This window comes from Pseudomonas sp. H1_D04 (genome assembly GCF_054683855.1).
On record NZ_CP162826.1, the window covers coordinates 3,873,700 to 3,988,376 of the forward strand.

The window sequence follows — 114,677 nt, forward strand, 5'->3', positions numbered from 1 at the left end:
TGCCGCTTGGACGGGCACTGCATTCTCGTCTCCGGTGGACAGGTCCCGCCCGATTCGGCGCCGGAGCACAAAGAGCAGATCCTGGCAGCTTGTCTGGCCGCTGTTTCTCTTCACTTTCCAATGTCTTATTGCAGTGCAATCGAAAGTGGCGACTTGCATATTGTCGAATGTGCCAGGCCCGGCACCTCAGATGGACTTTCGATCGTTTATTGGGCCGCCCATCATCAAATCGCCGCCGGAGGCACCTATGCCGGAGGCACAACCCAAGGATTGGTATGGGCTTCCCTGGTCCAGGAAATCATCCAGGCAAACCAAAACCTGTCAGTTGGACGATAAAAAAACGGGCGCGACATCCGACGTCGCGCCCGCTGAAGAAACCGCTCTTGATTCTGTGAGGCGTCAAACCACCCGAGTCGCCATCGCCTCCGGCCGCCGGGACAACAAACTGACCAGCACAAAACTCACCAGCCCAACCGCCAAGCTGTAGTAAATCGGCGTGTTCGCATCCAGCCCATCCTTGAACATGAACACCAGCGCCGTCACAAAGCCCAGCGTCATGGACGTAATCGCCCCCGACGTGGTCGCGCGCTTCCAGAAGATCGCGCCAATCAACGGGATCAACATCCCGCCGACCAAAAGGTTATAGGCCAGGGTCAGCGCGCTGATTACATCGCTGACCACCAGCGCGATACCCAGCACGGCGATACCGGTCAGCATCGTGAACAGGCGGTTGATGTTGAGGCTCGACTGCTTACCACCACGCAAACGCGGCAGCAGGTCCTCGGTCAGTACGGTGGAGGCGGCCAGCAAGCCGGCGCTGGCCGTCGACATCATCGCCGCCAGTGCTGCCGCGATCACCAGCCCACGGATGCCGTCCGGCAGAGACAGTTTGACGATGGCCGCAAACGCATTGTTGACGTTGTCCAGGTCCGGAATCAGTACGTGGGCCGCCATGCCGATCAGTGCACAGGCCAGGCCGTAAAGGATGCAGTAGAAACCGGCGAAGGTGCCCGCGTACTTGGCGACTTTTTCATCACGGGCGGTGAACACCCGCTGCCAGATGTCCTGGCCGATCAGGATGCCGAAGAAGTAGATCATGAAGTAGGTAATGATCGTGTCCCAGCCGATCGCGGTGAAGCTGAAGCTCGACGCCGGCAGCTTGGCTACCAGTTCATCCCAGCCGCCTACGCGGTACAGGCAGATCGGCAGCAGGATAAACATCAGGCCAACGGTCTTGATCACGAACTGCACAATGTCGGTGAGGGTCAGCGACCACATGCCGCCGATGGTCGAGTACACCACCACCACGCCGCCGCCCAGCAGTACCGAGATCCAGAACGGCAGGCCGAACAGCACTTGCAGCACGGTGCCGATGGCCAGGATCGAAGTTACGCCGATCATCAGCGCGTAGGCCAGCATGATCACCGCACTCGCTTGGCGAGCCATGGGGTTGTAGCGTTTTTCCAGGACCTGGGTAACGGTGAAGATCTTCAGTTTGAGCAGCGGCTTGGCCAGGAACAGGTTCAGCGCAATGATTCCCATGCCCAGCGCGGCGCACAGCCAGAAGCCGGAGATGCCATGCACATAACCCAGGCGCACGGTGCCGACGGTGGACGCTCCGCCCAATACCGTCGCGGCCATGGTGCCCATGTACAGCGACGGGCCCAGGTTGCGCCCGGCCACCAGGTAGTCTTCGTGGGTCTTGGCGCGGCGCATGCCGTAATAGCCGAGCACGAGCATGCCGGCGGCGTAGATGAGTACGACGAATAAATCCAAAGCCATGACGGCGAGTCTCCGATTATCTTTTTTATGAGGTCAGGCGGCGTGTTGCATCGCCGGTTTAGCGAGCGAATCCATGCTCTTGCTGCGTGGATCAGTCGGTCCATAAACAGAGACCGGCTCCGGGAACACACGCAACAACGTCAGGTACACCACTGACGCCAACCCCAGCGTTACCGGCAGGCTGATATCGATGCCATCGGCCAAATTGCCCAGCGGCCCGACAAACTGCCCCGGCAGGTTGACGAAGCACAGGCCCACCAACGCGCTCGGAATCCAGGCCCCCAGCCCGCGCCAGTTCCAGCCATGGCTGAACCAGTAGCGCCCGCCGGTTTCACCGCGGGTGAACACTTGCAGGTCATCCGGGCAGTAGAAGCCGCGGCGCACGATCAGGCCGATGATCATCATCACCATCCACGGCGTGGTGCAGGTGATGATCAGCACGGCGAAGGTCGACACGCTCTGCACCAGGTTGGCGGCGAAACGTCCGATAAAGATGAAGGCAATCGACATCACCCCAATCAGCAGCGTGGCCTTGACCCGCGACAGCAGGCGCGGGAATACGCTGGACATGTCCAGCCCCGTGCCATAAAGCGAGGTCGTGCCGGTGGACATGCCGCCGATCACCGCGATCAGGCACACCGGCAGGAAGAACCAGGTGGGTGCAACCGCCAGCAGGCCACCGACATAGTTGTTGGCTGCGATGTAATCCGGTGCCTTGATCGCCACGATGGTCGCGGTGGCGAGGCCAAACAGGAACGGGATCAAAGTAGCGATTTGCGCCAGGACCACTGCCAGCATGATGCGCATTTTCGGCGTCTCACGGGGGATGTAGCGTGACCAGTCTCCGAGGAACGCGCCGAAGGAAATCGGGTTGCTCATGGCTACCAGCGCAGCGCCGATAAACGCGGCCCAGAAGCCGGTCTGGCCCATGGCGACGCTGCCTGAGAAGTGGCTGTCAAAGGCTGGCGCGAACGCGAAGATCCCCAGCAAAAACAGCAGGCTCGCCGCCCACACCGCAATTCGGTTGACCCACAGCATGAAGCGAAAGCCGTAGATGCACACCGTGAGGACAAGCAGGGCGAACAGGCCGTAGGCCAGGCCCAGGGTCAGGTCGGTTTCCGGCAGGCCAATCAGACGTTTCGCACCTCCGACCAGCGCATCGCCTGAACTCCACACCGACAGTGAGAAGAAGGCAATTGCCGTCAGCAATGACAGAAACGAACCGACAATCCGCCCGTGCACCCCAAAGTGCGCACCGGAAGACACCGCGTTGTTAGTGCCATTGATCGGCCCGAACAAGCCCATAGGCGCCAGGATCAGAGCACCCAGCAGCACGCCCAGCACAATGGCCCAGACACCGGCCTGGAATGACAAACCAAACAGCACTGGGAAGGAGCCCAGCACGGCAGTGGCGAAGGTATTGGCACCGCCGAAGATCAGACGGAACAGATCCTTGGGGTTGGCGGTACGTTCGTGGTCCGGAATCTGTTCGACCCCGTTGGTTTCAATCTTGCGAATACTGTTTTCGTTGTTTTTATTATTCATGATCAGCTCCGATCACATTGGCTAAGGGGGCGGCAGCCCTTCCGGCACAGCGGACAAATGTTCGTGACAGGCCAGCCACAGGCCTTGTTTTTGTTGTGTGCGTAGCCCTTGCCGTTTGAAGACAATGGTCTCGCGTTCCTGGCTGAAAAATTGCTCCCCGTTCATGCGCAACTCGGTGGCCACGTCATGAATAAATATCGCCACATCCTCACCTTGCAGGCTGACAGACGGGTTGCTCGACGTGCAGGACAGCACCTCGAAGCCCTCGTCCGCGCGCCAGCTGTCCCACAACGCCTGGTAGGCATCGCGGCTGAGCAGCGGTTGGGGGAGGGTGTAGAACACAAAGCTGGCATCGGCCGTGAACGCACCGAAGTAGGCGGCGCGGTCATTGCGGGCGAAGGCCGCCACCAGGTCGGCGGCGGCTTGCAGCACCTCGTGCGAGCTCATCAGCGATGCGCCACGCCGGGCAGTACGCAGAGCATCTCGTACAGCAGGTTGGCGCCGAGCAGCGAGGTGTTGCCGGTGGTGTCGTAGGGCGGCGAAACTTCTACCAGATCACAACCAACCAGGTCGAGGCCCTGGCAACCACGGATGATCTCAATGGCCTGGATAGTGGTCAGCCCGCCGATTTCCGGAGTGCCTGTGCCGGGGGCCCAGGCGGGATCGATGCCGTCGATGTCGAAGCTCAGGTACACCGGGCCGCCGCCAACTTTCTCCCGCACTTCGGCCATCAACGGCGCGAGGGAGTGGTGCCAGCATTCTTCCGCCTGGACCACGCGAAAGCCCTGTTTGCGGCTCCAGTTGAAGTCTTCCGCGGTGTAGCCCTGGGCGCGCAGGCCTATCTGCACCACGCGGTCGCAATCGAGCAGGCCTTCTTCCACGGCGCGGCGGAAGGTGGTGCCGTGGGCGATTTTCTCGCCGAACATATGGTCGTTGACGTCGGCGTGGGCATCGATGTGCACCAGCCCGACCTTGCCGTGTTTCTTGTGGATCGCCCGCAGGATCGGCAGGGTGATGGTGTGGTCACCGCCCAGCGTCATGGGGATCACATCGTGTTCTAGGATCTCGTCGTAGGCTTCTTCGATGATGCGCACGGCGTCGAGCAGGTTGAAGGTGTTGATCGCCACGTCGCCGATGTCAGCCACGGAAAGCGAGTCGAACGGTGCTGCGCCGGTGGCCATGTTGTACGGGCGGATCATCACTGATTCGGCGCGGATTTCACGCGGCCCGAAGCGGGTGCCGGCACGCAGCGAGGTGCCGATGTCCAAGGGCACGCCGACAAAAGCAGCGTCCAGGCCTTTGGCCGATTGCAGGTGGGGAAGACGCATCATGGTGGCGATGCCGGCGAAGCGCGGCATTTCGTTGCCGCCCAGTGGTTGGTGGAAGATCTTGTCCACGGGATTGCCTCATCGTTGTTTTGTTTATTAGGGGCCGATTCTGCGAAATGCGAAGGAAGGGAAGAATCGGCAGAGGCAAATACTTAGTTCAGGTTTTTCTAAACTAATGCACGCGAGTAAACTGCCCCGGTCCTTACCCGGAGCCGACCATGGCCAACGCCTTGCCCGACCTCAAACTCCTGCGCATCTTCGTCAGCGTCGTGCGCCACCAGGGGTTCGCCAACGCCCAGCACGAACTCAACCTGTCCACGTCGGCCATCAGCACCTATATGAGCCAGTTGGAAAGCGCGTTGGGCCTGGTGCTGTGCCATCGCGGGCGCGGCGGCTTCAGCCTCACCAGCAAGGGCGAGTTGTTTCACCAGGAAACCTTGCGCCTACTCGGTGAACTGGAAGGCTTCGAGCAGTACGCCGCCGCGCTCAAAGGGGAGTTGCGCGGCACCCTCAAGCTTGGCGTGCTCGATTCCACCGTCAGCGACAAGGCCCTGCCGTTCGCCGAAGTGATCGGCGCCTACAGCCTGGAACATCCGGCGGTGCATCTGCATCTCTCGGTGATGAGCCCGTACGAATTGCAATTGGGTGTGCAGGACAACCGCCTCGACCTGGCCATCGGCGCCTTCTCCAACCGTATGAGCGGGCTGATCTACATGCCGCTTTATCGCGAGCAGCATTGGCTGTATTGCAGCACGCGGCATCCTTTATTCAATGAGCGACGCATTCCCGAACAAGTGATCACCCAGCAACGCATGGTCGGACGCGGCTACTGGAGCCAGGCGGAACTCGCGCGCCACGGCTTCAAGCACAGCGCCGCCACGGTGGAAAGTATGGAGGCGCAGCTGATCTTGGTGCTGTCCGGCGCCTATATTGGTTACCTGCCGGAGCATTACGCCCAGGCCTGGGCCGACAAGGGCGACCTGCGCGTATTGCTGCCAGCCACCTTTGGCTATCAAGCGCCATTTTCGATGATCATGCGCCGGGGCCGCAGCCGTGAGCCGCTGATCCAGACCTTCCGCGATTTGCTCAAAGCCCAGCTCAATCAGGCCTGAAGAACCATGTCCAGACCCCAATGCTCCCGTTGCCTCAGGCCCACTGCCCATTGCTTGTGCGCGCTGATCCCCAACCTCGATAGCCGCACCCGCGTATTGCTGTTGCAGCACCCGAGCGAGGTCAACCATGCGCTCAATACCGCGCGGTTGGCGGCGCTGGGATTGAACAATGCGCAGTTGGTGGTGGGCGAGGTCTTTGATGACTTGCAGGCCCTGTTGAACCCGCCCGGCTACCAGGCGAGGCTGTTGTTTCCTGCTGACGATGCCCAGCCGCTGCAAGCCTACGCGCCAGGGGCTCAGCCGCTGTTGCTGGTGGTGCCTGACGGCACTTGGCGCAAGGCGCGCAAGCTCTTGCACCTCAATCCCTTGCTGGCGGCGTTGCCTCGGGTGACGCTGGCTGAGGCCGCCGTGTCCCGCTATCGACTGCGCAAGGCGCCCGGGCCAGGGGCGTTGTCGACGGTGGAGGCGATTGTGCAGGCGCTGCAAGTGCTGGAGGCGCCGGTGTCGTTTGAACCGTTGCTCAAGCCGTTTGATGCATTGATCGAAGGGCAGATTGCAGCGATGGGTGAGGAGGTCTTTCGGAGAAATCATGGCGATGGGCATTTGGGCTAGGTGGGGTATCGAGGCGCGGCCATCGGGAGCAAGCCCGCTCCCACATTCGACCGAGTTCCAGCATGAGAATGCGGTCCAGTGTAGGAGGGGGCTTGCTCCCGATGGGGTCCCCAAGCTCACCCTCTTTTCCGCTTATTCCTTTAAGCCATAAGCACCACACTTTGCGTGATATGGCCCGCCGGCCTTTCCCGGTATGATGTGCGCCCCGCAGTCTGGATTGCGAATACGCCATGACCTTGCAGTACCCTACAATCGCCGATTGCGTCGGCAACACGCCTCTGGTCCGCTTGCAACGCATGGCGGGTGAAACCAGCAATACCCTTTTGCTCAAGCTCGAAGGCAACAACCCGGCCGGCTCGGTAAAAGACCGCCCGGCGCTGTCGATGATCACCCGCGCCGAGCTGCGTGGGCAGATCAAGCCCGGTGACACCCTGATCGAAGCCACCTCCGGTAACACCGGCATCGCCCTGGCCATGGCCGCCGCGATCAAGGGTTACAAGATGGTGCTGATCATGCCCGACAACGGCAGCGCCGAGCGCAAGGCGGCGATGACCGCCTATGGCGCCGAGTTGGTGCTGGTCACCCAGGAAGAAGGCATGGAAGGCGCCCGCGACCTCGCTGAGCGCATGGCCGCCCAAGGCCGTGGCCAGGTGCTGGACCAGTTCGCCAATGGGGACAACCCCGAGGCGCACTACACCACCACCGGCCCGGAGATATGGCGCCAGACCCAAGGCACCATCACCCATTTCGTCAGCTCCATGGGTACCACCGGCACCATCATGGGCAACTCGCGCTACCTCAAGGAGCAGAATCCGGCGATCCAGATCGTTGGTCTGCAACCGATGGAAGGCGCGGCTATCCCAGGTATTCGCCGCTGGCCCGAAGAGTATCTGCCGAAGATCTACAACGCGACCCGCGTGGATCGCATCATCGACATGGCCCAGCGCGAAGCCGAAGACACCACCCGCCGACTGGCCCGTGAAGAAGGCATCTTCTGCGGCGTGTCGTCCGGCGGTGCCGTGGCGGGTATGTTGCGCTTGTCCAAGGAAGTGGAAAACGCGGTGATCGTCGCGATCATCTGTGACCGAGGCGACCGTTACTTGTCGACCGGCATTTTCGACGAACCCAACTGATGGCCAAGCACGAGAGAGGCCTGCGCTTCCAACCGACGGGCGGCAGCCGGGCCCCACAGATTCCAGTGGGCAAGAAACAACGCCTGACCATTGAGCGCCTGGCCAACGATGGCCGTGGCATCGTCTTTTTTGAAGGCCGCACCTGGTTCGTCAATGGCGCGCTGGCCGGCGAAGAAGTCGAAGCGCGGGTGTTGGGTACCCACGGCAAAGTGGTCGAGGCCCGCACCGAGCGGGTGTTCAAGGCCAGTGAACTGCGCCGTCCTGCACCGTGCGCGCACTTCGGCCGCTGTGGCGGTTGCAGCGTGCAGCACTTGCCCCACAACGAACAACTCGCCCTGAAACAGCGCATGCTCGCCGAGCAACTGTCCCGCGTGGCCGGTGTCGAACCGCAAGAGTGGGCCGCACCGTTGAGCGGCCCGGAGTTCGGTTACCGGCGCCGTGCCCGCGTGGCGGTGCGTTGGGATGCCAAGGCAAAAAAACTCGACGTGGGTTTCCGCGCCGTTGCCAGCCAGGACATCGTCGCCATCGATGATTGCCCTGTGCTGGTACAGGCCTTGCAGCCGATCATGCAGCGTTTGCCCAACATGCTCCGTCGTCTGAGCAAACCTCAGGCACTGGGCCATGTTGAGTTGTTCAGTGGCTCGTCCGTCGCCGTCTTGCTGCGGCATATGGCGCCGTTGTCGGAGGCGGACCTGCTGATCCTGAAAGAATTTTGTAGCTTCCATGAAGCCCAGTTGTGGCTGCATGGCGAAGGCCAGCCGGAACCCTTTGAGGCCGATCAGTCACTAGGTTTCCGATTGGACGCATGGGACTTGGAGTTGGCGTACCGGCCGGGAGATTTTGTCCAGGTCAACGCCGGGGTCAACGAGGCGATGGTTGCCCAGGCCCTGGACTGGCTGGCGCCGCAACCTGATGAACGGGTGTTGGACCTATTTTGCGGCTTGGGCAATTTTGCCCTGCCACTGGCCAAACAGGTGCGTGAAGTGGTGGCAGTGGAAGGGGTGCAGACCATGGTGGACCGGGCTGCACAGAACGCCATCAGCAACAATTTGCATAATGCGCAGTTTTTTCAGGCCGATTTGTCCCAGCCTTTGACTGACGCGGATTGGGCCAAACAGGGCTTTTCTGCGGTACTCTTGGATCCACCCCGCGATGGTGCCCAAGAGGTTGTGCGCAAGCTCGCCACCCTGGGGGCCAAGCGCCTGGTGTATGTGTCCTGCAACCCGGCGACGCTGGCGCGGGACACGGTTGAGTTGGTCAAGCAAGGCTACCGGCTAAAACGGGCCGGGATCCTCGACATGTTTCCGCAGACGGCGCATGTCGAGGCGATGGCGTTATTTGAAGCGGGCTAGGATGCCCGTTTAATCCGACTGGCCTGCATTCTCCAAGGCCGTGAACTGCCAGGGAGTTTGCAGCAAAAGGTCGGCATGATTTTTGGCGCATCCAAGGTGCGTCGTAGGGAAGGTAAGCAAGATGGTACAGGTGAGAGCACACCAGCCGATCAACACCGACGGCAGTATCAACCTGGAGGCATGGCTGGATCATGCCATCAGTGTCGACCCGGCACTGGACCGTGAAGCCTTGAAAGCAGCCTGCGAGTTCGCTCGCGAGTCTGAGCAGCAAGACAATGCGGCCAAGAACCTGTGGGCTGAAGGCACTTCCAGCTTTCGCACCGGGTTGGAAATCGCCGAGATTCTTGCCGATCTCAAGTTGGACCAGGATTCGCTGATCGCCGCCGTGCTCTATCGCGGCGTTCGTGAAGGGCACGTCCAGTTGCCGACGGTCAGCCAGCGTTTCGGCGCAGTGGTGGCCAAGCTGATTGACGGCGTCCTACGCATGGCGGCCATCAGCGCGAGCCTCAGTCCGCGCCAGTCCATGGTGCTGGGCACCCAGGGCCAAGTCGAGAACCTGCGCAAGATGCTGGTCGCTATGGTCGACGACGTACGCGTCGCCCTGATCAAGCTGGCCGAACGCACCTGCGCGATCCGTGCGGTAAAAACCGCCGACGACGAAAAGCGCAACCGCGTTGCCCGCGAAGTCTTCGACATCTACGCCCCCCTGGCTCACCGCTTGGGCATCGGCCATATCAAATGGGAGTTGGAGGACTTGTCCTTCCGCTACCTGGAACCCGATCAATACAAACAGATTGCCACGCTGCTGCATGAGCGGCGGCTCGATCGCGAGCGGTTTATCAGCGACGTGATGGGCCAGTTGCGCTCCGAGTTGCAGGCCACCGGGGTCGACGCCGACATCAGTGGTCGTGCCAAGCACATCTATTCCATCTGGCGCAAAATGCAGCGCAAGGGCCTGGCCTTCAGCCAGATCTACGACGTGCGTGCGGTGCGCGTGCTGGTGCCGGAAATGCGCGACTGCTACACCGCGCTGGGCATCGTTCATACGCTGTGGCGTCACATTCCCAAGGAGTTTGACGACTACATCGCCAACCCCAAGGAAAACGGCTATCGCTCTCTGCACACCGCCGTGATCGGCCCCGAAGGCAAGGTACTGGAAGTGCAGATCCGCACCCACGCCATGCACGAAGAGGCTGAGCTGGGCGTGTGCGCGCACTGGCGCTACAAGGGCACCGACGTTAAGGCCGGGTCCAACCAGTACGAAGAGAAAATCTCTTGGCTGCGCCAAGTGCTGGAATGGCATGAAGAGCTCGGCGACATCGGCGGCCTGGCCGAACAACTGCGTGTGGATATCGAACCGGACCGGGTCTACATTTTCACCCCCGACGGCCACGCCATCGACCTGCCCAAGGGCTCGACGCCGCTGGACTTCGCCTACCGCGTTCACACCGAGATCGGCCACAACTGCCGGGGCGCCAAGATCAACGGGCGTATCGTACCGCTCAACTACAGCCTGCAGACCGGTGAGCAGGTCGAAATCATCACCAGCAAACACGGCACGCCGAGCCGCGACTGGCTGAACCCGAACCTAGGCTACATCACCACGTCGCGGGCACGGGCGAAGATCGTCCACTGGTTCAAATTGCAAGCGCGCGACCAAAACGTCGCCGCCGGCAAGACCCTGCTTGAGCGCGAACTGGCTCGCCTGGGGCTGCCGCAGGTGGACTTCGACAAGCTGGCCGAAAAGGCCAACATGAAGATTGCCGAAGACATGTTCGCCGCCCTGGGTGCCGGCGACCTGCGCCTGGCGCAACTGGTCAATCTGGCCCAGCAACTTGTCGAGCCGGAACGCGGCAACGAACAACTTGAGCTGATCCCCCGTAAAGCCACCGGCTATAAGCCTGGCAAGCGCGGTGATATCCAGATCCAGGGCGTGGGCAACCTGCTGACGCAAATCGCCGGCTGCTGCCAGCCGCTGCCGGGGGATGCGATCGTCGGTTACATCACCCAGGGCCGTGGCGTGAGCATTCACCGCCAGGACTGCGCCTCGGTGCTGCAACTGGGCGGGCGCGAACCGGAGCGGATTATCCAGGTCAGTTGGGGCCCAGTGCCGGTGCTCACCTACCCGGTGGACATCATCATCCGTGCCTACGACCGTTCCGGTTTGCTGCGTGACGTCTCGCAAGTGCTGCTTAATGAGCGGATCAACGTGCTGGCGGTCAACACCCGCTCGAACAAAGAGGACAACACCGCGTTGATGTCCCTGACCATCGAGATCCCGGGGTTGGACGCATTGGGCCGGTTGCTGGGGCGGATTTCCCAGTTGCCGAACATCATAGAGACACGGCGTAACCGCACACCATGATTCGCGGAATGAATGCAGGCTAAATGTGGGAGGGGGGTTGCTCCCGATAGCAGGCTGTCAGTTGATGCATCTGGTGGCTGACGCACCGCTATCGGGAGCAAGCCCCCTCCCACACTGATCGGACACAGAAAGATGTATTCACTTGAAGACCTGCTGCACCTGATGAACCGCCTGCGGGACCCGCAATATGGTTGCCCGTGGGACCTCAAGCAAACCTACGCGACCATCGTCCCGCACACCCTCGAAGAAGCCTATGAAGTGGCCGACGCCATTGAGCGCGGCGACTTCGATCACCTGCAAGGCGAGTTGGGCGACCTGTTGTTCCAAGTGGTGTATTACAGCCAGTTGGCGCGGGAAGAGGGGCGTTTCGAATTTGCCGGCGTGATCGACAGCATCACGCGCAAGCTGATCCGGCGTCATCCCCATGTGTTCCCCACCGGTGATCTGTATGCGCCATTGGATATCCCACAGTTGAGCGAAGAGCAGGTCAAGGAGCGCTGGGAGCAGATCAAAGCCGAGGAGCGTGCGGAAAAATCCGATGTACCAGAGCAGCTTTCCCTGCTGGATGATGTGCCCACGGCGCTGCCGTCCTTATCCCGTGCCGCCAAATTGCAAAAGCGCGCCAGCCAGGTCGGTTTCGACTGGCCGTCTGCCTTGCCGGTGGTGGACAACGTGCGCGAAGAACTGGATGAAGTGCTCGAGGCCATGGCCGATAATGACTCGGTAGCCATTGCCGACGAAGTCGGTGACCTGCTGTTTGCGGCGGTCAACTTGGCCCGTCACCTCAAGGTTGACCCGGAAACCGCACTGCGTGGCGCCAATGCCAAGTTCGAACGACGTTTCCGATTTATCGAACAGGCATTGCGCGACACCCGTCGTCCCATAGAAGATTGCACCCTCGAAGAGTTGGACGCCCTATGGGGCGAAGCCAAACGTCAGGAAAAGAATGTGTCCAGCTGCGGTTGAGCAGTTGCCTAAGTGAGTAAGCACCATGAGCCTTTCCCTTCGCGACCAGTTGCTCAAAGCAGGTCTGGTCAACCAAAAGCAGGCCAAGCAGGTCGGCAAAGAGAAACAGAAGCAGCAGCGCCTGGTCCACAAAGGCCAAGCCGAGGTCGATGACACCCAGGCACGCCTGGCTGCCGAGGCACACGCCGAAAAGGTCAAACGTGACCAGGAGCTGAATCGCCAGCAGCAGGAAAAAGCCGAGGCCAAGGCCCGCACGGCTCAGGTCAAGCAATTGATCGAAACCTCGCGCCTGCCCAAGCTGACCACCGAGGATTACTACAACTTCGTGGATGACAAGAAGGTCAAGCGCCTGTCGGTCAACACGCTGATGCGTAACAAGCTGAGCAACGGCTCCCTGGCGATCGTGCACCACGGCGGCGGCTACGAAGTGATCCCGCGTGAAGCGGCGCTGAAGATTCAGGAGCGCGCACCAGAGCGCATTGTGCAACTCAACATCCTCACAGAAAGCCAGGTGCCGGATGAGGACGATCCGTACGCGGCTTACCAGATCCCGGATGATCTGATGTGGTAAAGCGTTCAAGCACCTGAGTGGTAAGCAGTACCTCTCAAAACAACAAACCCCGCTCAAAAGGCGGGGTTTGTGTTTTCAGGCTTCGGGCTGCGTGGGCCTTGTGCCGAAATCCTGCGAATATTCAGGAGCTTTGTGCCTGGCGTTTCATCTCAAGCGACTCAAGCTCGTTTTTATAATTGTGAGCGTCGCTCTCGTTGTGAAACATGCCGACCAGCAGGTCTTGTTGGTGTACATCCCAGATGTGAATCCCATGGCCCAGCGCTTCGTGGGACATATGTGCATCGTCGCGTTCAGTTACTTTTACAGTCATCTGCTTGCTCCAATTTCTGGTGGGTATGCGGCAAGTCGTCGCAGGTCTTTTTATACGATTTGTTAGTTTGCTAAGTAAACCGCTTTGGCGGTTTATGACAGAAGTTTCATGTTGGGCGGCAGCCTGATAGGGCTGTGTTGGTCATGCCGGCGCCATCGGGAGCAAGCCCCCCTCCCACAGGGGAAAGTGTTCGCAGTTCAAATGTGGGAGGGGGCTTGCTCCCGATGATGGCAGACACTTGAACCCAAAACCGTCAGACGAAAAAAAGCCCCGCATTCAGCGAGGCTCTTGTTCAGCTTATCCGCGCAATCAGTTGCCTTTGACAGCCTTGCCGTCAACGGTACCGTCTTGCAGCATGATGTTGTATTCCTTGCCGTCGGTCTCAACCTGACGCAGGGCGACCAGGATGCCGCCCTGTTCCTTGGCAAACCACATCTGGGTGATGCGCTTGCTTTGGGTCGGGTCACGCACGCGCTCGACCTTGATCGCGTCGATTGAGCCTACCTTAGTCTGGACCTTTTCCGGGCCGATCACGCGGAAGTCGTAGGTGTCGACGTCGGTCCCTTCAACCACGTTGTAGCTCATGCTTTTCTTGCCGGCTGCCACATCGCGTTGTAATGCGAGCTGGTAGGTCGACTTGTCGAGCATGTTGCTTTGCATGGCCACGTTCACCGGGTCTTTGTTTTCAAAACCGGTGACTTTCTTGGCGGTCTGGTCGAAGTCCAGGTTGATTTTCTTTGCCTTGCCCAGGCCGCCACGTTCGAAGCTGTAGCTCACGGGTTGCAGGGTGTCCTTGTCGAAGCGGATCACGCTGGTTTCGGTCAGGCTGGCGATCATCATGGATGCCTTGAAATTCAAGGTCCACGAGCCGTTGTCGTTCTTGGTCAGGCTGCGCTCAGCCGAACCACTCATGGGCAACTGTTTCCAGTCGGCGGTGTAGCTGGCGGAGAAGGGGTGAAGGTCGGCTGCCTGCACGGCAGGCAAGGCGAATAGCGCAACAGCGAAAAGCAAGGCGCGACGCATAAAATCTCCTAGGTTCGAATCAAGTGGCCGCTGGCCGCAAGTAACTGACCGTCCAATAATGCACCCTGGTCACCAAGAATCAACCGCCCCTCGGCAAACCAGCGCACAGCCAGCGGGTAAATCCTGTGTTCCTGGGTATGAACCCGTTGCGCAAGTGTCTGCGCCGAGTCGTCAGACTCTACCGGAACCACTGCCTGTACGACCAGAGGCCCGCCATCGAGTTCCTCGGTGACAAAGTGCACGCTGCAGCCATGCTCACTGTCACCGGCTTCAAGGGCGCGCTGATGGGTGTGCATGCCTTTGTATTTGGGCAGCAGGGAAGGGTGGATATTCAGCAGGCGCCCGTCGTAGTGCCGCACGAAATCGCCGCTGAGGATTCGCATGAATCCGGCCAGTACCACGAGTTTGGGGTTGAAGGCATCGATGAGTTCGATCAAGGCGCTGTCGAAGGCCTCGCGGCCCTCGAAAGCCTTGTGATCCAGCGAGCGGGTTTCGATACCCGCGTCCCTGGCACGTTGCAGGCCGTAGGCGTCGCTGCGGTTGGAGATCACCGCAGCGATGCGCACCGGGCTGTCGTCGGTGCGCGTGCTGTCGATCAGGGCCTGCAAGTTACTGCCGGTGCCGGAGAGCAGCACCACAACATCACAGGTCTGAGACATCAATGAGCCTTGAGGTTCTTCAGTTCAACCTGGGCCGCGCCTTCGGCAGCGGTGGCGATCTGGCCGATGACCCAAGGCTGCTCGCCAGCTTCACGCAGGACGTTCAGCGCAGTTTCAACGTGCTCTTGCGCTACGCAGATCACCATGCCCACGCCGCAGTTCAGCACGCGGTGCATTTCGGTTTCATTGACGTTGCCTTTCTCTTGCAGCCAGTCAAATACCGCAGGACGCTGCCAGCTGGCCACGTCGACGATCGCCTGAGCGCCTTTTGGCAGGACGCGCGGGATGTTGTCCAGCAGGCCGCCGCCGGTGATGTGGGCCATGGCTTTGACCGCGCCAGTGTCCTTGATCAGCTTGAGCAGTGGCTTGACGTAGATGCGGGTCGGGGCCATCAGCAGGTCGGTCAGTGGCTTGCCGTCGAGTTGGATGTTCTCGATGTCGGCACCGGACACTTCGATGATCTTGCGGATCAGCGAGTAACCGTTGGAGTGCGGGCCAGAGGATGGCAGGGCGAGCAGGGCGTCACCGGCAGCCACTTTGGAGCCGTCGATGATTTCAGCTTTCTCTACAACACCCACGCAGAAACCGGCCAGGTCGTAGTCTTCGCCTTCGTACATGCCTGGCATTTCAGCGGTTTCGCCGCCTACCAGGGAGCAACCCGACAGTTCGCAACCCGCGCCAATGCCGGTTACCACTTGGGTAGCGGTCTCGACGTTGAGCTTGCCGGTGGCGTAGTAGTCAAGGAAGAACAATGGCTCGGCGCCGCATACCACCAGGTCGTTGACGCACATGGCCACCAGGTCGATGCCGATGCTGTCGTGCTTGTTCAGGTTCAGTGCCAGGCGCAGCTTGGTGCCCACACCGTCGGTGCCGGAAACCAGAACAGGCTGCTTGTAGCCGGCCGGGATTTCGCAGAGGGCGCCAAAACCGCCCAGGCCGCCCATGACTTCGGGGCGCGCAGTGCGCTTGGCGACGCTCTTGATGCGTTCGACCAATGCTTCACCGGCGTCGATGTCTACACCGGCGTCCTTGTAGCTCAGGGAGGGTTGCTTGCTCATGATCCAGGCCTTTAGGGGGGATTCAGGGGTAACGACCGAGCGGGCAGGGGCTTTTGGTAAAAGGCCCAGCCGATGACGGTCTGCGAAGGCGCGCGATTTTATCAGGCTTGAGGGGCAGCGGCCATCCTCGGGCCGACGGGCAGGGTCATATAGGTTAAAAAAATGCTAATCGCGTCAGCCGTGGCACGTATTAAGGTATAGCCTTGAACCCGCTATCGTTATGACAGCATGAAAACTTACCAGGACCCTGTGAATGTTTTACCGGTTGCCGTGGTCACAGCCTTGGCAAACCGAGTTCACGCGGTCTGTTCCAGCCGCTAAATTTGTCGTTCGGGAATCTTCCATGCGTCTGTGTAAATTCTTCTTTATGGGCTGCTTGTCGTTGGTCAGCCTGGCGAGTCATGCCGAAACCCTCAATGGTCTTTATCAAGTACTTGAACCCGTCAGCAGCCAATCGCCCCAAGAGCGCGACCAGGCCACCCAGCGCGCGGTGCAGACCCTGGTAATCCGCCTGACCGGCGACGCCAAAGCCGCCGACGGCCCAGGCCTGGCGGCGATTCGCAAGGATCCGCAGCAAATCATCACGCAATACGGTTACGACGCCGGCCCACCCGAGAGTCTGCAAGTGGATTTCGACCCGGTCAGCACCGACCGCGCTCTGCGTGATGCGGGCCTGTCGATCTGGGGCAGCAATCGGCCGTCGATCCTCGGCTGGTGGTTGAACGATTCCACTGAAGGCAGCAGCCTGGTGGGGGATGGCCAGACCGTCGCCCAGGCGCTGCGTCATGCAGCCCAGCACCGTGGCTTGCCGTTGCGTCTGCCGCTGGGCGATCTGGATGAGCAGGTCGTCGCCACGGCGCCGAACCTGGAGAGTGCCGACGCCACACCGTTGCGCGCCGCATCCGAGCGCTACGGCGCCGACGCGTTGCTTGCCGTGCACGCGCGTCAGGAAGGTAACCAATGGCAGGCCAAATGGCGCCTGTGGCTGGGTGACAAGAGCGACCAGGGGACGGCCCAAGGCGCCGACACCGGCGCGGTGGCCGATGCAGTGATGCTGGCGGTCAGCCAGAAATTGGCGCCGCGTTTTGCGGTCAAGCCTGGCGTGAGCACCGAACAACTGCTGGAAGTGCAGGGGATGACCCTGGAGCGCTACGCGGCACTGGGTCATCTGCTGGAGCCGTTTGGTGGCCAGCCGCAGTGGGTTGACGGCAATCGCATTGTGTATCGGGTTAACGGGAGCGCCGATCAGTTGCGCACCCAGTTGAGCCTGGCCAAGCTGCAGGAGATCCCTGCGGGCGAGGCGCCGGCTACGCAGCCAGTCGCTGAGGGCGCGCAACCGGCCGCTGCGCCTGAGCCTCAGGCGCAACTGCGTTTTCGTTGGTAACAGTTCTTCCTTATATAGAAGCAATGGAGTGGTTTATGGCGGATACGCGTCGTTGGGTGTGGCTTGGCGGGATCGTCCTGCTGTGCGTTTTTGTGTTCTTGCTGCATTCGATCCTGACGCCGTTCCTGGTTGCGTTGCTGCTGGCCTATCTGTTCGATCCGGTGGTGGATCGTTTGGAGAAAGCCGGGCTGTCGCGGACCTTGGGCGTAGTGGCGGTGTTTGCGCTGTTCACCTTGATCATCACCGCGCTGGTGCTGGTGTTGGTGCCGATGCTGGCCAAGCAACTGTTTCGTCTCTATGAGTTGGCGCCGCAGATGCTCGACTGGTTGCAGCACACGGCAATGCCGTGGGCCCAGGCCAAGTTGGGGTTGTCGGACGGCTTCTGGAAGTTCGATAAGGTCAAGGCGGCGATCAGTGAGCATATGGGGCAAACCACCGATATCGTCGGCGTGATCCTCAGTCAGGCGACTGCGTCGAGCCTGGCGTTGATCGGCTGGCTGACCAATCTCGTGCTGATCCCGGTGGTGGCGTTCTATCTGCTGCGCGACTGGGACATCATGATGGCCAAGATCCGCAGCTTGCTGCCGCGTGATCGTGAGGAGCGCATCGTCTCCCTGGCCGGTGAGTGCCATGAAGTCCTTGGCGCATTCGTGCGTGGCCAGTTGCTGGTGATGCTGGCCCTGGGCGTTATCTACGCCGCCGGCCTGATGGCCATCGGCCTGGAGCTGGGCCTGTTGATCGGCCTGATCGCTGGCCTGGCGGCTATCGTTCCTTATATGGGCTTTGTGATCGGCATCGGCGCGGCGCTCGTGGCTGGCCTGTTCCAGTTTGGTGGTGACCTGTATCCGATGCTCGGGATTGTTGCGGTGTTCATGGTCGGCCAGGCCCTTGAGGGCATGGTGCTGACGCCGTTGTTGGTGGGTGACCGGATCGGTCTGCACCCGGTGGCGGTAATCTTTGCGATCCTGGCGGGGGGCGAGCTGTTTGGCTTTACCGGCATCTTGTTGGCATTGCCGGTGGCGGCGGTGATCATGGTGCTGGTGCGCCATATGCACGATTTGTACAAGGATTCGGATGTGTACACGGGCGTCGAAGACCCCGACCTGTAACCGCTGCTTCATAAACCCGGCTTCTGCCGGGTTTGTTGTTTATGGGGGGATGGCGTCAAACAATCCGCGTAAAACCGGCAAGTTAACGCAAACCTTTGATTTTGCTTGTGGTCTGCTGCATTGTGCGCCCCGCGTCACGGGTATAAACTTTGCAAACTTTACACAGAGGCCACTAGCGGTTCGATGGGAGCCGTTCAGTCAGCATGAAACCGATTCAGCTGCCCTTAGGTGTGCGTCTGCGTGATGACGCCACCTTTATCAATTACTACCCAGGCGCCAATGCCGCTGCACTCGGCTATGTCGAGCGGCTCTGCGAAGCCGACGCCGGGTGGACTGAAAGCCTGATCTATCTGTGGGGCAAGCACGGCGTGGGGCGTACTCACCTGTTGCAGGCCGCCTGCTTGCGCTTCGAGCAAATGGGCGAGCCGGCGGTGTACCTGCCTTTGGCTGAATTGATGGACCGCGGTATCGGGATCTTCGACAACCTTGAGCAATACGAGCTGGTGTGCCTGGATGACCTACAGGCGATTGCTGGCAAGGCCGATTGGGAAGAGGCGCTGTTTCATCTGTTCAACCGCCTGCGAGACAGCGGACGGCGCTTGTTGATTGCTGCCTCCACATCGCCCCGCGAGTTGCCCGTCAAACTGGCCGACCTCAAGTCGCGCCTTACCCTGGCGCTGATCTTCCAGATGCGCCCGCTCTCCGACGAAGACAAATTGCGCGCCCTGCAACTGCGTGCCTCTCGCCGCGGCCTGCACCTCACCGACGAAGTCGGACACTTTATCCTCACCCGTGGCACTCGCAGCATGAGTGCGTTGTTCGATTTGCTCGAACAGCTCGATCAAGCCTCCTTGCAGGCCCAGCGTAAACTGACCATTCCCTTTCTCAAAGAAACCCTCGGCTGGTAGCAACCCCTATGTTTGCAGGGGTTTTGGCAAATTCCAGGCGTCAGAAAACCCGCGTTTGGGCCGGTTTGGCCACGCGAAAGGTGCGTATAGGGTGTTAAGGGCTTAGATGTCATAGTCCAAACAGGAAGTCACATAGATCACGATTGAATTTGCAAATCGATGTGATAGAGGGCATAGTCTCGGCTTCTTTACACATCAGCCACGGTCGTGCCCATGCTAAATCGCTTCGCACCCCTCGTGCCTCTCGCACTCGTTACCCTGTTGTTTGGTTGCGCCTCCCACCCTCAGCAGGTGGTTGAGCAGCAAAAGCCTCAACAACATTCCCAGGCAAAATTTGTTGCAGCGCAGTCTTCCACTGTCTATGAGGAAGAAGTTGCAACAGAGAAAGAACTGGCCGATTTCTCCGGCAGCAAGCCTTATCAGCTTCCAGTTCTGGCCGACAGCATTCTCGAACGCGGCATGTCCCTGATCGGTACCCGTTACCGTTTTGGCGGTACTTCCGAAGCCGGTTTCGACTGCAGCGGTTTCATCGGCTATCTGTTTCGTGAAGAAGCTGGCATGAACTTGCCACGCTCCACTCGCGAAATGATCAACGTGAACGCACCGTTGGTCGCGCGCAACAACCTCAAGCCCGGTGATCTGCTTTTCTTCAGTACTGCAGGTCGTGGTCGTGTCAGTCACGCCGGTATTTACCTGGGTGATAACCAGTTTATCCACTCCAGCAGCCGTCGCAGTGGCGGTGTCCGAGTCGACAACCTGGGCGACAGTTACTGGAGCAAAACCTTCATCGAAGCCAAGCGTGCACTCGCCATGGCCCCGACGACCGTTACCGCTAGCAAGTAAACTTAAAGTGATACTTGAAGTTTGACGTGTAAGCGCTAGAATCCCTGGACATTGTTGTAATCCGTTCGCGCGAGCCTTGCTTGCGCGTTCTGGTTTTCAGCGTTCGGCAGCGAAAGCCGCATCCAGATCAGGATTGTTCTGCACATGTCGACGTCAGCCCGCCTAGTTCTTCTCGTTTGCGCCGCGCTGCTCAGCGCCTGCGCCAGCCGTCCGCCGCCTGCTCCTGTCGCGGTCAAGCCCAAGCCAGTATTCAACTACGCCACTCAGAACTTCTCGCCTGCTGCTGAAGACGTGCTCTTCCGTGCGCTGGGCCTGGTCGGCACGCCTTATCGCTGGGGTGGCAACACGCCGGACTCGGGCTTTGATTGCAGTGGCCTGATCGGCTTTGTGTTCCGTGACGCCGCCGGCATTTCCCTGCCACGCACTACCCGTGAGCTGATCGTGATGCGCGCTCAGGACGTGAGTGAGCAGAACCTGCAAACCGGTGACCTGCTGTTCTTCGCCACCGGTGGTGGTTCGCAGGTCAGCCATGCTGGGATCTATGTGGGCGAGGGCCGCTTTGTCCATGCGCCGCAAACCGGCGGTACGGTGAAGCTCGATACCCTGTCCAAGGCGTATTGGCAGAATGCTTATCTGAGCGCCAAGCGGGTATTGCCAGCAAACCTGGCACGTAATCCCTGAACCCAATACCGAACTAATTGTGGAGGGGGCTTGCCCCCGATAGCGAAGTATCAGTCACAGTGTCTGTGCCTGACCCACTGCTATCGGGAGCAAGCCCCCTCCCACATTGGTTTTGTGATGCTTCTGGGGGCGTTTATTTGGCCGCCGACACCCGCCATACCTTGTTCCCCACGTCATCCGCTACCAGCAAACCCCCTTGCTGATCAATCACCACGCCCACTGGGCGGCCCATGGCTTTCTCATCTTTATCGAGGAAGCCGGTCAGCACGTCCACCGGCTGGCCTTTAGGCTGGCCTGCCTCGAATGGCACGAAAATTACCTTGTAGCCGCTGTGCGGCTTGCGATTCCACGAGCCATGCTGGCCGATGAATGCGCCGTTGCTGAACGGCGCCGGGAGTTTGCTGCCCTCGGCGAACGTCAGGCCCAAAGAAGCGGTGTGCGGCCCTACGGCGTAGTCCGGCGCAATGGCCTTGGCGACCAGGTCCGGGTTCTGCGGCGTGACGCGCACATCCACATGCTGGCCGTAATAGCTGAACGGCCAGCCATAGAAACCGCCGTCCTTGACCGAGGTGATGTAGTCCGGCACCAGGTCGCTGCCGATCTCGTCGCGCTCGTTCACCGCCGTCCACAGCTTGCCGCTCTGCGGTTCCCAAGCCATGCCATTGGGGTTGCGCAGGCCGGAGGCGAAAATACGGTGCTGGCCGCTGGCGCGGTCGACTTCCCAGATCGCGGCACGCCCCTGTTCCGCCTCCAGGCCGTTTTCACCGACGTTGCTGTTTGAGCCGACGCTCACGTACAGCTTGCTGCCGTCCTTGCTGGCCACCACGTTTTTCGTCCAGTGGTGGTTCAGAGGGCCGCCTGGCAAGTCGACCACCTTGGAGCCTTGGGCCTTGATGGCAGTTTCGCCTGGCTGATAGGGGAAACGCAGCAGCTTGTCCGAGTCGGCCACATACAGGTCGTTTCCGACCAGGGTCATACCGAACGGCGAATTGAGGTTTTCCAGGAACACCGTACGTGTTTCGGCGACGCCGTCGTGGTCGGCATCGCGCAATAGAGTGATACGGTTCGGGCTCGGCACCCCGGCGCCGGCACGTCCCATGACCTTCTCCATGACCCAGCCGCGTATGCCCTTGGCGTCATCCGGTTTGGGCGGTGCGTTGGTTTCCGCCACCAGCACATCGCCATTAGGCAACACATACAGCCAGCGCGGGTGGTCGAGGCCCTCGGCGAACGCGGCCACTTGGGTGCCGGGGGCTGCCGTTGGCTTCGCGCCATCTGGCCAGCCGATGGCCGGAGCGATGTTGACGGTAGGGATCAGCGTTTTGTTCGGTTCCGGCAGTCGGGGCGAGGGGCCGGTGCCGTCGGAAACCTTCAGGGTTGAGCTTTCTCCGCACGCCGCGAGGGTGCCGGCAAGCATGATTAACAGGGCGAGTCTGGTTTTATGCATGGTGTTCTCCTTGATACCTGTAAGGGTAGAGGAGGGCGGTGGTGCGATGGTTCAAGTACTCGACCAGCTTTCATTGACGCTCCACCCCCAACCCACTAACCTTCGCCGCTTGTTCCAGGTGCTCTGTGACCCATGGGTCGACAGAGTGAAACAGGGAAGCCGGTGAGTGAGCGCGCTTGTACACAGCGCCGCCGCAATTCCGGCGCTGCCCCCGCAACGGTAAATGAGTCAAGACGCTGCTTTTGCCACTGTATCGCGTGCGATATGGGAAGGCGCAGCGTTGGCCTGCTTGCTCTCTACAAGAGCTGCGCCACTCATGAGCCCGGAGACCGGCCTGGATCATCCAACAGCATCACGGTGGGCGATGCTTGGCTGTCTGTTTTTTCTTTTTCCTGCCCGCCGTTTTTGTCCAGCCCCAACGGAGAGCTGCCATGACCGATACCCCCGACCGCGACGAACGCCACTTGGCGCGCATGCTGCGCAAAAAAGCCGTGATCGACGAGCGCATCGCCAACTCCCCTAACGAATGCGGCTTGCTGCTGGTACTCACCGGCAACGGCAAAGGCAAGAGCAGCTCAGCGTTTGGCATGCTCGCTCGCGCCATGGGCCATGGGATGCAATGCGGTGTGGTGCAGTTCATCAAGGGGCGTAACAGCACTGGCGAAGAGTTGTTTTTCCGCCGCTTCCCCGAGCAAGTGCGTTTCCACGTCATGGGCGAAGGCTTTACCTGGGAAACCCAGGACCGCCAGCGCGATATCGCCGCCGCCGAGGCAGCCTGGGCGGTATCCCGCGAACTGCTGCAAGACCCAACCATCGGCCTGGTGGTGCTGGACGAGCTGAACATAGCCCTCAAGCACGGTTACCTCGACCTGGACCAAGTACTCAGCGACCTGCAAGCCCGCCCGCCGATGCAACACGTGGTGGTCACTGGCCGTGGCGCTAAGCCGGAGCTGATCGAGATGGGCGACACCGTCACCGAAATGGGCATGCTCAAACACGCATTCCAGGCCGGTATCAAGGCACAGAAGGGCGTCGAACTTTGAATCAGCCCCGTCATTGCCCGGCCGTATTGATCGCCGCACCGGCGTCCGGCCAAGGCAAAACTACCGTCACCGCCGCCCTGGCCCGTTTGCACCGCAATCTGGGACGTAGGGTGCGCGTGTTCAAATGCGGTCCGGACTTTCTGGACCCGATGATCCACGAACGCGCCAGCGGTGCGCCGGTGTATCAATTGGATATGTGGATGGTGGGCGAGCAGGAAAGTCGCCGCCTGCTGTGGGAAGCGGCGGGGGAGGCCGACCTGATCCTGATCGAAGGCGTGATGGGTCTGTTCGACGGCACGCCCTCCAGTGCCGACCTGGCGCGGCATTTCGGCGTGCCGGTGCTGGGCGTGATTGATGGCACCGCCATGGCCCAAACCTTTGGTGCTCTGGCGCTGGGCCTTGCGCGCTACCAGCCGGATCTACCGTTCGCGGGCGTGTTGGCCAACCGCGTCGGCACGTTGCGCCATGCGCAATTGCTCGAAGGTAGCCTCACTGAAGGCCTGCGCTGGTACGGCGCGCTGTCCCGCGAGACGGGAATCGAGCTGCCGAGCCGTCATCTGGGCCTGGTGCAAGCCAGCGAACTGAATGACCTCGATGCACGCCTGGACGCCGCCGCCCAAGCCTTGGGCAGCAGTTGCGAAGTCGCTTTACCGCCGCCCGTGACCTTCGCCGCGCCTGAAGTGATGAAAGCTGAGCCGTTGTTGGCCGGTTTCCGCATTGCCGTGGCCCGCGACGAAGCCTTCGCCTTCACCTACGGCGCCAGTCTTGACCTGTTGCGGGCGATGGGCGCTGAGCTGACATTTTTCTCCCCGATCCACGATCGCGAATTACCTGACGCCGACAGTCTGTATCTGCCTGGCGGCTACCCGGAACTGCACCACCAGGCGTTGTCGGAAAATACTCCGATGCTCGACGCCATCCGTGCTCACCATGCGGCGGGTAAGCCGTTGCTCGCTGAGTGTGGCGGCATGCTCTACCTGCTGAACTCCCTCACCGACGTCGACGGCAACCGCGCCGAACTGCTCGGCCTGTTGCAGGGTGATGCAGTGATGCAAAAGAAACTGGCGGCCCTGGCGCTGCAAAGCGTCGAATTGCCGGAAGGCGTACTGCGCGGCCATACCTATCACCACTCCCTGACCAGCACCGAATGGCAACCGATTGCCCGTGGTCTGAGCCCCAATGGTGGGCGCGGGGCCGAAGCGGTCTACCGACAGGGGCGGATGACGGCCTCTTACGTGCACTTCTACTTTCCGTCGAATCCGGCTGCTGTGGCCGCATTGTTTTTACCCACGATAGCGCCATGACTGACAACGCCTTCCCCCAGGCCGACCGCGATGCCGTTTACCGCGCCATTGCCGAACGCCGCGACATGCGCCACTTCAGCGGTGGCACTGTCGCCCCTGAATTGCTCCACCGCCTGCTTCAGGCCGCGCATCAGGCGCCGAGTGTCGGCCTCATGCAGCCCTGGCGTTTTATCCGCATCAGCGACCGCCACCTGCGCGGGCAGATCCAGCAACTGGTGGAAGAAGAGCGCGTGCGCACAGCCGAGGCCCTTGGCGAGCGCACCGATGAGTTCATGAGGCTTAAGGTCGAAGGCATCAATGACTGTGCCGAAGTACTGGTGGCGGCATTGATGGATGATCGCGAGCGCCATATTTTCGGCCGGCGCACCTTGCCGGAGATGGACATGGCCTCGCTGTCCTGCGCGATCCAGAATCTGTGGCTGGCCGCTCGCGTGGAAGGCCTTGGCATGGGCTGGGTCTCGTTGTTTGAGCCCCAGGCCCTGGCCGATTTGCTGGGCCTGCCGCCCGGCGCAAAACCTCTGGCTGTGTTGTGCCTGGGGCCGGTTGTCGAGTTCTATCCGGCACCGATGTTGCAGCTCGAAGGCTGGACCGAACCGCGTCCGCTGAGTGACATGTTGTATGAGAATACGTGGGGAGTAAGTCAATGAGTGTGGCCTTGCTGTGTGTCGCTGCAGTGGCGTTGGATGCGCTACTGGGCGAGCCCAGGCGCTGGCATCCGCTGGTGGCGTTCGGCAATTTTGCCGGGCGCATCGAGCAACGTTTCAACAGTGGCGGCCGTGGCTGGCGCAGTCACGGCGTGACGGCGTGGTTTATCGCCGTGGTGCCGCTGACGCTGCTGGCCACCGCGTTGTCGTGGGCGCCGTATATCGGCTGGGTGTTGGAGATTCTGGCGTTGTACTGCGCCCTCGGTATGCGCAGCCTCGGCGAGCATGTGATGCCGGTGGCCCAGGCGTTGCGCAGCGATGACCTGGATGAAGCCCGCACGCGGGTGAGTTACCTGGTGAGCCGCCAGACCAGCGAGCTGGATCGCACCGAAGTCGCCCGCGCCGCCACCGAATCAGTATTGGAAAACGGCAGCGATGCGATATTCGCCGCGCTGTTCTGGTTCGTGGTCGCTGGCGTACCGGGCGTGGTGCTCTACCGATTGAGTAACACCCTTGATGCCATGTGGGGCTATCGCAACGAACGCTTCGAGCGCTTCGGCTGGGCCGCAGCGAAAATCGACGACGTGCTCAACTACATTCCGGCCCGCCTGGTGGCCTTGACCTACGCCGTGCTCGGCAAAACCCGCCTGGCCCTCAAATGCTGGCGCACCCAGGGCCCGACCTGGGACAGCCCCAACGCCGGGCCGGTGATGGCTGCCGGCGCAGGCGCCTTGGGTGTTGAATTGGGTGGTGCTGCGATTTATCACGGCGAAGTGCACCAGCGTCCGCCATTGGGCGAAGGCCCGGCGGCGGATGCCGACTCCATCGACCGAGGCTGGCAACTGGTGCAGCGCGGCGTATGGTTGTGGCTGCTGATCCTATGTGTGGGGGCGCAATTCTATGCTTGAACACGGTGGCCGACTGCGTAAAGCATCCATTCAATACGGGATTGCCGAGGCCGACTGGCTTGACCTGTCCAGCGGTCTCGCGCCTTGGCCCTGGCCGATCCCGCCGATCCCGCAGCGTGCCTGGGCACGATTGCCAGAGACCGACGACGGCTTGGAACAGGCTGCCAGCGAGTACTACGGGGCCGCGCATTTATTGCCGGTGCCCGGTTCCCAGGCGGCGATCCAGTTGCTGCCGCGCCTGCGCCGATCCGGCAAAGTCGGCGTGCTGTCGCCTTGCTATGCCGAGCATGCCGAAGCCTGGCGCCGCGCCGGGTATGTAGTGCGCGAGGTGCAGGAACAGGAAGTCGACTTCTTCCTCGATAGCCTCGACGTTTTGGTGGTGGTCAATCCCAACAATCCTACAGGCCAGAGCCTGACTCCCCAACGCCTGCTGGACTGGCACACACGGCTGGCCCAGCGCGGCGGCTGGCTGGTGGTGGACGAAGCGTTTATGGACGTGACGCCGGAGTTGAGTTTGGCAGGCCAGGCTCATCAGGTCGGTCTGATTGTGTTGCGCTCGTTCGGCAAGTTCTTTGGCCTGGCCGGCGTGCGTCTGGGGTTTGTGCTGGCCGAACGCAAGTTGCTCAAGTTGCTCGCTGAACAGGTCGGGCCTTGGGCCGTCAGCGGACCGACACGCGTGTTGGGGCAAGTGTGCCTGCGCGACACTGCCGGGCATACCCGTCAGCGGGCGCGTTGCGTCGAGGCTGGCGAGCGATTGTTCACGCTGCTTGAGCGCCACGGATTTCAGCCTCAGGGCGGCTGCGCGTTGTTCCAATGGCTGATCACCCCGCACGCCGAACGCATGCACGAATTCATGGCCCAGCGCGGCATCCTCTTGCGCCTGTTCGTCCACGACAGCAGCCTGCGCTTCGGCCTGCCCGACACCGAGGCCGATTGGTTGCGCCTCGACGCCGCACTGGCCGCCTATAAGGATGCTTCATGAGTACGCTGATGGTGCAAGGCACCACGTCCGACGCCGGCAAAAGTACGCTGGTGACCGCGCTGTGCCGCTGGCTGGTACGCCAGGGCGTCGCAGTGGTGCCGTTCAAGCCGCAGAACATGGCGCTCAACAGTGCCGTGACGGCCGAAGGCGGCGAGATCGGCCGCGCCCAGGCGGTGCAGGCCCAGGCAGCTAATCTGGCGCCCCACATTGACATGAACCCGGTGTTGCTCAAACCCAACAGCGACACCGGTTCCCAAGTGATCATCCACGGCCGCGCCGTGACCACCATGAACGCCGTGGCCTATCACGACTACAAAGCCATCGCCATGCAGGCAGTGCTGGCCTCCCACGCACGGTTGAGCGAAGCCTATCCGGTGGTAATGGTGGAAGGCGCAGGCTCCCCGGCGGAGATCAACCTGCGCGCCAATGACATTGCCAACATGGGCTTCGCCGAAGCCGTCGACTGCCCAGTGCTGCTGATCGCCGACATCAATCGCGGCGGTGTGTTTGCCCATCTGGTCGGCACCTTGGAATTGCTTTCGCCCACCGAACAAGAGCGGGTCAAGGGCTTCGTCATCAACCGTTTTCGCGGCGATATCGCGCTGTTGCAACCCGGTTTGGATTGGCTGCAAGCACGCACTGGCAAACCGGTGGTGGGGGTTTTGCCCTACGTGATGGATTTGCACTTGGAGGCTGAAGACGGCATCGACCAGCGTCAGATCGACAAGGCGGCGCAGGTGCTCAAGGTGGTGGTGCCGGTATTGCCGCGCATCAGCAATCACACGGATTTTGACCCACTGCGCCTGCATCCTCAGGTGGATTTGCAGTTTGTCGGTCCGGGCCAGTCGATTCCTGCCGCCGACCTGATCATCCTGCCGGGCTCGAAAAGCGTGCGCAGTGATTTGGCGTATCTGCGTGCCAATGGCTGGGATACCGCCGTAGCACGGCATTTGCGGTATGGCGGCAAGGTGCTGGGGATTTGCGGCGGGTTGCAGATGCTGGGCGAGCAGGTGCATGACCCATTGGGGCTGGAAGGAGCGGCGGGTTCCAGTGACGGCTTGGGGTTGTTGGCGTTCAGCACGACTTTGGAAGAAGAGAAGCAACTGCGCAATGTGCGGGGGCGGTTGTTGCTGGAGGATGCTGAGGTCAGCGGGTACGAGATTCATGCGGGTGTGACGTGTGGCGCTGCTCTGTCGAACGCCGCCGTACTGCTGGAGGACGGTCGCCGTGACGGCGCGCAAAGTGCTGACGGGCAGATTCTCGGCACGTATCTGCATGGCTTGTTCGAGACCCCGGCGGCCTGCAGTGCGTTGCTGCGTTGGGCAGGGTTGCAGGATGTGCAGGAGGTGGACTACCACGCCCTGCGCGAGCGCGATATCGAACGCCTGGCCGATCTGGTGGAGAACCATTTGGACACCGATTTGTTGCGCAAACTGTGTGGGATTTAATGGTGTACACACGGTTCAAAGGTGGGAGGGGGCTTTCGGTGTACATATCCATTCCTGCGTTCGGCCAGCGTGGTTTACGGGGCGACTTCAGATCAAAAGCAGGATCAAAAACGACTCGCTTCGCATCGTGGATGGGTGAATGGGTAGGGGGTGTCTCATGCTTCAACTGATTTTAGGCGGCGCTCGTTCCGGTAAAAGCCGCCTGGCCGAAAAGCTCGCCAGCGACAGTGCTTTGCCCGTCATCTATATCGCCACCAGTCAGCCGCTTGACGGCGAGATGAATGCCCGCGTTGCCTCGCATCGCGAGCGTCGCCCTGATCATTGGGGTTTGATCGAAGAGCCTGTCGAGCTGGCGCGTGTGCTACGCGAAAACGCCGCACCCGGTCGCTGCTTGCTGGTGGATTGCCTGACCCTGTGGCTGACCAATCTGCTGATGCTCGAAGGCGCAGAGCGCTTGGTGTTTGAGCGCGATCAATTGCTGGAAACCCTGGCCACGCTGCCGGGGGAAATCATTTTTGTCAGCAACGAGACCGGAATGGGTGTCGTGCCGCTGGGCGAATTGACTCGCCGCTATGTGGATGAAGCCGGTTGGCTGCATCAAGCTTTGGCCGAGCGGTGTCAGCGTGTTGTCCTGACGGTTGCCGGCCTGCCCCTGACTTTGAAAGGTATTGCGTTATGACTGACACCTGGTGGCTCAACCCTTGTAAGGCGATTGACGCCTCGGCGTACGAACAGGCCCTGGCGCGCCAGCAGCAATTGACCAAGCCCACCGGTTCCCTCGGTCAGTTGGAAGCGCTGGCCGTGCAATTGGCTGGCTTGCAGGGCCAGGTCAAACCTTCGGTTGATCACGTGTGGATTGCGATTTTTGCCGGGGATCACGGCGTGGTTGCCGAAGGTGTGTCGGCGTATCCCCAGGAAGTGACCGGGCAGATGCTGCATAACTTTGTCACCGGTGGTGCGGCCATCAGCGTACTGGCGCGGCAATTGGATGGGCAGTTGGAGGTGGTCGACCTCGGTACGGTGAACCCGTCGCTGAGCCTGCCGGGCGTGCGTCACCTGAATATCGGCACGGGCACCGCCAACTTCGTCAAGGGCCCGGCAATGACCGTGGCCCAGGGGCAATTGGCATTGCAAGCGGGTCGCGACAGCGTGCTGCGTGCCCGTGAAAGCGGTGCGCAGTTGTTTATCGGCGGCGAAATGGGCATCGGCAACACCACCGCCGCCAGTGCGTTGGCGTGTGCGTTGCTCGATTGCCACGTCAGCGATCTGACCGGCCCGGGTACAGGGTTGAACGCTGAAGGGGTGAGCCACAAGGTTGCCGTGATCGAACGCGCGTTGGCGTTGCATGCCGGGCAGCGTGGTGACGCACTGCACACGCTGTTCAACCTGGGCGGCTTTGAGATTGCTGCGTTGGTGGGAGCTTATCTGGCGTGCGCCCAAGAAAGCGTGGTGGTGCTGGTGGATGGGTTTATCTGCACGGTCGCCGCACTGGTGGCCACGCGTCTGAATCCGGACTGCCGCGATTGGCTGTTGTTCGGCCATCGGGGCGCTGAACCGGGTCATCGTCATGTGCTGCAAAGCCTTGATGCACAACCGTTGCTCGAACTCGGCTTGCGCCTGGGCGAAGGCAGCGGCGCCGCGTTGGCGGTACCGTTGTTGCGCCTGGCGTGTGCGCTGCACGGGCAGATGGCGACCTTTGCTGAAGCGGCCGTGGCAGACCGTCCGGCATGATTTTGCACCTGGACCTGCTGCGCCACGGCGAAACCGAGCTGGGCGGCGGCCTGCGTGGCAGCCTGGATGACGCCTTGACCGCCAAAGGCTGGGAGCAGATGCGCGCCGCCGTCATAGCGCAGGGGCCTTGGGACCGGCTCATCAGTTCGCCGCTGCAACGCTGCGCGCGCTTCGCTGATGAGTTGGCGGCGCGGCTGAAGGTGCCGGTGAGCTTGGAAAAAGACCTGCAAGAGCTGCACTTCGGCGCTTGGGAAGGACAGAGCGCGGCGGCGTTGATGGAAACCGACGCCGAAGGCTTGGGCCTGTTCTGGGCCGATCCCTATAGCTTCACGCCACCTGAGGGTGAGCCGGTCAGGGAATTTTCCGAACGTGTTTTGAGCGCCGTCTCACGCTTGCATCAGGACTATGCTGGTGAGCGCGTGCTGTTAGTCAGTCATGGCGGGGTGATGCGTTTGCTATTGGCCCAGGCCCGAGGCTTGCCCCGCGAGCAGTTGCTGAATGTCGAAGTCGGCCATGGTGGGCTGTTCAGCTTGCAGGTCGCTGCCGATGGCGTGTTGAAGGAAGGAATCTGACGATGCTGCCGTTCTGGATCGCCCTGCAATTTCTCAGCAGCCTGCCGATTCGCTTGCCGGGCATGCCGCAGCCACAGGAGTTGGGGCGCTCGTTGCTGTTTTATCCGGTAGTCGGGCTGCTGTTCGGTTTGCTGTTGTGGGGTTTGAATACGGCGCTGATGGGGGCGCCATTGTTGCTGCATGCCGCGCTGCTGCTGACGGCCTGGGTGTTGCTCAGTGGCGGGTTGCACTTGGATGGCCTGGCGGATAGCGCGGACGCCTGGCTCGGTGGTTTTGGCGACCGTGAGCGCACCCTGACCATCATGAAAGACCCCCGCAGCGGACCGATTGCGGTGGTCACGCTGGGCTTGGTGTTGCTGCTCAAGTTCACTGCACTGGTGGCCTTGATTGAGCAACACAACGGTGCTGCGCTCATTTTGGCACCGCTGATCGGGCGGGCCTCGATGCTGGCGTTGTTTCTGACCACTCGTTATGTGCGTGCTGGCGGGTTAGGTCAGGCATTGTCGGATCATTTACCTCGGCTCGTCGGCCAACAGGTGCTAATCCTCAGTGGTCTGGCCTGCATTCTTATCGGGGGATTCAGTGGTGGGATCGCGGTGCTGCTCGCGGCGATCTGCTTCATTGGTCTGCGCCAGTTGATGGTCAATCGCCTCGGCGGCACCACCGGCGACACCGCTGGGGCCTTGTTGGAGCTGCTGGAAGTCGCTGTATTGGTCGGTCTGGCGCTGTAACACTTTCTTGCATTTCAATAATCGCGGGTATATACACGTTCCATGCTTGCCTCCCAATGTTTATGCACCAACCTGCGACGCGCCGCCCGTGGCGTCAGCAGGCACTACGACGGCGCCCTCGACGGCTTCGGGATCAACGTTGCCCAGTATTCTTTGCTGTGTAACCTGCAGCGCCTTGATCAGCCGAGCATTTCCAGCCTGGCGGACGCCATGGGGCTGGACCGCAGCACCTTGGGGCGCAATCTCCGGGTGTTGGAGTGCGAAGGATTGGTCCAGTTGGTCGAGGGCAATGACCTGCGAAATCGCCTGGTGCTGCTGACCGAGGCGGGTGCAGAACGGCTGGCTGCGGCCTTGCCAGCCTGGGAAGCAGCGCAACAGAAATTGATCGATCAACTCGGCGCGGATAAACGCGAAACCTTGTTGGCCTTGCTGGATGAGCTCGCCTGAAGGCGAGCTTGTTCGAACATAAGCGGGTATATACCCGCGAGCGGAGAATAAGAAATGACCTCGATGTGGCGCACCAGTGGTTGGATCCTAGTGGGGAGTGCGCTGATCCTGGCGTTGTCATTGGGGGTGCGACACGGTTTCGGCCTGTTCCTTGCGCCAATGAGCAGTGAATTCGGCTGGGGTCGAGGCACGTTCGCCTTGGCGATTGCGCTGCAGAATCTGATCTGGGGCCTGGCGCAGCCATTTGCGGGGGCGGTGGCCGACCGGTTCGGCGCGACCAAAGTGGTATTTGTAGGTGGAGTGCTGTACGCCGTGGGCCTCGTGTTGATGGGCCTGTCCGATTCCGCGTGGTCGCTTTCGCTGAGTGCCGGTCTGCTGATTGGTATCGGTCTCTCTGGAACCTCGTTTTCGGTGATTCTTGGGGTCGTCGGCCGTGCCGTGGCGCCGGAAAAACGCAGCATGGCCATGGGTATTGCCAGCGCCGCAGGTTCATTCGGCCAGTTCGCTATGGTGCCCGGCACCTTAGGCTTGATCAGTTGGCTGGGCTGGTCCGCAGCACTGCTTGCGTTGGGCCTGATGGTGGCGTTGATCTTGCCGCTGGTCAGCATGCTCAAGGATCGGCCGCTGCCGGTACTGGCCGGGCAGCAGACCTTGCGCGAGGCATTGCACGAAGCCTGCGGACACTCCGGATTCTGGCTGCTGGCCTTTGGCTTTTTCGTCTGTGGTTTCCAGGTGGTGTTTATCGGTGTGCACCTGCCGGCCTATCTGGTGGATCAGCACTTGCCGGCCACCACAGGCACCACCGTGCTGGCATTGATTGGCCTGTTCAATATCGTCGGTACCTACACTGCCGGTTGGCTGGGTGGACGTATGTCCAAGCCGCGTCTGCTGACCGGGTTGTACCTGTTACGAGCGGTGGTGATTGTGCTGTTCCTGTGGGCGCCGGTGACCCAACTCAGCGCCTACCTGTTCGGCATGGCGATGGGCTTGCTGTGGTTGTCTACGGTGCCGCTGACCAACGGCACCGTAGCCACCTTGTTTGGCGTGCGAAATCTTTCGATGCTCGGTGGGATTGTGTTCTTGTTCCATCAGATTGGTTCGTTCCTCGGCGGTTGGTTGGGCGGGGTGGTCTATGATCGAACCGGCAACTACGATTTGATCTGGCAAGGTGCCATTGTGTTGAGCCTGCTCGCAGCCGCCCTCAATTGGCCGGTACGCGAGCGGCCGGTGGCGCGTCTACAGGCGCAAATGGAGGCGGCATGAGCCTGAAAGCACAGGGTTTATTGATTATTGCGGGGCTCATCCTGCTGGTGCTGGCATGGTGGGGCTGGCAGCGCGGCGGGCTGGCATTGATGCAACTGGGTATGTCGATCTGTTAAGTTCGATCCCTGAACTCTTGAAAGGACGTTTCGACATGCAGATGCGCTGGCTGGCTGTACCTGTGCTGATGGCGGCTTTTGGCGGTGTGGCGTTGGCTGCTGATTGCCCACCTTTGCTTGAAGGCCAATTGCCCAAACTGCGCGCCAAGGAATCCATCGACCTGTGCCAGCGCTTTGCCGGCAAGCCTTTGGTTATCGTCAACACCGCGAGCTTTTGCGGATTCGCCCCGCAGTTCAAAGGCCTCGAAGCCTTGTATCAACGCTACAAGGATCAAGGGCTGGAAGTGATCGGCGTGCCGTCCGATGACTTCAAGCAGGAAGCCAAGACCGGCGAGGAGACCGCCAAGGTCTGCTACGTGAACTACGGCGTGACCTTCACCATGACCGAGCCGCAGAAGGTCAAGGGCCCTGATGCAGTGAATCTGTTCAAGGTGTTGGCACAGCAGAGCAACGCGCCGAAGTGGAATTTCTACAAGTACGTGGTGGATCGCCAGGGTAAGGTGATTGCCGATTTTTCCAGCCTGACCAAGCCGGACAGCCCGGAGCTGATCAAGGCGGTGGAGCAGGCGATAGCGTCTAAACCCTGATCCGCGCCCAATGAAAAGCCCCGCCTCCTTTGCAGGAGAGCGGGGCTTTTTTACACCTGCCTGAATCAGAAGGTGTAGGTCATGCCCAGGCCGAAACCGTTGGCACTGTTTTCGTACTTGGCGCTGTAGTTGGACGGCAGCGAGGTGTTATTGACCTTGACGTCTTCTTCCTTGAGGTAGGAGTACGCCAGGTCGACCGTCATGTTATCCATGACCTTGTAGCCCAGGCCCACGCTGAAGATCGTCCGGTCGCCAGTAGGAATACGTGGCGAACGATCGGTGTTGTTGGTTGGCGACTGGTCGAAGGTCAGGCCGGTACGCAGTACCACCTGCTTGGTCAACTGGTATGAGGTACCCACGGCATAGGCCCAGGTGTCGTGCCAGTTTTGTTCTTCGGTGATGTTGGCGATTCGGCTAGGGGCCAGGGCGCCACCGTTTGTCCCAGTCACACCTTCGTTGTTGACGGTGATCTCTTTCAGGCGACTCCAGCGTGTCCAGGTTGCACCGCCGTACACTTTCCAGGCATCGGTCAGGTCTTGAGTGACCGACAGGTCGTAGGATTCCGGGGTCTCGATTTTCAAGGAGGCGTCGTAACGGTTGTTACGCAGCGCGCCTTGAGTCTGGGCCGGACCGCTGACGGTGGTGTGCCCCTCAAGCTTGTAATTGACCTTGGAGTGGTAGGTCAGGCCGACGCGGGTAGTATCGGTTGCCTGGACCAGCACACCGACATTGAAGCCCAGTGCGGTGTCATCACCCTTGATCTTGACGTTGGTGTCCGAGAAAGGCGCGCCGATTACCAATGTCTTGTCCGACTCCAACACCCCGGAGATGCGGTTGATGGTCGGACCAAAACCGATGGAAACCTTGTCGTTGAAGGCATAGCTGACAGTCGGCTGGAAGGTCATGACCTTCACTTCGCTCTTGCTGCCAAAGCCACGGCCCTGGAAGCCGTTTTCGTAGTCGGTCACCAGACCGAACGGTGCATAGACGCCGAAGCCGATGGCCCACTGATCGTTGAGTTTGTTGGTGTAGAAGCCGAATGGCACCGCAGTGAACGGAACCATATCACCTTTGTTGGAGCCGCTTGGGCGGCCACTTGCGTCCTTGATATCGGTCGAAGCATCAATGGCAGCAACACCGCCCGTGATCTGCTGGCCATTCAGGCGAGCCATACCGGCAGGGTTACCGTAAACAGTGCTTGCATCATCGGCAGAAGAGGAGCGACCTGCGAAACCCGTACCCATCCCGCTCACGCTTTGTTCGTTCAGTGCAAAGCCGCTTGCGAACAGTTGGGAGGATGCCATGGCAACGGCGAGGCTAAGTGTGGTCTTGAGCATTACTTTTTTCATTATTAGAACTCCGTGGTGATCACCGCTGCGGAAAGTACCAATAAAATTAACATCGCGCTATAGGCTGTAATGTCGGAGATAGAGCGGTTTTGTAGGACAATCCGACCAAAATTCAGCGTTTTTGGCGAATCTTGCAAATTGCCCGGTCAGCAGGCCACGTGATTCATGGGTGAAACACAGGTTTGCCAGGTTTGGGTGAAATCTCGCAGCCTTCCTTGCGGATGAAATATTTCTTTCCAGATACGTGCCATCGCTAAAACGTCACCGGATGGAGGCAGGGCAGGGCTGTGTTGTTCCACCAGAAGCCATGCGATGGCGGTGGCGTAACGCAGGTTTACGGTGAGCTCCAATTGTGGGGCGCTGAGAAAGGCGTGTTGGCTGGCCAGCCCGCGCACCAGACTGGCACGCTCGGGGTCGAGTGCCAGGTAGGTGTCCCACAGGGCGCGATGACGGGGTTCGGTGATGCTGTACAGGCCGTGACCGCGTCGATCGTGCAAGGCGGAACCCAATTCCGACTGGCTGGCCGCGATACCCAGGAGCAGAGACTCTGCCGTTGGGCTCTGTCGGTCGAGGTACATCAGCGTCGGTCGGATTACATAACGACACAATTCACTGGCAGCGATACCCATACAAGCCTCAATCCGTGAAAGTGGTCGACGAGACCTGAGAAGGAGGGGGCTTGGCAGCAGTGGATCGGATCTCAGGCTCGCCGGAAGCGGATCACGCCGCTTGAGTTGAAGTGTAGTGTCATATTCACGATGTAAAGGCCTGTTTTTAAAACATCTTATTCAACCAGTTATAATGTTTATATCGATTTGAACTTAGTAAAACTTCGCAATTCAGGAATCGCAGGCAATAAAAAACCCTGTGTTTTAAACAGGGTTTTTTGTGTTTCAGCGACTCGGGTCGATCAGGCAACCAGTGCCTGACGGGTACGCTCGATCACGGCCTGCAGCGGTTCTGCGCTGGAGTATTGATCGGGGTACAGGCGTTCGCTGTGACGAGCGATGCCGTGTTCGTTGACCAGTGTGAAGCTGAAGCAGCCTTTGCGAGCGGCCATGATCAGGCAGTTCATTGGGGCAAAAGCATTAGTGAGGGTGCGAATGGCATCCTGAGTATGGATTTGAGCGTTCATATTATTGGTGTTCCTACAAATGACACGGATTAAGAGCCGTGCAACGTTAAAACGTTCCAGTAACGTTGATCACCATTGATCAAACGAAGAACCTGACTGGAACAAAGCAGCCAGTTTGAAGCGCTAATAAGTTAGGCGCGCTTGGGCTGGCAGGTAGGTACTTAGGAGGGCAGGCAGCACAACAGGGGCAAAGGTTCTGGGCCCAGGGTGAAGATCCTGATCAATTTGCAGGTTGGTTCGGTCAGAGTATGGAAACTTCGCGACACCCTTTGCTTGTTCAAAGGCAATGTCGTCGCAAGTGATACCTGGAAACCTTCGAGGTGGTCGATCCCGTGTTGTTCAGGGGAGTTGTTCGACCAGAATTGACTTTCAGCTTGGTACTAACGCCGCGGATAGTAACGGAATGAAACAGGTAATGGAAGTGTGTTACCAAAAAAACTTCAATCAGCCAGCCAGCAGGCTGCGGTAGACCAGTACGGTGACAGCTGCGGCCATCGAACAGCCCAGCCCATAGGCGGCTAAGGTCAGGCGCAGTGATTGGCCGGTCTCAACGACCTTCATCACATCGCGCATATCGTTGATGCGGCCCTCGCCCAGCTCGATGCACAGGCTTATTGCCGTGAAAGCGGCCGACAGCAAGATAGCGATGGCGAACAGCGCCCCATCCGGCGATGGCAGCGCGGCATTAATCCACAATGAGATGGCGCAGATGGCCAGTAACAGCACAGCGAATAACAGAATTCCTTTCATCGACCTAGTCCGCATTGCGTTGCCCGTCGGGCAGTGTGGAGAGCCGGTAAAGATTTGAAAAGTCCCCAATTGGCTTCGCGGTAACGTTTTTGAAGGCAGTCGCTCCAAAAAAAGCCGGGGATATAACCATCGGATCGGTACTTGTGCACATTGGTTGCGGCAGGTGTAACCAGGCTGTCCATCGCATCGCAGCCTCGCCATTTGCCTGTAATGGAAATTTAAGTCAATGAAAAATCTGGCTTTTTTTTATTGGTGAAAAAATCGTCAGTTTGACTGCGAGCCCCGCTCCATGGGCCTTTGCGCGAGTTTAAGGTAGGTTGTCCACTGAGTTATCCACAGCTTCTGTGGATTGTCCCAAGCGCTTGCTCTAGCACGGGCGTGCACGGTTTTTTGAGCTTTACCTGTACGAAAAAAAGAGTAGAGTGGCGCGCCTTCCGTTCTGTCCCACAGTGCTTTATGAAGTTTCGCTCAGTATCACCTTCTGTTACCGACACCCTACAGACTGTTACCGCACCCAAGCGCTTCTCATTGAAAGTGGCCCTGTGGTTGCTCGACAGCCCGCGCCTGGGACACAGCAGCAACGTCAAACACTTCGCCGGACGCTTGCTCAAGCAGCCGGCTCGTGAAGGCGTCGTCGCCGCACAAAGCCGCCTGGGCCAATTGATGTGCCGTGAATGCGGCAATGCCCGCGACCGCCGTATCGGTCACGACCTGCTGCGCATGGCCGCCCGTGCCGGTGACCTGCGCGCCCAACGCGAACTGGGCCAGGTCGAAGACTGAGCTGTCTTCCCGCCCTATGCTTGGTTAACCTTGCTCCTTTTCGGTGATGGCAGAAATGGCTATGGCTTTTGACTGGACCAGTATTGCCCTGGGCCTTGCAGGCGCTGCAGTGCCGTTGTTGGCCGTGTGCTGGCAGCTCCAGCGGCGGTTGACCGCGCGCACCACTGGCTGGGAATTGCTTGAAGAGCGCCTGGCCACTGCGCAACTGGCCCAGGAAGGCCTCGCCGCGCAACTGGATGCCAGCCGCGATGAAATCAGCGACCTGAGCCAGGCCAACGCCGCCAAGCAGGCCGACCTCGCCGCTGTGCGCCGCGAAGTCGAACTGCTGCAGATCGACCGTGATAACGCCCGCGACGCCGCCCACGCCTGGAACCTCGACCGCAGCGCAAAAGACACCGAATTACGGCGCCTCGACGCCCTGGCGGCCGGCTTGCGCGCCGAACTGCGTGAGCAACAGGACAGCCATCAACAGCGTCTGACTGACCTGCAAGGCTCGCGAGATGAGCTGCGCGCGCAGTTCGCCGAATTGGCCGGCAAGATCTTCGACGAGCGTGAACAGCGCTTTGCTGAAAACAGCCAGGAACGCCTCGGACAGTTGCTCGATCCGTTGAAGGAACGCATACAGTCCTTCGAAAAGCGTGTGGAAGAGAGCTATCAGAACGAGGCGCGTGAGCGTTTTTCCCTGGCCAAGGAGCTTGAGCGCTTACAGCAACTGAACCTGCGTCTGTCAGACGAAGCCACCAACCTGACCCGCGCCCTCAAGGGCCAGAAAACCCAGGGCAACTGGGGCGAACTGATCCTTGAGCGCGTGCTGGAACATGCGGGACTGGAGAAGGGGCGCGAGTACCAGACCCAGGTCAGCCTCAAAGGGCCGGACGGCGAACGCTTTCAGCCGGATGTGCTGATCATGTTGCCTGGCGACAAGCAGGTGGTGGTGGATTCCAAGGTCAGCCTGACGGCGTATCAACAGTACGTTGCGGCTGATGATGAAGTGATTGGCCAAGCGGCGCTGAAACAGCACGTGCTGTCGCTGCGCAATCACGTCAAAGGCTTGGCCGGCAAGGACTATAAGCGTCTGGAAGGCCTGCACAGCCTGGATTTCGTCTTGCTGTTTGTGCCGATCGAAGCGGCGTTTTCCGCCGCGTTGCAGGCCGAGCCGAATCTGTTTCAAGAGGCCTTCGACCGCCATATCGTGATCGTCAGCCCTACGACCTTGCTTGCGACACTGCGGGTGATCGATAGCCTTTGGAAGCAGGAACGCCAAAGCCAGAACGCCCGGGAAATCGCCGAGCGCGCTGGTTGGCTGTATGACAAGTTTGTGCTGTTTATCCAAGACCTGGACGAAGTGGGCAACCGTCTTCAGCAGTTGGATAAGGCCTACAGCGCCGCGCGAAACAAGCTGACAGATGGACGCGGAAATCTGGTCAGCCGCACCGAGCAATTAAGGCTGCTGGGTGCTCGCGCGAGCAAAAGCCTGCCGGCGGATTTGCTGGAGCGGGCGATGACCGATTCAGACGGCGTCGCACACCTTCCCGAATAAACGCAGCGCTAAATGTGGGGGGGCGCATCCGGTTTATAGAGGTAAGTGTCGACTCAGCAACGCCCGCAACGCCGCCGGCTTCACCGGCTTGGCCAGATAGTCCAAGCCAGCCGCATGCACCTCGGCAACCATCTCCGGACGGCCGTCGGCACTGATGACCACGCCGGGAATAGGCTCCGCCAACTGCGCGCGCAGCCAACCCATCAATTCAGTGCCGGTTTCTCCATGATCCAAGTGGTAATCCACCAGCGCCAGTTGCGGCCGCACCCCTTCGGCTAACAACGCCGCGCACTGCGCCTGGTCGGTGGCGGTCCACACTTCGCACCCCCAGCGCGTCAGCAGGCTGCGCATGCCGATCAGGATGCTTTCTTCGTTATCCACGCACAGCACTTGCGCGCCGCTCAATGGCTGGCCGTTATCCGCTGTCGGCTTGGGCTGCGGGCTGGCCTGGTTGCGCGCCAGTGGCACGCGCACGCTGAACACGCTGCCTTTGCCCGGCCACGAGCGCACGCTCAGACGATGGCCCAGCACCCGGCACAGGCCGTCGGCAATCGCGAGGCCCAGGCCCAGGCCTTTCTCGGCGCGGGTCTGATGGCTGTCCAGGCGCTTGAACTCTTCGAAGATCACCTTCTGTTTATCCTGCGGAATACCGGGGCCTCTGTCCCACACCTCCAGGCACAACTCGCCCTTGCGCCGGCGTACGCCAAGCAGCACCGGGCCGTCGGCATAACGGAAAGCGTTGGTCAGGAAATTCTGCAGGATTCGTCGCAGCAGCTTGATGTCGCTGTCGACCCGCAGGCGACTACCGCGCAGGCGGAAGCGCAAACCTTGCTCCTGGGCCAGTGCCTTGAATTCCGCGCCTAAAGTGTCGAACAGCTCGTTGAGCACAAAGGGCTGGCGTTGCGGATTGATTTTGCCGTTTTCCAGGCGCGAGATATCCAGCAGGTCGCTGATCAGGTCTTCGGCGGAGCGCAGCGAACTGTCCAAGTGCTGCACCAGTTGCCGGGCTTCGCTGGACAGGCCGTCGTTCTGGTGGGAGAGGGCGGCTGAGAACAGGCGGGCGGCGTTCAATGGTTGCATCAGGTCATGACTGACGGCTGCGAGAAAGCGTGTCTTCGACTGGCTGGCGGATTCGGCCACGCCTTTGGCATCGGTAAGCGCCACATTGAGCTGCGACAGTTCATGGGTACGTTCGGTCACCCGCTGCTCAAGGCCTTCGTTCGCTTCGGTGAGCGCCTGCTCGGCTTCGCGGAACGCAGTGATGTCAGTGAAGCTCATGACAAATCCACCACCGGGCATCGGGTTGCCAATCAGCTCAATCACCCGTCCATTCGGGAACAAACGCTCGGAGGTGTGCGCGCGGCCCTGGCGCATCCAGTGCAGGCGTCGCGCCACATGCACTTCGGCCTCGCCCGGGCCACAAAGGCCGCGCTCGGCGTTGTAGCGGATGATGTCGGCGATTGGCCGGCCGACGCTGATCAGCCCGTCGGGGTAGTTGAACAGTTCCAGGTAGCGTCGATTCCAGGCCACCAGCTTGAGCGACTGGTCGACGACGCTGATGCCTTGGGTAATGTTTTCGATAGCACCTTGCAGCAGCGCGCGGTTGAACTGCAGCACTTCCGACGCTTCATCGGCGATGCGTACTACGTCCTCCAGCTGCATTTCCCGCCCTTCAATCGCAGCTTTTACCACCGCACGCGTCGAAGAGGCGCCGAGCACACCGGCCAACAGGCGTTCGGTGTGGGCGATCCAGTCGTTATCGGCATTCTGATTGGGGTTGAAGCCTTTGCCCTGGCGGTAGGCAAAGCGAATAAAGCTCTGCTGGGCACGTTCTTCACCAACAAAACGTGCCGCCAGGCTGAGGAGGTCGCTGATCTGTACCGACAGCATTGAGCGGGCGTTGGCGCGCTGGCTGATTTCCTGGCCGATAAAACGCCCGGCTTGCCAGTGCTCCGACACCCGCGTGCGCGACAGCATCGACACCCACACAAACAGCGTGAAGTTACCCGCCAGGGAGAACACCGTGCCCAGGGTCAGCGACGTGACGGATAAACCCAACGGGTGGGAATGCATCCACGTCAGCCCAGGGAAAAGGCTGAGGGACCAGCCCAGGCTTTTCGCCGTTACGGGTAGGACCAAGGTGTAGAACCACAGGAATGTGCCCGCCGCCAAGCCGGCAAACACACCGCGGCGGTTCGCCTGCTTCCAATACAGCGCGCCAAGCATGGCCGGGGCGAGCTGGGTCACGGCGGCAAAAGCGATCTGCCCGATAGTTGCCAGGCTTGCCGTAGAGCCCAGCAAGCGGTAGCTCACGTAAGCCAACAGCAAAATGATCACAATGCTGACCCGGCGCACCGAGAGCATCCAGTGGCGGAACACCTCGAACGGGCGCTCTGCGCTGGAACGGCGCAACAGCCACGGCAGCAACATGTCGTTGGAGACCATGGTCGACAGGGCGATGCTCGCCACAATCACCATGCCGGTGGCCGCTGAGGCGCCGCCGATAAATGCCAGCACCGCCAACGCCGGATGGGCTTCGGCCATGGGCAGGCTGATCACGTAGGAGTCCGGCAATACGGAGCCGGGCAGCAGCATCTTGCCGCCGAGAGCGATGGGGATGACGAACAGAGCGGCGAGGATCAGGTAGGCGGGGAATACCCACTTGGCTACGCGCAGGTCCTGCGGGTCGATGTTCTCTACTACCGTCACATGAAACTGTCGGGGTAAGCAGATGATCGCCATCATCGCTACGCCGGTCTGCACCACCATTGACGGCCAGTTGACGGTCTCCTTCCAGTATTCCTCCAAGCGTGGCGCGAGCATTGCCTGGCTGAACAGGTCGCCGAAACCGTCGTAAAGGCCGTAGGTCACGAACGCGCCCACTGCAAGAAAAGCGAACAGCTTGACCAGGGATTCAAACGCAATCGCCAGCACCATGCCACGGTGGTGCTCCGTGGCGTCGAGGTTGCGCGTACCAAACACGATGGTGAACAGCGCCAGGACCAAGGACACGATCAGTGCCGTGTCCTGGGCCCGCGTGCCGGTGGTATCGGCGCCCGCGCCGATCAGCAGGTTCACCCCCAGCACGATGCCTTTGAGTTGCAGGGCGATATAGGGCAGCACGCCCACCAGGCAGATCAGCGCGACCACCACTGCCAGGGACTGGGATTTGCCGTAGCGCGCGGCAATGAAGTCTGCGATGGAGGTGATGTTTTCCTGCTTGCTGATCAGAATCATCTTCTGCAGCACCCAGGGTGCCAACACAAGCAACAGCACCGGTCCCAGGTAGATCGGTAAAAACGCCCACAACTGTTCGGCGGCTTGGCCTACGGCGCCGAAGAACGTCCAACTGGTGCAATACACCGCCAGAGACAGGCTGTACACCCAGGCGCGCACGCGCGGCGGCAATGGCGCGCGACGGCGGTCACCGTAGAAGGCAATGGCAAACATAATGGCCATATAGGCCAGGGCAACGGCTGCAATCAGCCCGCTGGACAGCGTCATGGTAACTCCGAGCATAGAAACACCCGGGTATTCCTGCCCCGGTTGGACAGTCTCGCATGATGGCTGAGGTTAGTCAGTGTCGACCAAGGTCGTGTGGGATCTAATGTCGCAGGGCGGCACTTAGCGCGGTGGCAGGGTTTTCTGGCGCAGGATGTAGATCGTGACCAGTACCGCACTGGTCAGCATGAACCCGCGTGCCCACGGCAGCGGCACCAAGTAGCACGAGAGGCCGATGCTCAGCCACATCAAGCCAATGGCGTAGACCTTACCCTTGAGTGGGATGCCATTGCCGTCCAGATAATCGCGAATCCAGGGGCCCAGGCGCGGATGTTCCACCAGCCACTGGTAGAAACGCGGGGAGCTTCGAGCGAAGCAGGCGGCGGCGAGCAGGAGGAAGGGCGTGGTCGGCAATACCGGTAGGAAAATGCCGATTACCCCCAGCGCTACGCTTAACCAGCCGATGGCTAGCAGCACGTAACGCAGGAGGAGCGAGCGATTGCCCATGGGTGTCACGGGCAAGGGACTCAGTGGTGACGAGGCTTGAGGATCGCCGGTTTTTCGTCAGGAGCGTTGCACAGCAGGTACAGGGCGGTCAGGGCTTCCGGGATCTGTATGATCATGTCGTCCATCAGGTTGGCGTCGGCGGCGATGTCGGAAAACTCAGCTTCTTCTTCAAACAGCCCCGAACCGACCATGATCGGCAGCAGCATTTCGCTGACTTCTTCCTCGGCGGTTTCGAACCAGGCAGCTTCACGCAGGAACACGCCTTCCATGAAACCGATGCACCAGCCGCGCAGGTCGGAGTCGTCCGGATCTTCGCCCAGGTCCAGCTCGCATGGCAGTTCGAATTCCTCATCGGAGGCCAGTTGGCGAGCGATGTGGGCCTTGAGGGCCAGCAGGGTGGATTCGATTTCTTCGCGCTGGGCGTCGTCTGCGTAATGAGGCTCTTCAGCGAATAGCGCGTCAATCCATTCACGGTCGGGAACGACGTCGGAGCAGATCGAAAGGGCGGTCAGGTAGCCGTGGCCGGCCACATAGTCCAGCGCCTCGTCATGCAGCTCATCGGCGTCGAGGAAGGCTTGCAGGCGGGTTAGTTGCTCAGCGAAGGACATTGAAGGACTACCTTGGGAATAAACGATGCTGAATTCTAGGCGTTCTTGCGCGCCCAAGCCAGTCGGCATGCAGATTTGCCCGGTTTTAGAGACGGGCTGCAATTCGTCAGCGGCGCCCTTTGCCGGATGGTGCTCGGGTATACTGCCGCGTTTTGTGATGCCCCAGCAGGCCAAGCGCCAGGTCGAGAAAACTCCACTTACGGATTATTTTCCGTGAGGTCGGATTTTTTCGACCAGCCTGTACAGAGGGATTTCGGCACTATTTTGTTGGAGTTATACATGCTCGATCAGGCTCAACGCGTCCTCAAGGACATCTTCGGCTACGACAGCTTTCGTGGCCGCCAGGGTGCGATCATTGAGCGCGTGGCCAAAGGCGGTGACGCCCTGGTACTGATGCCTACCGGCGGCGGCAAGTCGTTGTGTTTCCAGGTGCCTGCATTGTTGCGCAACGGGCTGGCCGTGGTGGTGTCGCCGTTGATTGCATTGATGGACGACCAAGTGGCGACCCTGGAAGAACTTGGTGTCGCCGCCGCCGCCTTGAATTCCACCCTCAGTGCCGAGCAGCAGCGTGACCTGGCCGCACGCATCAAGCGCGGTGAAGTGAAAATGCTCTACCTGGCCCCCGAACGCCTGGTGCAGCCGCGCATGCTGGCGTTTTTGCAGAGCCTGGAAATTGCCCTGTTCGCCATCGACGAAGCTCACTGTGTATCCCAATGGGGGCACGATTTCCGCCGCGAATATTTGCAGTTGGGTCAACTGGCGGAGCTGTTCCCGGACGTTCCGCGCATCGCCCTGACCGCCACCGCCGACAAGCGCACCCGCGAAGAAATCGTTGAGCGCCTGCACCTGCAGAACGCCGAGCGTTTCCTGTCGAGTTTCGACCGACCGAATATTTTCTACCGCATCGTGCCCAAGGAGCAGCCGCGCAAGCAGTTGCTCGCGTTCCTCTCTGAACGGCGCAGCGACGCGGGCATTGTCTATTGCCTGTCGCGCAAGAAGGTCGATGAGGTGGCCGCGTTCCTCTGCGAGCAAGGCTACCCGGCGCTGCCGTACCACGCCGGTCTACCTAATGAAACGCGCTCCGCTCACCAGAAGCGCTTCCTCAACGAGGAAGGCCTGATCATGGTGGCGACCATCGCGTTCGGCATGGGCATCGACAAATCCAACGTGCGTTTTGTCGCCCATATGGACCTGCCAAAATCCCTTGAGGCGTACTACCAGGAGACCGGGCGTGCTGGTCGTGATGGTTTGCCGGCGGATGCGTGGATGGTCTACGGCCTGCAGGACGTGGTGATGCTCAAGCAGATGCTGCAGAACTCCGAAGGCGATGAACGGCACAAGCGCTTGGAGCAGCACAAACTCGACGCCATGCTCTCGTTGTGTGAAGAGACTCGCTGCCGTCGTCAGACCTTGCTGGCGTATTTCGACGAAGACATGCCGGAGCCTTGCGGCCATTGTGATAACTGCATTGATGGCGTGCAGACCTGGGACGCTACCGAGCCCGCACGCCAGGCGTTGTCGACCATCTACCGCACCGGTCAGCGTTACGGTGTGGGCCATCTGGTGGATGTTTTGCTGGGTAAGGACAACGAAAAAGTCCGCAGCTTCGGTCACGAAAAACTCTCGGTCTACGGCGTCGGTAAAGCCCGCGCTGAGGGCGAGTGGCGTTCGCTGTTCCGCCAGATGGTCGCGCGCGGCCTGGTGGATATCGACATTGAAGGCTACGGCGGCCTGCGTCTGAATGACAGTTGCCGCCCGCTGCTCAAGGGCGAGGTCAGCCTGGAACTGCGTCGCGACCTCAAACCGCAAACCACCGCCAAGACCAGCACCAGCCAGGCCAGCCAGCTCGTGCGAGGCGAGGAGCGCGAGCAGTGGGAAGCCTTGCGCACCCTGAGGCGCAAATTGGCACAGGAACACAGTGTGCCGCCTTACGTTATTTTTCCCGACTCCACTTTGCTGGAGATGCTGCGCGAGCAGCCCACCACCATGGCCGAGATGGCGCGGGTCAGCGGCGTCGGTGCACGCAAACTGGAGCGCTATGGCCAGGCGTTCCTCGAAGTGCTCGGCGGCCAGGCCGAAGCACCGAAGGAAATCGCCGACATTCGGCACGAGCTGATCAGCCTGGCGCGCGCTGGCATGACGCCGATCCAGATCGCGGGCCAACTGCAATGCTCGGAGAAAAACGTCTACACCCTGCTTGCTGAATCCATCGGCAAGCAGCAGTTGTCCCTGGAGCAGGCCCTTGATTTGCCGGAAGATTTGCTTGGTGAAATCCAGGATGCATTTCTCGACGGAGAAGGCGAACTACCACCAGTAGCCGAGATTGCGCCACTGTTCACAGGACGTGTTCCAGAGGGTGTTTTGTACTGCGTGCGGGCCGCTTTGCAGTCTGAATTCGAAATTTAGTGTGCCAATTACGACAATGTAACGATTCAGTTCATAGCAACTCTTGCCTAGTGGCATGGCTCATGCTTAGCTGGCTAATAATTAGCCACACTTTATTTTCAGTCTAACCCATGAGTTTTTTATGCCGTTAACCGATCAACACCGATTTGGCATGCAGCTGGCGCAAATGTCCCGAGGTTGGCGCGCCGAGCTAGACCGCCGTTTGGCGGGGCTGGGCTTGTCCCAGGCGCGCTGGCTGGTGCTGCTGCACTTGGCCCGTTTTGAAGAAGCTCCCACTCAGCGTGAGCTGGCGCAAAGCGTTGGCGTAGAAGGGCCGACCCTGGCTCGCTTGCTCGACAGTCTCGAAGGCCAAGGCCTGGTGCAACGCCAGGCAGTGGTTGAAGACCGCCGCGCCAAGCGCATTCTGCTGTGTGACACCGCGCGGCCGCTGATCGAACAGATTGAAACCATCGCCACTGAGTTGCGTCACGAGCTGTTCGTGGGCGTGGATGAAGCGGATTTGAGTGTGTGCATGCGCGTGCACGGGCACATCCTGGCGAATCTGGAAAAGTCCTGAACCCAAGTGCAGTGAAGATCAACGTGTGTGGGGCTAATTGTGGTGAGCGGGGCAAGCCCGTTCACCACAATTAGCCGCTCCAACACTGATTCAGCGTTGTCTCAGAACGTCTGCCCCAGGTTCAGGTACACCGCCTTCTGATTATCATCGTTGAACCCGTAGCTGAAATTCAGCGGCCCCAACGGTGTATCAAACCCCAGAAAAATACTCGCCGCGTTGATATAACCGCTGTCGAACTCATTGTCGTTGTTCCATGCCCGGCCCCGCTCCAGAGACGCGCCCAAGTACAACGGGAAATCCAACGGTAAGTACGAGCGCGGCGTCAGTCGGCGGTAGTACACCGCGCGCATCAGGCTGATGTTCTGCCCGGAAATCGCATCCTGGCGGAAGCCCGACAACTGTCGTGCACCGCCCAGCAGGAAGCTGGAAATCACCACATCGGAATCATCCAGGGTGCGCCCATACCGGCCGCCCAGCACCAGTGTGTCCGGGCCATGGCTCATGGCCTTGTCCAGCTTGAATTCCCATTGTCGATAGCGCTGGTCCGAACCCAGTCCCGGTTCGAACTCGCGGTAGGCCAGGCCGATGTCCTCACCGGTGTGCGGGAAGTACACGTTATCCAGGGTGTCGAAGGAGTACTTCAGTTCATAGAAACCTTCGCTGAAGCTCACACTCGGCAGGTCGCGGTCGCCAATGCGCACATCCGCCTTGCCCCAGGCCTCGCCGACACCGAAGCGGATCTCGCCGCTGTTGCCGATCTGCCGCCCCACGTTCAGGCCGAAACCATAGCGTTCCAGGCGGTATTCGGAGATGGGGTCGTTGTCCAGAATCAGCTCGACGTTCTGCGCCTGGGCGCTGAGATAGGGCGCGATGAAGTAGCGCGAGCCAGCGTCCATCGGTTGATAGAACTCGCTGTACAACTCTTGCCGATCACCGATCTGCACGCGGGTCAGCCACTCGGCGCCGAGGCGATTGATGCCGTTCATGCGGTAGCTCGCGCCGAGGTTGAAGGCGCTGTCGCCGCGCATATCGTCCGACAGGTTCAAGCCCAGGCGCAGGTAGTCGGTGCCGCTGCGCTTGCCCCGCGCGCTGATCACCAAGGTGTTGTCGTGGCCTTTTTTCACCACGCGGTATTGCACCTGCTCGAAGTAATCCAGGCCGTACAACGTGCCCATGTCGGTTTGCAGACGGCCAAGCTCCAACGGTTCGCCCAACGGTTGGCGGATGTAGTAGCGGATCACGTCGTCGCTGACTTTCGAGTCGTTCTCCAGCTTGATCGCGGTGATCACCGGAGTCCGCTCGCCCGGAGTCCGAGCGGCCACCAGTTCGGGGTCAACCGGTTCGGCAGGGCGCAAATGGGCCAGGCGCAGGTCGAGGGCGCGGGTGGCGCGGTAGCCAGCGTCGATCATGTCTTTGGCGCGGCCGAAATCGGTCACGCCAAAAGCGGACAGTGGCGGCTGGATCAGTACGTCCTTGGGATTGAGGGCCTTAAGCTGTTCTTCTGAGTTGCGCCGGGTCATCAGGGTGATGGACTGGTTGAGTACATCTACCACGGTCGCGAGTTGCTTGCGTGAGCGCAGCGGGGTGCCGATGTCGACCACGATGGCGATGTCCACGCCCATCTCACGCGCCACATCCAATGGGATGTTATCGGTCATGCCGCCATCCACAAGCAGCCGGCCATCCAGCTCCACAGGGGCGAACACCGCCGGGATCGACATACTGGCGCGGATTACCTGGGGCAGGTGGCCCTTGCGGAACACTACTTTTTCGCCGGTGGTGATGTCGGTGGCCACGGCGCGAAAGGGGATCGGCAGCTTGTCGAAATTACGCGTGTCGCTGCTGTGGGCGAACATGCTTTCCAGCAGCAGCGCCAGATTCTGGCCCTGGATCACGCCCAGGGGCAGGCCGAGGCTGCCGTCATCGCGGAAGCTGAGCTTCTGCTTGACCAGGAAATCCCGGTCATCCTGCTTGCGCCGAAACGGCACGTCTTCACGCGGCGGCGCGTCGGATAACGCCTGCTGCCAGTCGATGCTCAGGGCGAGCTTTTCTAGCTCGTCGATCTTGTAGCCCGAGGCGTATAACCCACCAATCACCGCGCCCATGCTGGTGCCGGCAATGGCGTCGATATGGATGCCCTGTTCCTCCAGGGCCTTGAGCACGCCAATGTGCGCCAGGCCGCGGGCGGCACCGCCGGACAGTACCAGGCCGATTTTTGGTCGGGGTGGTTCAACGGCGTCGGCAAGCAGGGGGACGAGGCACAGAAACAGGCAGGACAGCAGGCGGCGCATCAGGAATCTCAGGGCTGGGCGATAAAGGCCGGTATTATAGCCACTCGATCCTCATCACTCGTCATGCCAGGAACTTGTCAAATGATGTCCGTCAGCAAACCCGAGATCGTTATCACCTATTGCACCCAGTGCCAGTGGCTGCTGCGCGCCGCGTGGTTGGCTCAGGAACTGTTAAGCACCTTTGCCGATGACCTGGGCAAAGTGTCGCTGGAGCCAGCGACTGGCGGCGCGTTTCGTATCACCTGCGATGGCGTGCAGCTTTGGGAGCGCAAGGCTGACGGTGGTTTCCCTGAGGCCAAGGTGCTCAAGCAGCGCGTGCGCGATCAGATCGACCCGCAGCGTGACCTGGGGCACAACGACCGTACACAGTGAAGGTCACCGCCATCGGCTGACGGTGACTGATGGAGGCCGCTACTTGGCGGCCATTTTGCTTTTGATGAAGCCCACGACCCACGTCAGCACCAGGCCTCCGACGCCGCCGCCGACAATATTGCTGCCGACCGCCGCCACATCCAGCGCCTCACCGCCCGAAGCGCCCGCCAGCGCCGTCACGATCTGGCCCAGTACAAGCCCGCCGACACCGCCCAGCATGGTATTGAGCCCGGTCCCCAGGCTTTGTTTGGTCATGCCGGCCAAATTGCCGCCGACGGCACCGCTGATGATTTGAACCAGTAAGCTGATAAACATTTCCATGATGTAGCCTCTGCATCGCGTTTAAGGAGTGACTACTCGCTTGCAGCAACTGCAGGGCACACCAAGGCTGTCGTCGAGCGGTCAGTTATCCGTTGAACGACTCCAGACTGTTGCGGATGTTTAAAGTATAGATCAGGTCGTTGCAGTCGGCTGTTTGGCCTGGCTGGCGCTGCCCATCAGCCCTGAGAGCACGATGGCGACGATGATCAGCGCGCCCCCCAGCAGCATGCGCAGCGTTGGGGTTTCGGCGAACAGCAGCCAGGCCGCGGTAATGCCGTAGACCGGCTCCATGGCAAATACCACGGAGGCGGTACGCGCCTTGATTACTGCGAGGCTGGCGACAAACAGGCTGTGGGCCAAGCCTGTGCAGAACACGCCGAGCAGGCCGATCCACAACCAGTCCAGCGCGCGCACATCCGCCAACCCCGGCGCGGCCACGGGCAATAGGCACACCGCAACGACCACGTTCTGGCACAGGGCTGCCTGTACGGCAGGAATGCGCCCGGAGCTGGCACGGTTGTTCAGCGACAGTAAAGAGAACAGCAGCCCCGACGCGATGCCCCACAGCAGGCCGCCGGTGGCTTCGCTGGCCAGGTTGAAGTCCGGCGTCACCAGCACCAGGCCAACGGTGACCAGCGCCACCAACACGACTTCATTGGCGCGGATACGCTCGCGGAAGATCAGCCCTTCAAGGATCACGGTAAACGCCGGAAACGCCGTGAACCCGAGCGTGGCGACGGCCACGCCAGCGACTTTGACCGCCATAAAGAACGTCACCCAATGTGCGGCCAGCAACACGCCGCTGACCAGCAGGCGTTTCCAGTCGCGCAGTTCCAGCGTTTTCCAGGGTGCGTTGCTGACGAAGCGCGCAAACACTGCCAGGGCAATCACGGCAAACGCGGCGCGACCGAATACGATAATGGCCGGTGAGGCGGCCGCCAGCTTGCCGAATACGCCGGTAAGGCCAAACATCAGTGCGCCGATATGCAGGGCGCCGAGGGCTGAACGGGGAGTCATTGCGATCCTTGAACCAACGGGAGTGACAGGACCGCAGTCTAGAGGGTGCTACTACGCACGTCTGTCGCGCAGCTCGCGATTTTTAGCGCCAGCCTCGCCCTATGCCGAGCGCCGCAACGCGCCGGGAGAGGCGCCAAACTCGCGCAACATAGCGGCGGCAAAGGCACTTTGCGAGGTGTAGCCGACACGCTCGGCGATTTCACCGATGGGCAATGGCGTTTCGCGCAGCAGGTTCAGCGCCAGTTGCAGGCGACGGCTGCGGATGTAATCCATGGGCGTTTGGCCGCACTCGGTCACAAAGCGCGCATGCAGGCGCGCCACCGACAGGTCGGCAATCCGCGCAAGGTCGGCGACCTGCAGCGGATGGGCGACGTGGCGCTCTATATGCGTATTGAACGCCGCATACGGCAGGCGCCGGCCAGGTACCGGTTGGGCCAGTGAATGATTGAGGCTGGCCAGCAACAGCACCGCGCCCTGTTGCACGATCAGTGGGTCATCCACCGGGCTATGGGCCAGCCATTGCACCAGTTGGTGTTGTCGCGAATCCAACGCCAGGCGCGCCGGTTGATCCAGTAAGCGCCGGCTTGCATCGGCGTGTTCACCCAACGATTGCAGCACCCAATGCTCCGTGGGCACATCCAGCACCAGGCAGCGGCTGCCATCGCGACTGCCGCAGGCATGGTGGGCAGAGAAGGGCAGGACCATCACGCTGCTTTCACGCACCTGGCTGCCACGGCCATCGACTTCCAGGTCCAGATGACCGGACAGGCCGAACACCAACTGCGCATGTTCATGGCTATGGGCGATGGGCGCTTCGAGGTAGTGGCGCAGGGTGAGGGTCGGTCTCATCGCGGTCTCCTATGCAGGTCGCCAGTCTACAACGCTTCGCGAACACGGGCTTTGTCATCAGACTGACGCACAGTTGTCATGGGCTATTAATCGCTATGGCGCAAGCTCGCGAAAACAGCGTCGAGTGATGCCCATGACCAGTGCCGAGTTCACCAAGCCCAGCCGCAAGCAACGGGTACGTACCCTGTGGATTTCCGACGTGCACCTGGGCACCCGGGATTGTCAGGCCGAACATTTGTCGCAATTCCTCAAGGGTTACCACGCCGACAAGGTGTACCTGGTGGGCGATATCATTGACGGCTGGAAAATGCGCGGCGGCATGTATTGGCCCCAGGCCCATACCAACGTAATCCGTCGCCTGCTGACCATGGCCAAGCGCGGCACCGAGGTGATCTACGTCACCGGCAACCATGATGAGTTCCTGCGGCGCTATTCCAAGCTGATTCTGGGCAATATCCAGTTGGTCGATGAAGCAGTGCACGTTACCGCCGATGGCCGGCATTTGTTGGTGATCCACGGTGACCAGTTTGATGTGATCACCCGTTATCACCGCTGGCTCGCATTCCTCGGCGACTCTGCCTACGAATTCACCCTCACGTTGAATCGCTGGTTGAACCATTGGCGTGCGCGGTATGGCTACGGCTATTGGTCGTTGTCGGCGTATCTGAAGCACAAGGTCAAAACGGCCGTGAGCTTTATCAGCGATTTCGAAGAAGCCATCGCCCATGAGGTGGCCAAACGCGAGTTGCACGGCGTGGTGTGCGGGCATATCCACCATGCGGAGATTCGCAAAGTGGGCGAGGTGGATTACCTCAACTGCGGGGATTGGGTGGAGTCGTGCACGGCATTGATCGAGCACTGGGATGGGAGTATCGAGTTGTATCGGTTGGCGGACGCGCAGGCGAAAGAGGCGCTGTTGAAAGCCGAGATGGTCGCCAGCTGAAGGGTGTGCTCGGTCAAAATGTGGGAGGGGGTGCTCCCGATGAGGGAGTGTCAGCCAGTACACCTGTCACTGACCCACTCCCATCGGGAGCAAGCCCCCTCCCACATTTTCAGTCCCGGTTTCGTCAGTTGGATACGTCGGCGATGGCTTCGGCCAGGAGTGTCAGGCGTGTCGCATCAATACCCGCCACGTTGGCTCGCCCCGAACTGACCATATACACGCTGTGCTTTTCCCGCAGTTGCTTGACCTGCTCGGCACTCAAACCGGTATAGGAAAACATCCCGCGTTGCGAGCCGATGTGCGCAAAGCGCTCCGATAAACCATGGGGCGCCAACGCCTCCACCAGTCCGGAACGCAACTGCGCGATCCGCGCACGCATGGCTTCGACTTCCTCGCTCCACTGCTTTTTCAGCTCGGCATCACCGAGGATAGTCGCGACCACTGCCGCACCATGGTCCGGCGGCGTAGACCACAGATTACGCGCGATATTCGCCAGTTGGCTGCGTACATCCGTCAGCTTCTCGGCGTCTGCAGCGCACACGATCAGCGCGCCAACACGGTCGCTGTAGAGGCCGAAGTTTTTCGAGCACGAGCTGGTGACCAATACTTCCGGCAACTCTCTGGCAAACAAGCGCACCGCCCAGGCGTCCTGCTCCAGGCCATCGCCGAAGCCCTGGTAGGCGAAGTCGATCAGTGGCAGCAGTTGGCGCTCGCGCACGATCTGCAGCACGTGGCGCCAGTCATCCTGGGACAGGTCAAACCCGGTGGGGTTGTGGCAGCACGCGTGCAGCAGCACCACATCACCTTTTGGCACGGTGGAAAGGGTCGCTAGCATCGCCTCCACATCCAGGCGGTTGTCGGCGCCTACATACGGATAGTGGCTGACCTTGAGCCCGGCCTTGGCAAAGATGCTTTCGTGGATTGGCCAGGTCGGGTTGCTCAGCCACACGCCGCGTCCTGGAAGGTTTTGAGCGATGAAGTCGGCACTGAGGCGCAAAGCACCGGTACCACCCGGGGTTTGCGTGGCGCCGGCCCGGCGTTCACGGATAAGTGCAGAATCGGCACCGAGCACCAGCTCGCTGATCAATGTGCCGAACGCTGCATTGCCGTGGCCGCCGATGTACGTCTTGGTGGTTTGGGTGTCAACCAGGCGCTGTTCGGCGAGCTTCACTGAATGGGGAATCGGCGTCAGGCCCTGATCATCTTTATAGACGCCCACGCCGAGGTCGAACTTGTTCGGGTTGGTGTCCTGGGCATACAGGTCCATCAGCCCGAGGATCGGGTCGCCGGGCACGCGGCCAATGGCATCGAAATGCATTACTTGCGGCCCTCGGCGTCCTTGGCCACTTCGTCGGTGCGCGCGGCCATGATGAAGTCGTTGCGGTGCAGGCCTTTGATGGAGTGGCTCCACCACGTCACGGTGACTTTGCCCCATTCGGTGAGCAGGCCCGGGTGATGGCCTTCGGCTTCGGAGATTTCACCCATGGCGTTGGTAAAGGCCAGGGCGAATTTGAAGTTCTTGAACAGAAAAACCTTTTCCAACTGCATCACGCCGTCGCGGACTTCGATGTTCCAGTCTGGGATCTGCTTGAGCAGCACCGGCAATTCTTCATCGCTGACTTGTGGGGCATCGGCGCGGCAGGCTTCGCAGTGGGCTTGGTTCAAGGTGGTCATGTGGTGGTGTCCTGAATTCGAGTGTTTAAAAACGGTCGTCAGTGGCGTCACCCTAAAGCAACGCGGGGCCAGGGAACAGACTCACCTGGCCTTAAAAGCCACGGTTCACGCGGCCTTGGGTTTTGGCGGGAATTTCGGCGCATGCAACCCAAGCTGCATACCGCGCTCGACCATGCCCATGATGTCTTCCTGCGCGACTTCGAACAGGCGCTTGAGGTTGGGCAGTACGAAATACAGCGGTTGGAGGATGTCGATGCGATACGGCGTGCGCATCGCTTCCAGCGGGTCGAAGGCCTGGTGCTCGGGCTCGTCCGACAGGCAGTACACACTTTCCTTGGGCGACGACAAAATCCCGCCACCGTAGATGCGCCGACCCTCGGGCGTATCCACCAGGCCGAACTCGATGGTCATCCAGTACAGGCGCGCCAGGTACACCCGTTGCTCCTTGGTGGCTGCCAGGCCGAGCTTGCCGTACGTGTGAGTGAATTCGGCGAACCAGGGGTTGGTCAGCAGTGGGCAGTGGCCAAAGATCTCGTGGAAAATATCCGGCTCTTGCAGGTAGTCCAGTTCTTCACGGGTACGAATAAAGGTCGCCACCGGAAATTGCTTGTTAGCGAGCAATTCGAAGAAGGTCTGAAAGGGGATCAGCGCGGGGACCCGGGCCACTTGCCAGCCGGTGGTCTCGGCCAGCACTTTATTGATTTCGCCCAACTGTGGAATGCGGTCCAGGGGCAGGCCAAGTTTGTCGATACCGTCCAGGTATTCCTGGCAAGCGCGGCCTTCGATCACTTTCAACTGACGCGTGATCAGAGTGTTCCACACCGCGTGTTCTTCCGGCGGGTAGTGGATAAAACCTTGCGCATCGGGCTCGCGGGCCACGTACTGCGTCTGCTTCATACGGCTCTCCTGCTAGGCATTCGTTCTTGTTATGTCCTGCGATGAACCTATTGATAACCCGCGCGGAGCAGGATTCCATCTGTCTGTGAGCGGATCTTGTAGGAAAAAATACCGATTTTCGTAAAGTAATCGTTACGCTTGTGCGGTTCATCGCGCCGTTGGGCTGTGAAAAGCACATAAGCTGTCACATAATCTTGACGACTATCTGCGCCCAGCGACAAAAAGACGCGGCGCCTACCCACTTTTTCGGGCCCTTTCATGCGTATCAAAGTGCACTGCCAAAACCGCATCGGCATATTGCGGGACATTCTCAATCTGTTGGTGGAGTACGGCGTCAACGTCGCCAAGGGCGAGGTCGGCGGTGAGCATGGCAATGCCATTTACCTGTTTTGTCCGAACCTGGTGAACATGCAGTTCCAGGCATTACGTCCGCAGTTCGAAGCCATTGCCGGGGTGTTTGGCGTGAAAAGGGTAGGGCTGATGCCCAGCGAGCGCCGGCACATGGAGCTCAATGCCTTGCTCGGGGCGTTGGAGTTTCCAGTGCTGTCCATCGACATGGGCGGCTCCATTGTCGCCGCCAACCGCGCGGCGGCGCAGTTGCTCGGGGTGCGCGTGGACGAAGTTCCGGGCATTCCGCTGTCGCGCTACGCCGAGGACTTCGACTTGCCGGAACTGGTGCGCGCGAGCAAGTCGCGGATCAATGGTCTGCGGGTCAAGGTCAAGGGTGACGTGTTCCTGGCGGACATAGCGCCACTGCAATCCTCCGAGCATGACGACAGCGAGGCCATGGCTGGCGCCGTGCTGACCCTGCACCGCGCCGACCGCGTGGGCGAGCGCATCTACAACGTGCGCAAGCAGGAACTGCGCGGCTTTGACAGCATCTTCCAAAGCTCCAAAGTCATGGCGGCGGTGGTACGTGAAGCCCGGCGCATGGCGCCGTTGGACGCACCGCTATTAATAGAAGGCGAAACCGGCACTGGCAAAGAACTACTGGCCCGCGCCTGCCACCTGGCCAGCCCCCGTGGGCAATCGCCGCTGATGGCGCTCAATTGTGCTGGTCTGCCGGAGTCGATGGCTGAGACCGAGTTGTTTGGCTACGGCCCCGGCGCGTTCGAAGGCGCGCGGGCCGAAGGCAAGCTCGGGCTGCTGGAGCTAACGGCGGGCGGTACGTTGTTTCTCGATGGCGTGGGGGAAATGAGTGCGCGCTTGCAGGTGAAATTGCTGCGCTTCCTGCAGGATGGTTGCTTCCGTCGCGTGGGCAGTGATGAGGAGGTGTACTTGGATGTGCGGGTGATCTGCGCAACCCAGGTGGATTTGTCCGAACTCTGCGCCCGTGGCGAATTCCGCCAGGACCTTTATCACCGCCTCAACGTGCTGTCGTTGCACATCCCACCACTGCGCGAATGCCTTGATGGGCTGGGGCCGTTGGTTGAACACTTTCTTGACCAGGCCAGCCGTCAGATCGGCTGCCCACTGCCCAAGCTGGCGCCGGCGGCGATGGAGCGACTCAGTCACTACCACTGGCCGGGCAATGTGCGGCAGTTGGAAAACGTGCTGTTCCAGGCCGTGTCGTTGTGCGAGGGCGGGACGGTCAAGGCCGAGCATATTCGCTTGCCGGATTATGGCGTGCGTCAGCCCCTTGGCGATTTTTCCCTGGAGGGTGGGTTGGAGGCGATCGTCGGACGGTTCGAGAAGGCGGTGCTGGAGAGCCTGTATGCCGAGCACCCGAGCAGCCGGCAGTTGGGCAAGCGGCTGGGGGTATCGCACACCACCATCGCCAATAAGTTGCGCGATTACGAAATTCTGAAGGCTGATAAATAACCTGTGTGGTTGGGGGCTGCTTCGCAGCCCGGCGCGGGGCAAGCCCGCTCACCACAGCAAGCCCGCTCTCACATTTGATCTGCGTCGTTGCCGTAAGCGGCAGTAGTCCGCCGTTTTTTCGACTATCCCCAGTCCTTCAAATCCTGCTGAATCACCGCAAACCCCCGTCCTGCCTGGGTTTTCCCCTTTTTTTAAAAGTTGGTTCGCAAATTGCTTAAGCCTCATCAGTACAGCGGTGGGCGGCAAGCCTGCGTCAGAAAGAGGAAAGAATGTGGACAAGTACCTTTACGTGGCAATGACCGGCGCCAGCCAGAATGCTCTGGCGCAGAAGGCCCATGCCAACAACTTGGCGAACATTTCCACCAACGGCTTTCAACGTGACCTGGAACAGGCGCGTTCGATGCCGGTGTTCGGTGACAGCTTTCCGGCGCGGGCGTTTGCCCTGACCGAACGTCCAGCCACCGACTTCACCCCCGGCGCGATGATCGAAACCGGTCGTGATCTGGACGTGGCCGTAAACGGCGACGGTTGGATGGCGGTGCAAACCCCGGATGGCAGCGAAGCCTATGTGCGCAGCGCCAGCATGAACGTCGATGCGTTGGGCGTGCTGCGCGCCGGTAACGGCATGCCGATCATGGGCAACGGTGGCCCGATTGCCGTGCCGCCCCAGCAGAAGATCGAAGTCGGTTCCGACGGCACCATCAGCATCCGCGCCATGGGGGAAGGCCCACGGGTGATGGCTGAAGTGGACCGGATCAAGCTGGTCCAGCCCGACCTGAAGAATATGAATAAAGGCCTCGATGGCACCATTCACACCAAAGATGGCCAGCCGGCCGTGGCCGATGCGAGTGTCAAGCTGACCTCGGGTTTCCTGCAGGCAAGCAACGTCAATGCCGTGGAAGAAATGACGGCAGTGCTGGCGCTTTCCAAGCAGTTCGAGCTGCACATCAAGATGATGAACAGCGCCAAAGAAGACGACCAGGCCATGACTCGCGTCATGCAGATGAGCTGATCAGCGCTCACTCACTAATTTGCTAAACGGCGCCAACAAACAGGCGCACGAAGGAGAACACCATGCTTCCGGCTCTATGGGTTGCCAAAACAGGTCTGTCCGCCCAGGACACCAACCTGACCACCATTTCCAACAACTTGGCTAACGTGTCGACCACGGGCTTCAAACGTGACCGCGCCGAGTTCCAGGACTTGCTCTATCAGATCAAGCGCCAGCCAGGCGCCCAGTCGACCCAGGACAGCGAATTGCCGTCGGGCCTGCAATTGGGTACCGGTGTGCAAATCGTCGGCACCCAGAAGAACTTCAACGCCGGTAACCTGCAGCAAACCGGCCAGCCGCTCGACATGGCTATCAACGGCAAGGGCTTCTTCCAGATCCTGCAACCGGATGGGACCACCTCGTACACCCGTGATGGCACGTTCCACCTGGACGCCAACGGCCAGATCGTGACGGCCAACGGTTTCGCCCTGGAACCGGCCATCGTCGTGCCGAACAACGCCCAGACCTTCACCGTCGGCAACGACGGCACCGTGTCCATCACCGTGGCCGGTAACCCGGCATCGCAAGTGATCGGCAACCTGCAAACCGCCGACTTCATCAACCCGGCTGGCCTGCAGGCCATGGGTAATAACCTGTTCCTGGAAACCGCCTCCAGTGGCGCGCCGCAAATCGGCACCCCTGGCCTGAACGGTTTCGGCACCACGCTGCAAAGCACCCTGGAAACCTCCAACGTGAGCACCGTTGAAGAGATGGTCAACATGATCACCACTCAGCGCGCCTACGAGATGAACTCCAAGGTGATTTCCACCGCCGACCAGATGCTCTCGTTCGTAACGCAGAATCTGTAATCAAGTCTATGGGGCGCTCTTGAAGGCGCCTGCAACACCGTGAGGTATGGGTCATGAATCGCTATGTTTCCGTTTTGGCATTGAGTGGGATTGCCGTGCTCGCGGGCTGTGTCGCCCCGACGCCCAAACCCAATGACCCGTACTACGCGCCGGTGTTGCCGCGCACGCCGTTGCCGGCGGCGGCCAACAATGGCTCGATCTACCAGGCGGGTTTCGAACAGAACCTGTACAGCGACCGCAAGGCGTTCCGGGTCGGTGACATCATCACCATCACCCTGAACGAGCGGACCCAGGCCAGCAAGAACGCCAACTCGCAGATCGGCAAGACCAGCAAGGCCAGCATTGGCCTGTCCTCGCTGTTCGGCGGTGTGCCGAACACCAATAACCCATTGGGCAGCGGTGACTTGAGCCTCGATGCCGGCTACAGCGGCGACCGTGCTACCAACGGCAAGAGTGCGGCGGCGCAAGGCAACACACTGACCGGTTCGATCACCGTGACCGTGGCCGACGTGTTGCCTAACGGCATCATCGCTGTACGCGGTGAAAAGTGGATGACCCTCAATACAGGTGATGAACTGGTGCGCATCGCCGGCATGGTCCGTGCCGATGACATCGCCACCGACAACACCGTGCCGTCGACACGGATTGCCGATGCACGCATTACCTACTCGGGTACGGGTTCGTTTGCTGATGCGAGTCAGCCGGGTTGGTTCGACCGTTTCTTCCTTAGCCCGCTGTTCCCTTTCTAGGTGGCCACTTTGAAACTCAAACAGCTGATGGCTGCCGCACTCCTGCTTTCGTTAAGCGCTGTCGCCCAGGCCGAGCGCCTGAAAGACATTGCGAGCATCTCCGGCGTGCGTTCCAACCAGTTGATCGGTTACGGCCTGGTAGTGGGGCTCAACGGCACGGGTGACCAGACCACCCAGACCCCGTTCACTCTGCAGACCTTCAACAATATGCTCTCGCAGTTCGGCATCAAGGTGCCGGCGGGCTCGGGCAACGTGCAGCTCAAGAACGTCGCGGCCGTGTCTATCAGTGCCGACTTGCCGGCGTTCTCCAAGCCGGGTCAGGTGGTGGACATCACCGTGGCCTCCATCGGTAACTCGAAAAGCCTGCGCGGCGGCACGCTGCTGATGACACCGCTTAAAGGTATCGACGGTAACGTCTATGCCATCGCCCAGGGCAACCTGGTGGTGGGCGGGTTTGACGCCGAAGGTCGTGACGGTTCGAAGATTACCGTCAACGTGCCATCGGCCGGTCGTATTCCTGGCGGCGCCACGGTGGAACGTACCGTGCCCAGTGGTTTCAACCAAGGCAACAGCCTGACCCTGAACCTCAACCGTTCCGACTTCACCACCGCCAAGCGCGTGGTCGACAAGATCAACGACATGCTCGGCCCTGGCGTGGCCCAGGCCATCGACGGCGGCTCGATCCGTGTAACTGCGCCGCTGGACCCAAGCCAGCGTGTGGATTACCTGTCGATCCTGGAAAACCTTGAAGTCGACCCAGGCCAGGCGGTGGCCAAAGTCATCATCAACTCGCGCACCGGCACCATCGTGATCGGCCAGAACGTCAAGGTGTCGCCGGCAGCGGTGACCCACGGCAGCCTGACCGTGACCATCACCGAAGACCCGATCGTCAGCCAGCCTGGGCCGTTGTCCAATGGCCAGACGGCAGTAGTGCCGCGCTCGCGGGTCAATGCTCAGCAGGAAGCCAAGCCGATGTTCAAGTTCGGCCCCGGCACCACGTTGGATGAGATTGTCCGCGCGGTGAACCAGGTGGGCGCTGCGCCAGGCGACTTGATGGCAATTCTTGAAGCCCTGAAACAGGCCGGCGCCTTGCAAGCCGACCTGATCGTAATCTGAGGCCGTGGCCATGGATATGCGCAAGAGCGGGATCAGCAGCACGGCGGACTCGGGGTCTTACTCCGACTTGAACCGGCTTAACCAGCTCAAGGTCGGCGACGACAAGAACAGCGAAGGCAATATGCGCAAGGTGGCGCAGGAGTTCGAGTCGCTGTTCTTGAGCGAGATGCTCAAGTCGATGCGCTCGGCCACCGAGGCCCTGGGCAAAGACAACCCGATGAACACGCCTGCGGCCAAGCAATATCAGGAGATGTACGACCAGCAACTGGCGGTGTCGTTGTCCCGTGAGGGCGGTGGTATCGGCCTCGCCGACGTGCTGATGCGCCAGATGCAGAAGAACAAACCGGTGGACGCCGCTGCGGCCACTTTGCAGGGCCCGGCAGCCGCTGAACCGGTTAAGAAAGTCGACGTGCCGACGGAAATTGCCGCCGGCACCCAGGCCCAGGGTCCGCTGGGTCGCTCCAATGGCCAGCGTCCGTTGTGGGCCTACCGCGTGGCAGAGCCCCAGGCCGGTGCCGCTGCTGCCCATAGCAACGATATGGAGCTGATGAACCAGCGCCGGATCGCCTTGCCAAGCAAGCTGACCGATCGCCTGCTCGCCGGCATCGTCCCGAGCACCCAAGTGGCGACCGAGGCCAAGGCCGCGCCGCTGCGTAACAGTGCCTCCGATGACAACGTCGTCAATAGCACCGCACGCAGTTTTGCGGTGCCCAGCGACCGTATGCAGATCTACAGCCGCGCCGTGGCCCAGCCGCCGCTGGCACCGGCGAAGAAGGCGTTCAGTTCGCAGGACGAATTTGTCGCCACCATGTTGCCGATGGCCAAGGCGGCTGCGGCGCGCATTGGTATTGATCCGAAGTACCTGGTGGCCCAGGCCGCCCTGGAAACCGGTTGGGGCAAATCGGTGATGCGCGCCGAAGATGGCAGCAGCAGTCACAACCTGTTCGGCATCAAGGCCGGCCAGAGTTGGCAGGGCGGTCAGGCGCGTGCGATCACCAGCGAGTTTCGCGATGGCGCGATGGTCAAGGAAACGGCGCAGTTCCGTTCCTACGACTCCTACCAGGACAGCTTCCACGACCTGGTGACATTGCTGCAAAGCAATGATCGCTATAAAGAAGTTGTGAAGTCGGCCGACAACCCGGAACAGTTTGTGCGCGAGTTGCAAAAAGCCGGTTACGCCACCGATCCGGCCTACGCCAGTAAGATTTCGCAGATCGCAAAAACGATGAACAGTTATCAGAATTACGCTGCCGCGGGCGCGACCACTCATTTATAAGGTCTGAACCATGAGTTTGCTCAATATCGGGATGTCGGGGCTTAACGCCGCTCAAGGATCGTTGTCGGTCTTGAGTAACAACATCGCCAACGCCAATACCGCGGGCTATTCGCGTCAGCAGACCACCCAGAGCGCGAACGCGTCGAATCAGTACGGCGGCGTGTTCATCGGCAGCGGCACCACCCTGGCCGACGTGCGCCGGGTCTACAACGAATACCTGGACACCGCTTACCAGAACAGCACCTCGCTCAACAGTGATGCCAAGGCTTACCTGGACCAGATCAGTGCGGTCGACAAGACCCTGTCGGACAAGACCACCGGCATGTCCGCCGTGCTCAGCTCGTTCTTCGCGGCGGTGCAGACCGCCTCGGCCAGTCCGAACGATGCTTCGGCCCGTCAGATCCTGCTTACGAATGCCCAGACCCTGACCAACCGGTTCAACACCATCTCCAGCCAGTTGAGCCAGCAGAAAGAGACCATCAACAGCCAGTTGACCTCGATGAGCGATCAGGTCAACCAACTGACGTCGTCGATTGCGTCCCTCAACAAGCAGATCGCCCAGGTACAGGGTTCGTCGAACACCTCCCCGGCCAACCTGCTGGACTCCCGTGCCGAGGCTGTGCGCTCGCTCAATGAGTTGATCGGCGTGACCGCCACGGAAAAGAACGGCGTGTTCAGCCTCAGCACCGGCAGTGGCCAGTCCCTGGTGCTGGGCGATCAGTCCAGCAGCATTTCCGCGGTGCCGAGCAAGAGCGACACCAGCCAGTACACGATCCAGCTCAATGCGCCGGGCGGTACCGCCCTGGACTTGGGCAACGTGATCAGTGGCGGCAGCATCGGTGGCCTGCTGCGTTATCGCAGCGATGCGCTGATGCCGGCAATCAATGACTTGGGGCGTATCGCGATTGTCACTGCCGATGCGCTCAACAGCCAGTTGGGCCAAGGCCTGGACCTCAATGGCGAGTTCGGCGCCTCGATGTTCACCGACATCAATAACGCAGCCTCCGTTGCCCTGCGCAGCCAGGCGGCCCAAGGCAACCTGGGCGACGGCGCCCTGGGCGTGACGATCAAAGACAGCAGCCAGTTGACCAACTTCGATTACAAGGTCAGCTTCAACGATGGGACCAATCTCAACAAGGTGACGGTCCTGCGATCCGACGGCAAGGCTATGGGTACTTATGACCTGAGTGCCACGCCGCCGCCGGTTATCGACGGTTTCACCCTGGCGGTCCAGAGCGGCGCAGTGCAGGCGGGTGACAGCTTCAAGGTCAGCCCGACCGCCAACGGCGCCAAGGAAATCGGCACCGTGCTCAGCGATCCGAGCAAGATTGCCTTTGCCGCGCCGTTGCAGGGCGAGGCGGGTAAAACCAACCAGGGCACCGGCACCTTTACGCCGCCGACCCTCACAGTGCCTCTGGATATCCAGGGTGGCGCCGACACCGCGCAATTGCGTACGGGCATTGAGCACTCGATGCCGGTAACGATGGTCTTTGGTAAGCCCGCGGCCGATGGCACTCAGGCTTACACCCTCAGCAACGCCCAGGGTGATCCGATCGGCTCCGGCACTATCATTCCAGGCCAGGCCAACAAGATCAGCATCAGCGTGCCGATGCGCGATGCCGGCGGTGTCTTGTTGTCGCCAGCCAAGAGCTTCAGCTTCGACACCACGGTGGGCGGTTCGCCAGCGAACGGCGACAGCACCTCCTTCTCGTTCAATGCCTCCGGCAAGTCCGACAACCGTAACGCCCAGGCTCTGCTCAACCTGCAGACCAAGTCAACCGTAGGCCTCGCGGCCGATGGCAGTGGCGGCACCAGTCTGGTGGGGGCCAACAGCAAGTTGGTCTCGACCGTCGGCGCCAAGGCCGCAGCGGCCACCACAGACACCACGGCGACCAACGCGCTGTTGACGGCCAACAAGAACGCACGCAACTCCGTATCCCAGGTCAACCTGGATGAAGAAGCGGGCGACATGATCAAGTTCCAGCAGTACTACACAGCGTCGTCGCAGATCATCAAGGCTGCGCAAGAAACCTTCAGCACGCTGATCAATAGTCTTTAAGGGAGTCTGGGACGATGCGCATTTCTACACAGCAGTATTTCGACACCAGTGCCAGCAAGTATCAGAACAATTATTCAGGTGTGGTGCAGGCCCAGCAGCAGGCCAGCTCCGGCGTGCGTGTGCAGACCGCCGCCGATGATCCGGTGGCTGCCCAGCGCTTGCTGATGCTGCAACAGCAGAAAGATATGCTGTCGCAGTACAGCGGCAATATCACCAGTATTCAGAACAAGCTGACTAACGAAGAAAGCATCCTGGATGCGATCAACACCACGATCCAGGCCGGCAGCCAACTGGCGCTGCGTGCCGGTGGCGTGACCAGTGATGCTGACCGCAAGTCTATTTCGGTTGAGGTGGGCGCACTTGAGGATCAACTGTTGGGCTTGCTCAACAGCAAGGACTCGGCCGGCAACTATCTGTTCTCAGGCTCCAAGACCGACACGCCGCCGTACTCGCGCAACAACGATGGTACTTACAGCTATCAGGGCGACGAGAACGAGCTGAGCCTGCAGGTATCCGAGACCCTGACGGTTCGCACCGGCGACACCGGCAAGACCATCCTGGAAGGGGCGGTCAATACCAGTCGCACCCAGTCCAATTACCTCGCGCCTGCCACTGCGCCGGTGGCGCCTGCGATTTCGCCGCCGCTGGTCGACGACCACAAGGTCGCCTTATCGAGCGGCCTTGTGACTTCGGGTTCCGACTACACCCGGCAGTTTGCCGACGGCCAGCCGTACAAACTGACGTTCACCAGTAGCACCCAGTACGTCATTACCGACAAAGACAACAACGACATTACTTCGCAGGTTGCCGGTAACGGGACGTTCGACTCCACCAAGGAAGGCAGCGCCAGCGTCAACCTGCGTGGCGTCAAGTTCGATATCACGTTAGACCTGACCGACCTTGCCACCGGACCTGATGCCGATGCGCTGGTCAAGGGGCGTGAGTTCAGCCTCAGTGCCAAGCCTGACGGGTTCAACATCGCTCGAACCCCGAGCAACACTTCCAGCGCGCAATTGACCAATGCCAGCGTCAGCAGTGCGGCCAACTATTCGAGCACGTTTCCTAACAGCGGCGTATTGATCAAGTTCGACGACACCGACCCGACGGCCTATAAGGTCTATGCCCAGCCGTATAACGCCGGCAGCAAACCGATCGTGGACAATGGCGTCATCACTCCCGGCACCGGCACCCCGCCAGGCCCGAGCACCATCACGGCGGCAGGCGTTACCTTCGAACTGAGCGGCACGCCGAACGTTGGCGACCAGTTTTCGGTGGGCAACACCACCCAAAAAACCCAGAACGCCCTCGATACCCTGGGCCAACTGCGTATGGCTCTGGAGCAACCGGCAGACGGCATTCCGGGCGCGCGGGTCAAACTTCAGGACGCCTTGAATGCCGCCGTCAGTAACCTGACCAGCTCGGCCGACCAAGTGGACAACGTACGTGGCTCCATCGGTGCGCGTGAGAATGCGTTGACGGTGCAGGCCAGCGCAAACACTAGCATCAGCTTGGCCAACACCACGACCATGAGTGCACTGGCCAACGTCGACATGGGTGAGGCGGCGATCAACCTGACGCTGCAGCAAACCATGCTCGAAGCCTCGCAGCTGGCGTTCGTGAAAGTCTCGCAGTTGAGCCTGTTCAACAAGATGTAAGTGGCGCCAAGTCAAGCGGCCCGCTCTGGAAACAGGGCGGGCCGTTGTCGTTTCTGGGGTTAAATTGTTGAAACGTTTTGCATAAAGCGCACAAAATTGAGTGACCTGTGAGTCATAAAGCGCATCTTCACTGTATCGTGTGAAAAGGATAAGTCGTCACAGGGTCCTTGCGGGGCGGCTTTCAGCGAGATTTTTATGGGGTTATCCCCTTTATTGTCAGCACTCCGGGCGCAGTCCTCGGGGTGTTCTCCAGCTATTTAGTATTGGGAAGCCACAATGATTGGCATAAAAAGCATCGCCAGTTACGTGCCGGCAGACGGGATCGATAACTACGCCCAGGGTGCCAAATTCGCCAAGGATGAAGAATTCATCATTGGCAAGATCGGTTCTGCGTTCCTGCCGCGCAAGGAAGCCGCGCAGGAAACCTCCGATCTGTGTGTCGAGGCGGTTAACGCTTTGTTTGCCAACAACCCGGATCTGAAGCGCGAATCGATTGATGCGCTGATCGTCGTCACCCAGAACGGTGATGAAGAGGGTTTGCCCCACACCGCCGCGATCGTCCAGGACAAACTGGGCCTGCCGACGCATGTGGCGGCCTTTGATATTTCCCTGGGCTGCTCCGGCTACGTCTACGGTATCTACGCGATGAAGGGCTTCATGGAAGCCACTGGCCTGAAAAACGGGCTGCTGATCACCGCCGACCCGTATTCGAAGATCGTCGACCCGGAAGACCGTAACACCACCATGCTGTTCGGCGACGCCGCTACCGCCACCTGGATGGGTGAAGACGCGCCGTGGTTGCTGGGCAAGTCCAAATTCGGCACCGACGGTTCCGGCGCACCGCACTTGAAGGTCAGTGATGGCGTGTTCTTCATGAACGGCCGCCAGGTCTTCAACTTCGCCTTGCTCAAGGTGCCGGCGCATTTGCACGAGCTGCTCAACGAGTCGGACCTCAAGGCTGATGAGATCGACGCGTTCTGCATTCACCAGGGCAGTGCGGCCATCGTTGATGCCGTGGCACGCCGTTTTGAAGATGCCCCGGTGGACAAGTTCATCAAGGACATGGTCGAGACCGGCAACACCGTGTCGTCGAGCATTCCACTGCTGCTGGAAAAGCACGTGATGGACGCCAAGTGGAAGCGCGTGGCAATCAGCGGTTTTGGTGTGGGTCTGTCGTGGGGTTCGGCGATTCTCTATCGCCCGTGACGCTTTAATAGGCTGCATAAAAAAACGCCGATGATCTAGAGATCATCGGCGTTTTTTATTTGGCGCCAGAAAAGCCAATGAATCCGGGGTTTTGAGCTGATGTAAGCCGTTGAATTGCAAAGGGTGGCACGGCGCCAGTAAAAAAAATCAAAAAAATCCTCAAGCAACTGCCTACCACGACGATAACTATTACGTAGGTTCTCAGGCCACACCCGGCGGTTGCCAGGGCCGGAAGCCGCAGTATCCATCCAACGAGGATTTCGTCATGGCTTTAACAGTAAACACCAACATTGCTTCGATCACTACTCAGGGCAACCTGAACAAAGCTGGCGGCGCCCTGGCCACTTCCATGCAGCGCCTGTCTTCCGGCCTGCGTATCAACAGCGCTAAAGACGACGCAGCTGGCCTGCAGATCGCTAACCGCCTGACCAGCCAAATCAACGGCCTGGGTCAAGCAGTAAAAAACGTGAACGACGGTATCTCCATCGCTCAGACCGCTGAAGGCGCGATGCAGGCTTCGACCGACATCCTGCAAAAAATGCGTACCCTGGCTCTGTCTTCCGCTACTGGCTCCCTCAGCGCTGACGACCGTAAGTCGAACAACGACGAATACCAGGCTCTGACTTCGGAACTGACCCGTATCTCGCAAACCACTACTTTCGGTGGCCAGAAGCTGCTGGACGGTTCGTACGGTACCAAAGCTATCCAGGTTGGCGCTAACGCTAACGAAACCATCAACCTGAGCCTGGAAAACGTTGCAGCCAACAACATTGGTTCGCAGCAGGTCAAAACCAAGGCCATCGTGCCTAGCGCAACTGGCCTGGCTGGCGGCGACATCACTGTTACCGGCAACGGTCAGACCAAAACCGTAACTTACGCTGCAGGCGCTTCGGCTAAAGACATCGCTGCGGGCCTGAACGGTTCGATCGGTGGCCTGACCGCTACCGCCAGCACTGAAGTCAAACTGGAAGTAGGCGCTGCCACTCCGTCGAACTTCAAACTGGCTGTAGGTAGCGGTGCCGCTGTTGATTTCGTCGGCGTGAAGGACCTGGCCGGCCTGGCTGACCAGCTGAAATCGAACGCTGCCAAACTGGGCATCAGCGTTAACTACGACGAATCCAACAAAACCCTGTCGGTTAAGTCGGATTCCGGCGAAAACCTGTCGTTCTCGGGTGCTGATGCCAACGCCCAGGCCAACATCCTGGTTGGCGCTAAAGACGGCGCTGGCGCATTCGCCACCCCGGCTGCTCTGGGTGCTGCTGCAATCGTTGTGACCGGTCAGGTTTCCCTGGATTCGGCTAAAGGCTACTCCCTGAGCGACGCTGGTACTGGTGTATCGGACTTGTTCTCGGCTGCTACCGTTTCGTCGACCAAGACCACCATCTCTAACACCGACGTGACCGACGCTACCAACGCTCAAAACGCGCTGGCTGTTATCGACAAGGCCATCGGCACCATCGACGGCGTTCGTTCGGGCCTGGGTGCTACCCAGAACCGTCTGACTACCACTGCAGACAACCTGCAGAACATTCAGAAGAACTCCACCGCTGCACGTTCCACCGTTCAGGACGTCGACTTCGCTTCCGAAACCGCCGAACTGACCAAGCAACAAACCCTGCAGTCGGCTTCCACCGCGATCCTGTCGCAGGCTAACCAGCTGCCATCCGCTGTACTGAAGCTGCTTCAGTAATCCCAGCGCTTGGTAACTAACGGAAGGGCGCGTCTACGTGCCCTTCCGTTTTTTCGGTTTAGAGGAGATTGGACATGGACATGAGTGTAAAGCTGAACCAGTCTTATCCGCCGGTTGCACCTCAAAGCGCACCTGCCAAGGTAGTGGCTGACAACAACGTTCTGAATGTCCAGGCAACGCCCGCGATTAGCCAAGAGCCCGCACGCGCCGACCTGGAAAAAGCAGTCACCGATATTCGCGATTTCGTTCAAGCTACCCAGCGTAGCCTCGATTTTTCCATTGATGATTCCACCCACCGTGTGGTGGTCAAGGTCATCAATACCGACAATGGTGAAGTGATTCGCCAGATTCCGTCGGAAACAGCATTGAAGCTGGCACAGAACCTCAGCAGCGCAAGCAACCTGTTGTTTGACGACAAGGCCTGAGCTGGCATGAAACTTGTTGCTGTCCTGTCTTGAGGCGTAATAAGTCAAGATAACGGCAGCCACCGAACAGGAGATAGATGATGGCGGGTTCAACGGTAAGTGGTATCGGTTCGAACATCGATACGCAAGCGATCGTGACATCCTTGGTTAACGCCGAAAAGGTGCCCAAGCAAACGCAGATCAATACCGCGTCCGCGAAAGCGACCACCACGCTGTCTTCGATCGGCAAGGTTCAGGCAGCGCTGGATGCGTTTCGTAGCGCCCTGGACACCATGTCCAAGGACAGCAGCTTCACCGGTTTGAGCGGTTCGTCGTCGGATGAAAAGACCGCGACCATGACGGCCAGCAATACGGCCTCGAACGGCAGCTTCCGGTTGATCGTCGACCAGTTGGCCCAGGCGTCCAAGCTGTCGAGCAAGAACTTCAGCGGTGGCACTTCGACGGTTGTGAACGCGACGGATAAGCCGACCACGTTGACCATCAGTCAGTCCGGCAAGGCTTACGACCTCAGCGTTCCAGCGGGCGCGACCCTGCAGCAGGTACGTGACTCGATCAATACGCAGTTTGGCACGTCGGGGCTGAGTGCCAACATCCAGACCGATTCCAACGGTTCTCGATTGATCCTGACCTCTACCAATATGGGGACGGGCTCGGACCTCACGCTGTCTGGCACCTCGGGGCTGGATGTGGGCGCCACGGTCGTTGATTATCCCAAGGATGCGCAATACAGCATCGATGGTGTTTCGTCTGTGTCCAAGTCCAACACCATCACTGGTGCTCTTAGTGGCGTGGATATCAAGCTGGTAGCTACGTCGACTTACAAAACGGGCACTACGGGTGACAAGAACGCCACGCTCATCACCGTCAGCACCAACAACACCGCGCTCAAGTCCGGGGTCAAGGGGTTCATTGACACCTACAACGCCCTGATCACAGCGATGAACGCCGAAACCAAGGTCACCACGAACCTGGACGGCAGCACCACTGCGGCAGCGTTGACGGGTGACTCGACCATGCGTTCGTTGCAGAGCACGATCCGCAATGAGTTCAACGCGCTGTCGGGCAACGGGGCCTTCAAGTCCCTGGCTCAGTTCGGCGTGACCACCAGTTCGACCACTGGTCTGCTGGCGATTGATGACAAAAAGTGGGACGCGGCGGTTAAAACCAACGGCGCCGACATCAACAGTATGTTCAGCGGTAAAGACGGCATGCTGGCGCGGATGAAAAGCGCCACGGATGACTTTGCCAAGGCGAGCACCGGTATCTTGGCGACGCGTTCGACGTCCTTGTCGGACACGCTGAAGGACCTGACCAAAGACCAGGCCACGCTCGACGAGCGCATGACCCTGCTCACCAACAGCCTGTCGGCCAAATACAACGCCATGGACACCCTGGTCGCCCAATTGCGCCAGCAAAGCACCAGCGTCATGACCACGCTCAACGCCTTGAACAACGTCAAGACCAATAGCTGATGCCTGCGCATGAAAAAGGCCAGGCAATCTGCCTGGCCTTTTTTTATCGCGGGACAACTGGCCCTAAAGCTTTTTGCGAACCCGTCGACATATTGGTTACTAGAATCCTTTTCGCTGTCGCCCGTCACGAGGTAGAAACATGAATCCCATGAGAGCCCTTCGCCAATACCAGAAGGTCAATTCCCATGCTCAGATCTCCGAAGCCAGCCCTCATCGCCTGGTGCAGATGCTGATGGAAGGCGGGCTCGACCGCATGGCCCAGGCCAAGGGCGCGCTGGCGCGTGGCGACATCGCCCAGAAGGGGCTGATGCTCGGCAAGGCCATCGATATCGTGATCGGCCTGCGTGACGGCCTGAACGCTGAAAAGAGTGATAACCCGGCTTACGTTCAGCAGTTGGAAAGTCTGTATGCGTACATGACCAACCGTCTGATGGAAGCCAACCTGCATAACGACGCTGACATGATCGACGAAGTTGCCCGTTTGATGATTACCGTTAAAGAAGGCTGGGATGCGATTGGCGCGCCACAGGCTGCAGCAGAATAAGGCCTGGGTGCCTTGAGGAACACGTCATGAGCCAAGCACTGCAACGCATTGATGAAACCCGTGAGGCGCTGATGGGCGCGCTGGCAGACCGTAACTGGGACGCCATTGGCGAGCTGGATATGGGCTGTCGCGACGTGATCGAGCAGGTGCTCAGCGAAGCACCGGTGGATGAGGATGCGTTGCGTGAAAAGCTTGAGAGTCTGTTGGCGGTATACCAGCAATTGCTTGAGGTGACGACCGGCGAACGCCAGGCGATTTTCGAAGAGATGTCGCAGATCAACCAAGCGAAAAATGCGTCAAAGGTTTACCATCTGTTCGGCTGAACAGTCGAAGTTAATCCTACCGGCGCGTCATAAATTTGACCGTGCCAGCATTTTTGACTTAACTAGTGCTGTTTTCAGATTTCAGACGTCTATAAGGTAAGAAGTCTTACAGGCGCCTCGATTGCCCTCAATCTCGGGGCAGGAAGTTTTACTAGGGAAGTTGCTATTGCATGTGGCGTGAAACCAAAATTCTGCTAATCGATGACGATAGCGTCCGCCGCCGCGACTTGGCGGTGATTTTGAATTTTCTTGGCGAAGAAAATCTGCCCTGCGGTAGCCATGACTGGCAGCAGGCGGCCAGCTCATTGTCATCGAGCCGTGATGTCATTTGTGTGCTGATCGGGACAGTAAATGCTCCAGGCGCTGTTTTGGGCTTGTTAAAGACACTGTCTACGTGGGATGAGTTCCTTCCGGTCCTGCTGATTGGTGATATTTCTTCTGTCGAGCTGCCGGAAGACCAGCGCCGCCGCGTGCTTTCCAGCCTGGAAATGCCTCCCAGCTACAGCAAATTGCTTGATTCCCTGCACCGTGCCCAGGTCTATCGCGAGATGTACGACCAGGCCCGCGAGCGCGGTCGCCACCGCGAACCTAATCTATTCCGCAGCCTTGTCGGCACCAGCCGCGCCATCCAGCACGTGCGCCAGATGATGCAGCAAGTGGCCGATACCGACGCCAGCGTGCTGATCCTCGGCGAGTCGGGCACTGGCAAAGAAGTGGTCGCGCGTAACCTGCATTACCACTCCAAGCGCCGCGACGGGCCATTTGTGCCGGTCAACTGCGGGGCGATCCCTGCAGAGCTGCTCGAAAGCGAACTGTTCGGCCATGAGAAGGGCGCCTTTACCGGGGCGATCACCAGCCGTGCCGGGCGTTTCGAACTGGCCAACGGCGGCACCCTGTTCCTTGACGAAATCGGCGACATGCCGCTGCCGATGCAGGTCAAGCTGTTGCGCGTATTGCAAGAGCGCACCTTCGAGCGCGTGGGCAGCAACAAGACCCAGAGCGTCGACGTACGCATCATCGCCGCTACCCACAAGAACCTCGAAAGCATGATCGAGGTGGGCAGCTTTCGTGAAGACTTGTACTACCGCCTAAACGTTTTCCCAATCGAGATGGCCCCGCTGCGTGAGCGCGTGGAAGACATCCCGCTGCTGATGAATGAACTGATCTCGCGCATGGAACACGAAAAGCGCGGCTCGATTCGCTTCAACTCCGCTGCGATCATGTCCCTGTGCCGCCATGGCTGGCCGGGCAACGTCCGTGAGCTGGCCAACCTGGTGGAGCGCATGGCGATCATGCACCCCTACGGTGTGATCGGCGTGGTCGAGCTGCCGAAGAAATTCCGCTACGTCGACGACGAAGACGAGCAGATGGTCGACAGCCTGCGCAGTGACATGGAAGAGCGGGTCGCCATCAACGGCCACACCCCGGACTTCGGTTCTACCGCCATGCTGCCGCCGGAAGGTCTCGACCTCAAAGACTACCTCGGCAACCTGGAGCAAGGCTTGATCCAACAGGCCCTGGACGACGCCAACGGCATCGTCGCCCGGGCCGCCGAGCGCCTGCGTATCCGTCGAACCACCCTGGTGGAGAAGATGCGCAAGTACGGTATGAGCCGCCGAGAAGGTGATGAACAGGCAGATGATTGACGCCTGTTTTTCAAGCCGCTGATTAATCAGCGGTTTTTTTTCGGCACAAGTATTGCTACAGCCCTCGCAACGTTCCGTTTAACTGACGGTCAGCCAAGCGAGAGAGCATGATGCCCCACGCCGCCCAACTATCTTCGGCCCCTGCCATCCAGGGACTGATTGCGCCTGTAGAACCGCAGACCCGCCAGGGTCTTGAACAAGCGTTCTCGCAGTTCAACCAGATGTCGAGCCAACTGACTGATTCCTACAGCCTGCTGGAGGCCCGGGTCTGCGAGCTGAAAGGCGAACTGGCGGTGGTTAGCGCCCAGCGCATGCAAGAGCTGGCCGAGAAAGAGCGCTTGGCCAACCGTCTGCAGAACCTGCTGTCGCTGCTGCCCGGTGGCGTTATCGTCATTGACGAAGAGGGCCGCGTGCGCGAAGCCAATCCGGCAGCCTGCGACATGCTCGGCCTGCCGCTGGAAGGCGAGCTGTGGCGCCACGTCATTACCCGCTGCTTTGCGCCGCGCGAGGATGATGGTCACGAAATCTCCCTTAAAGACGGGCGCCGCCTGTCCATCGCTACCCGTTCCCTGGACGCTGAGCCAGGGCAATTGGTGCTGCTCAACGACCTGACCGAAACCCGTCACCTGCAAGACCAATTGGCGCGCCACGAGCGTTTGTCCTCGTTGGGCCGAATGGTCGCTTCTTTGGCGCATCAAATCCGTACGCCGTTGTCGGCGGCCTTGATTTACGCCAGTCATTTGACTGATGAACAATTGCCCGCTGCCACACAGCAGCGGTTTGCTGGCCGTCTCAAAGAGCGCCTGCACGAACTGGAGCATCAGGTACGCGACATGTTGGTGTTTGCCCGCGGCGAATTGCCGCTGACTGACCGCGTGACACCTGCCCAATTGATGCAGGCCCTGCAAGCGGCGGCGGCCACCCATATTCAAGACACTCAGGTGCGTTGGCAGTGCGACAGCCACCTTGGCGAGTTGCTGTGCAATCGCGACACCCTGGTGGGCGCGTTGCTTAACCTGATCGAAAACGCTATCCAGGCCAGCGGCCCGGGCGCACGGCTCAAGGTGCACCTGTACAACCGCGAGCAAACCCTGCGCCTGTGCATCAGCGACAGCGGTGCTGGCATTGATCCTGTGGTGCTTAAGCGCCTTGGCGAACCCTTTTTCACCACCAAGACCAATGGAACCGGCCTCGGCCTGACCGTGGTCAAGGCTGTGGCGCGTGCCCATCAGGGAGAATTGCAGCTGCATTCCCGACTGGGGCGTGGCACGTGTGCATTGATGAGCTTGCCGCTGTTTTCATGCGCGGCAAGCGCGGAGTAAAAAGTAATGGCTATCAAGGTTCTGTTGGTGGAAGACGATCGCGCCCTGCGTGAAGCATTGGCGGACACGCTGCTGTTGGCGGGTCATGACTACCGGGCGGTCGGTTCTGCCGAGGACGCCTTGGACGCGGTGGAGCAGGAAACCTTCAGCCTGGTGGTCAGTGACGTGAACATGCCCGGCATGGACGGCCACCAGTTACTGGCCTTGCTGCGCGCGCGCCAACCGCAACTGCCGGTGTTGCTGATGACTGCTCACGGCGCGGTGGAGCGTGCGGTGGACGCCATGCGCCAAGGCGCGGCGGATTACCTGGTCAAGCCGTTCGAACCCAAGGCGCTGATCGAACTGGTGGCGCGGCACGCCCTGGGTGTTATCCCTGCCAACGAAGGCGAAGGCCCGATTGCCTTCGAGCCGGCCAGTGCGCAATTGCTTGAGCTGGCGGCCCGGGTGGCGCGCAGTGATTCCACGGTGCTGATCTCCGGCGAGTCCGGTACCGGTAAAGAGGTGCTGGCACGTTACATCCACCAGCAATCCACTCGCGCCAAACAACCGTTCATCGCCATCAATTGCGCGGCGATCCCCGACAACATGCTTGAAGCCACCTTGTTCGGTCATGAAAAAGGCTCGTTCACTGGTGCCATCGCGGCCCAGGCCGGCAAGTTCGAACAGGCCGATGGCGGCACCATTCTGCTGGATGAAATCTCGGAAATGCCTCTGGGCCTGCAAGCCAAGCTGCTGCGGGTGCTGCAAGAGCGCGAAGTGGAGCGCGTCGGTGCGCGTAAACCGATCCAGTTGGATATCCGTGTGGTCGCCACCACCAACCGCGACCTCGCTGGCGAAGTGGCGGCGGGGCGCTTCCGCGAAGACCTGTTCTACCGGCTATCAGTATTCCCCCTGGCCTGGCGCCCGCTGCGTGAGCGTCCGGCGGACATCATTCCGCTGGCCGAGCGGTTGCTGAACAACCACGTCAAAAAAATGAAGCACGCCCAGGCGCGGCTCTCGGCCGAGGCGCAAGCGTGTCTCATCAGCTATCCCTGGCCGGGCAACGTGCGCGAGTTGGATAACGCCATCCAGCGCGCGCTGATTCTGCAACAGGGTGGCTTGATCCAGCCCCAGGATTTCTGCCTGGCCATGGGCAGTGGTGCGGCCCCATTGCCTACCTTGGCGCCCACGCCGGTGGTTGCAGAGGCTGAGTCTGCCGGTGCCCTGGGTGACGACCTGCGTCGCCGCGAATTCCAGATGATCATCGACACCCTGCGCGCCGAGCGCGGCCGTCGCAAAGAGGCCGCCGAGCGTCTGGGCATCAGCCCGCGCACCCTGCGCTACAAACTGGCGCAGATGCGCGACGCCGGGATGGACGTCGAGGCGTATCTGTTCGCCACATAACCGGTAACAACGTCGATAAGGTTTGTCGCCTTTTCTTACGAGTTGATACAGAGCTGGCACCCTTGTTGCTACCTCCCCTAGTAATCGCTGCGTAGTGTCAAAAATTTGCGGGTTGGAGAGAGAAGTTCATGAGCCAGGGTATTGAGTTCAATCGGTTGATGTTGGATATGCGCTCCATGCAAATGGATGCCATGGCTCAACCGAAATCCGTCGCGCCAGCGCCGGAATTGGGCCAAAGCAGCTTCGCCGACATGCTCGGCCAGGCCATCAACAAAGTCAGTGACACCCAGCAAGCTTCCAGCCAGTTGGCCACCGCGTTCGAGATCGGCAAAAGCGGCGTGGACCTCACCGATGTGATGGTCGCCTCGCAAAAGGCCAGCGTCTCCTTTCAAGCTCTGACCCAAGTGCGTAACAAGTTGGTTCAGGCCTATCAAGACATCATGCAGATGCCGGTTTAAGGGCGAGATTTAAGTCATGGCAGAAGCAGTCTCCGACAACGTACCCGCCAAGGCAGACGGCAAGCCGCCGCTGTTTGGCCTGTCGTTCCTGGAAAACCTCTCGGAAATGACCATGTTGCGTCAGGTGGGCCTGATGGTCGGCCTGGCTGCCAGCGTGGCGATTGGTTTCGCCGTGGTGTTGTGGTCGCAACAACCCGATTACCGTCCGCTTTACGGCAGCCTGGCGGGCATGGATTCCAAGCAGATCATGGAAACCCTCGCCGCCGCCGACATCGCCTACACCGTAGAGCCCAACTCCGGCGCGCTGTTGGTTAAGGCCGATGACGTGGCCCGTGCGCGCATGAAGCTTGCCGCTGCCGGCGTAACGCCGTCCGACAGCAATATTGGTTTTGAAATCCTCGACAAGGACCAGGGCCTCGGGACCAGCCAGTTCATGGAAGCCACGCGCTACCGTCGTGGCCTGGAAGGCGAGCTGGCCCGCACCATCTCCAGCTTGAACAACGTCAAGGGCGCCCGTGTGCACTTGGCCATTCCGAAAAGCTCGGTGTTTGTGCGCGACGAGCGCAAGCCAAGTGCCTCGGTACTGGTGGAACTGTTTTCCGGCCGTTCGCTGGAGCCTGGTCAGGTTCTGGCGATTATCAACCTGGTGGCCACCAGCGTTCCTGAACTGAGCAAGTCGCAAATCACCGTTGTCGACCAGAAGGGCAACCTGCTGTCCGACATGGCGGAAAACTCCGCCCTGACCCAGGCCGGCAAGCAATTCGACTACAGCCGCCGTATGGAAAGCATGCTCACCCAGCGTGTGCACAACATCCTGCAACCGGTGCTGGGCAACGACCGCTACAAGGCTGAGGTGTCCGCCGACGTGGACTTCAGTGCCGTCGAGTCGACCTCCGAGCAGTTCAACCCGGACCAGCCAGCGCTGCGCAGCGAACAGTCCACCAGCGAACAACGCACCGCCAGCAATGGTCCGCAAGGTGTGCCGGGTGCCCTGAGCAACCAGCCGCCAGCCCCGGCTTCGGCCCCGCAAACCACCGGTGGCGCTGCTGCCACCGCTGGCGCGATCCAGCCCGGCCAGCCATTGTTGGACGCCAACGGCCAGCAGATCATGGACCCGGCTACCGGCCAACCGATGCTCGCCCCGTACCCGGCGGACAAGCGTAACCAGTCCACCAAGAACTTCGAACTCGATCGCTCCATCAGCCACACCAAGCAGCAGCAGGGTCGCGTCAATCGCCTGTCGGTGTCGGTGGTGGTCGATGACCAGGTCAAGGTCAATGCGGCGGATGGCGCCGTTACCCGTGCGCCGTGGAGCGCCGACGAATTGGCGCGCTTCACTCGCCTCGTGCAGGACGCCGTCGGCTTTGACGCCAGTCGTGGTGACAGCGTCAGCGTGATCAACATGCCGTTCTCCGCCGAGCGCGGTGAAGTCATCGCCGAAGCGGCGTTCTACACCCAGCCGTGGTTCTGGGACATCGTCAAGCAAGTGCTGGGTGTGTTGTTCATCCTGGTATTGGTGTTCGGCGTGCTGCGCCCGGTGCTCAACAACATCACCGGCAACGGCAAGAACAAACAACTGGCGGCGTTTGGCGGCAGTGACGTCGAGTTGGGTGGCATGGGCGGCCTGGACGGCGAACTGGCCAACGACCGCGTCAGCCTCGGCGGCCCGCAAAGCATCCTGTTGCCAAGCCCGAGCGAAGGTTACGACGCTCAGTTGAACGCAATCAAAAGTCTGGTAGCAGAAGACCCGGGCCGTGTGGCCCAGGTCGTGAAAGAGTGGATTAACGCAGATGAGTGATCGAGCCGCTGTTGCCAAGCTCACCAAGGTCGACAAAGCCGCAGTCCTGCTGCTGTCGCTCGGTGAAACCGATGCCGCCCAAGTGCTGCGCCACATGGGGCCCAAAGAGGTCCAGCGTGTGGGCGTGGCCATGGCGCAGATGCGCAATGTGCACCGTGAGCAAGTCGAGCAGGTGATGAGCGAGTTCGTCGAGATCGTCGGCGACCAGACCAGCCTGGGCGTCGGCTCCGACAGCTACATCCGCAAGATGCTCACCTCGGCCCTGGGCGAAGACAAGGCCAACGGCCTGATCGACCGCATCCTGTTGGGCGGAAACACCAGCGGTCTGGACAGCCTCAAGTGGATGGAACCGCGCGCCGTCGCCGACGTGATCCGCTTTGAACACCCGCAGATCCAGGCCATCGTGGTGGCGTACCTCGACCCGGACCAGGCCGGTGAAGTGCTCGGCCATTTCGACCATAAAGTGCGTCTGGACATCATCCTGCGCGTCTCATCGCTGAACACCGTGCAGCCGGCGGCCCTGAAAGAATTGAACACCATCCTGGAGAAACAGTTCTCCGGCAACTCGAATGCCTCGCGGACCACCTTGGGTGGTATCAAGCGTGCGGCAGACATCATGAACTTCCTCGACAGCTCGGTCGAAGGCCAGTTGATGGACTCGATCCGCGAGATCGACGACACCCTGTCCGGCCAGATCGAAGACCTCATGTTCGTGTTCAACAACCTCTCCGATGTCGACGATCGTGGCATCCAGGCGTTGCTGCGCGAAGTGTCCTCCGACGTGCTGGTGCTTGCCCTCAAAGGCTCGGACGAAGGCGTCAAAGAGAAGATCTTCAAGAACATGTCCAAGCGTGCTTCCGAACTGTTGCGCGACGACCTGGAAGCCAAAGGCCCGGTGCGCGTCAGCGACGTGGAAACCGCGCAGAAAGAAATCCTCACCATTGCCCGCCGTATGGCCGAAGCCGGAGAAATCGTTCTCGGTGGGAAGGGCGGCGAAGAAATGATCTAAGGCGCCCCTGATGTCGAACAAAGATGAGGCGCCCAGCGATCTGATTCGCGCACGGGATGTCGGTGGGTTCGACATCTGGTCGTTGCCCAGCTTCGACCCGCATGTGCCCGAGCCTGAGCCGGAACCCGTTGAAGAAACGCCGGTGGAAATGGAAGAAGTGCCGCTGGAAGAAGTCCAGCCACTGACCCTGGAAGAGTTGGAAAGCATCCGCCAGGAGGCCTACAACGAAGGCTTCGCAGCGGGTGAAAAAGACGGTTTTCGCAGCACCACTCTCAAGGTGCGCCAAGAGGCCGAAGCGGCGCTGAGCGTCAAGCTGGCCAGCCTGGAACGCTTGATGGGTGTGCTGTTCGACCCTATCGCCGAGCAGGATGCGCAGATTGAAAAATCCATGGTCGGCCTGGTGGAGCATATTGCACGCCAGGTGATCCAGCGCGAACTGGTGCTCGACTCCAGTCATATCGAAAGCGTGATGCGCGAAGCACTCAAGCTGCTGCCCCTGGGTGTCGGCAATGTGCGGCTGTACATCAATCCGCAGGATTTCGAACAGGTCAAAGCCCTGCGCGAGCGCCATGAAGAAACCTGGCGCATCGTCGAAGACGCAGCGCTTCAGCCCGGTGGTTGCCGGGTCGAGACCGAACACAGCCGCATTGATGCGACGGTGGAAACCCGCATCAGCCAGATCATGGCCAAGCTGCTGGATCAAGTCCACGAGCAGGTGTTGAACCCCGCCGAACCTGACCTCAGCGTCGACCTGGACGCCGCCGATGCGCCTTGATCGCACCAGCTTCGTCAAGCGCCTGAGCGGCTACGTCGAGGCCACTGAATTGCCCGGCCAGCCGATCCTTGAAGGGCGCCTGTTGCGTATGGTCGGCCTGACCCTCGAAGCCGAGGGCCTGCGCGCCGCCATGGGCAGCCGCTGCATGGTGATCAACGACGACAGCTACCACCCGGTGCAGGTCGAAGCGGAAGTGATGGGCTTTTCCGGCAACAAGATCTTCCTGATGCCCGTCGGCAGCCTGGCGGGCATCGCCCCCGGCGCCCGCGTGGTACCGCTGGCCGATACCGGCCGCCTGCCCATGGGCATGAGCATGCTCGGCCGGGTGCTGGACGGCGCCGGTCGTGCGTTGGACGGCAAGGGCGGCATGAAAGCCGAAGACTGGGTGCCGATGGACGGCCCCACCATCAACCCGCTCAACCGCAACCCCATCAGCGTGCCGCTGGATGTGGGCATCCGCAGCATCAACGGTTTATTGACGGTCGGCCGCGGCCAGCGTCTGGGCCTGTTCGCCGGTACCGGTGTGGGTAAGTCGGTGTTGCTCGGCATGATGACGCGCTTTACCGAGGCCGACATCATCGTGGTGGGGCTGATCGGCGAGCGGGGCAGGGAAGTTAAGGAATTCATCGAGCACAGCCTCGGTGAAGAAGGCCTCAAGCGCTCCGTCGTCGTCGCCTCCCCAGCGGATGATGCGCCGTTGATGCGTTTGCGCGCGGCCATGTACTGCACGCGCATCGCCGAATACTTTCGCGACAAGGGCAAGAACGTCCTGTTGCTGATGGACTCGCTCACCCGTTTTGCCCAGGCCCAGCGGGAAATCGCCCTGGCCATCGGCGAACCCCCGGCGACCAAGGGCTACCCACCGTCGGTGTTCGCCAAGCTGCCGAAACTGGTGGAGCGAGCCGGTAATGCCGAGGCCGGTGGCGGCTCGATCACTGCGTTCTACACGGTGTTGTCCGAAGGCGATGACCAGCAGGACCCTATCGCCGACTCGGCGCGGGGCGTGCTCGACGGCCACATTGTGCTGTCGCGCCGTTTGGCCGAAGAAGGGCACTACCCGGCTATCGATATCGAAGCGTCCATCAGCCGGGTCATGCCGGCGGTGGTCACGCCGGAGCATATGGTCCGCGCGCAACAGTTCAAGCAGTTGTGGTCGCGCTATCAACAGAGCCGCGACCTGATCAGCGTTGGCGCCTACGTGGCCGGTGGCGATCGCGACACCGACCTGGCGATCGCCCTGCAACCGCAGTTGGTGACTTACCTGCGCCAAGGCCTCAACGACAAGATCAGCATGGGTGAAAGCGAAGCGCATCTGCATTCCATCTTCGCCCCTGCGCCAGGCGGCTAAGCCATGGCCAACAGCCGCGCCGCGCGCCTGGCCCCCGTGGTGGACATGGCCGAAAAGGCCGAAAAAACCGCCGTACAGCGCCTGGGTTATTTCCAGGGCCAAGTGCGCTTGGCGGAAAGCAAGTTGGGTGACCTGGAACGCTTTCGCGGCGAGTACCAACAGCAATGGATCGAGCGCGGCACCAAGGGCGTTTCGGGTCAGTGGCTGATGGGCTACCAGGGCTTTCTCAACCAGTTGGAAACCGCCGTGGGCCAACAGCGCCAGAGCCTGGCCTGGCACCAGAACAATCTCGATAAGGCCCGCGAAAGTTGGCAAGAGGCGTTTGCCCGGGTCGAAGGATTGCGCAAGCTGGTGCAGCGCTATATCGATGAAGCGCGGGCGCTGGAAGACAAGCGTGAGCAGAAGTTGCTCGATGAGCTATCACAACGTCTTCCCCGCCAATCACAATTCTGAATGTGCCAGGGGGCTTGCCCCCGATAGCGATAGATCGGTCACTGAATTTGTTGACTGACCCACGGCTATCGGGACCAGGCCCTCTTCCGCATTTGACCTGCGGTGTTGCCCGGATCTCATTCGCCTGCTACACCTTGTGTCTATGCCCATGACAAGGAAGCAGTCGCATGTCAATCGAGTCAGAAGTATCCCTGGACGGGAAGAAGTTGACGATCGCTATCAAGGGACGGTTTGATTTCGGCAGTCATCAGACGTTTCGTGACGCCTACGAGCGTTACTACAAAGTGCCTGAGCTGTATGTGGTCGATCTGAAAGAAACCACGTACATGGACAGCTCGGCCTTGGGCATGCTCCTGCTGTTGAGGGACCATGCTGGCGGCGAAGAGGCGCGGGTTGAGGTGGTCAACACCAACTCCGATGTGCGCAAGATCCTCGCCATCTCCAACTTCGACAAGCTGTTCGACATCAAGTGAGCGCCCAGGCCCCCGCGGTTGAGCCGCTGACGATCCTGATCGCCGATGATAACGCTGCCGATCTTCTGTTGCTGTCGACCATTGTGCGGCGCCAGGGGCATCAGGTGCTCACCGCTACCAACGGCGAGGAAGCCGTCGAAGTCTTTGCCCGCGAACGGCCGCAGCTGGTGCTGATGGATGCTTTGATGCCAGTGATGGATGGCTACGGCGCTGCGCGGTGGATCAAGCAACTGGCGGGGGAAGAATTGGTCCCCATCATTTTCCTCACCTCCCTGCGCGAAAGCGCTGCCCTGGCCGAGTGCCTGGATGCCGGCGGTGATGACTTCCTGCCCAAACCCTATAACCAACTGATCCTGGCGGCCAAGATCAACGCCATGGACCGCCTGCGCCGCCTGCAAGCCACGGTGTTGCAGCAACGCGACATGATTGCCAAGCACCACGACTACCTGCTGCATGAGCAGCGCGTGGCCAAGGCAGTGTTCGATAAGGTCGCCCACTCCGGCTGCATCAATGCCGCACCGAACATCCGCTACCTGCAATCGCCCTATGCGCTGTTCAATGGCGACCTGCTGCTGGCGGCCTACACGCCGTCAGGCGACATGCACGTGCTGCTCGGCGATTTCACCGGCCATGGCTTGCCGGCGGCGGTGGGCGCTATGCCCCTGGCGGAAGTGTTCTATGGGATGACCGCCAAGGGCTATGGCCTGACGCAGATCCTTCGGGAGATGAATGCCAAGCTCAAGCGCATCCTGCCGGTGGACATGTTCTGCTGCGCCACCCTGTTGTGCCTGAGCACCGAGCGGCGCGTGGTGGAGGTGTGGAACGGGGGCATGCCCGACGGTTATGTGCATGACATCGCCAGCGGCAAGCGCACCCCGATGCAGTCGCGGCATTTGCCGTTGGGGGTGTTGTCGGCGCAAGCGTTTGATGACCGCACCGAAGTCTGGCCCATGGCGTTGGGCGACCGTGTGTTCCTGCTGTCCGACGGCGTGCTGGATACCGCAGATGCCAACGATCAACTGTTCGGCGCCGAGCGTTTGCAGCAGGTCTTTGCGGCCAATCGCGAGCCCAATCGTCTGTTTGAAGACATCGAACAGGCCCTGGCGGCGTTTCGCGGTGAAGCGCGTGATGACGTGAGCATGGTGGAAATCACCCTGCAGCACGGCCAATCCCTGCGCGCCACCGGGCCGTTGTATGCCGACAGCGGCCAATCCTGCCCGCTGGATTGGTCGGTGAGCTTCGAGTTTCGCGCCGAGACCCTCAAGCGCTACAACCCTTTGCCCTATCTGCTGCAACTGCTGCTTGAAATCCACGGCCTGCGCGAGCAGAGCGGGGCGCTCTACAGCGTGATGGCTGAGCTGTATTCCAACGCCCTGGAACATGGTGTGCTGGGGCTGGACTCGCGGCTCAAGCGCAATGCCCAGGGGTTTGCCGAATATTACCGCCAGCGCAATGACCGCCTGGCGAAGTTGAACAGCGGTTACGTGCGGGTGCATGTGCAGGTGGCGCCCACCCACATGGGCGGCAAAATGACGTTGCGCCTGGAAGACAGCGGGCCGGGTTTCGACGTGGAACAGATGCTGGCACGGCCGCTGGACGTCGATCGTCTGTCGGGTCGGGGCCTTAGCCTGGTGCGCCAGTTGAGCAGCGACGTACGCTGGTCTGACGGCGGGCGCAGTGTCTGCGTGGAGTTTTGCTGGGGGGCTCTGGCATAATCCGCCGATTCTTGATCAAGGAGCGAGCAAGTGGCAGAGATTCATATGGACCCGCAGGTGTTGTCGGGTTTGCAGGAGGTTATGGAGGGCGAGTATCCCAAGCTGCTTGATACCTTTCTTGATGACTCCCAGAAACGCATCGAGGCCCTGCACCAGGCGCGGGATGATGCCAAGGCTTTGGGACGGATTGCGCATAGTTTCAAGGGGAGCAGTGGGAACCTTGGGGCGCTGCGGTTGGCGCAGTTGTGTCAGTCGCTTGAGGCCAGGTCTTCTGAGCCGGCTTCGGACTTGGGGGAGTTGGTGGATCAGATTGATCGGGAGTTTGCGTTGGTGCGGCCCTTGTATGAGCACGAAAGGCAACGGTTTCAACTTTGATGGGTGACCTGTCCGTTACCGAATAACGGATAGGTCCACCCAAAAAACCGCAATCCAAGAAACCTGGCCCAACTCTTGCTCTATCTCCAGATACTGCATCCCCGACCCCCATGCAGTGGAGACCTTTACCTATGCCAGTCGCCCCCAATTCGCTTCTTCAGGCTGCCCCCGCGGCCAAGCCTCAAGCGCCCGCTGCCAACCCCCAGGTAGCGGCTGCGGACCCACGGGACAAGGGCCCTGGCTTCGCTCAAGTGTTCGCCAGCCAAGGCTCGAAACCGTCGGTCAAAACCGACGACAACGCGGCTAAACCCACACGCGACAAGCCTGTCGACGCCAGCGCCAAGCCGGCTGCCGGTACCGACAAGCCTGCCGCCAGTACACCGGCGGTTGCCGATAGCGGCAAGACCTTGCCTGCCAAGCCGTCCGACGACAGCGCCAATAAGGATGACGACGCACCCGCCGATCCAGCACTCGCGCAGCAGCCCCCGACTGATCCCGTCGTCGACCCGGCCATGATTGCCGCTGTCACGCCTGTGGTCTTGCCGGTGGTCGTGCCGGTGGAAACCCCGGAACCCGCCGCTGCCGCCCAGGACGACAAGGCCCTGCCGTTGGTCGCTGTGCCCATCGCGGCGACCGAGGAGGTCAAGCCGGCCTTCGATCCTGAGGCTGATCCCCTGGATGCCATGCCGGCCGTGCGCCTGGCGATGGAGCAGGGCGGGCATGTGTCGGCCAGCAGCCAGGCGCCGGCCAAAACCGCACCGACGACTACCCAGGACCAGCCAACCGCCGCGCAGAACTTTGCCGCTGGCCTGGCCACAATGGTCGACCAGCAAGCCACCAAAGACAGCACTGACCAAGGCGGTGACAAGGCCTTCAGCGGCTTGATCGAAGACGGCCTCAAAGACCTTAAAAACGCCACCAGCGACACCCGTGTCGATGATTTCGCCAATCGTTTGGCGGCATTGACCCAGGCGGCCACGCCGAAAACGGCCAACGCGTTGCCGCCGGTGACGAATGCGCCACTGGCCATGCACCAGAGCGGTTGGACCGACGAGATCGTCAATCGAGTGATGTACCTGTCCAGCGCCAACCTCAAGTCGGCGGAGATCCAGTTGCAACCGGCTGAACTCGGTCGTCTGGATATCAAGGTCAACATGACCGCCGACCAGCAAGCCCAGGTCAATTTCATGAGCGCCCACCCGGTGGTGCGTGAAGCGCTGGAAAGCCAGTCGGGTCGCCTGCGGGAAATGTTTGCGCAACAGGGCATGGGGCAGGTGGACGTCAACGTGTCCGACCAATCCCGTGGTCAGGAGCAGCAACAGCAGCAGGCCCAGACCAGTGGCGTGAGTCGCAGCGGGCGAGGGGCTGACAGCGGCGACAGTGGCAACCACATTGATGTGGCTGAAGCCGTGGTGCCAGTGAGCTCTACAGTGATCGGCTCCAGCGCCGTCGATTACTACGCCTGACTTGAGCCGCGTACAGATCCAAATTGTGGGAGGGGACTTGCCCCCCCGATGAGGGTGTATCAGTTAATCGATGTATGAACTGACACACCCTCATCGGGGCAAGCTCCCTCCCACATTTGTTTTGTGGTGTTCGTTCGTCTCTGCCTGCCAGACAACTCTGGCATAACACTTGCTCTTGCCTATCCGTAGATCTATGAATTCCCGAATAGTGACGGATTATTGGCATGGCGAAGAGCGACGACGCAGCAAAAGCACCCGCACCGGCAGGCAAAGGCAAGCTCAAGCTTATCCTGATGATAGTCGTGGGCCTGCTCCTGGCCATCGGGGCCTCGGTGGGCGGCACTTGGTACATCATGCATAGCAGTGCAAGCAAACAGGCACCTGCCGCCGAAACCGCCAGTAACGTCAAGTCACCGGCAATCTTCGAGCCGATGCTTCCGGCCTTTGTCGCCAACTTCAATCAGAACGGTCGTCAACGCTACCTGCAAGTGAGCATCACCTTGCTGGCACGGAATGCGGCGGATCTGGATGCCCTCAAAGTGCATATGCCGGTGATCCGCAACAACCTGGTGATGCTGTTCTCCGGGCAGAGCTTCGACACCTTGGCCACCCCGGTGGGCCAGGAAATGCTGCGCCAGAAGGTCACTGCCAGCGTGCAGGAAGTGGCCCAGAAGGAGCTCGGCAAAGTCGTGGTCGAGCAGGCGCTCTTCACTAACTTCGTATTGCAGTAGGATCACGACATGGCCGTGCAAGACCTGCTGTCCCAGGATGAAATCGACGCGCTGTTGCATGGCGTCGACGACGGTCTGGTACAGACCGAAATGGCTGCCGAGCCCGGCAGCGTCAAAAGTTATGACCTGACCAGCCAGGATCGCATCGTCCGTGGACGCATGCCGACGCTGGAGATGATCAACGAACGCTTTGCTCGCTACACCCGGATCAGCATGTTCAACATGCTGCGCCGCTCGGCGGACGTGGCGGTGGGCGGCGTGCAGGTGATGAAGTTCGGTGAGTACGTGCATTCGCTGTACGTTCCCACCAGCCTTAACCTCGTCAAGATCAAGCCGTTGCGCGGCACTGCGCTGTTCATCCTCGACGCCAAGCTGGTGTTCAAGCTGGTGGACAACTTCTTCGGCGGTGACGGTCGTCACGCCAAGATCGAAGGCCGTGAATTCACCCCCACCGAATTGCGCGTCGTGCGCATGGTGCTGGAGCAGGCCTTCATCGATTTGAAGGAAGCCTGGCAGGCGATCATGGAAGTCAATTTCGAGTACATCAACTCGGAAGTGAACCCGGCCATGGCCAACATCGTCGGCCCGAGCGAAGCGATTGTGGTGTCCACTTTCCACATCGAACTCGATGGCGGCGGCGGCGACCTGCACGTGACCATGCCGTACTCGATGATCGAGCCGGTGCGCGAGATGCTTGATGCCGGTTTCCAGTCCGACCTGGACGACCAGGACGAGCGTTGGGTCAAGGCCTTGCGCGAAGACTTGCTGGACGTCGACGTGCCGCTGAGCGCCACCGTGGCACGTCGCCAATTGCGCCTGCGGGATATTTTGCACATGCAGCCGGGAGACATCATCCCGGTCGAATTGCCGGAAGAAATGATCATGCGCGCCAATGGCGTGCCGTCGTTCAAGGTCAAGCTGGGTTCCCATAAGGGCAACCTGGCGCTGCAAGTGGTTGAGCCGATCAACCGTCGCTGATGCATCCCCTATTTATGAATGTTTGCTCCGCCGAGGACATGTAATGGCTACCGAACACGAAAACACTTCCGCCGAAGACCAGGCTCTGGCTGACGAATGGGCTGCGGCCCTGGAAGAAACCGGCGATGTTGGCCAGGACGATATCGACGCCCTGCTGGCCGCCGATGCCGCCACTGCCCCCGCAGGTAACCGCCTGCAGATGGAAGAGTTTGGCAGCGTGCCGAAGAACAACGACCCGGTGACCCTCGATGGGCCGAACCTGGACGTGATCCTCGACATCCCGGTGTCGATTTCCATGGAAGTGGGCAGCACCGATATCAACATCCGCAACCTGCTGCAACTCAACCAGGGCTCGGTGATCGAGCTGGATCGCCTGGCGGGTGAGCCCTTGGACGTGCTGGTCAACGGCACCCTGATTGCCCACGGTGAAGTGGTGGTGGTCAACGAAAAGTTCGGCATCCGCCTGACGGACGTGATCAGCCCAAGCGAACGCATCAAGAAGTTGCGCTGATATGAAGCGGCTGATGGTGGGACTGTTGGTCGCGCTGCCATTGGGCGCTTGGGCCGCAGAGCCGGTGGCCCAGGCGGCCGCCGCGGCGGCGCCGGTCGGCAGCGGCCTCGGTGGCCAGTTGACCCAACTGGTGCTGGGGCTGTTGCTGGTGGTTGGCCTGATCTTCGTGTTGGCCTGGCTGTTGCGCCGCGTACAGCAGGTGGGTCCGGGTAACGCGCAGGTGATCGAGATGATCGGCTCCCGCGCCCTCGGCCCGCGTGATCGGCTGGTGCTGGTGCAAGTGGGTGAAGAGCAGATCCTGCTGGGCCTCACTCCTGGCCGCATCACCCCGTTGCATGTGCTCAAGACCCCGGTGAACGTGGATCAGTCCAAGCCCGCCACGCCCGAATTCGCTCAGCGCCTGATGGAACTGCTGGGCAAGGATCAGAAGGATAAGAAGTAATGCGCGTGTTATTGACGCTCATGCTGTGGCTGGCGGCGCCGTTGGCGTTTGCCGCCGACCCGTTGTCGATCCCGGCGATTACGCTGGGTACCAACGCGGCCGGGGCCCAGGAGTATTCGGTCAGCCTGCAGATCCTGCTGATCATGACCGCGCTGAGCTTTATCCCGGCGTTTGTGATGCTGATGACCAGCTTCACGCGGATCATCATCGTGTTCTCGATCCTGCGTCAGGCCCTGGGCCTGCAACAGACGCCGTCGAACCAGATCCTCACCGGCATGGCGTTGTTTCTGACCATGTTCATCATGGCGCCGGTGTTCGACAAGGTGAACCAGCAAGCCCTGCAGCCCTATCTGGCGGAAACCCTCACCGCCCAGGTGGCGATTGACCGGGCACAGGTCCCCATCAAGGATTTCATGCTGTCGCAGACCCGCTCCAGTGACCTTGAGCTGTTCATGCGCCTGTCCAAGCGTACCGACATCGCGACCCCGGACCAGGCGCCGCTGACCATTCTCGTACCGGCCTTTGTGACTTCCGAGTTGAAGACCGCGTTCCAGATCGGCTTCATGATCTTTATCCCGTTCCTGATCATCGACCTGGTGGTGGCGAGCGTGCTGATGGCCATGGGTATGATGATGCTGTCACCACTGATCATCTCGTTGCCGTTCAAGATCATGCTGTTTGTGCTGGTAGACGGTTGGGCGCTGATTATCGGCACCCTGGCCGGCAGTTTCGGCGGGGTATAGCGCAATGACGCCAGAAGTAGCCGTCGACCTGTTCCGAGAAGCGCTGTGGCTGACCACCATGATGGTTGCCGTGCTGGTGGTGCCGAGCCTGTTGGTGGGCCTGCTGGTGGCGATGTTCCAGGCTGCCACCCAGATCAACGAACAGACCTTGAGCTTCCTGCCGCGCCTGCTGGTGATGCTGATCACCCTGATCGTCGCCGGCCCGTGGCTGGTGCAAACCTTTATGGAATACATCCTGCAGCTGTACGGCAGTATTCCGCAGTTGATCGGCTGATCGGGTGAATTCCCTGCTGGCATTGACCGACACCCAGATCAGCACGTGGGTGGCGTCGTTCATCCTGCCGTTGTTCCGCGTGACGGCCATGTTGATGGCCATGCCGGTGTTCGGCACGACCCTGGTGCCACGCCGGGTGCGCCTGTATTTGGCGGTGGCGATCACGGTGGTGCTGGTGCCGGGCTTACCGCCGATGCCGTCGGTGAATGCCCTGGACCTGAGTGCCCTGATGCTGATCGCCGAACAAGTCCTGATCGGTGCCATGTTGGGGTTTTCCCTGCAACTGTTCTTCCAGGCGTTTGTGATTGCCGGGCAAATCATCTCGATCCAGATGGGCATGGGCTTCGCCTCGATGGTCGACCCCACTAACGGTGTGTCGGCCGCGGTGATCGGGCAATTCCTGACGATGCTGGTGACCTTGCTGTTCCTGGCGATGAACGGGCATCTGGTGGCGTTCGAGGTGCTGACCGAAAGCTTCACCACCTTGCCGGTGGGGTCGGGGTTGGTGGTCAATCACTTCTGGGAAACGGTCGGGCGCCTCGGTTGGGTGCTGGGGGCTTCGCTGTTGCTGGTACTGCCGGCGATTACCGCATTGTTGGTGGTCAACATCGCGTTTGGCGTGATGACCCGTGCGGCGCCGCAGTTGAACATCTTTTCGATTGGTTTCCCGTTGACCCTGGTGTTGGGCATGGGGATTTTCTGGATCGGCCTGGCCGACATTCTCAATCAGTATCAACCGCTGGCGACCGACGCCTTGCAGTTCTTACGTGATCTGGCACGGGCGCGCTGAGCCATGGCCGAGAGCGAGAGTGGTCAGGACAAAACAGAAGACCCCACGGAGAAACGTAAAAAGGACTCCAGGGAAAAGGGCGAGATTGCGCGCTCCAAAGAGCTCAATACCGTTGCGACCATGATGGCCGGTGCCGGCGCCTTGCTGATCTACGGCGGTGGTTTGGCGCTCGACTTGCTGGAGCTGATGAAGCACAACTTCACCTTGCCTCGTGAGGTGTTGCTTAACCCTGATGCGATGGGGCAATACCTGTTGCACTCGGGCAAGATCGCGATCCTGGCGGTGCAGCCCATCCTGATTACCTTGTTGCTGGCCGCGCTGATCGGTCCGGTAGCCCTCGGCGGCTGGCTGTTCGCCGCGAGCAGCATGGCGCCTAAGTTCAGCCGCATGAACCCCGGGGCCGGGCTCAAGCGCATGTTCTCCGCCAAGGCCCTGGTGGAGCTGCTCAAGGCCCTGGCCAAGTTCATCCTGATTCTGTTTGTGGCGCTGATGGTGTTGTCGTCAGACATCGACGACCTGCTGCGTATCGCCCACGAACCGTTGGAGTCGGCGATCATCCACAGCGTGCAGGTGGTCGGCTGGAGTGCGCTATGGATGGCCGCCGGGCTGATCATCATTGCGGCAGTGGATGCGCCGATCCAGCTGTGGGAAAGCCACAAGAAACTGCTGATGACCAAGCAGGAAGTGCGCGACGAACACAAGGATCAGGAAGGGCGGCCCGAGGTCAAGCAACGCATCCGCCAGCTGCAGCGGGAAATGTCCCAGCGCAAGATGATGGCGTCGGTGCCCGACGCCGACGTGGTCATCACCAACCCGACCCACTACGCCGTGGCCCTCAAGTACGACCCGGAGAAGGGCGGCGCACCGATGCTGCTGGCCAAGGGCAGCGACTTTACTGCGCTGAAAATCCGCGAAATCGCCGTGGCCCACGACATCCTGTTGCTCGAATCGCCGGAACTGGCGCGGTCGATCTTCTACTCCACCGATCTCGATCAGGAAATCCCCGCCGGGCTTTACCTGGCCGTGGCTCAGGTGTTGGCGTATGTCTATCAGATCCGCCAATACCGCGCGGGCAAGGGCAAGCGTCCGGACCCGCTCAAGGATCTGCCGATCCCGCCGGAATTGCGCCGCGACTCCTGATTATCAGCTGCCCCGAACTCTCCCTCCCGGCTCCATCCTTCCCCCTACCACTCGTCGTTGTCGGTCGTCTACCTGTCAACTTTGACAGTAGCTGCCGTCCCTTTATCGCGGTTCCATAGCACTGGGTTTTCCACGCACATTGCTGTGCGTGAGGCAGAGGGTGTTGCAATGGAAGTGGTTAAAGGGACGGTCGAGGAATACGACCGCAAAACAGGGGAGGGAGTGATTGCAATGGATGGCGGCGACGAACACGTGTTGGTGGATCTCACGAGTTCTGCAGGGATTTGGCTCAGAGAGGGCCTAAGGGTGCAATTTACGAGGATCCACCGCCCTGAGGGCGTATTCGCGTCCACTATCAAGATTATCCAGTGAGTCTCGTGTGGTGTGCTGAGCGAGATGTCAGGAGAGCGGCAATGTCGACAGGTACGGTGAAGTGGTTTAACGGGGAAAAAGGCTATGGCTTTATCAGTCAGGATGGTGGGGGAGATCTCTTCGTCCACTATTCGGCGATCAAGGGCGAGGGCTATAAAACCCTTGAGGAGGGGCAGAAAGTGGAGTTCAGAGTAGAAAAAGGTCAAAAGGGTGATCAGGCTACGGATGTGCAGATCGTCAGTTGAATTGCCCGGCTTGATAGTGCTCCAGCGTGCTTGGGAGCAATCCGCGTTTTTTAAAGCAAAAGTTGGAAGGCTTCTTGCAATACCGCCTCCAGGACGCCTTCCGGCGTCAAAAGTTTGCTTCAAGGAAACGAGGAATACCGGTGGTGGATCGCTCTCAAATGCTCGGCACGGCCCGTACGACCCTGACTGACCTCTCGCGGGGCAATCTGGGTGTGCCGTTGTTGTTGCTGGTGATGCTGGCAATGATGATGTTGCCGATGCCGCCGTTCCTGCTGGACGTGTTCTTCACCTTCAACATTGCGTTGTCGGTCGTGGTCCTGTTGGTGTGCGTTTACGCCCTGCGGCCGCTGGACTTTGCGGTATTCCCGACGATCCTGCTGGTGGCGACCCTGCTGCGGCTGGCGCTCAACGTGGCGTCCACCCGCGTCGTCATGCTCCACGGCCAGGACGGCCACGCGGCCGCCGGTAAGGTGATCCAGGCCTTCGGTGAGGTGGTGATCGGCGGTAACTACGTGGTCGGTATCGTGGTGTTCGCGATCCTGATGATCATTAACTTCGTGGTGGTCACCAAGGGCGCCGGGCGGATTTCCGAGGTGAGCGCGCGCTTTACCCTCGACGCCATGCCCGGCAAACAAATGGCCATCGACGCCGACCTCAACGCCGGTCTGATCGACCAGAATCAAGCCAAGACCCGCCGCCTGGAAGTGGCACAGGAAGCCGAGTTCTACGGCTCCATGGACGGTGCCAGCAAATTCGTGCGCGGTGACGCCATCGCTGGCCTGTTGATTCTGTTCATCAACCTGATCGGCGGCATGGCCGTCGGTATCTTTCAGCACGGCATGACCTTCGGCGATGCGGGCAAGGTGTACGCCTTGCTGACCATCGGTGACGGTTTAGTGGCGCAATTGCCATCACTGTTGTTATCTACAGCTGCAGCCATCATGGTGACCCGTGCGTCGGGCTCCGAAGACATGGGCAAGCAGATCAGCCGGCAGATGTTTGCATCGCCCAAGGCGTTGGCCGTGGCGGCGGGCATCATGGCGATCATGGGTATCGTCCCGGGCATGCCCCATGTGTCGTTCCTGAGCATGGCGGCCATGGCGGGCGGTGGTGCCTACCTGTTCTGGAAGAAGCAAAACGCGGTCAAGGTCCAAGCCCTGCAAGAAGTTGCGCGTCAACAAGAACTGCTGCCATCGCCAGCCCGCGCCCAGGAAACCAAGGAGTTGGGCTGGGACGACGTGACCCCCATCGACATGATCGGCCTGGAAGTCGGCTATCGCCTGATCCCGCTGGTGGACCGCAACCAAGGCGGCCAATTGCTCGCGCGGATCAAGGGCGTGCGTAAGAAACTCTCGCAGGACCTGGGCTTCCTGATGCCCACCGTGCACATCCGCGACAACCTCGACCTGGCTCCGAGCGCCTACCGCCTGACCCTGATGGGGGTGATCCTGGCTGAAGCCGAGATCTATCCGGATCGCGAGTTGGCGATCAACCCAGGCCAGGTGTTCGGCAGCCTCAACGGCATTACCGCCAAAGATCCGGCTTTCGGCCTGGAGGCGGTGTGGATCGAAATCAGCCAGCGCAGCCAGGCGCAGTCACTGGGCTATACCGTGGTGGACGCCAGCACGGTCGTCGCGACCCACCTCAACCAGATTCTGTACAAGCACTCCCACGAGCTCATCGGCCACGAAGAAGTCCAGCAATTGATGGGCTTACTGGGCAAAGCCTCGCCAAAACTGGCGGAAGAGCTGGTGCCCGGGGTGCTGTCGCTGTCGCAATTGCTCAAGGTGCTGCAAGCGCTGCTGGCCGAACAGGTACCGGTACGCGACATTCGCAGCATTGCCGAGGCCATCGCCAACAACGCCGCCAAGAGTCAAGATACCGCCGCGCTGGTGGCTGCGGTGCGTGTCGGATTGTCCCGTGCAATCGTGCAAAGCATTGTAGGGCTTGACTCTGAGCTGCCTGTGATCACCTTGGAACCAAGGTTGGAACAAATATTGCTCAATAGTATTCAGAAGGCAGGACAAGGCCAGGAAGAGGGCGTTCTGCTGGAGCCAAGCATGGCTGAAAAGCTGCAGCGTTCGTTGATCGACGCCGCACAGCGTCAGGAAATGCAGGGCCAACCGGTGATTCTGCTGGTGGCAGGTCCGGTCCGCGCGATGTTGTCGCGGTTTGGACGCTTGGCAGTACCGAATTTGCACGTTTTGGCTTATCAGGAAATTCCTGACAACAAGCAAGTGACTATCGTCGCGACAGTAGGGCCCAACGGCTGAGGGTAGTGGGTTATGCAAGTTAAGCGTTTTTTCGCCGCCGATATGCGTCAGGCCATGAAACTGGTCCGTGATGAGCTGGGCGCCGACGCCGCGATTATCGGTAACCGTCGTATTGCCGGCGGTGTCGAGCTGACGGCTGCCCTGGATTACACCCCCTCGGCGCTGGCGCCGCGTGTACCGAACATGGAGCTCGAAGACGAGCTGCGCAAGACCGCTTCGCGCATCGTCTCGGCCCAGGCTGAGCTGAGCATGCGTGGCGACAGCGATACCACCACCAATCGCCAGTTGTTCGCCGGGCTGCCGCTGACCGCTGCCGAACCACTGGTTGAGCCGACCTTCGTCGAGCCGCCGCGTCCTGCCGCGCCAGCCCCGGCCGCCGCAGTTGACCAGCGTGTGTTCGACTCGATGCGCTTTGAGCTCAACGGCCTGCGCGAACTGCTGGAAGTGCAGCTCGGCTCGCTGGCCTGGACGCAGCTGCAAGGCAGCAAACCGCAACAGGCCAACCTGTGGCGTCGCCTGCAACGCATTGGCTTGTCCGGCCCGTTGTCCCGCGACCTGCTGGCCCTGACCACCGAAATCGAAGAACCACGCCAGGCCTGGCGCATGTTGCTGGCCCACCTGGCGCGGATGATCGCTACCCCGGAAATCGAACCCCTGGAAGAGGGCGGTGTGATCGCCATGGTCGGCCCTGCCGGCATGGGCAAGACCACCACCCTCGCCAAGCTGGCAGCGCGTTATGTGCTCAAGTACGGCGCGAATAATATCGCGCTGGTGAGCATGGACAGCTACCGGATCGGCGCCCAGGAGCAGCTCAAGACGTTGGGCCGCATCCTCAATGTACCGGTGACCCACGTCGACCCGGGCCAGTCCCTGGCCAACGCCCTCGATCCGCTGCTGCGCAAGCGCGTGGTGCTGATCGACACCGCCGGCTTGCAAGCCAGCGACCCGGCGTTGCGCATGCAACTGGAAACCCTGGCCGGGCGTGGTATCAAGTCGAAAAATTACCTGGTGCTTGCAACCACCAGCCAAAAACAGGTTCTTACCGCTGCGTACCATAGCTACAAACGCTGTGGCCTGGCCGGTTGCATCCTCACGAAACTGGATGAAACCGCCAGCCTGGGTGAAGTGTTGAGCCTGGCTATCAGTCATGAATTACCGGTTGCCTACCTGACCGACGGGCCGCGGATCCCGGATGATCTTCATCTGCCGCGCCGTCATCAGTTGGTCAGCCGTGCCGTCAGCGTGCAAATGCAAGAAGAGCCTAGCGAGGAAGCGATGGCCGATATGTTCGCCGACCTCTACCACAACCCGGCAAAACGGGTCGGTTGAAGTCAGGATGAACACCGTGAAATGTACCTACATTGATGGTCTGCAAGCGATTCACGCGGCCAAGCCATGTAGCCTGCGTCTAAGCAAGACAAGGTAAAGAAATAAAATGGGCAGCATGCATCCCGTACAGGTGATCGCGGTGACCGGCGGCAAAGGTGGCGTCGGAAAGACTAACGTGTCAGTGAATTTGTCCCTGGCCCTGGCAGAGCTTGGCCGTCGCGTCATGCTGCTGGATGCTGACCTGGGGCTGGCGAACGTCGACGTTCTGCTGGGACTGACGCCCAAACACACCCTTGCCGATGTGATCGAGGGGCGCTGTGAGCTGCGCGACGTGCTGCTCCAGGGCCCTGGCGGGATCCGCATCGTGCCGGCTGCCTCCGGTACCCAGAGCATGGTGCACCTGAGCCCGGCGCAGCATGCCGGCCTGATCCAGGCATTCAGTGATATCGGCGACAACCTCGACGTGCTGGTGATCGACACCGCCGCCGGGATCGGCGAGTCCGTGGTCAGCTTCGTGCGCGCCGCGCAGGAAGTCCTGCTGGTGGTCTGCGATGAACCCACCTCGATCACCGACGCCTACGCCCTGATCAAACTGCTTAACCGTGACTACGGCATGAACCGCTTCCGCGTCCTGGCCAACATGGCCCAGAGTCCGCAGGAAGGGCGCAATCTGTTCGCCAAGTTGACCAAGGTCACGGATCGCTTCCTCGATGTCGCCTTACAATACGTCGGCGCAGTTCCCTACGACGAGTGCGTGCGCAAGGCTGTGCAAAAGCAGCGTGCAGTCTACGAAGCGTTCCCTCGTTCCAAATGCGCATTGGCGTTCAAGGCTATTGCCCAGAAGGTCGATACCTGGCCGTTGCCCGCCAACCCTCGTGGGCATCTGGAGTTTTTCGTCGAGCGATTGGTACATCAGACGAGCGCAGGACCGGTGCTATGACAGCGAATGGCTACAACGCCTACAAGAAATCTGCCCGTGACAGTCAGGGTGAGTTGATTGAGCGCTATGCGCCGCTGGTCAAGCGTATCGCCTATCACTTGCTGGCTCGCCTGCCCGCCAGCGTGCAGGTCGAGGACCTGATCCAGGCCGGCATGATCGGCTTGCTCGAAGTGTCGACCAAATACGATGCCAGCAAAGGCGCGAGTTTCGAGACGTATGCGGGTATCCGTATCCGTGGCGCGATGCTTGATGAGGTGCGTAAAGGTGATTGGGCGCCGCGTTCGGTGCACCGAAATACGCGCATGGTCAGCGACGCAATTCGTGCAATTGAAGCAAAAACCGGTCGCGACGCTAAAGATCATGAAGTTGCGGCCGAACTCCAATTGAGTCTCGACGATTATTACGGGATTTTGAACGATACCTTGGGCAGCCGCCTGTTCAGTTTCGACGACCTGTTGCAGGACGGCGAACACGAAGGGCTGCACGAGGACGGCGCGAGCGCGCATATGGAACCGTCACGCGACCTGGAAGATGAACGCTTCCAGGGTGCATTGGCGGACGCCATTGCCAACTTGCCCGAGCGCGAGCGGTTAGTGTTGGCGCTGTATTACGACGAAGAGCTGAACCTCAAGGAAATCGGTGAGGTCCTGGGGGTCAGCGAATCGCGTGTCAGCCAGTTGCACAGCCAATGCGCAGCCCGCTTGCGGGGGCGTTTGGGAGAGTGGCGAGCGCGCTGACAGGCAGTGTGGGGAGCATTGCAAAGCGATACCGCGAAGGTGATAGGCCTTCGTGGGTTCGATCCGTGGTGCCCCCGGCAGTCCTTTTTGTGTAATGCCTGTTGATTGAAATGGCGCGTCCAGGTGCTGGGCGCGTTTAAGACTGCTTGGAGGTCGAATTGGACAAGAACATGAAAATCCTCATCGTTGATGACTTCTCAACGATGCGGCGGATCATAAAAAACCTGTTGCGTGACCTTGGGTTCACAAACACGGTCGAGGCGGATGACGGCCTTACGGCGATTCCGATCCTCAACAGCGGGAGCATCGACTTTCTGGTAACAGACTGGAACATGCCGGGCATGACCGGTATCGACTTGTTGCGCCACGTGCGTGCCGACGAAAAACTGCGCAGCCTTCCCGTGTTGATGGTGACCGCCGAAGCCAAGCGTGAACAGATCATCGAAGCCGCCCAGGCCGGGGTCAACGGTTACGTAGTCAAGCCATTCACTGCACAGGCCTTGAAAGAGAAGATCGAAAAGATCTTTGAACGCATCCACGGCTAATGCCATCGCGGGGGAGCTATGGAGCATAAAGAAACGTCACAGGGAGACTTTGAGTCGACCCTGAAAAAGCATGCTCACCAGTTGGTCGACAGCCTTGAAAAAGGCCACTTCGGCGACGCGGTGCAGTTGATCCATGAGCTCAACCAGACCCGTGACCGCGGCCTGTACCAGGAAGTGGGCAAGCTCACACGCGAGCTGCACAGTGCGATCGTCAATTTTCAGATTGACCCGCACATGCCCCAGGCCGAAGAAATCTCGCAGATCACTGATGCCACCGAACGCCTGTCCTATGTGGTCAGGCTGACCGAAGCCGCGGCTAACCGCACCATGGACCTGGTGGAAAATGCCACGCCTCTGGTCAACGGCATGGCCAATGAAGCCCAGGCCCTCAGCGTTGACTGGGGCCGCTTCATGCGTCGCGAAGTCGGGGCTGAAGAGTTTCGTGAATTGGCCCGTCGGGTCGACGGTTTCCTGTCGCGCAGCGAACAGGAAAACCGCACGGTTTCCAGCAACCTCAATGACATTCTGCTGGCCCAGGATTACCAGGACCTCACCGGTCAGGTGATCAAACGTGTAACCCAGTTGGTTACCGAAGTGGAAAGCAATTTGCTCAAATTGGTGCTCATGGCTGGCCAGGTAGACCGTTTTGCCGGCATCGAACATGACCGCGAAGCGATCCTCTCTGAAAAAGATCCACAAAAACATCTCGCCAAGGGTGAAGGTCCGCAGATTCATGCCGATAAACGTGAAGACGTTGTGTCAGGTCAGGATGACGTAGATGACCTGTTATCCAGTTTAGGCTTCTAAGGAGCACCCACATGAGCTTCGGCGCCGATGAAGAGATCCTTCAGGATTTCCTTGTAGAGGCCGGCGAAATTTTAGAGCAACTGTCCGAACAACTGGTCGAGCTGGAAAGCCGACCGGATGATGCGAACCTGCTCAATGCAATTTTTCGCGGTTTTCATACTGTAAAAGGGGGCGCCGGCTTCCTCCAGCTCCATGAGCTGGTGGAGTGCTGCCACATCGCCGAGAACGTGTTCGACATCCTGCGCAAGGGTGAGCGTCACGTTGATTCGGAATTGATGGACGTGATTCTCGAAGCACTGGATGCGGTCAACGGCATGTTCAGCGAAGTTCGCGAACGTGCCCCGATCACGGCGGCCACCCCGGAACTGCTGGCCGCCCTGGCGCGCTATGCAGAGCCGGCCGACACCACGGCAGCGCCGGTGGTTGAGGCCGCGCCTGAGCCGGTGGCGGAGCCTGAAGCGGATGTGACGGACAACGAGTTCGAACAACTGCTCAACTCCCTCAGTGCCGTCAAGGCCGAAGCTGAAGCACCGGCCGCCGTTGCCCCGGCAGCGGCACCGACCAGTGAAGACATCACCGACGCCGAGTTCGAATCCCTGCTCGACCAGTTGCACGGCAAAGGCCAGTTCGCCGCCGATGCGGTGGCGCCTGTCGCGGCTGCCGAAGCGCCTGCGGCCCCGGCCAGCACCGACATCACCGATGACGAATTCGAAGCCTTGCTTGACCAGTTGCACGGCAAAGGCACGTTTGCGGTCGACGCCCTGCCGGAAGTGGCGGCAGCGCCTGCTGCTGCGGCGGCTGCCAGTGCCAAGCCTGCGGACGATGGGTTGATCTCTGATCACGAATTCGAAGCGCTGCTGGATGATTTGCACGGCAAGGGCAAGTTCAGCGAAGTCGCCCCAGCGGCTGCAGTCGCCACGGCAGCACCGGCTGCTGCTAAAGCGGCTGCGCCTGTGGCAGCGGCCAAGCCCGCAGCCCCGGCTCCAGCTCCTGCGCGTGCGGCTGCGCCACCACCGGCGGAAAAACCGGCCAGTGAAGCCGAAACCACCGTGCGGGTTGATACCGCGCGTCTGGACGACATCATGAACATGGTCGGCGAGCTGGTACTGGTGCGTAACCGCCTGGTGCGCCTTGGCTTGAGCAGTGGCGATGAAGCCATGCAGAAGGCCGTGTCGAACCTCGACGTGGTGACGGCTGACCTGCAAACCGCGGTGATGAAAACCCGGATGCAGCCGATCAAGAAAGTCTTCGGCCGCTTCCCGCGCCTGGTTCGTGACCTGGCGCGCCAGCTGAAGAAAGAGATCAACCTAGAACTGGTGGGTGAAGAAACCGACCTCGACAAAAACCTTGTCGAGGCCCTGGCCGACCCGCTGGTCCACTTGGTGCGCAACGCTGTCGATCACGGCGTCGAAACCCCTGAAGAACGCGAAGCCTCGGGCAAGTCCCGTGGCGGCAAGGTGATTCTGGCGGCGGAGCAAGAAGGCGACCACATCCTGCTGTCGATCACCGATGACGGCAAGGGCATGGACCCGGCGATCTTGCGCAATATCGCCGTCAAGCGTGGCGTGATGGACAAGGACGCCGCCGACCGCCTGACCGACACCGAGTGCTACAACCTGATCTTCGCCCCTGGCTTCTCGACCAAGACCGAGATTTCCGACGTGTCGGGCCGTGGCGTGGGCATGGACGTGGTGAAGACCAAGATCAGCCAGCTCAATGGCTCGATCAACATCTACTCGACCAAGGGCCAGGGCTCCAAGATCGTCATCAAGGTGCCGTTGACCTTGGCGATCATGCCGACCCTGATGGTGATGCTGGGTAACCAGGCGTTCGCCTTCCCGTTGGTCAACGTCAACGAGATCTTCCACCTCGACCTGTCGCGCACCAACGTGGTGGACGGTCAGGAAGTGGTGATCGTGCGTGATAAAGCGCTGCCGTTGTTCTACCTCAAGCGCTGGCTGGTTGCATCGGCTGCCCATGAGGAGCAGCGCGAAGGCCATGTGGTGATTCTCTCGGTGGGCACTCAGCGGATCGGCTTTGTCGTCGATCAACTGGTTGGCCAGGAAGAAGTGGTCATCAAGCCTTTGGGCAAAATGCTGCAGGGAACCCCGGGCATGTCGGGTGCGACCATTACCGGTGACGGTCGGATCGCGCTGATTCTCGATGTTCCGAGCATGCTCAAGCGTTACGCCGCACGGCGTATTTGATTCTGGCGGGGCAGGGCGGTAATGCCCGCCCCGCCTAACGGAGTGTTTATGGCAGTCAAGGTCCTGGTGGTGGACGATTCGGGTTTCTTCCGCCGCCGCGTCTCGGAAATTCTTTCCGCCGATCCAAGCATCCAGGTGGTCGGTACGGCCACCAACGGTAAAGAGGCGATTGATCAAGCCATTGCGCTAAAGCCGGACGTGATCACCATGGACTACGAGATGCCGATGATGGATGGCATCACGGCAGTTCGGCACATCATGCAACGCTGCCCGACCCCGGTATTGATGTTCTCCTCGCTGACCCATGAAGGTGCCCGAGTGACCCTCGACGCGCTGGATGCCGGTGCGGTGGACTTCCTGCCGAAAAATTTCGAAGACATCTCGCGCAACCCCGATAAGGTCAAGCAACTGCTGTGCGAGAAAGTCCACAGTATTTCCCGCAGTAACCGTCGCAGCCTGTTCAGCGCCCCAGCACCCGCCCCGGCGCCGGTAGCTGCGCCGTCTGCGCCCACCAGTTCCTCGTTCAGTCGCCCGGCGCCTGCCCCGGTTACCCGGCCTGCGCCGCCGCCGGTACGCACGTCGGCACCGGCTGCCGCCCATGCCCATTCGCCAGCGCCCAAGCGCAAGGCTTACAAGCTGGTTGCCATTGGGACTTCCACCGGTGGCCCGGTGGCCTTGCAGCGCGTATTGACCCAATTGCCGGCCAACTTCCCGGCGCCGATCGTATTGATCCAGCACATGCCAGCGGCGTTCACCAAAGCGTTTGCCGAGCGTCTGGACAAGTTATGCCGCATCAGCGTCAAGGAAGCCGAGGATGGCGACATCCTGCGCCCTGGCCTGGCGCTGCTGGCCCCAGGCGGCAAGCAGATGATGGTCGATGGCCGTGGCGCGATCAAAATCCTTCCGGGTGACGAGCGCCTCAACTACAAGCCGTGCGTGGACATTACCTTCGGTTCGGCTGCCAAGTCCTACGGTGACAAAGTTCTGGCGGTGGTACTCACCGGCATGGGCGCCGATGGCCGTGAAGGCGCGCGCCTGCTCAAGCAGGGCGGCAGTGCGATCTGGGCCCAGGACGAAGCCAGTTGCGTGATCTATGGCATGCCCATGGCCATCGTTAAGGCTGACCTTGCCGACGCCGTTTACAGCCTGGACGACATCGGCAAGCATCTGGTGGAGGCCTGCCTCTGATGGATGTATTGAGCCTGATCGGCATCATCATGGCGTTTGTCGCCATTATCGGCGGCAACTACCTCGAAGGCGGCCACCTCGGCGCCCTGGCCAACGGCCCGGCGGCGCTGATCGTGATTGGCGGCACCGTGGGCGCTGCGTTGTTGCAGTCACCGATGAGCTCGTTCAAGCGTGCGATGCAGATCGTGATCTGGATCATCTTCCCGCCACGTGTCGACTTGGCCGGTGGCATCGACCGGGTGGTCAACTGGAGCCTCACCGCACGCAAGGAAGGCCTGCTGGGCCTGGAAGGCGTGGCCGATGCCGAGCCCGACAGCTACTCGCGTAAAGGCTTGCAGTTGTTGGTCGACGGTGCCGAGCCGGAAGCGATCCGCAGCATCCTGGAAGTGGATTTCTACACCCAGGAAAGCCGCGACATCAACGCCGCCAAAGTGTTTGAAAGCATGGGCGGCTACGCGCCGACCATCGGCATCATCGGTGCAGTCATGGGCCTGATCCACGTGATGGGCAACCTGGCCGACCCTTCGCAATTGGGCAGCGGCATCGCCGTGGCGTTCGTCGCGACTATCTATGGTGTGGCCAGTGCCAACCTGGTGCTGTTGCCGGTAGCGAGCAAGCTCAAATCCATTGCCATGCGCCAGTCCCGTTACCGCGAGATGCTGCTCGAAGGCATTCTCTCGATTGCCGAGGGCGAGAACCCGCGCTCCATCGAATTGAAGCTTCAGGGCTTCATGGATTGATGGGGAGTAATGCCAATGAGCCGTCGCCGTCGCGAGCCTGAGGAACACGTCAACCACGAGCGGTGGCTGGTGTCCTATGCGGACTTCATCACCTTGCTGTTCGCATTTTTCGTGGTGATGTACTCCATCTCGTCGATCAACGAAGGCAAGTACAAAGTCATTTCCCAGGCGCTGATCGGCGTGTTCAACGACGCCGACCGTTCGCTCAAGCCGATCCCCATTGGCGAAGAGCGGCCCAAGAGCGTCACCCCGGCCAAGCCGCTGGTCAACGACAGCGACGAAACCGCTGCCGGCGTGGGCGGCACCAGCGATCCGCTGAAAAGCATCGCCGATGACATCAGTGCCGCGTTTGGCGACCTGATCAGCTCCAACCAGATGACCGTGCGCGGCAATGAGTTGTGGGTGGAGATCGAGCTCAATTCCAGCCTGCTGTTCGCCAGTGCCGATGCGTTGCCCAGCGACCAGGCGTTCACCATCATCGACAAGGTGGCGGCGATCCTCAAACCTTTTGAAAACCCGGTCCACGTCGAAGGTTTTACCGACAATGTGCCGATCAGCACCGCGCAATACCCGACCAACTGGGAGCTGTCCTCGGCCCGTGCCGCCAGCATCGTGCGCATGCTCGCGATGCAGGGTGTGAACCCCGGGCGCCTGGCGTCGGTGGGGTATGGCGAGTTCCAGCCGGTGGCCAATAACGCCACCCTGGAAGGCCGCGCGCGCAACCGTCGGGTGGTGTTGGTCGTCTCACGCAACCTGGATGTGCGCCGTAGCCTGACCGGCACCGGCACCGCCAATGCAACACCGGATGCGGCCTTGAGGCGCGCTGGCACACAAACTGCACCGGCCCCTGCAAAGCCGCCGGTTCGGCAGAGTGCCGTCAATTCTCCGTCACCGGCTCAATAACCTATGCAATGTCTCGGTCGCGCACGTGCCCACCGGGAGGAACCATCCGAATGAGAGTCTGGGCAGTTGCCAATCAAAAAGGTGGAGTCGGCAAGACCACCACCTCCATCGCTTTAGCCGGCTTGCTGGCCGAGGCGGGCAAGCGTGTGGTCGTGGTCGACCTCGACCCCCACGGCTCGATGACCAGCTATTTCGGTTACGACCCGGACGCGCTGGAGCACAGCAACTATGACCTGTTCCTGCACAAGGGCAGCGTGCCGAGCGACTTGCCCGGCCAACTGCTGTTGCCGACCAGTAACGAGAGCATTTCCCTGCTGCCGTCCAGCACCGCGCTGGCCACCCTTGAGCGCCAGTCGCCGGGGCAGAGCGGCCTGGGCCTGGTGATCGCCAAGACCCTGGCGCAACTGTGGCAGGACTTCGATTACGCGATCATCGACAGCCCGCCGTTGCTCGGCGTGCTCATGGTCAATGCCTTGGCGGCCAGCCAGCAGTTGGTGATCCCGGTGCAGACCGAGCACCTGGCGGTCAAAGGCCTGGAACGCATGGTCAGCACCCTGGCGATGATCAACCGCTCGCGTAAACAGGCGCTGCCGTACAGCATTGTGCCGACCTTGTTCGATCGCCGTACTCAGGCGTCCCTGGGCACGTTGCGCGTATTGCGTGACGCCTATCCGCAGACCATCTGGAACGGCTACATCCCGGTGGACACGCGCCTGCGCGATGCCAGCCGCGCCGGGCTGACGCCTTCGCAGTTCGACGGTAAAAGCCGTGGTGTGTTGGCCTACCGCGCATTGCTCAAGCACCTGCTGTCCCAGCAGCTTGTTGCGCAGGTGGCGTGATGAATCGTCCTGTCGAACTCAAGACCCGGCCGCAACTGGCACTGGAATCCTACCTGGATGCCTTGTTGCAGGAAGCCACTGCAGAAGAATTGCCGGAACCGATCCTGGTGCTGGAGCCAGCGGTAGAAGAACCGTCGTCCAGTACCCTGGATGAGTTCCAGTTGGCCGTATTGGAAGAGCAGGCGCGTGATGCCTACGTCGCGCCGGTGATCGTGCCGGTCGCCGTCCCGGTGGTCATGCCCGTCGCGCCGGTGGTGGTCGAGCCCGTGGTGGAAGTGCACCTGCCACCGAATATTACGCCGCCGCCCGTGAGCGGCGATGGTCGTCCGGCCTGGGCGGCGGAGCCTTTCGAATGCCTGCTGTTCGACGTCGCCGGCTTGACCCTTGCGGTGCCGCTGGTGTGCCTGGGCTCGATCTACTCCCTGGCCGGCCAGGAACTGACGCCGCTGTTCGGGCAACCGGAGTGGTTCCTCGGAATCCTGCCGAGCCAGGCCGGTAATCTCAAGGTGCTGGACACCGCGCGCTGGGTGATGCCCGATCGCTACCGCGACGACTTCCGCCAAGGCCTGCAATACGTGATCTCGGTGCAGGGTTACGAGTGGGGGCTGGCGGTGCATCAAGTCAGCCGCTCGTTGCGCCTGGACCCTAACGAAATCAAATGGCGCAGCCACCGGGGCCAGCGGCCTTGGCTGGCGGGCACCGTAATCGAACACATGTGCGCGTTGCTCGACGTCGCCGAACTGGCCGAGTTGATCGCCAGCGGTGCCGTCAAGTCGATGCCCGTGAACATACGCAGTTGATTGAACAATAAGGGCCGCACGCGAGTGCGGTCGACGAAGCACACACGCCGTTGGTAACGGCATTTGAAGGGGTCATGGGTATGAATAAGTCAGCATCTGCACAAGGTTTGGATGATCCGATCCTGCAATGGGTTACCTTCAAACTGGACAACGAAACCTACGGCATTAACGTGATGCGCGTGCAGGAAGTGCTGCGCTACACCGAGATCGCCCCGGTTCCAGGTGCGCCGAGCTACGTGCTGGGCATCATCAACCTGCGCGGCAACGTGGTGACGGTGATCGACACCCGCCAGCGTTTTGGCCTGGATACCGTCGAAGTCAGCGACAACACCCGTATCGTCATCATCGAAGCCGACAAGCAAGTGGTCGGGATCATGGTCGACAGCGTGGCCGAAGTGGTTTACCTGCGCCAATCGGAAGTGGAAACCGCGCCGAACGTGGGTAACGAGGAATCAGCCAAGTTCATTCAGGGCGTGTGCAACAAGAACAACGAACTGCTGATTCTGGTTGAGCTGGACAAGATGATGAGCGAAGAAGAGTGGTCGGATCTGGAGAACATCTGATTGTTCCTTGAAGCAGCAGTGATTGTCCTGGCCCTGCTGTGGGCCGGGACGCTGGCGTTTATGCTGCGCTATGTGCGCCAGCAGCGAGAATTGGCCATGCAACAGGCCGAGCGCGATGCGCTGCGCGACCGGCGCATTCTGGAGCTGGTCAAGCGGGTTGATCACTTCCAGCAAAGTGCGGTGAGGGTCGGGGATGAGGTGCATGAACTGCGCGCCATCCTCGCGCCGTTGCCGGACAAGCTGGCGCAGATTGAGCAGCGCGACCCTGCGAGCCTGTCGTTTGCCCAGGCAGCGAAGCTGGTGGGCATGGGCGCGACGGTGGATGAACTGACCCAATCCTGCGGTTTGACTCAGGCTGAGGCGCAATTGATGAGCAAATTGCACAAAAACTGAGGATTAATTTTTACACCTGAAAAACCGCTATAACCCTTGAGTTAGAGCGTTGCAATGTGACAGTCCTGGCGGTCTGCAGTGGCCGCTTTTGCGAATCAAGTCACAGTGCCATGTTTTGCTGGGGCACTTTTGTGTCGTTGTGGTGACAAAGCCTGCGCATGTAGGAAGTTTCACTCACAAGGATGCGAAATGTCTCTCGTCGCTGTATCTAGAACAAAACCATCAGTTTTGCTGCAGTCGTGCGTTTCCACCTGTACTGCAGTTGGTTTGCTAGCCAGCGCGGCTGCGTTTGCGGCCGAGCCGCAAGCGCCGGCCCAGCAATTGATCCAGCAGCAACAGCGCGAGCGTGCACAACGCGAGCAGCTGGAACCGTCGCCCGACGTTCGCCTGCAAGCGCCCCAAGACACCGAAGCCAGCCTGCGCCTGCCGCGCGATGAAACGCCGTGCTTCAAGATCGACCGCGTGGTGCTCAGTGGCGACCAGGCCGAGGATTTCCAGTGGGCCCTGCGTGCCGCCAACCCGTCCGATGACCCGGTGCAAGGGCGTTGTGTTGGCGCGCGCGGGATCAACCTGACCATGAAGCGCATCCAGAATGCGATCATCGCCAAAGGCTTCATTACCACCCGCGTGCTGGCCCAGGCCCAGGACTTGAATCAGGGCACCCTGTCCCTGGTGGTGGTGCCCGGCCGGATCAAACACATCCGTTTTGCCGCCGGCACTTCGGCCCGCGCCAACTACTGGAATGCGATGCCCGCGTCCGATGGCGATGTGCTGAACCTGCGCGACATCGAACAGGCGCTGGAAAACTTCAAGCGCGTGCCCACCGCCGAAGCCGACGTACAGATCACCCCCGCCGAAGGCGCCGATGCGCAGCCGGGCGAAAGCGATGTGGTAATCGCCTGGAAGCAGGCCGTGCCCGTACGGGTCAGCCTGTCGGTGGACGACTCCGGCAGCAAGCAGACCGGCAAGTACCAGGGCAACGTCGCGTTGTCGCTGGATAACCTGGCGACCCTCAACGACCTGTTCTACATCAGCTTCAACCACGACCTCGGCGGCGGCGAAAGCGGCGACCGTGGGTCCAAGGGCCACACCATTCACTACTCGGTGCCCTACGACTATTGGCAGTTGAGCCTGACCTCCAGCGAATACGACTACCACCAGACGATCGCCGGGGTGAACCAAGCGTACTCCTACAGCGGCCGCAGCCGGACCAATGAGGTGCAGCTGTCGCGCGTGATCTATCGCGACGCGGTGCGTAAGACCACCGTGTCCCTCGGTGGCTGGAGCCGTACCTCCAGCAACTACATCGAAGACACCGAAATCGAATTTCAGCGCCGGCGCATGGCCGGTTGGCAGGCCGGGATCAATCACCGTGAATTCATCGGTGCGAACACCCTCGACCTTGGCGTCGGCTATCGCCGTGGCACCGGTGCGCGCGATGCCTTGCGCGCACCCGAGGAAGAAAACGGCGAAGGCACGTCGCGCTCGCAGATCATTACCGCCAACGCGCAATTGCAAGTGCCGTTCAGCGTCGGCCAGCAGAAGCTGCGTTACATCGGCGGCTGGCGCGGGCAATGGAACCGCACGCCGCTGATTCCCCAGGACCGCTTTTCAATCGGTGGGCGCTACACCGTGCGCGGCTTTGATGGCGAGCAGATTCTGTCGGCGGAACGCGGCTGGACCTTCAGCAACGACCTCGGCCTGAGCCTGGGCAACACCGGTCAGGAGCTCTATCTGGGCGTGGATTACGGCCAGGTTGGCGGGCATTCCACCGAGTACTTGCTGGGTCGCCGCCTGGCCGGTGCGGTGGTAGGCCTGCGCGGCGGCTACAAGCAGTTTTCCTATGACATCTACACCGGCAAACCTCTGGAAAAACCCAAGGGTTTCCAGACCGCCGACGTGACCAGTGGCTTCAGCGCCAACTGGTCATTTTGAAGGAGACCAGCATGTCGGATGACACCCTCGAAGTGCTCGCGCCCACGGGGCCCGACAGTCCCATCGACGAAGCCCAGGTGCTGGGTTCGGCGGTGTGGTTGTGGATGCACTCGGCGGCGCATCGCGATGCGCCATTGCACAGCCTGTCGACCCTGTTGCTGCCGGCGATCAAGCGCCGTCAGTTCATCCTGATCAGCGAAGCGGGGCGCCCGGTGTTTTTCCTGTCGTGGCTCAACCTCAGTGCCGAGGCCGAGGCGCGCTACCTGCGCGAACCAGCCGTCTGCCTGCCTGCCGCGGACTGGGACAGCGGCGACCGCCTGTGGATCAACGACTGGGTCGCGCCGTTCGGGCATACCCGACGAGTCAGCGGCCTGTTGCGACGGCGGCTGTGGCCCGGGCGGATCTTCCGTTCGCTGTACCACCGAGGCGATGAGCGCGGACTGCGCGTCATGAATTTCCAGGGTATCGCCGTCCTGGACCTGGAGGCGCAAGCCTGGTTTGCCACTCACCCGTTACCCAGCGACGCGCTCTGATCAGCCACCGCGCAAAGGACTTGCATGAATAAGCATCTGTATCGAATTGTTTTCAACCAGGCTCGCGGCCTGCTGATGGTGGTGGCCGAAAACGTCAAGAGCGCGTGCAAGGCTCCCGGCACGACCGGCGCCGTAGCGCGCCCGGGTACGGCGGTTGCCACGCTCACGCCGCTGCGGTTTGCGCTGATGCTGGGCATGGGCTGGGTCGCGCTGGCGGCGCCGGTACAAGCGCAGGTGGTGGTCGATGGCTCCGCACCGGCGGGCCAGCGCCCGACCATCGGCGCCGCCGGCAACGGCACCACGGTGGTGGACATCACCCGGCCAAGCGGCGCTGGCGTGTCGCGCAACACCTACACCCAGTTCGACGTGGACAAGCGCGGGGTGATCCTCAACAACGGCGTGACCAACAGCCAGACTCAACTGGGCGGGTGGATCGAAGGCAACCGCAACTTGGCCAACGGCAGCGCACGGGTGATTCTCAACGAGGTCAATTCGAGCAACCCTAGCCAGTTGCGCGGCTTTGTCGAAGTGGGGGGCTCCAAGGCGCAGGTGGTAATTGCCAACCCGTCGGGCATCACCTGTGAAGGCTGCGGGTTTATCAACGCCGACCGCGCGACCCTGACCACCGGGCGCGCGCAGTTCGAGAACGGCCTGATCAGCGGCTATGAAGTCTCGGGCGGCAAGATCAGCATCGGCGGCGAAGGCATGGACACCAGCCGCGCCGACTACACCGAAATCATCGCGCGCACCGTTGAGGTGAACGCGGGCATCTGGTCCAAAGACTTGACCATCAAGGCCGGCACCACCGGCGCGGCCCCGACCGACACGCCAACCGTCGCCATCGACGTGGCGCAGCTGGGCGGCATGTACGCGGGCAAGATCACCTTGGTCGGCAATGGCGCAGGCGTGGGTGTGCGCAATGCCGGGCAGATCGGCTCCAGCGCCGGTGAAGTGGTGATCGGCACCGACGGCCGGATCGAAAACCACGGCCAGATCAGCAGCGCCACCGATTTGACCGCCCGCGCCGACAAGGGCATCGACAACGACGGCACGCTGTACGCGCAAGGCAACCTGGCCGTGCATACCGCTGGTGATATCGACAACCGTGGCATCGTGTCCGCCCAGGGCAATGCCGCGCTGACCGCCACCGGCGCCAATTCGGCGATTCGCAGCCACGCAGGTTCCGCATTGGCCGCGGGCGTGGACAGTACCGGCAAGCTCGGCAGCAGCGGTTCGCTGACGCTGACCTCGGCTGGCACCTTGACCGCCAAAGGCCAGAACCTCGCCGCGCAGACCCTCAAGGCCAGCGCCGCCCAGGTCGACCTGAGTGACAGCCAGACGTCCGCCCAGACCGTTGAGTTGACCAGCACCGCCGGCAATCTCGACTTGCGTCGCAGCCGCGTCACCGCCGGCCGCGCCCTCACGGCCGACGCTAACCAGAGCGTGCTCAGCGATGCTGCACAGGTAGGCGCTGCACAGATCAGCGTGACCGCGCTGGACCTGTCCAACGTCGGCGGCAAGTGGGTGCAGACCGGCAGCAATGGTATGCAAATGACCGTCGCGCGCAGCCTCGACAACAGTGGCGGTACGCTGTCCAGCGGTGGCACCCTCGTCGTCAGCGCTGACACCCTGAACAACGCGGATGGCCTGGTGCAGTCGGGTGGCCTTGGCGACTTGTCCGTCACCGCGCGCCAGCACCTGAACAATCAGAAGGGCAAGCTGGTCACCGCCGCGCAATTGACCCTCGACGGCGGCACCCTGGACAACAGCAGCGGGCAGATCACTGCCGGCGGCGCGCTGGGGATCAAGGCCGCGCAGTTGAACAACGCCAATGGCACCGTCGCGGCCACGCAAACCTTGACGGTCAAGACCGACAGTCTGCAGAACCAGGGCGGTACCCTCGGTTCGGTGGCCGCCGACCTGATCCTCAACAGCGACACCAGCGTGCTCGACAACCGTGGCGGGCGTCTGGAGGCAGCCAAGGCGCTGACCCTCAATGCACTCGGCCTGAACAACCAAAGTGGGGTGATCACCGGCGCGCAACTGCTGCTCAATACCCAGGGCCAGCAACTCGACAACAGTGCAGGCACCGTCAACGCCAGCGACACGCTGAGCGTCGACAGCGGCGCGTTGATCAACGACGGCGGCATCATGCAGGCCAAGTCGGACCTGCGCGTGGATACCCATGGCCAACAGCTGAGCAACCGCAATTCCGGCAGCACCGGCGGCATCCTCGGCCAGCGCGACGTCACCGTGCGCGCCGGTCAAGTGTTCAGCGACCAAGGCTTTATCGGCAGCGCGCGCACCCTGGACATCAACGCCCAGCAACTGAGCAACCAGGCGGGCTTGTTGCGCGCCGACGGGCATCTGTTGCTGACCGCCGCGAGCGTGGACAACAGCGCGACCCAGGGCGCGAACCAGGGCATCAAGGGCCAGAGCGTCGATCTCGACACCGATACGCTGACCAACCGCGCTGGCTCAATCGTGTCCGACACCACGCTGAACGTGAAGGGCAGCGGCAGCGTGGACAACGACGCGGGCATCCTCTCGGCGGGCAGCGTGCTGACCCTGGCCGATCGCAACCCGGCGCAGAAAAGCCTGGCCATCAACAACGGCGCGGGCACGCTGATTGGGGGCCAGTCCGTGTTGCTCGACAGTGCCAATTACAGCGGCACCGGCAAGGTCCAAAGCCTCGGCGACCTGACCTTCCGGTTGACTCAAAACTTCATCAACAGCGGCCTGGTGCAGAGCAACGGCGACCTGTCGCTGCAGACCGGCGGCACGATGACCAACCAGGGGGCGGTGCAGTCCGGCGCGCTGGTGCGCGTGGATGCCGGCGCTATCGACAACGGTACCAACGGCGTGATCAGTGGGCGGCGTGTGCAGGCCAACGCGGTCAACCAATTCGACAACCGTGGCGTGGTCGACGGCGAGACGACCCGCCTCAGTGCTGCGACCCTGAACAACCTCGGTACCGGGCGCCTCTACGGTGATCATTTGTCGATCACCGCCGGTACGCTCAACAACATCCTCGAAGGCGCAACGGCGGCGACCATCGCGGCACGCAACCGCCTGGATATCGGCGCTCAGGTCATCAACAACCGTGAGCACGGACTGATCTTCAGCGCCGGCGATACGGTGATCGGCGGCTTGCTTGACGCCAACGACCAGGCCAGCGGCCAGGCACAGGTGCTCAACAATGCGAGCGCCACCGTCGAAGCGCTGGGCCATCTGAGCGTCAACGCCAAGCAGATCAACAACACCAACGAACACTTCGCCACCGACCGCGTGCTGGTGTCCAACCAAGTGCTGCAGGAGTATCTGCTGTCGGGCTCGACCAACCGTTACACGCCGGACCAGATCTCGCTGTACAACGACGAGGTGCTGCACCTGGTCACGCCGGAAGGCTACGGCACGCGCTGGAACCGCTATGACTACACGCGCAGCGTCACCGAGACGCAAATTGTCAGCTCCGACCCTGCGCAGATGCTTGCCGGTGGCAACCTCACGTTGATCGCCGACCAGGTGCTCAACGACAAGAGCCGGATCATTGCCGGACAAGCGCTCAACGGCAGCATCGGCCAGGTGATCAACACCGAAGTGACCGGCGAACGGGTCACGGCCGACAACGGCAGCGTGGCCAATTACTATCGCATCCAGCGCAAGGGCCGTGACCGCCAGGGCGTCGGCCTGACCGGTTATACGCCGGCGCCGCTGATCGAGCAGATCTCCCTTAAACCCACGGTGTACACCGAGTACGCGGCCATCAACGGCAGCGGCACCCAGGTTGGCGCGCTGGTTCTGGCCAACGTTACCGACAGCACTGCGGGTACCGGTGAGCTGGCGGGCGCTGGCCGCACCCACGCCGTGAGCCCGATCAGTGAAGTGAAGGCACTGACCCAACTGGACGCGGCAGGCGCGGTGGAGCAGATCCGCACGGGTGGTTTCAACCCCGACCTGCCCAACAGCAGCCTGTTCCAGACCAACCCGAACAGCACCGCCGGTTATCTGGTGGAGACCGACCCGCGCTTCGCTAACTACCGCAAGTGGTTGTCTTCGGACTACATGCTCGGGCGCCTGAACCTCGACCCGGCGGCTACGCAGCAGCGTCTGGGCGACGGCTTCTACGAACAGAAGCTGATCCGTGAGCAAATCGCGCAACTCACCGGCCGGCGCTTTCTCGACGGCTACGCCAGTGATGAGGAACAGTATCGCGGCATGATCGACAGCGCCGTGACCCTGGCGGATCAGTGGAAACTGATTCCTGGTGTCGCCCTGACCGCCGAACAAATGGCGCAGTTGACCAGCGACATCGTCTGGCTGGTGTCCAAGGACGTCACGCTGGCGAGCGGTGAAGTCCGTCAGGTGCTCGTGCCGCAAGTCTATGTGCGGGTTCGCGAAGGTGATCTGGATGGCTCCGGCGCACTGATGGCCGGGCGCACGTTGAACCTTGATGTGCGCGGTGATCTGGTGAACTCCGGCAGCCTGTCCGGGCGCGATGGCGTGAACATCAGCGTGCAGAACCTCGACAACCTCGGCGGCCGTATCCAGGGCAACGACGTGGCCCTGACCGCCAGCCAGGACATCAACAACATCGGCGGCCTGATCAGCGCCAACAGCCGTCTGGCCCTGAGCGCCGGCAACGACATCAATGTGCGCTCGGTCACCACCGACAGCGAGAGCGATCAGGGCACCCGCACCGGCTTGTCGCGGGTGGCGGGGTTGTACGTGTCGGCACCGGCGGCGAACCTGATTGCCACCGCCGGCAACGATATCAACCTGCAAGCCGCGCAAGTGAGCAACACCGGCGTCGGCGGCAAGACGTCGCTGGTGGCGGGCAACGACATCACCCTGACTACAGTGAAAGAGTCCTACACCCAGTCCAACCAGTGGGATGGCGACAACTGGCGCAAGGAAGCCGGACGCAATGAAGTCGGCAGTTCGGTGCAGGCCAACGGCGATGTTCGCGTGGGCGCCGGGCGTGACGTGCAGGTGCGCGGGGCGATGGTCAACAGCGACGCGGGGGCTGTTGCTGTGAGTGCGGTGCGCGACATCAATGTCGAGGCCGGCGAGCGCTTCAACAGCGCCGACGAAGCGCACAAGGTCAAGGGCAGCAACGGGATGTTTTCGAGCAAGACCACCACCACCCGCGACACGGTCAGCCAGACCACCGCACAGGCCTCGACCTTCAGTGGCGAGCAGGCGGTGATGCAGGCCGGCAACAACATCACGATTACGGGTAGCAACGTGGTTTCCACATCGGGCACGGTGCTGGCGGCGGGCAACGACATCAAGGTATTGGCAGCCACCGAGCAACTTGACGAAAAACACATGAAGGATGTGAAGACCAGCGGTATGTTCAGCGGGGGCGCCATTGCCGTCACCGTTGGTTCCAAGCAACAGACCAATAAAGACAGTAGTCAGCAGACTACGGCGGCCGCGAGCAACATTGGCGCAACCGACGGCAACGTGCTGATCAGCGCCGGCGGCGAATACCGTCAGGTGGGCAGCAATGTAAACGCGCCCAATGGCGATGTGTCGATCGACGCGTCCGAGGTCAATATCCTCGAAGCGCGCAACCTCAGTGCGCAGCAGCAGGAGCAGCGCTTCAAGCAGACCGGCGTGAGCCTGACCCTGACCAACCCGATCGTGAATGCGGTACAGACCGCCCAGCGCATGAACAAAGCGGCCGAGAGTACCGACGACAAACGAATGAAGACCCTGGCGGCGCTGAGTACCGCTTGGTCCGCCAACGACGCCCATACTCAGGTCATGGCCGACCCGGCGGCGGCGGGCGGTATCAACTTGAGCATTGCCCTGGGCATGAACAAAAGCGAGAGCA

General features: G+C 60.7%; 108 protein-coding genes and 1 riboswitch (2 of these 109 only partly in view). Of the genes, 85 read left to right on the forward strand and 23 right to left on the reverse strand.

All coding sequences use genetic code 11. The features are described 5' to 3' along the window. Nucleotides 1–336 carry the final stretch of an FAD-dependent oxidoreductase gene (locus tag AB4N82_RS17965; protein WP_460102445.1) on the forward strand. Its footprint begins 1,737 nt before the window's first position, so only the last 336 of its 2,073 coding nucleotides appear in the window; the start codon falls outside the window, past its left edge; the stop codon is at nt 334–336. Nucleotides 337–399: 63 nt separating this feature from the next. Here the strand turns inward: AB4N82_RS17965 and AB4N82_RS17970 are convergent, their stop codons facing one another. From AB4N82_RS17970 to speB, 4 genes are read right to left on the reverse strand one after another with little or no spacing between them, the layout of a single operon-like run. Further along, nucleotides 400–1,782 (reverse strand): sodium:solute symporter family protein, encoded by a 1,383-nt coding sequence (locus AB4N82_RS17970; protein ID WP_032887756.1) that lies wholly within the window; start codon nt 1,780–1,782, stop codon nt 400–402. Between the two features lie 33 nt (nt 1,783–1,815). Then, complete coding sequence (locus tag AB4N82_RS17975) at nt 1,816–3,327, reverse strand: purine-cytosine permease family protein (protein ID WP_122764564.1); 1,512 nt, start codon at nt 3,325–3,327, stop codon at nt 1,816–1,818. A 21-nt stretch (nt 3,328–3,348) separates the two neighbouring features. Next, nucleotides 3,349–3,774 carry a YybH family protein gene (locus tag AB4N82_RS17980; RefSeq protein WP_099602993.1) on the reverse strand — a complete coding sequence of 142 codons (426 nt, stop codon included), beginning with the start codon at nt 3,772–3,774 and terminating at the stop codon, nt 3,349–3,351. Further along, a complete protein-coding gene (gene speB / locus AB4N82_RS17985; RefSeq protein WP_032887762.1) occupies nt 3,774–4,724 on the reverse strand; it encodes an agmatinase in 951 nt (316 codons plus the stop codon). Before speB ends, AB4N82_RS17980 begins: the two co-directional genes overlap by 1 nt. Nucleotides 4,725–4,873: 149 nt before the next feature. On the opposite strand from speB, the gene AB4N82_RS17990 reads away from it, so the two are divergent. The 7 genes from AB4N82_RS17990 to AB4N82_RS18020 all read left to right on the forward strand — a co-directional run bounded on the left by AB4N82_RS17990 (nt 4,874) and on the right by AB4N82_RS18020 (nt 12,766). Continuing rightward, nucleotides 4,874–5,767: a LysR family transcriptional regulator gene (locus AB4N82_RS17990; RefSeq protein WP_017134867.1), complete on the forward strand. Its 894-nt coding sequence runs from the start codon at nt 4,874–4,876 to the stop codon at nt 5,765–5,767. Nucleotides 5,768–5,773: 6 nt separating this feature from the next. Continuing rightward, entirely contained in the window at nt 5,774–6,379 is a 606-nt protein-coding gene (locus tag AB4N82_RS17995) for a tRNA-uridine aminocarboxypropyltransferase (protein ID WP_032887764.1), read from the forward strand. Between the two features lie 230 nt (nt 6,380–6,609). Continuing rightward, nucleotides 6,610–7,512, forward strand: coding sequence for a cysteine synthase CysM (cysM, locus tag AB4N82_RS18000; protein WP_099602994.1), 903 nt, complete (start codon nt 6,610–6,612; stop codon nt 7,510–7,512). Then, a complete protein-coding gene (gene rlmD, locus AB4N82_RS18005; protein ID WP_122764565.1) occupies nt 7,512–8,864 on the forward strand; it encodes a 23S rRNA (uracil(1939)-C(5))-methyltransferase RlmD in 1,353 nt (450 codons plus the stop codon). The genes cysM and rlmD overlap by 1 nt, the downstream gene beginning before the upstream one ends. A 121-nt stretch (nt 8,865–8,985) precedes the next feature. After that, entirely contained in the window at nt 8,986–11,229 is a 2,244-nt protein-coding gene (relA, locus tag AB4N82_RS18010) for a GTP diphosphokinase (RefSeq protein ID WP_122764566.1), read from the forward strand. 132 nt (nt 11,230–11,361) lie between these two features. Then, nucleotides 11,362–12,195: a nucleoside triphosphate pyrophosphohydrolase gene (mazG, locus tag AB4N82_RS18015; RefSeq protein ID WP_122764567.1), complete on the forward strand. Its 834-nt coding sequence runs from the start codon at nt 11,362–11,364 to the stop codon at nt 12,193–12,195. A 25-nt stretch (nt 12,196–12,220) separates the two neighbouring features. Then, nucleotides 12,221–12,766 carry a DUF2058 domain-containing protein gene (locus tag AB4N82_RS18020; protein WP_014719402.1) on the forward strand — a complete coding sequence of 182 codons (546 nt, stop codon included), beginning with the start codon at nt 12,221–12,223 and terminating at the stop codon, nt 12,764–12,766. Nucleotides 12,767–12,887: 121 nt separating this feature from the next. Here the strand turns inward: AB4N82_RS18020 and AB4N82_RS18025 are convergent, their stop codons facing one another. The 4 genes from AB4N82_RS18025 to purM all read right to left on the reverse strand — a co-directional run bounded on the left by AB4N82_RS18025 (nt 12,888) and on the right by purM (nt 15,816). Continuing rightward, entirely contained in the window at nt 12,888–13,076 is a 189-nt protein-coding gene (locus AB4N82_RS18025; protein ID WP_032887774.1) for a hypothetical protein, read from the reverse strand. Nucleotides 13,077–13,385: 309 nt separating this feature from the next. Next, nucleotides 13,386–14,099, reverse strand: a complete 714-nt coding sequence (locus AB4N82_RS18030; protein WP_122764568.1) for a DUF3108 domain-containing protein — start codon at nt 14,097–14,099, stop codon at nt 13,386–13,388. A gap of 8 nt (nt 14,100–14,107) precedes the next feature. Continuing rightward, nucleotides 14,108–14,758 carry a phosphoribosylglycinamide formyltransferase gene (purN, locus tag AB4N82_RS18035; RefSeq protein WP_122764569.1) on the reverse strand — a complete coding sequence of 217 codons (651 nt, stop codon included), beginning with the start codon at nt 14,756–14,758 and terminating at the stop codon, nt 14,108–14,110. Continuing rightward, on the reverse strand, nt 14,758–15,816 hold the full coding sequence (gene purM / locus AB4N82_RS18040; RefSeq protein ID WP_014719398.1) for a phosphoribosylformylglycinamidine cyclo-ligase: 1,059 nt from the start codon (nt 15,814–15,816) through the stop codon (nt 14,758–14,760). The genes purN and purM overlap by 1 nt, the downstream gene beginning before the upstream one ends. Before the next feature lie 343 nt (nt 15,817–16,159). On the opposite strand from purM, the gene AB4N82_RS18045 reads away from it, so the two are divergent. From AB4N82_RS18045 to AB4N82_RS18065, 5 genes are all read left to right on the forward strand, one after another. Further along, nucleotides 16,160–17,200, forward strand: coding sequence for a DUF2066 domain-containing protein (locus AB4N82_RS18045; protein ID WP_122764570.1), 1,041 nt, complete (start codon nt 16,160–16,162; stop codon nt 17,198–17,200). 35 nt (nt 17,201–17,235) lie between these two features. After that, on the forward strand, nt 17,236–18,309 hold the full coding sequence (locus AB4N82_RS18050; protein WP_032887781.1) for an AI-2E family transporter: 1,074 nt from the start codon (nt 17,236–17,238) through the stop codon (nt 18,307–18,309). A gap of 203 nt (nt 18,310–18,512) precedes the next feature. After that, on the forward strand, nt 18,513–19,217 hold the full coding sequence (gene hda, locus AB4N82_RS18055; RefSeq protein WP_032887783.1) for a DnaA regulatory inactivator Hda: 705 nt from the start codon (nt 18,513–18,515) through the stop codon (nt 19,215–19,217). 213 nt (nt 19,218–19,430) lie between these two features. Continuing rightward, a complete protein-coding gene (locus tag AB4N82_RS18060) occupies nt 19,431–20,060 on the forward strand; it encodes a C40 family peptidase (protein WP_032887785.1) in 630 nt (209 codons plus the stop codon). A gap of 144 nt (nt 20,061–20,204) precedes the next feature. Next, the gene (locus AB4N82_RS18065) at nt 20,205–20,741 is read left to right on the forward strand and encodes a C40 family peptidase (protein ID WP_099602998.1); all 537 of its coding nucleotides are present in this window, start codon (nt 20,205–20,207) and stop codon (nt 20,739–20,741) included. 133 nt (nt 20,742–20,874) lie between these two features. On the opposite strand, the gene AB4N82_RS18070 is transcribed toward AB4N82_RS18065, so the two are convergent. Then, on the reverse strand, nt 20,875–22,188 hold the full coding sequence (locus AB4N82_RS18070) for a PQQ-dependent sugar dehydrogenase (RefSeq protein WP_122764572.1): 1,314 nt from the start codon (nt 22,186–22,188) through the stop codon (nt 20,875–20,877). Between the two features lie 99 nt (nt 22,189–22,287). After that, a riboswitch (cobalamin riboswitch) is annotated at nt 22,288–22,540 on the forward strand. A gap of 79 nt (nt 22,541–22,619) precedes the next feature. On the opposite strand from AB4N82_RS18070, the gene cobO reads away from it, so the two are divergent. From cobO to AB4N82_RS18135, 13 genes are all read left to right on the forward strand, one after another. Further along, nucleotides 22,620–23,231: a cob(I)yrinic acid a,c-diamide adenosyltransferase gene (cobO, locus tag AB4N82_RS18075; RefSeq protein ID WP_027603802.1), complete on the forward strand. Its 612-nt coding sequence runs from the start codon at nt 22,620–22,622 to the stop codon at nt 23,229–23,231. Next, on the forward strand, nt 23,228–24,535 hold the full coding sequence (locus tag AB4N82_RS18080) for a cobyrinate a,c-diamide synthase (RefSeq protein ID WP_122764573.1): 1,308 nt from the start codon (nt 23,228–23,230) through the stop codon (nt 24,533–24,535). Before cobO ends, AB4N82_RS18080 begins: the two co-directional genes overlap by 4 nt. Further along, nucleotides 24,532–25,182, forward strand: coding sequence for a 5,6-dimethylbenzimidazole synthase (gene bluB / locus AB4N82_RS18085; protein WP_099603000.1), 651 nt, complete (start codon nt 24,532–24,534; stop codon nt 25,180–25,182). The genes AB4N82_RS18080 and bluB overlap by 4 nt, the downstream gene beginning before the upstream one ends. After that, on the forward strand, nt 25,179–26,087 hold the full coding sequence (gene cbiB / locus AB4N82_RS18090) for an adenosylcobinamide-phosphate synthase CbiB (protein WP_032887795.1): 909 nt from the start codon (nt 25,179–25,181) through the stop codon (nt 26,085–26,087). The genes bluB and cbiB overlap by 4 nt, the downstream gene beginning before the upstream one ends. Further along, on the forward strand, nt 26,080–27,069 hold the full coding sequence (gene cobD, locus AB4N82_RS18095) for a threonine-phosphate decarboxylase CobD (protein ID WP_095185413.1): 990 nt from the start codon (nt 26,080–26,082) through the stop codon (nt 27,067–27,069). The genes cbiB and cobD overlap by 8 nt, the downstream gene beginning before the upstream one ends. After that, a complete protein-coding gene (locus tag AB4N82_RS18100) occupies nt 27,066–28,517 on the forward strand; it encodes a cobyric acid synthase (protein ID WP_122764574.1) in 1,452 nt (483 codons plus the stop codon). Before cobD ends, AB4N82_RS18100 begins: the two co-directional genes overlap by 4 nt. A gap of 157 nt (nt 28,518–28,674) precedes the next feature. Beyond that, nucleotides 28,675–29,196: a bifunctional adenosylcobinamide kinase/adenosylcobinamide-phosphate guanylyltransferase gene (cobU, locus tag AB4N82_RS18105; RefSeq protein ID WP_122764575.1), complete on the forward strand. Its 522-nt coding sequence runs from the start codon at nt 28,675–28,677 to the stop codon at nt 29,194–29,196. Continuing rightward, on the forward strand, nt 29,193–30,248 hold the full coding sequence (gene cobT, locus AB4N82_RS18110) for a nicotinate-nucleotide--dimethylbenzimidazole phosphoribosyltransferase (protein ID WP_122764576.1): 1,056 nt from the start codon (nt 29,193–29,195) through the stop codon (nt 30,246–30,248). Before cobU ends, cobT begins: the two co-directional genes overlap by 4 nt. Beyond that, nucleotides 30,245–30,820: an alpha-ribazole phosphatase family protein gene (gene cobC / locus AB4N82_RS18115; protein ID WP_122764577.1), complete on the forward strand. Its 576-nt coding sequence runs from the start codon at nt 30,245–30,247 to the stop codon at nt 30,818–30,820. Before cobT ends, cobC begins: the two co-directional genes overlap by 4 nt. A gap of 2 nt (nt 30,821–30,822) precedes the next feature. Beyond that, complete coding sequence (locus AB4N82_RS18120) at nt 30,823–31,551, forward strand: adenosylcobinamide-GDP ribazoletransferase (RefSeq protein ID WP_122681144.1); 729 nt, start codon at nt 30,823–30,825, stop codon at nt 31,549–31,551. Nucleotides 31,552–31,593: 42 nt separating this feature from the next. After that, the gene (locus AB4N82_RS18125; RefSeq protein WP_032887810.1) at nt 31,594–31,998 is read left to right on the forward strand and encodes a MarR family winged helix-turn-helix transcriptional regulator; all 405 of its coding nucleotides are present in this window, start codon (nt 31,594–31,596) and stop codon (nt 31,996–31,998) included. A 63-nt stretch (nt 31,999–32,061) separates the two neighbouring features. Continuing rightward, complete coding sequence (locus AB4N82_RS18130; protein WP_163035004.1) at nt 32,062–33,261, forward strand: MFS transporter; 1,200 nt, start codon at nt 32,062–32,064, stop codon at nt 33,259–33,261. 151 nt (nt 33,262–33,412) lie between these two features. Further along, nucleotides 33,413–33,964: a glutathione peroxidase gene (locus AB4N82_RS18135; protein WP_032887814.1), complete on the forward strand. Its 552-nt coding sequence runs from the start codon at nt 33,413–33,415 to the stop codon at nt 33,962–33,964. Between the two features lie 65 nt (nt 33,965–34,029). On the opposite strand, the gene AB4N82_RS18140 is transcribed toward AB4N82_RS18135, so the two are convergent. The 4 genes from AB4N82_RS18140 to AB4N82_RS18155 form a co-directional block, all read right to left on the reverse strand. Then, entirely contained in the window at nt 34,030–35,313 is a 1,284-nt protein-coding gene (locus tag AB4N82_RS18140) for an OmpP1/FadL family transporter (protein WP_122754441.1), read from the reverse strand. Nucleotides 35,314–35,459: 146 nt separating this feature from the next. After that, nucleotides 35,460–35,942 carry a hypothetical protein gene (locus AB4N82_RS18145; RefSeq protein WP_032887818.1) on the reverse strand — a complete coding sequence of 161 codons (483 nt, stop codon included), beginning with the start codon at nt 35,940–35,942 and terminating at the stop codon, nt 35,460–35,462. A gap of 281 nt (nt 35,943–36,223) precedes the next feature. Next, complete coding sequence (locus AB4N82_RS18150) at nt 36,224–36,448, reverse strand: hypothetical protein (protein WP_003175353.1); 225 nt, start codon at nt 36,446–36,448, stop codon at nt 36,224–36,226. A gap of 444 nt (nt 36,449–36,892) precedes the next feature. After that, nucleotides 36,893–37,198 (reverse strand): hypothetical protein, encoded by a 306-nt coding sequence (locus AB4N82_RS18155; protein WP_122764578.1) that lies wholly within the window; start codon nt 37,196–37,198, stop codon nt 36,893–36,895. Nucleotides 37,199–37,654: 456 nt separating this feature from the next. Between AB4N82_RS18155 and AB4N82_RS18160 the strand changes: the two genes are divergently transcribed. Both AB4N82_RS18160 and AB4N82_RS18165 read left to right on the forward strand, forming a co-directional pair. Then, nucleotides 37,655–37,978 carry an SEL1-like repeat protein gene (locus AB4N82_RS18160; RefSeq protein ID WP_032887821.1) on the forward strand — a complete coding sequence of 108 codons (324 nt, stop codon included), beginning with the start codon at nt 37,655–37,657 and terminating at the stop codon, nt 37,976–37,978. Between the two features lie 61 nt (nt 37,979–38,039). Continuing rightward, the gene (locus AB4N82_RS18165) at nt 38,040–39,518 is read left to right on the forward strand and encodes a DNA recombination protein RmuC (RefSeq protein WP_122764579.1); all 1,479 of its coding nucleotides are present in this window, start codon (nt 38,040–38,042) and stop codon (nt 39,516–39,518) included. 33 nt (nt 39,519–39,551) lie between these two features. Here the strand turns inward: AB4N82_RS18165 and AB4N82_RS18170 are convergent, their stop codons facing one another. The 3 genes from AB4N82_RS18170 to AB4N82_RS18180 form a co-directional block, all read right to left on the reverse strand. Continuing rightward, nucleotides 39,552–43,022: a hybrid sensor histidine kinase/response regulator gene (locus AB4N82_RS18170; RefSeq protein ID WP_032887824.1), complete on the reverse strand. Its 3,471-nt coding sequence runs from the start codon at nt 43,020–43,022 to the stop codon at nt 39,552–39,554. 120 nt (nt 43,023–43,142) lie between these two features. After that, nucleotides 43,143–43,526: a YbaN family protein gene (locus AB4N82_RS18175; RefSeq protein ID WP_032887826.1), complete on the reverse strand. Its 384-nt coding sequence runs from the start codon at nt 43,524–43,526 to the stop codon at nt 43,143–43,145. Nucleotides 43,527–43,546: 20 nt separating this feature from the next. Next, entirely contained in the window at nt 43,547–44,134 is a 588-nt protein-coding gene (locus tag AB4N82_RS18180) for a UPF0149 family protein (protein ID WP_460102466.1), read from the reverse strand. Nucleotides 44,135–44,413: 279 nt separating this feature from the next. On the opposite strand from AB4N82_RS18180, the gene recQ reads away from it, so the two are divergent. Both recQ and AB4N82_RS18190 read left to right on the forward strand, forming a co-directional pair. Then, entirely contained in the window at nt 44,414–46,540 is a 2,127-nt protein-coding gene (gene recQ, locus AB4N82_RS18185) for a DNA helicase RecQ (RefSeq protein WP_032887830.1), read from the forward strand. Between the two features lie 121 nt (nt 46,541–46,661). Then, complete coding sequence (locus AB4N82_RS18190; protein WP_032887832.1) at nt 46,662–47,096, forward strand: MarR family transcriptional regulator; 435 nt, start codon at nt 46,662–46,664, stop codon at nt 47,094–47,096. Between the two features lie 101 nt (nt 47,097–47,197). Here the strand turns inward: AB4N82_RS18190 and AB4N82_RS18195 are convergent, their stop codons facing one another. Further along, nucleotides 47,198–49,387, reverse strand: coding sequence for a patatin-like phospholipase family protein (locus AB4N82_RS18195; RefSeq protein ID WP_032887834.1), 2,190 nt, complete (start codon nt 49,385–49,387; stop codon nt 47,198–47,200). An 84-nt stretch (nt 49,388–49,471) separates the two neighbouring features. Here AB4N82_RS18195 and AB4N82_RS18200 point away from each other — a divergent pair, with 84 nt between their 5' ends. Further along, nucleotides 49,472–49,759 carry an Rdx family protein gene (locus tag AB4N82_RS18200; RefSeq protein ID WP_032888088.1) on the forward strand — a complete coding sequence of 96 codons (288 nt, stop codon included), beginning with the start codon at nt 49,472–49,474 and terminating at the stop codon, nt 49,757–49,759. 39 nt (nt 49,760–49,798) lie between these two features. Here AB4N82_RS18200 and AB4N82_RS18205 read toward each other — a convergent pair whose 3' ends face one another. From AB4N82_RS18205 to AB4N82_RS18215, 3 genes are all read right to left on the reverse strand, one after another. Beyond that, nucleotides 49,799–50,080: a hypothetical protein gene (locus tag AB4N82_RS18205; protein ID WP_032887836.1), complete on the reverse strand. Its 282-nt coding sequence runs from the start codon at nt 50,078–50,080 to the stop codon at nt 49,799–49,801. 132 nt (nt 50,081–50,212) lie between these two features. Further along, nucleotides 50,213–51,097 (reverse strand): DMT family transporter, encoded by an 885-nt coding sequence (locus tag AB4N82_RS18210; protein WP_032887838.1) that lies wholly within the window; start codon nt 51,095–51,097, stop codon nt 50,213–50,215. Nucleotides 51,098–51,196: 99 nt separating this feature from the next. Further along, nucleotides 51,197–51,946, reverse strand: a complete 750-nt coding sequence (locus tag AB4N82_RS18215; protein ID WP_099603011.1) for an AraC family transcriptional regulator — start codon at nt 51,944–51,946, stop codon at nt 51,197–51,199. Nucleotides 51,947–52,079: 133 nt separating this feature from the next. On the opposite strand from AB4N82_RS18215, the gene AB4N82_RS18220 reads away from it, so the two are divergent. Next, nucleotides 52,080–52,889, forward strand: coding sequence for a UDP-2,3-diacylglucosamine diphosphatase (locus AB4N82_RS18220; protein ID WP_122764581.1), 810 nt, complete (start codon nt 52,080–52,082; stop codon nt 52,887–52,889). 124 nt (nt 52,890–53,013) lie between these two features. Here AB4N82_RS18220 and AB4N82_RS18225 read toward each other — a convergent pair whose 3' ends face one another. From AB4N82_RS18225 to phhA, 3 genes are all read right to left on the reverse strand, one after another. Continuing rightward, entirely contained in the window at nt 53,014–54,207 is a 1,194-nt protein-coding gene (locus AB4N82_RS18225) for an amino acid aminotransferase (protein ID WP_122764582.1), read from the reverse strand. Beyond that, nucleotides 54,207–54,563, reverse strand: coding sequence for a 4a-hydroxytetrahydrobiopterin dehydratase (locus AB4N82_RS18230; RefSeq protein ID WP_010208721.1), 357 nt, complete (start codon nt 54,561–54,563; stop codon nt 54,207–54,209). The genes AB4N82_RS18225 and AB4N82_RS18230 overlap by 1 nt, the downstream gene beginning before the upstream one ends. A 105-nt stretch (nt 54,564–54,668) precedes the next feature. Further along, the gene (gene phhA, locus AB4N82_RS18235) at nt 54,669–55,460 is read right to left on the reverse strand and encodes a phenylalanine 4-monooxygenase (RefSeq protein WP_122681135.1); all 792 of its coding nucleotides are present in this window, start codon (nt 55,458–55,460) and stop codon (nt 54,669–54,671) included. Nucleotides 55,461–55,718: 258 nt separating this feature from the next. On the opposite strand from phhA, the gene AB4N82_RS18240 reads away from it, so the two are divergent. The 53 genes from AB4N82_RS18240 to AB4N82_RS18500 all read left to right on the forward strand — a co-directional run. Further along, the gene (locus AB4N82_RS18240) at nt 55,719–57,281 is read left to right on the forward strand and encodes a sigma-54-dependent transcriptional regulator (protein WP_095185424.1); all 1,563 of its coding nucleotides are present in this window, start codon (nt 55,719–55,721) and stop codon (nt 57,279–57,281) included. A 271-nt stretch (nt 57,282–57,552) separates the two neighbouring features. Continuing rightward, nucleotides 57,553–58,293 carry a flagellar basal body rod protein FlgF gene (locus AB4N82_RS18245; RefSeq protein WP_032887850.1) on the forward strand — a complete coding sequence of 247 codons (741 nt, stop codon included), beginning with the start codon at nt 57,553–57,555 and terminating at the stop codon, nt 58,291–58,293. 62 nt (nt 58,294–58,355) lie between these two features. Then, entirely contained in the window at nt 58,356–59,141 is a 786-nt protein-coding gene (gene flgG / locus AB4N82_RS18250) for a flagellar basal-body rod protein FlgG (RefSeq protein WP_032887852.1), read from the forward strand. A gap of 53 nt (nt 59,142–59,194) precedes the next feature. After that, complete coding sequence (gene flgH / locus AB4N82_RS18255; protein WP_032887854.1) at nt 59,195–59,890, forward strand: flagellar basal body L-ring protein FlgH; 696 nt, start codon at nt 59,195–59,197, stop codon at nt 59,888–59,890. Nucleotides 59,891–59,917: 27 nt separating this feature from the next. Beyond that, nucleotides 59,918–61,006, forward strand: a complete 1,089-nt coding sequence (locus AB4N82_RS18260) for a flagellar basal body P-ring protein FlgI (protein ID WP_081797739.1) — start codon at nt 59,918–59,920, stop codon at nt 61,004–61,006. Between the two features lie 10 nt (nt 61,007–61,016). Continuing rightward, nucleotides 61,017–62,282 (forward strand): flagellar assembly peptidoglycan hydrolase FlgJ, encoded by a 1,266-nt coding sequence (flgJ, locus tag AB4N82_RS18265; RefSeq protein WP_032887857.1) that lies wholly within the window; start codon nt 61,017–61,019, stop codon nt 62,280–62,282. Nucleotides 62,283–62,292: 10 nt separating this feature from the next. After that, the gene (gene flgK / locus AB4N82_RS18270) at nt 62,293–64,341 is read left to right on the forward strand and encodes a flagellar hook-associated protein FlgK (protein ID WP_099603014.1); all 2,049 of its coding nucleotides are present in this window, start codon (nt 62,293–62,295) and stop codon (nt 64,339–64,341) included. A 14-nt stretch (nt 64,342–64,355) separates the two neighbouring features. Next, entirely contained in the window at nt 64,356–65,996 is a 1,641-nt protein-coding gene (locus AB4N82_RS18275) for a flagellar hook-associated protein 3 (protein WP_122764584.1), read from the forward strand. Nucleotides 65,997–66,272: 276 nt separating this feature from the next. Then, nucleotides 66,273–67,202: a ketoacyl-ACP synthase III gene (locus AB4N82_RS18280; protein ID WP_032887863.1), complete on the forward strand. Its 930-nt coding sequence runs from the start codon at nt 66,273–66,275 to the stop codon at nt 67,200–67,202. 265 nt (nt 67,203–67,467) lie between these two features. Continuing rightward, nucleotides 67,468–68,892 carry a flagellin N-terminal helical domain-containing protein gene (locus AB4N82_RS18285; protein ID WP_032887865.1) on the forward strand — a complete coding sequence of 475 codons (1,425 nt, stop codon included), beginning with the start codon at nt 67,468–67,470 and terminating at the stop codon, nt 68,890–68,892. Nucleotides 68,893–68,966: 74 nt separating this feature from the next. Next, complete coding sequence (locus tag AB4N82_RS18290) at nt 68,967–69,317, forward strand: flagellar protein FlaG (RefSeq protein ID WP_095185426.1); 351 nt, start codon at nt 68,967–68,969, stop codon at nt 69,315–69,317. Between the two features lie 80 nt (nt 69,318–69,397). Next, nucleotides 69,398–70,789, forward strand: coding sequence for a flagellar filament capping protein FliD (fliD, locus tag AB4N82_RS18295; protein WP_095185427.1), 1,392 nt, complete (start codon nt 69,398–69,400; stop codon nt 70,787–70,789). Nucleotides 70,790–70,928: 139 nt separating this feature from the next. Then, complete coding sequence (gene fliS, locus AB4N82_RS18300) at nt 70,929–71,333, forward strand: flagellar export chaperone FliS (RefSeq protein WP_032887870.1); 405 nt, start codon at nt 70,929–70,931, stop codon at nt 71,331–71,333. 26 nt (nt 71,334–71,359) lie between these two features. Beyond that, the gene (gene fliT / locus AB4N82_RS18305) at nt 71,360–71,656 is read left to right on the forward strand and encodes a flagellar protein FliT (RefSeq protein WP_028617332.1); all 297 of its coding nucleotides are present in this window, start codon (nt 71,360–71,362) and stop codon (nt 71,654–71,656) included. Between the two features lie 170 nt (nt 71,657–71,826). Next, nucleotides 71,827–73,302 carry a sigma-54 dependent transcriptional regulator gene (locus AB4N82_RS18310; protein ID WP_032887872.1) on the forward strand — a complete coding sequence of 492 codons (1,476 nt, stop codon included), beginning with the start codon at nt 71,827–71,829 and terminating at the stop codon, nt 73,300–73,302. Nucleotides 73,303–73,412: 110 nt separating this feature from the next. Continuing rightward, the gene (locus AB4N82_RS18315) at nt 73,413–74,624 is read left to right on the forward strand and encodes a sensor histidine kinase (RefSeq protein ID WP_032888090.1); all 1,212 of its coding nucleotides are present in this window, start codon (nt 73,413–73,415) and stop codon (nt 74,622–74,624) included. A gap of 6 nt (nt 74,625–74,630) precedes the next feature. After that, on the forward strand, nt 74,631–76,007 hold the full coding sequence (locus tag AB4N82_RS18320) for a sigma-54-dependent transcriptional regulator (RefSeq protein ID WP_122754429.1): 1,377 nt from the start codon (nt 74,631–74,633) through the stop codon (nt 76,005–76,007). A 128-nt stretch (nt 76,008–76,135) separates the two neighbouring features. Next, nucleotides 76,136–76,465, forward strand: a complete 330-nt coding sequence (gene fliE / locus AB4N82_RS18325; protein WP_017134937.1) for a flagellar hook-basal body complex protein FliE — start codon at nt 76,136–76,138, stop codon at nt 76,463–76,465. Nucleotides 76,466–76,481: 16 nt separating this feature from the next. Continuing rightward, nucleotides 76,482–78,263, forward strand: coding sequence for a flagellar basal-body MS-ring/collar protein FliF (fliF, locus tag AB4N82_RS18330; RefSeq protein ID WP_032887876.1), 1,782 nt, complete (start codon nt 76,482–76,484; stop codon nt 78,261–78,263). Beyond that, a complete protein-coding gene (fliG, locus tag AB4N82_RS18335) occupies nt 78,256–79,272 on the forward strand; it encodes a flagellar motor switch protein FliG (RefSeq protein ID WP_032887877.1) in 1,017 nt (338 codons plus the stop codon). Before fliF ends, fliG begins: the two co-directional genes overlap by 8 nt. Nucleotides 79,273–79,282: 10 nt before the next feature. Next, nucleotides 79,283–80,047: a flagellar assembly protein FliH gene (gene fliH, locus AB4N82_RS18340; protein WP_032887879.1), complete on the forward strand. Its 765-nt coding sequence runs from the start codon at nt 79,283–79,285 to the stop codon at nt 80,045–80,047. After that, nucleotides 80,037–81,395, forward strand: a complete 1,359-nt coding sequence (fliI, locus tag AB4N82_RS18345; protein WP_032887880.1) for a flagellar protein export ATPase FliI — start codon at nt 80,037–80,039, stop codon at nt 81,393–81,395. Before fliH ends, fliI begins: the two co-directional genes overlap by 11 nt. 3 nt (nt 81,396–81,398) lie before the next feature. Then, nucleotides 81,399–81,848 carry a flagellar export protein FliJ gene (gene fliJ, locus AB4N82_RS18350; protein ID WP_032887882.1) on the forward strand — a complete coding sequence of 150 codons (450 nt, stop codon included), beginning with the start codon at nt 81,399–81,401 and terminating at the stop codon, nt 81,846–81,848. 167 nt (nt 81,849–82,015) lie between these two features. Further along, nucleotides 82,016–82,321 (forward strand): STAS domain-containing protein, encoded by a 306-nt coding sequence (locus tag AB4N82_RS18355; RefSeq protein WP_122764585.1) that lies wholly within the window; start codon nt 82,016–82,018, stop codon nt 82,319–82,321. Next, nucleotides 82,318–84,036, forward strand: coding sequence for a SpoIIE family protein phosphatase (locus AB4N82_RS18360; protein ID WP_122764586.1), 1,719 nt, complete (start codon nt 82,318–82,320; stop codon nt 84,034–84,036). The genes AB4N82_RS18355 and AB4N82_RS18360 overlap by 4 nt, the downstream gene beginning before the upstream one ends. A 30-nt stretch (nt 84,037–84,066) precedes the next feature. Continuing rightward, complete coding sequence (locus AB4N82_RS18365) at nt 84,067–84,411, forward strand: Hpt domain-containing protein (protein WP_032887887.1); 345 nt, start codon at nt 84,067–84,069, stop codon at nt 84,409–84,411. Nucleotides 84,412–84,542: 131 nt separating this feature from the next. Next, the gene (locus AB4N82_RS18370) at nt 84,543–85,877 is read left to right on the forward strand and encodes a flagellar hook-length control protein FliK (RefSeq protein ID WP_032887889.1); all 1,335 of its coding nucleotides are present in this window, start codon (nt 84,543–84,545) and stop codon (nt 85,875–85,877) included. 224 nt (nt 85,878–86,101) lie between these two features. Continuing rightward, a complete protein-coding gene (fliL, locus tag AB4N82_RS18375) occupies nt 86,102–86,608 on the forward strand; it encodes a flagellar basal body-associated protein FliL (protein WP_122764587.1) in 507 nt (168 codons plus the stop codon). 9 nt (nt 86,609–86,617) lie between these two features. Further along, a complete protein-coding gene (gene fliM / locus AB4N82_RS18380) occupies nt 86,618–87,586 on the forward strand; it encodes a flagellar motor switch protein FliM (RefSeq protein WP_010208755.1) in 969 nt (322 codons plus the stop codon). A 43-nt stretch (nt 87,587–87,629) separates the two neighbouring features. Then, entirely contained in the window at nt 87,630–88,097 is a 468-nt protein-coding gene (fliN, locus tag AB4N82_RS18385; protein WP_032887893.1) for a flagellar motor switch protein FliN, read from the forward strand. A 1-nt stretch (nt 88,098) separates the two neighbouring features. Then, nucleotides 88,099–88,539 carry a flagellar biosynthetic protein FliO gene (gene fliO / locus AB4N82_RS18390; protein WP_032887895.1) on the forward strand — a complete coding sequence of 147 codons (441 nt, stop codon included), beginning with the start codon at nt 88,099–88,101 and terminating at the stop codon, nt 88,537–88,539. Next, entirely contained in the window at nt 88,539–89,282 is a 744-nt protein-coding gene (gene fliP, locus AB4N82_RS18395; RefSeq protein WP_122764588.1) for a flagellar type III secretion system pore protein FliP, read from the forward strand. The genes fliO and fliP overlap by 1 nt, the downstream gene beginning before the upstream one ends. A 4-nt stretch (nt 89,283–89,286) precedes the next feature. Next, nucleotides 89,287–89,556 carry a flagellar biosynthesis protein FliQ gene (fliQ, locus tag AB4N82_RS18400; RefSeq protein WP_003214552.1) on the forward strand — a complete coding sequence of 90 codons (270 nt, stop codon included), beginning with the start codon at nt 89,287–89,289 and terminating at the stop codon, nt 89,554–89,556. A 4-nt stretch (nt 89,557–89,560) separates the two neighbouring features. Further along, nucleotides 89,561–90,346: a flagellar biosynthetic protein FliR gene (gene fliR, locus AB4N82_RS18405; RefSeq protein WP_032887898.1), complete on the forward strand. Its 786-nt coding sequence runs from the start codon at nt 89,561–89,563 to the stop codon at nt 90,344–90,346. 3 nt (nt 90,347–90,349) lie between these two features. Beyond that, nucleotides 90,350–91,486 carry a flagellar biosynthesis protein FlhB gene (gene flhB, locus AB4N82_RS18410; protein WP_095185434.1) on the forward strand — a complete coding sequence of 379 codons (1,137 nt, stop codon included), beginning with the start codon at nt 90,350–90,352 and terminating at the stop codon, nt 91,484–91,486. A 413-nt stretch (nt 91,487–91,899) separates the two neighbouring features. Then, nucleotides 91,900–92,103, forward strand: coding sequence for a cold shock domain-containing protein (locus AB4N82_RS18415; RefSeq protein ID WP_122764590.1), 204 nt, complete (start codon nt 91,900–91,902; stop codon nt 92,101–92,103). 158 nt (nt 92,104–92,261) lie between these two features. Further along, on the forward strand, nt 92,262–94,376 hold the full coding sequence (flhA, locus tag AB4N82_RS18420; protein WP_185160066.1) for a flagellar biosynthesis protein FlhA: 2,115 nt from the start codon (nt 92,262–92,264) through the stop codon (nt 94,374–94,376). A gap of 12 nt (nt 94,377–94,388) precedes the next feature. After that, on the forward strand, nt 94,389–95,705 hold the full coding sequence (flhF, locus tag AB4N82_RS18425) for a flagellar biosynthesis protein FlhF (RefSeq protein WP_032887905.1): 1,317 nt from the start codon (nt 94,389–94,391) through the stop codon (nt 95,703–95,705). A gap of 106 nt (nt 95,706–95,811) precedes the next feature. Next, on the forward strand, nt 95,812–96,645 hold the full coding sequence (gene fleN / locus AB4N82_RS18430; protein WP_003192912.1) for a flagellar synthesis regulator FleN: 834 nt from the start codon (nt 95,812–95,814) through the stop codon (nt 96,643–96,645). Beyond that, on the forward strand, nt 96,642–97,382 hold the full coding sequence (gene fliA, locus AB4N82_RS18435) for an RNA polymerase sigma factor FliA (RefSeq protein ID WP_015885174.1): 741 nt from the start codon (nt 96,642–96,644) through the stop codon (nt 97,380–97,382). Before fleN ends, fliA begins: the two co-directional genes overlap by 4 nt. A 170-nt stretch (nt 97,383–97,552) precedes the next feature. Further along, a complete protein-coding gene (locus AB4N82_RS18440) occupies nt 97,553–97,927 on the forward strand; it encodes a chemotaxis response regulator CheY (protein ID WP_160385018.1) in 375 nt (124 codons plus the stop codon). An 18-nt stretch (nt 97,928–97,945) separates the two neighbouring features. Further along, complete coding sequence (locus tag AB4N82_RS18445) at nt 97,946–98,734, forward strand: protein phosphatase CheZ (RefSeq protein WP_032887907.1); 789 nt, start codon at nt 97,946–97,948, stop codon at nt 98,732–98,734. A gap of 11 nt (nt 98,735–98,745) precedes the next feature. Next, nucleotides 98,746–100,941, forward strand: coding sequence for a chemotaxis protein CheA (locus AB4N82_RS18450; RefSeq protein WP_122756988.1), 2,196 nt, complete (start codon nt 98,746–98,748; stop codon nt 100,939–100,941). A 48-nt stretch (nt 100,942–100,989) separates the two neighbouring features. Continuing rightward, complete coding sequence (locus tag AB4N82_RS18455; RefSeq protein ID WP_032887910.1) at nt 100,990–102,129, forward strand: protein-glutamate methylesterase/protein-glutamine glutaminase; 1,140 nt, start codon at nt 100,990–100,992, stop codon at nt 102,127–102,129. Further along, nucleotides 102,129–102,869, forward strand: coding sequence for a flagellar motor protein (locus tag AB4N82_RS18460; RefSeq protein WP_032887912.1), 741 nt, complete (start codon nt 102,129–102,131; stop codon nt 102,867–102,869). The genes AB4N82_RS18455 and AB4N82_RS18460 overlap by 1 nt, the downstream gene beginning before the upstream one ends. 15 nt (nt 102,870–102,884) lie before the next feature. Beyond that, entirely contained in the window at nt 102,885–103,772 is an 888-nt protein-coding gene (gene motD, locus AB4N82_RS18465) for a flagellar motor protein MotD (protein WP_032887913.1), read from the forward strand. 50 nt (nt 103,773–103,822) lie between these two features. Next, complete coding sequence (locus AB4N82_RS18470) at nt 103,823–104,611, forward strand: ParA family protein (protein WP_032887915.1); 789 nt, start codon at nt 103,823–103,825, stop codon at nt 104,609–104,611. Next, nucleotides 104,611–105,411, forward strand: a complete 801-nt coding sequence (locus AB4N82_RS18475) for a CheW domain-containing protein (protein WP_032887917.1) — start codon at nt 104,611–104,613, stop codon at nt 105,409–105,411. Before AB4N82_RS18470 ends, AB4N82_RS18475 begins: the two co-directional genes overlap by 1 nt. A gap of 80 nt (nt 105,412–105,491) precedes the next feature. Further along, entirely contained in the window at nt 105,492–105,974 is a 483-nt protein-coding gene (locus tag AB4N82_RS18480; RefSeq protein ID WP_032887919.1) for a chemotaxis protein CheW, read from the forward strand. Next, nucleotides 105,975–106,367 carry a DUF2802 domain-containing protein gene (locus AB4N82_RS18485; RefSeq protein ID WP_032887921.1) on the forward strand — a complete coding sequence of 131 codons (393 nt, stop codon included), beginning with the start codon at nt 105,975–105,977 and terminating at the stop codon, nt 106,365–106,367. Between the two features lie 267 nt (nt 106,368–106,634). Next, nucleotides 106,635–108,302, forward strand: coding sequence for a ShlB/FhaC/HecB family hemolysin secretion/activation protein (locus tag AB4N82_RS18490; RefSeq protein WP_032887923.1), 1,668 nt, complete (start codon nt 106,635–106,637; stop codon nt 108,300–108,302). A gap of 11 nt (nt 108,303–108,313) precedes the next feature. Then, nucleotides 108,314–108,835, forward strand: coding sequence for a toxin-activating lysine-acyltransferase (locus tag AB4N82_RS18495; protein WP_032887925.1), 522 nt, complete (start codon nt 108,314–108,316; stop codon nt 108,833–108,835). 24 nt (nt 108,836–108,859) lie between these two features. Next, a protein-coding gene (locus tag AB4N82_RS18500; RefSeq protein ID WP_460102505.1) for a hemagglutinin repeat-containing protein crosses the window boundary here: on the forward strand, nt 108,860–114,677 show its 5' portion. The gene runs 1,964 nt beyond the window's last position; only the first 5,818 of its 7,782 coding nucleotides appear in the window; its start codon is at nt 108,860–108,862; its stop codon lies beyond the right edge, outside the window.

Bases quoted from the DNA above. Each gene is read 5' to 3' on its own strand.
- AB4N82_RS17970 (WP_032887756.1), bottom strand. From the start codon at position 1,782: ATGGCTTTGGATTTATTCGTCGTACTCATCTACGCCGCCGGCATGCTC.
- AB4N82_RS17975 (WP_122764564.1), bottom strand. From the start codon at position 3,327: ATGAATAATAAAAACAACGAAAACAGTATTCGCAAGATTGAAACCAAC.
- AB4N82_RS17980 (WP_099602993.1), bottom strand. From the start codon at position 3,774: ATGAGCTCGCACGAGGTGCTGCAAGCCGCCGCCGACCTGGTGGCGGCC.
- AB4N82_RS17990 (WP_017134867.1), top strand. From the start codon at position 4,874: ATGGCCAACGCCTTGCCCGACCTCAAACTCCTGCGCATCTTCGTCAGC.
- AB4N82_RS17995 (WP_032887764.1), top strand. From the start codon at position 5,774: ATGTCCAGACCCCAATGCTCCCGTTGCCTCAGGCCCACTGCCCATTGC.
- cysM (WP_099602994.1), top strand. From the start codon at position 6,610: ATGACCTTGCAGTACCCTACAATCGCCGATTGCGTCGGCAACACGCCT.
- rlmD (WP_122764565.1), top strand. From the start codon at position 7,512: ATGGCCAAGCACGAGAGAGGCCTGCGCTTCCAACCGACGGGCGGCAGC.
- relA (WP_122764566.1), top strand. From the start codon at position 8,986: ATGGTACAGGTGAGAGCACACCAGCCGATCAACACCGACGGCAGTATC.
- mazG (WP_122764567.1), top strand. From the start codon at position 11,362: ATGTATTCACTTGAAGACCTGCTGCACCTGATGAACCGCCTGCGGGAC.
- AB4N82_RS18020 (WP_014719402.1), top strand. From the start codon at position 12,221: ATGAGCCTTTCCCTTCGCGACCAGTTGCTCAAAGCAGGTCTGGTCAAC.
- AB4N82_RS18025 (WP_032887774.1), bottom strand. From the start codon at position 13,076: ATGACTGTAAAAGTAACTGAACGCGACGATGCACATATGTCCCACGAA.
- AB4N82_RS18030 (WP_122764568.1), bottom strand. From the start codon at position 14,099: ATGCGTCGCGCCTTGCTTTTCGCTGTTGCGCTATTCGCCTTGCCTGCC.
- purN (WP_122764569.1), bottom strand. From the start codon at position 14,758: ATGTCTCAGACCTGTGATGTTGTGGTGCTGCTCTCCGGCACCGGCAGT.
- purM (WP_014719398.1), bottom strand. From the start codon at position 15,816: ATGAGCAAGCAACCCTCCCTGAGCTACAAGGACGCCGGTGTAGACATC.
- AB4N82_RS18045 (WP_122764570.1), top strand. From the start codon at position 16,160: ATGCGTCTGTGTAAATTCTTCTTTATGGGCTGCTTGTCGTTGGTCAGC.
- AB4N82_RS18050 (WP_032887781.1), top strand. From the start codon at position 17,236: ATGGCGGATACGCGTCGTTGGGTGTGGCTTGGCGGGATCGTCCTGCTG.
- hda (WP_032887783.1), top strand. From the start codon at position 18,513: ATGAAACCGATTCAGCTGCCCTTAGGTGTGCGTCTGCGTGATGACGCC.
- AB4N82_RS18060 (WP_032887785.1), top strand. From the start codon at position 19,431: ATGCTAAATCGCTTCGCACCCCTCGTGCCTCTCGCACTCGTTACCCTG.
- AB4N82_RS18065 (WP_099602998.1), top strand. From the start codon at position 20,205: ATGTCGACGTCAGCCCGCCTAGTTCTTCTCGTTTGCGCCGCGCTGCTC.
- AB4N82_RS18070 (WP_122764572.1), bottom strand. From the start codon at position 22,188: ATGCATAAAACCAGACTCGCCCTGTTAATCATGCTTGCCGGCACCCTC.
- cobO (WP_027603802.1), top strand. From the start codon at position 22,620: ATGACCGATACCCCCGACCGCGACGAACGCCACTTGGCGCGCATGCTG.
- bluB (WP_099603000.1), top strand. From the start codon at position 24,532: ATGACTGACAACGCCTTCCCCCAGGCCGACCGCGATGCCGTTTACCGC.
- cbiB (WP_032887795.1), top strand. From the start codon at position 25,179: ATGAGTGTGGCCTTGCTGTGTGTCGCTGCAGTGGCGTTGGATGCGCTA.
- cobD (WP_095185413.1), top strand. From the start codon at position 26,080: ATGCTTGAACACGGTGGCCGACTGCGTAAAGCATCCATTCAATACGGG.
- AB4N82_RS18100 (WP_122764574.1), top strand. From the start codon at position 27,066: ATGAGTACGCTGATGGTGCAAGGCACCACGTCCGACGCCGGCAAAAGT.
- cobU (WP_122764575.1), top strand. From the start codon at position 28,675: ATGCTTCAACTGATTTTAGGCGGCGCTCGTTCCGGTAAAAGCCGCCTG.
- cobT (WP_122764576.1), top strand. From the start codon at position 29,193: ATGACTGACACCTGGTGGCTCAACCCTTGTAAGGCGATTGACGCCTCG.
- cobC (WP_122764577.1), top strand. From the start codon at position 30,245: ATGATTTTGCACCTGGACCTGCTGCGCCACGGCGAAACCGAGCTGGGC.
- AB4N82_RS18120 (WP_122681144.1), top strand. From the start codon at position 30,823: ATGCTGCCGTTCTGGATCGCCCTGCAATTTCTCAGCAGCCTGCCGATT.
- AB4N82_RS18125 (WP_032887810.1), top strand. From the start codon at position 31,594: ATGCTTGCCTCCCAATGTTTATGCACCAACCTGCGACGCGCCGCCCGT.
- AB4N82_RS18130 (WP_163035004.1), top strand. From the start codon at position 32,062: ATGTGGCGCACCAGTGGTTGGATCCTAGTGGGGAGTGCGCTGATCCTG.
- AB4N82_RS18135 (WP_032887814.1), top strand. From the start codon at position 33,413: ATGCAGATGCGCTGGCTGGCTGTACCTGTGCTGATGGCGGCTTTTGGC.
- AB4N82_RS18140 (WP_122754441.1), bottom strand. From the start codon at position 35,313: ATGAAAAAAGTAATGCTCAAGACCACACTTAGCCTCGCCGTTGCCATG.
- AB4N82_RS18145 (WP_032887818.1), bottom strand. From the start codon at position 35,942: ATGGGTATCGCTGCCAGTGAATTGTGTCGTTATGTAATCCGACCGACG.
- AB4N82_RS18150 (WP_003175353.1), bottom strand. From the start codon at position 36,448: ATGAACGCTCAAATCCATACTCAGGATGCCATTCGCACCCTCACTAAT.
- AB4N82_RS18155 (WP_122764578.1), bottom strand. From the start codon at position 37,198: ATGAAAGGAATTCTGTTATTCGCTGTGCTGTTACTGGCCATCTGCGCC.
- AB4N82_RS18160 (WP_032887821.1), top strand. From the start codon at position 37,655: ATGAAGTTTCGCTCAGTATCACCTTCTGTTACCGACACCCTACAGACT.
- AB4N82_RS18165 (WP_122764579.1), top strand. From the start codon at position 38,040: ATGGCTTTTGACTGGACCAGTATTGCCCTGGGCCTTGCAGGCGCTGCA.
- AB4N82_RS18170 (WP_032887824.1), bottom strand. From the start codon at position 43,022: ATGACGCTGTCCAGCGGGCTGATTGCAGCCGTTGCCCTGGCCTATATG.
- AB4N82_RS18175 (WP_032887826.1), bottom strand. From the start codon at position 43,526: ATGGGCAATCGCTCGCTCCTCCTGCGTTACGTGCTGCTAGCCATCGGC.
- AB4N82_RS18180 (WP_460102466.1), bottom strand. From the start codon at position 44,134: ATGTCCTTCGCTGAGCAACTAACCCGCCTGCAAGCCTTCCTCGACGCC.
- recQ (WP_032887830.1), top strand. From the start codon at position 44,414: ATGCTCGATCAGGCTCAACGCGTCCTCAAGGACATCTTCGGCTACGAC.
- AB4N82_RS18190 (WP_032887832.1), top strand. From the start codon at position 46,662: ATGCCGTTAACCGATCAACACCGATTTGGCATGCAGCTGGCGCAAATG.
- AB4N82_RS18195 (WP_032887834.1), bottom strand. From the start codon at position 49,387: ATGCGCCGCCTGCTGTCCTGCCTGTTTCTGTGCCTCGTCCCCCTGCTT.
- AB4N82_RS18200 (WP_032888088.1), top strand. From the start codon at position 49,472: ATGTCCGTCAGCAAACCCGAGATCGTTATCACCTATTGCACCCAGTGC.
- AB4N82_RS18205 (WP_032887836.1), bottom strand. From the start codon at position 50,080: ATGGAAATGTTTATCAGCTTACTGGTTCAAATCATCAGCGGTGCCGTC.
- AB4N82_RS18210 (WP_032887838.1), bottom strand. From the start codon at position 51,097: ATGACTCCCCGTTCAGCCCTCGGCGCCCTGCATATCGGCGCACTGATG.
- AB4N82_RS18215 (WP_099603011.1), bottom strand. From the start codon at position 51,946: ATGAGACCGACCCTCACCCTGCGCCACTACCTCGAAGCGCCCATCGCC.
- AB4N82_RS18220 (WP_122764581.1), top strand. From the start codon at position 52,080: ATGACCAGTGCCGAGTTCACCAAGCCCAGCCGCAAGCAACGGGTACGT.
- AB4N82_RS18225 (WP_122764582.1), bottom strand. From the start codon at position 54,207: ATGCATTTCGATGCCATTGGCCGCGTGCCCGGCGACCCGATCCTCGGG.
- AB4N82_RS18230 (WP_010208721.1), bottom strand. From the start codon at position 54,563: ATGACCACCTTGAACCAAGCCCACTGCGAAGCCTGCCGCGCCGATGCC.
- phhA (WP_122681135.1), bottom strand. From the start codon at position 55,460: ATGAAGCAGACGCAGTACGTGGCCCGCGAGCCCGATGCGCAAGGTTTT.
- AB4N82_RS18240 (WP_095185424.1), top strand. From the start codon at position 55,719: ATGCGTATCAAAGTGCACTGCCAAAACCGCATCGGCATATTGCGGGAC.
- flgG (WP_032887852.1), top strand. From the start codon at position 58,356: ATGCTTCCGGCTCTATGGGTTGCCAAAACAGGTCTGTCCGCCCAGGAC.
- flgH (WP_032887854.1), top strand. From the start codon at position 59,195: ATGAATCGCTATGTTTCCGTTTTGGCATTGAGTGGGATTGCCGTGCTC.
- AB4N82_RS18260 (WP_081797739.1), top strand. From the start codon at position 59,918: ATGGCTGCCGCACTCCTGCTTTCGTTAAGCGCTGTCGCCCAGGCCGAG.
- flgJ (WP_032887857.1), top strand. From the start codon at position 61,017: ATGGATATGCGCAAGAGCGGGATCAGCAGCACGGCGGACTCGGGGTCT.
- flgK (WP_099603014.1), top strand. From the start codon at position 62,293: ATGAGTTTGCTCAATATCGGGATGTCGGGGCTTAACGCCGCTCAAGGA.
- AB4N82_RS18275 (WP_122764584.1), top strand. From the start codon at position 64,356: ATGCGCATTTCTACACAGCAGTATTTCGACACCAGTGCCAGCAAGTAT.
- AB4N82_RS18280 (WP_032887863.1), top strand. From the start codon at position 66,273: ATGATTGGCATAAAAAGCATCGCCAGTTACGTGCCGGCAGACGGGATC.
- AB4N82_RS18285 (WP_032887865.1), top strand. From the start codon at position 67,468: ATGGCTTTAACAGTAAACACCAACATTGCTTCGATCACTACTCAGGGC.
- AB4N82_RS18290 (WP_095185426.1), top strand. From the start codon at position 68,967: ATGGACATGAGTGTAAAGCTGAACCAGTCTTATCCGCCGGTTGCACCT.
- fliD (WP_095185427.1), top strand. From the start codon at position 69,398: ATGGCGGGTTCAACGGTAAGTGGTATCGGTTCGAACATCGATACGCAA.
- fliS (WP_032887870.1), top strand. From the start codon at position 70,929: ATGAATCCCATGAGAGCCCTTCGCCAATACCAGAAGGTCAATTCCCAT.
- fliT (WP_028617332.1), top strand. From the start codon at position 71,360: ATGAGCCAAGCACTGCAACGCATTGATGAAACCCGTGAGGCGCTGATG.
- AB4N82_RS18310 (WP_032887872.1), top strand. From the start codon at position 71,827: ATGTGGCGTGAAACCAAAATTCTGCTAATCGATGACGATAGCGTCCGC.
- AB4N82_RS18315 (WP_032888090.1), top strand. From the start codon at position 73,413: ATGCCCCACGCCGCCCAACTATCTTCGGCCCCTGCCATCCAGGGACTG.
- AB4N82_RS18320 (WP_122754429.1), top strand. From the start codon at position 74,631: ATGGCTATCAAGGTTCTGTTGGTGGAAGACGATCGCGCCCTGCGTGAA.
- fliE (WP_017134937.1), top strand. From the start codon at position 76,136: ATGAGCCAGGGTATTGAGTTCAATCGGTTGATGTTGGATATGCGCTCC.
- fliF (WP_032887876.1), top strand. From the start codon at position 76,482: ATGGCAGAAGCAGTCTCCGACAACGTACCCGCCAAGGCAGACGGCAAG.
- fliG (WP_032887877.1), top strand. From the start codon at position 78,256: ATGAGTGATCGAGCCGCTGTTGCCAAGCTCACCAAGGTCGACAAAGCC.
- fliH (WP_032887879.1), top strand. From the start codon at position 79,283: ATGTCGAACAAAGATGAGGCGCCCAGCGATCTGATTCGCGCACGGGAT.
- fliI (WP_032887880.1), top strand. From the start codon at position 80,037: ATGCGCCTTGATCGCACCAGCTTCGTCAAGCGCCTGAGCGGCTACGTC.
- fliJ (WP_032887882.1), top strand. From the start codon at position 81,399: ATGGCCAACAGCCGCGCCGCGCGCCTGGCCCCCGTGGTGGACATGGCC.
- AB4N82_RS18355 (WP_122764585.1), top strand. From the start codon at position 82,016: ATGTCAATCGAGTCAGAAGTATCCCTGGACGGGAAGAAGTTGACGATC.
- AB4N82_RS18370 (WP_032887889.1), top strand. From the start codon at position 84,543: ATGCCAGTCGCCCCCAATTCGCTTCTTCAGGCTGCCCCCGCGGCCAAG.
- fliL (WP_122764587.1), top strand. From the start codon at position 86,102: ATGGCGAAGAGCGACGACGCAGCAAAAGCACCCGCACCGGCAGGCAAA.
- fliM (WP_010208755.1), top strand. From the start codon at position 86,618: ATGGCCGTGCAAGACCTGCTGTCCCAGGATGAAATCGACGCGCTGTTG.
- fliN (WP_032887893.1), top strand. From the start codon at position 87,630: ATGGCTACCGAACACGAAAACACTTCCGCCGAAGACCAGGCTCTGGCT.
- fliO (WP_032887895.1), top strand. From the start codon at position 88,099: ATGAAGCGGCTGATGGTGGGACTGTTGGTCGCGCTGCCATTGGGCGCT.
- fliP (WP_122764588.1), top strand. From the start codon at position 88,539: ATGCGCGTGTTATTGACGCTCATGCTGTGGCTGGCGGCGCCGTTGGCG.
- fliQ (WP_003214552.1), top strand. From the start codon at position 89,287: ATGACGCCAGAAGTAGCCGTCGACCTGTTCCGAGAAGCGCTGTGGCTG.
- flhB (WP_095185434.1), top strand. From the start codon at position 90,350: ATGGCCGAGAGCGAGAGTGGTCAGGACAAAACAGAAGACCCCACGGAG.
- AB4N82_RS18415 (WP_122764590.1), top strand. From the start codon at position 91,900: ATGTCGACAGGTACGGTGAAGTGGTTTAACGGGGAAAAAGGCTATGGC.
- flhA (WP_185160066.1), top strand. From the start codon at position 92,262: ATGCTCGGCACGGCCCGTACGACCCTGACTGACCTCTCGCGGGGCAAT.
- flhF (WP_032887905.1), top strand. From the start codon at position 94,389: ATGCAAGTTAAGCGTTTTTTCGCCGCCGATATGCGTCAGGCCATGAAA.
- fleN (WP_003192912.1), top strand. From the start codon at position 95,812: ATGGGCAGCATGCATCCCGTACAGGTGATCGCGGTGACCGGCGGCAAA.
- fliA (WP_015885174.1), top strand. From the start codon at position 96,642: ATGACAGCGAATGGCTACAACGCCTACAAGAAATCTGCCCGTGACAGT.
- AB4N82_RS18440 (WP_160385018.1), top strand. From the start codon at position 97,553: ATGAAAATCCTCATCGTTGATGACTTCTCAACGATGCGGCGGATCATA.
- AB4N82_RS18445 (WP_032887907.1), top strand. From the start codon at position 97,946: ATGGAGCATAAAGAAACGTCACAGGGAGACTTTGAGTCGACCCTGAAA.
- AB4N82_RS18450 (WP_122756988.1), top strand. From the start codon at position 98,746: ATGAGCTTCGGCGCCGATGAAGAGATCCTTCAGGATTTCCTTGTAGAG.
- AB4N82_RS18455 (WP_032887910.1), top strand. From the start codon at position 100,990: ATGGCAGTCAAGGTCCTGGTGGTGGACGATTCGGGTTTCTTCCGCCGC.
- AB4N82_RS18460 (WP_032887912.1), top strand. From the start codon at position 102,129: ATGGATGTATTGAGCCTGATCGGCATCATCATGGCGTTTGTCGCCATT.
- motD (WP_032887913.1), top strand. From the start codon at position 102,885: ATGAGCCGTCGCCGTCGCGAGCCTGAGGAACACGTCAACCACGAGCGG.
- AB4N82_RS18470 (WP_032887915.1), top strand. From the start codon at position 103,823: ATGAGAGTCTGGGCAGTTGCCAATCAAAAAGGTGGAGTCGGCAAGACC.
- AB4N82_RS18475 (WP_032887917.1), top strand. From the start codon at position 104,611: ATGAATCGTCCTGTCGAACTCAAGACCCGGCCGCAACTGGCACTGGAA.
- AB4N82_RS18480 (WP_032887919.1), top strand. From the start codon at position 105,492: ATGAATAAGTCAGCATCTGCACAAGGTTTGGATGATCCGATCCTGCAA.
- AB4N82_RS18495 (WP_032887925.1), top strand. From the start codon at position 108,314: ATGTCGGATGACACCCTCGAAGTGCTCGCGCCCACGGGGCCCGACAGT.